This is a genomic window from Ruegeria sp. HKCCSA071 (assembly GCF_017872555.1).
Classification (GTDB): domain Bacteria; phylum Pseudomonadota; class Alphaproteobacteria; order Rhodobacterales; family Rhodobacteraceae; genus Ruegeria.
This window is the reverse complement of the sequence record NZ_JAEDOX010000001.1, coordinates 1,358,214-1,473,556: the sequence shown is the minus strand read 5'-3', so window position 1 is coordinate 1,473,556 and position 115,343 is coordinate 1,358,214. Positions and strand designations below refer to the sequence as shown.

At 57.6% G+C, this 115,343-nt stretch carries 100 protein-coding genes and 4 tRNA genes (2 of these 104 cut by a window edge); 41 read left to right on the top strand and 63 right to left on the bottom strand.

The genetic code is table 11. From position 1 onward, the window contains the following. A protein-coding gene (locus I9188_RS07270; RefSeq protein WP_209504725.1) for a LysR family transcriptional regulator crosses the window boundary here: on the top strand, window positions 1–18 show its 3' end. It extends 888 nt beyond the left edge of the window; the window shows 18 of its 906 coding nt (coding positions 889–906); its start codon lies beyond the left edge, outside the window; the stop codon is at window positions 16–18. A gap of 97 nt (window positions 19–115) precedes the next feature. Then, window positions 116–901: an inositol monophosphatase family protein gene (locus I9188_RS07265; RefSeq protein WP_209504724.1), complete on the top strand. Its 786-nt coding sequence runs from the start codon at window positions 116–118 to the stop codon at window positions 899–901. Between the two features lie 18 nt (window positions 902–919). Here I9188_RS07265 and I9188_RS07260 read toward each other — a convergent pair whose 3' ends face one another. Together I9188_RS07260 and putA are read right to left on the bottom strand one after the other, a co-directional pair. Next, window positions 920–1,663 carry a rhomboid family intramembrane serine protease gene (locus tag I9188_RS07260; RefSeq protein WP_209504723.1) on the bottom strand — a complete coding sequence of 248 codons (744 nt, stop codon included), beginning with the start codon at window positions 1,661–1,663 and terminating at the stop codon, window positions 920–922. A gap of 42 nt (window positions 1,664–1,705) precedes the next feature. Further along, entirely contained in the window at window positions 1,706–5,104 is a 3,399-nt protein-coding gene (putA, locus tag I9188_RS07255) for a bifunctional proline dehydrogenase/L-glutamate gamma-semialdehyde dehydrogenase PutA (protein WP_209504722.1), read from the bottom strand. Window positions 5,105–5,212: 108 nt separating this feature from the next. Between putA and I9188_RS07250 the strand changes: the two genes are divergently transcribed. Both I9188_RS07250 and I9188_RS07245 read left to right on the top strand, forming a co-directional pair. Then, entirely contained in the window at window positions 5,213–5,695 is a 483-nt protein-coding gene (locus I9188_RS07250) for an Lrp/AsnC ligand binding domain-containing protein (RefSeq protein ID WP_209504721.1), read from the top strand. Window positions 5,696–5,725: 30 nt separating this feature from the next. After that, entirely contained in the window at window positions 5,726–6,292 is a 567-nt protein-coding gene (locus I9188_RS07245) for a hypothetical protein (RefSeq protein ID WP_209504720.1), read from the top strand. A gap of 96 nt (window positions 6,293–6,388) precedes the next feature. On the opposite strand, the gene I9188_RS07240 is transcribed toward I9188_RS07245, so the two are convergent. Then, a complete protein-coding gene (locus I9188_RS07240; RefSeq protein WP_209504719.1) occupies window positions 6,389–7,162 on the bottom strand; it encodes a FadR/GntR family transcriptional regulator in 774 nt (257 codons plus the stop codon). A 334-nt stretch (window positions 7,163–7,496) separates the two neighbouring features. On the opposite strand from I9188_RS07240, the gene I9188_RS07235 reads away from it, so the two are divergent. The 4 genes from I9188_RS07235 (at window position 7,497) to dld (ending at window position 13,592) form a co-directional block, all read left to right on the top strand. After that, window positions 7,497–8,546, top strand: coding sequence for a TRAP transporter substrate-binding protein (locus I9188_RS07235; RefSeq protein WP_209504718.1), 1,050 nt, complete (start codon window positions 7,497–7,499; stop codon window positions 8,544–8,546). 120 nt (window positions 8,547–8,666) lie between these two features. Beyond that, window positions 8,667–10,730 carry a TRAP transporter large permease subunit gene (locus I9188_RS07230; protein WP_209504717.1) on the top strand — a complete coding sequence of 688 codons (2,064 nt, stop codon included), beginning with the start codon at window positions 8,667–8,669 and terminating at the stop codon, window positions 10,728–10,730. A 12-nt stretch (window positions 10,731–10,742) separates the two neighbouring features. Then, window positions 10,743–11,894 carry an alpha-hydroxy acid oxidase gene (locus tag I9188_RS07225; protein WP_209504716.1) on the top strand — a complete coding sequence of 384 codons (1,152 nt, stop codon included), beginning with the start codon at window positions 10,743–10,745 and terminating at the stop codon, window positions 11,892–11,894. Between the two features lie 18 nt (window positions 11,895–11,912). Then, window positions 11,913–13,592 carry a D-lactate dehydrogenase gene (gene dld, locus I9188_RS07220; protein WP_209504715.1) on the top strand — a complete coding sequence of 560 codons (1,680 nt, stop codon included), beginning with the start codon at window positions 11,913–11,915 and terminating at the stop codon, window positions 13,590–13,592. A 5-nt stretch (window positions 13,593–13,597) separates the two neighbouring features. On the opposite strand, the gene I9188_RS07215 is transcribed toward dld, so the two are convergent. Further along, window positions 13,598–15,301 (bottom strand): SulP family inorganic anion transporter, encoded by a 1,704-nt coding sequence (locus tag I9188_RS07215; protein WP_209504714.1) that lies wholly within the window; start codon window positions 15,299–15,301, stop codon window positions 13,598–13,600. A gap of 327 nt (window positions 15,302–15,628) precedes the next feature. Further along, window positions 15,629–16,288 (bottom strand): phosphoglycolate phosphatase, encoded by a 660-nt coding sequence (gene gph / locus I9188_RS07210; protein ID WP_209504933.1) that lies wholly within the window; start codon window positions 16,286–16,288, stop codon window positions 15,629–15,631. Window positions 16,289–16,505: 217 nt separating this feature from the next. Between gph and I9188_RS07205 the strand changes: the two genes are divergently transcribed. Both I9188_RS07205 and I9188_RS07200 read left to right on the top strand, forming a co-directional pair. Continuing rightward, on the top strand, window positions 16,506–16,673 hold the full coding sequence (locus I9188_RS07205; RefSeq protein WP_209504713.1) for a hemin uptake protein HemP: 168 nt from the start codon (window positions 16,506–16,508) through the stop codon (window positions 16,671–16,673). Beyond that, window positions 16,670–17,146 (top strand): hypothetical protein, encoded by a 477-nt coding sequence (locus tag I9188_RS07200; protein ID WP_209504712.1) that lies wholly within the window; start codon window positions 16,670–16,672, stop codon window positions 17,144–17,146. Before I9188_RS07205 ends, I9188_RS07200 begins: the two co-directional genes overlap by 4 nt. Window positions 17,147–17,195: 49 nt before the next feature. On the opposite strand, the gene I9188_RS07195 is transcribed toward I9188_RS07200, so the two are convergent. The 8 genes from I9188_RS07195 to I9188_RS07160 all read right to left on the bottom strand — a co-directional run bounded on the left by I9188_RS07195 (window position 17,196) and on the right by I9188_RS07160 (window position 28,182). Beyond that, window positions 17,196–20,261, bottom strand: a complete 3,066-nt coding sequence (locus I9188_RS07195) for an aminotransferase class III-fold pyridoxal phosphate-dependent enzyme (protein ID WP_209504711.1) — start codon at window positions 20,259–20,261, stop codon at window positions 17,196–17,198. A 107-nt stretch (window positions 20,262–20,368) separates the two neighbouring features. Continuing rightward, a complete protein-coding gene (locus I9188_RS07190; RefSeq protein WP_348540329.1) occupies window positions 20,369–21,283 on the bottom strand; it encodes an NAD(P)-dependent oxidoreductase in 915 nt (304 codons plus the stop codon). 59 nt (window positions 21,284–21,342) lie between these two features. Further along, entirely contained in the window at window positions 21,343–21,732 is a 390-nt protein-coding gene (gene cueR, locus I9188_RS07185) for a Cu(I)-responsive transcriptional regulator (RefSeq protein WP_209504709.1), read from the bottom strand. Beyond that, window positions 21,729–24,197: a heavy metal translocating P-type ATPase gene (locus I9188_RS07180; RefSeq protein ID WP_209504708.1), complete on the bottom strand. Its 2,469-nt coding sequence runs from the start codon at window positions 24,195–24,197 to the stop codon at window positions 21,729–21,731. The genes cueR and I9188_RS07180 overlap by 4 nt, the downstream gene beginning before the upstream one ends. Before the next feature lie 79 nt (window positions 24,198–24,276). Beyond that, the gene (locus I9188_RS07175) at window positions 24,277–25,041 is read right to left on the bottom strand and encodes an SDR family NAD(P)-dependent oxidoreductase (protein WP_209504707.1); all 765 of its coding nucleotides are present in this window, start codon (window positions 25,039–25,041) and stop codon (window positions 24,277–24,279) included. After that, window positions 25,038–25,970: an SDR family oxidoreductase gene (locus I9188_RS07170; protein ID WP_209504706.1), complete on the bottom strand. Its 933-nt coding sequence runs from the start codon at window positions 25,968–25,970 to the stop codon at window positions 25,038–25,040. The genes I9188_RS07175 and I9188_RS07170 overlap by 4 nt, the downstream gene beginning before the upstream one ends. After that, window positions 25,967–26,869, bottom strand: coding sequence for a bile acid:sodium symporter family protein (locus tag I9188_RS07165; RefSeq protein ID WP_209504705.1), 903 nt, complete (start codon window positions 26,867–26,869; stop codon window positions 25,967–25,969). Before I9188_RS07165 ends, I9188_RS07170 begins: the two co-directional genes overlap by 4 nt. Beyond that, window positions 26,866–28,182: an NAD(P)-binding domain-containing protein gene (locus tag I9188_RS07160; RefSeq protein ID WP_209504704.1), complete on the bottom strand. Its 1,317-nt coding sequence runs from the start codon at window positions 28,180–28,182 to the stop codon at window positions 26,866–26,868. Before I9188_RS07160 ends, I9188_RS07165 begins: the two co-directional genes overlap by 4 nt. Before the next feature lie 65 nt (window positions 28,183–28,247). Between I9188_RS07160 and I9188_RS07155 the strand changes: the two genes are divergently transcribed. Then, the gene (locus I9188_RS07155) at window positions 28,248–28,910 is read left to right on the top strand and encodes a TetR/AcrR family transcriptional regulator (protein ID WP_209504703.1); all 663 of its coding nucleotides are present in this window, start codon (window positions 28,248–28,250) and stop codon (window positions 28,908–28,910) included. A 13-nt stretch (window positions 28,911–28,923) separates the two neighbouring features. Here I9188_RS07155 and I9188_RS07150 read toward each other — a convergent pair whose 3' ends face one another. Genes I9188_RS07150 through I9188_RS07140 form a run of 3 tightly spaced genes read right to left on the bottom strand, consistent with a single transcriptional unit; the run spans window position 28,924 to window position 30,227 of the window. Next, window positions 28,924–29,082: a hypothetical protein gene (locus I9188_RS07150; protein WP_209599580.1), complete on the bottom strand. Its 159-nt coding sequence runs from the start codon at window positions 29,080–29,082 to the stop codon at window positions 28,924–28,926. A 48-nt stretch (window positions 29,083–29,130) separates the two neighbouring features. Next, window positions 29,131–29,751 (bottom strand): pyridoxamine 5'-phosphate oxidase family protein, encoded by a 621-nt coding sequence (locus I9188_RS07145; RefSeq protein WP_209504932.1) that lies wholly within the window; start codon window positions 29,749–29,751, stop codon window positions 29,131–29,133. A gap of 11 nt (window positions 29,752–29,762) precedes the next feature. Continuing rightward, a complete protein-coding gene (locus I9188_RS07140; RefSeq protein WP_209504702.1) occupies window positions 29,763–30,227 on the bottom strand; it encodes a nuclear transport factor 2 family protein in 465 nt (154 codons plus the stop codon). 303 nt (window positions 30,228–30,530) lie between these two features. Between I9188_RS07140 and I9188_RS07135 the strand changes: the two genes are divergently transcribed. The 3 genes from I9188_RS07135 to I9188_RS07125 all read left to right on the top strand — a co-directional run bounded on the left by I9188_RS07135 (window position 30,531) and on the right by I9188_RS07125 (window position 33,842). Then, window positions 30,531–31,094 carry a TetR family transcriptional regulator gene (locus tag I9188_RS07135; protein ID WP_209504701.1) on the top strand — a complete coding sequence of 188 codons (564 nt, stop codon included), beginning with the start codon at window positions 30,531–30,533 and terminating at the stop codon, window positions 31,092–31,094. 142 nt (window positions 31,095–31,236) lie between these two features. Next, window positions 31,237–32,394: an acyl-CoA dehydrogenase family protein gene (locus I9188_RS07130; RefSeq protein WP_209504700.1), complete on the top strand. Its 1,158-nt coding sequence runs from the start codon at window positions 31,237–31,239 to the stop codon at window positions 32,392–32,394. A 176-nt stretch (window positions 32,395–32,570) separates the two neighbouring features. Then, window positions 32,571–33,842, top strand: a complete 1,272-nt coding sequence (locus tag I9188_RS07125) for an FAD-binding oxidoreductase (RefSeq protein WP_209504699.1) — start codon at window positions 32,571–32,573, stop codon at window positions 33,840–33,842. Between the two features lie 3 nt (window positions 33,843–33,845). On the opposite strand, the gene I9188_RS07120 is transcribed toward I9188_RS07125, so the two are convergent. Together I9188_RS07120 and I9188_RS07115 are read right to left on the bottom strand one after the other, a co-directional pair. Then, window positions 33,846–34,547, bottom strand: a complete 702-nt coding sequence (locus I9188_RS07120) for an SDR family oxidoreductase (protein WP_209504698.1) — start codon at window positions 34,545–34,547, stop codon at window positions 33,846–33,848. 131 nt (window positions 34,548–34,678) lie between these two features. Further along, on the bottom strand, window positions 34,679–35,581 hold the full coding sequence (locus I9188_RS07115; RefSeq protein WP_209504697.1) for a LysR family transcriptional regulator: 903 nt from the start codon (window positions 35,579–35,581) through the stop codon (window positions 34,679–34,681). 75 nt (window positions 35,582–35,656) lie between these two features. Between I9188_RS07115 and I9188_RS07110 the strand changes: the two genes are divergently transcribed. The 5 genes from I9188_RS07110 (at window position 35,657) to I9188_RS07090 (ending at window position 42,830) form a co-directional block, all read left to right on the top strand. Further along, window positions 35,657–38,869, top strand: coding sequence for a reductive dehalogenase (locus I9188_RS07110; RefSeq protein ID WP_209504696.1), 3,213 nt, complete (start codon window positions 35,657–35,659; stop codon window positions 38,867–38,869). A gap of 125 nt (window positions 38,870–38,994) precedes the next feature. Continuing rightward, entirely contained in the window at window positions 38,995–39,861 is an 867-nt protein-coding gene (locus tag I9188_RS07105; RefSeq protein WP_209504695.1) for a xanthine dehydrogenase family protein subunit M, read from the top strand. Beyond that, window positions 39,858–40,337 carry a (2Fe-2S)-binding protein gene (locus tag I9188_RS07100; protein ID WP_209504694.1) on the top strand — a complete coding sequence of 160 codons (480 nt, stop codon included), beginning with the start codon at window positions 39,858–39,860 and terminating at the stop codon, window positions 40,335–40,337. Before I9188_RS07105 ends, I9188_RS07100 begins: the two co-directional genes overlap by 4 nt. Continuing rightward, complete coding sequence (locus I9188_RS07095) at window positions 40,337–42,592, top strand: xanthine dehydrogenase family protein molybdopterin-binding subunit (protein ID WP_209504693.1); 2,256 nt, start codon at window positions 40,337–40,339, stop codon at window positions 42,590–42,592. The genes I9188_RS07100 and I9188_RS07095 overlap by 1 nt, the downstream gene beginning before the upstream one ends. After that, the gene (locus I9188_RS07090; protein WP_170346142.1) at window positions 42,585–42,830 is read left to right on the top strand and encodes a MoaD/ThiS family protein; all 246 of its coding nucleotides are present in this window, start codon (window positions 42,585–42,587) and stop codon (window positions 42,828–42,830) included. Before I9188_RS07095 ends, I9188_RS07090 begins: the two co-directional genes overlap by 8 nt. Here the strand turns inward: I9188_RS07090 and I9188_RS07085 are convergent. Beyond that, window positions 42,827–43,531 (bottom strand): DUF374 domain-containing protein, encoded by a 705-nt coding sequence (locus I9188_RS07085; RefSeq protein ID WP_209504692.1) that lies wholly within the window; start codon window positions 43,529–43,531, stop codon window positions 42,827–42,829. The genes I9188_RS07090 and I9188_RS07085 overlap by 4 nt on opposite strands. Before the next feature lie 141 nt (window positions 43,532–43,672). Here I9188_RS07085 and I9188_RS07080 point away from each other — a divergent pair. After that, window positions 43,673–43,748 (top strand) — tRNA-Trp (locus I9188_RS07080). A 164-nt stretch (window positions 43,749–43,912) separates the two neighbouring features. On the opposite strand, the gene I9188_RS07075 is transcribed toward I9188_RS07080, so the two are convergent. Further along, the gene (locus tag I9188_RS07075; RefSeq protein WP_209599579.1) at window positions 43,913–44,131 is read right to left on the bottom strand and encodes a hypothetical protein; all 219 of its coding nucleotides are present in this window, start codon (window positions 44,129–44,131) and stop codon (window positions 43,913–43,915) included. 437 nt (window positions 44,132–44,568) lie between these two features. Here I9188_RS07075 and lptF point away from each other — a divergent pair, with 437 nt between their 5' ends. Then, the gene (gene lptF / locus I9188_RS07070; protein WP_209504690.1) at window positions 44,569–45,708 is read left to right on the top strand and encodes an LPS export ABC transporter permease LptF; all 1,140 of its coding nucleotides are present in this window, start codon (window positions 44,569–44,571) and stop codon (window positions 45,706–45,708) included. A 2-nt stretch (window positions 45,709–45,710) separates the two neighbouring features. Here lptF and I9188_RS07065 read toward each other — a convergent pair whose 3' ends face one another. After that, window positions 45,711–46,544 carry a LysR family transcriptional regulator gene (locus I9188_RS07065; RefSeq protein WP_209599578.1) on the bottom strand — a complete coding sequence of 278 codons (834 nt, stop codon included), beginning with the start codon at window positions 46,542–46,544 and terminating at the stop codon, window positions 45,711–45,713. Between the two features lie 101 nt (window positions 46,545–46,645). On the opposite strand from I9188_RS07065, the gene I9188_RS07060 reads away from it, so the two are divergent. Further along, a complete protein-coding gene (locus tag I9188_RS07060) occupies window positions 46,646–47,236 on the top strand; it encodes an HD domain-containing protein (protein WP_209504688.1) in 591 nt (196 codons plus the stop codon). On the opposite strand, the gene speB is transcribed toward I9188_RS07060, so the two are convergent. The 10 genes from speB to I9188_RS07010 all read right to left on the bottom strand — a co-directional run bounded on the left by speB (window position 47,233) and on the right by I9188_RS07010 (window position 58,264). After that, the gene (gene speB, locus I9188_RS07055) at window positions 47,233–48,075 is read right to left on the bottom strand and encodes an agmatinase (protein WP_209504687.1); all 843 of its coding nucleotides are present in this window, start codon (window positions 48,073–48,075) and stop codon (window positions 47,233–47,235) included. The genes I9188_RS07060 and speB overlap by 4 nt on opposite strands. After that, window positions 48,072–49,241 (bottom strand): carboxynorspermidine decarboxylase, encoded by a 1,170-nt coding sequence (nspC, locus tag I9188_RS07050; RefSeq protein WP_209504686.1) that lies wholly within the window; start codon window positions 49,239–49,241, stop codon window positions 48,072–48,074. The genes speB and nspC overlap by 4 nt, the downstream gene beginning before the upstream one ends. Before the next feature lie 85 nt (window positions 49,242–49,326). Next, complete coding sequence (locus tag I9188_RS07045) at window positions 49,327–50,550, bottom strand: saccharopine dehydrogenase family protein (RefSeq protein WP_209504685.1); 1,224 nt, start codon at window positions 50,548–50,550, stop codon at window positions 49,327–49,329. 22 nt (window positions 50,551–50,572) lie between these two features. Then, a complete protein-coding gene (speA, locus tag I9188_RS07040; protein WP_209504684.1) occupies window positions 50,573–52,462 on the bottom strand; it encodes a biosynthetic arginine decarboxylase in 1,890 nt (629 codons plus the stop codon). A 100-nt stretch (window positions 52,463–52,562) separates the two neighbouring features. Next, the gene (locus I9188_RS07035; protein ID WP_209504683.1) at window positions 52,563–53,648 is read right to left on the bottom strand and encodes a DUF1513 domain-containing protein; all 1,086 of its coding nucleotides are present in this window, start codon (window positions 53,646–53,648) and stop codon (window positions 52,563–52,565) included. Between the two features lie 3 nt (window positions 53,649–53,651). Continuing rightward, window positions 53,652–54,662, bottom strand: a complete 1,011-nt coding sequence (locus I9188_RS07030; RefSeq protein ID WP_209504682.1) for an imelysin family protein — start codon at window positions 54,660–54,662, stop codon at window positions 53,652–53,654. 3 nt (window positions 54,663–54,665) lie between these two features. Continuing rightward, a complete protein-coding gene (locus tag I9188_RS07025; RefSeq protein ID WP_209504681.1) occupies window positions 54,666–56,213 on the bottom strand; it encodes a di-heme oxidoredictase family protein in 1,548 nt (515 codons plus the stop codon). Then, window positions 56,173–56,658, bottom strand: a complete 486-nt coding sequence (gene bfr / locus I9188_RS07020; protein ID WP_209504680.1) for a bacterioferritin — start codon at window positions 56,656–56,658, stop codon at window positions 56,173–56,175. Before bfr ends, I9188_RS07025 begins: the two co-directional genes overlap by 41 nt. Then, complete coding sequence (locus tag I9188_RS07015; protein WP_209504931.1) at window positions 56,606–56,899, bottom strand: (2Fe-2S)-binding protein; 294 nt, start codon at window positions 56,897–56,899, stop codon at window positions 56,606–56,608. The genes bfr and I9188_RS07015 overlap by 53 nt, the downstream gene beginning before the upstream one ends. A 93-nt stretch (window positions 56,900–56,992) precedes the next feature. Then, window positions 56,993–58,264, bottom strand: coding sequence for an imelysin family protein (locus I9188_RS07010; RefSeq protein ID WP_209599577.1), 1,272 nt, complete (start codon window positions 58,262–58,264; stop codon window positions 56,993–56,995). 248 nt (window positions 58,265–58,512) lie between these two features. Here I9188_RS07010 and I9188_RS07005 point away from each other — a divergent pair, with 248 nt between their 5' ends. Further along, window positions 58,513–59,070: a DUF2796 domain-containing protein gene (locus I9188_RS07005; RefSeq protein ID WP_209504678.1), complete on the top strand. Its 558-nt coding sequence runs from the start codon at window positions 58,513–58,515 to the stop codon at window positions 59,068–59,070. Between the two features lie 68 nt (window positions 59,071–59,138). Here the strand turns inward: I9188_RS07005 and I9188_RS07000 are convergent. The 3 genes from I9188_RS07000 to I9188_RS06990 form a co-directional block, all read right to left on the bottom strand. Beyond that, window positions 59,139–59,215: transfer RNA gene (locus tag I9188_RS07000), tRNA-Met, on the bottom strand. Window positions 59,216–59,270: 55 nt separating this feature from the next. Next, window positions 59,271–60,272 (bottom strand): alpha/beta hydrolase, encoded by a 1,002-nt coding sequence (locus I9188_RS06995; protein WP_209504677.1) that lies wholly within the window; start codon window positions 60,270–60,272, stop codon window positions 59,271–59,273. Further along, window positions 60,273–61,739 (bottom strand): NAD(P)/FAD-dependent oxidoreductase, encoded by a 1,467-nt coding sequence (locus I9188_RS06990; RefSeq protein ID WP_209504676.1) that lies wholly within the window; start codon window positions 61,737–61,739, stop codon window positions 60,273–60,275. A 228-nt stretch (window positions 61,740–61,967) separates the two neighbouring features. On the opposite strand from I9188_RS06990, the gene I9188_RS06985 reads away from it, so the two are divergent. Beyond that, window positions 61,968–63,515, top strand: coding sequence for a trimethylamine methyltransferase family protein (locus I9188_RS06985; RefSeq protein WP_209504675.1), 1,548 nt, complete (start codon window positions 61,968–61,970; stop codon window positions 63,513–63,515). Between the two features lie 9 nt (window positions 63,516–63,524). Here I9188_RS06985 and I9188_RS06980 read toward each other — a convergent pair whose 3' ends face one another. Genes I9188_RS06980 through I9188_RS06965 form a run of 4 tightly spaced genes read right to left on the bottom strand, consistent with a single transcriptional unit; the run spans window position 63,525 to window position 67,999 of the window. Then, window positions 63,525–64,865, bottom strand: a complete 1,341-nt coding sequence (locus I9188_RS06980; protein ID WP_209504674.1) for an FAD-binding oxidoreductase — start codon at window positions 64,863–64,865, stop codon at window positions 63,525–63,527. Beyond that, window positions 64,862–66,358: an aldehyde dehydrogenase gene (locus tag I9188_RS06975; RefSeq protein WP_209504673.1), complete on the bottom strand. Its 1,497-nt coding sequence runs from the start codon at window positions 66,356–66,358 to the stop codon at window positions 64,862–64,864. The genes I9188_RS06980 and I9188_RS06975 overlap by 4 nt, the downstream gene beginning before the upstream one ends. A 5-nt stretch (window positions 66,359–66,363) precedes the next feature. Continuing rightward, a complete protein-coding gene (locus tag I9188_RS06970) occupies window positions 66,364–67,281 on the bottom strand; it encodes a dihydrodipicolinate synthase family protein (RefSeq protein ID WP_209504672.1) in 918 nt (305 codons plus the stop codon). A gap of 7 nt (window positions 67,282–67,288) precedes the next feature. After that, on the bottom strand, window positions 67,289–67,999 hold the full coding sequence (locus I9188_RS06965; RefSeq protein ID WP_209504671.1) for a GntR family transcriptional regulator: 711 nt from the start codon (window positions 67,997–67,999) through the stop codon (window positions 67,289–67,291). A gap of 166 nt (window positions 68,000–68,165) precedes the next feature. On the opposite strand from I9188_RS06965, the gene I9188_RS06960 reads away from it, so the two are divergent. From I9188_RS06960 to I9188_RS06945, 4 genes are all read left to right on the top strand, one after another. After that, complete coding sequence (locus I9188_RS06960; RefSeq protein ID WP_209504670.1) at window positions 68,166–69,116, top strand: GlxA family transcriptional regulator; 951 nt, start codon at window positions 68,166–68,168, stop codon at window positions 69,114–69,116. 355 nt (window positions 69,117–69,471) lie between these two features. Beyond that, window positions 69,472–73,068, top strand: a complete 3,597-nt coding sequence (locus I9188_RS06955; protein WP_209599576.1) for an adenylate/guanylate cyclase domain-containing protein — start codon at window positions 69,472–69,474, stop codon at window positions 73,066–73,068. A gap of 26 nt (window positions 73,069–73,094) precedes the next feature. Continuing rightward, window positions 73,095–73,352, top strand: a complete 258-nt coding sequence (locus I9188_RS06950; RefSeq protein ID WP_209504668.1) for a DUF4242 domain-containing protein — start codon at window positions 73,095–73,097, stop codon at window positions 73,350–73,352. Window positions 73,353–73,455: 103 nt separating this feature from the next. After that, window positions 73,456–74,877 (top strand): FAD-binding oxidoreductase, encoded by a 1,422-nt coding sequence (locus I9188_RS06945; RefSeq protein WP_209504667.1) that lies wholly within the window; start codon window positions 73,456–73,458, stop codon window positions 74,875–74,877. A 326-nt stretch (window positions 74,878–75,203) separates the two neighbouring features. On the opposite strand, the gene I9188_RS06940 is transcribed toward I9188_RS06945, so the two are convergent. From I9188_RS06940 to I9188_RS06930, 3 genes are all read right to left on the bottom strand, one after another. Then, window positions 75,204–75,278 (bottom strand) — tRNA-Gln (locus tag I9188_RS06940). 90 nt (window positions 75,279–75,368) lie between these two features. Then, entirely contained in the window at window positions 75,369–76,358 is a 990-nt protein-coding gene (locus tag I9188_RS06935; protein WP_209504666.1) for an NADPH:quinone reductase, read from the bottom strand. A 111-nt stretch (window positions 76,359–76,469) separates the two neighbouring features. Further along, window positions 76,470–76,931 carry an SH3 domain-containing protein gene (locus I9188_RS06930; protein WP_209504930.1) on the bottom strand — a complete coding sequence of 154 codons (462 nt, stop codon included), beginning with the start codon at window positions 76,929–76,931 and terminating at the stop codon, window positions 76,470–76,472. 198 nt (window positions 76,932–77,129) lie between these two features. Between I9188_RS06930 and I9188_RS06925 the strand changes: the two genes are divergently transcribed. The 6 genes from I9188_RS06925 to I9188_RS06900 all read left to right on the top strand — a co-directional run bounded on the left by I9188_RS06925 (window position 77,130) and on the right by I9188_RS06900 (window position 84,946). Further along, window positions 77,130–78,116 (top strand): D-glycerate dehydrogenase, encoded by a 987-nt coding sequence (locus tag I9188_RS06925; RefSeq protein WP_209504665.1) that lies wholly within the window; start codon window positions 77,130–77,132, stop codon window positions 78,114–78,116. A 20-nt stretch (window positions 78,117–78,136) separates the two neighbouring features. Further along, window positions 78,137–78,526: a GFA family protein gene (locus I9188_RS06920; RefSeq protein WP_209504664.1), complete on the top strand. Its 390-nt coding sequence runs from the start codon at window positions 78,137–78,139 to the stop codon at window positions 78,524–78,526. A gap of 111 nt (window positions 78,527–78,637) precedes the next feature. Further along, on the top strand, window positions 78,638–80,428 hold the full coding sequence (gene ggt, locus I9188_RS06915) for a gamma-glutamyltransferase (RefSeq protein WP_209504663.1): 1,791 nt from the start codon (window positions 78,638–78,640) through the stop codon (window positions 80,426–80,428). Between the two features lie 94 nt (window positions 80,429–80,522). Beyond that, window positions 80,523–81,932: an FAD-linked oxidase C-terminal domain-containing protein gene (locus I9188_RS06910; protein ID WP_209504662.1), complete on the top strand. Its 1,410-nt coding sequence runs from the start codon at window positions 80,523–80,525 to the stop codon at window positions 81,930–81,932. 85 nt (window positions 81,933–82,017) lie between these two features. After that, complete coding sequence (locus I9188_RS06905; protein WP_209504661.1) at window positions 82,018–82,296, top strand: hypothetical protein; 279 nt, start codon at window positions 82,018–82,020, stop codon at window positions 82,294–82,296. A gap of 142 nt (window positions 82,297–82,438) precedes the next feature. Further along, window positions 82,439–84,946, top strand: coding sequence for an FAD-dependent oxidoreductase (locus tag I9188_RS06900; protein ID WP_209504660.1), 2,508 nt, complete (start codon window positions 82,439–82,441; stop codon window positions 84,944–84,946). Window positions 84,947–84,987: 41 nt separating this feature from the next. On the opposite strand, the gene I9188_RS06895 is transcribed toward I9188_RS06900, so the two are convergent. The 3 genes from I9188_RS06895 to I9188_RS06885 form a co-directional block, all read right to left on the bottom strand. Beyond that, complete coding sequence (locus I9188_RS06895; RefSeq protein ID WP_209504659.1) at window positions 84,988–85,323, bottom strand: carboxymuconolactone decarboxylase family protein; 336 nt, start codon at window positions 85,321–85,323, stop codon at window positions 84,988–84,990. 69 nt (window positions 85,324–85,392) lie between these two features. Then, window positions 85,393–86,046 carry a DUF938 domain-containing protein gene (locus I9188_RS06890; RefSeq protein ID WP_209504658.1) on the bottom strand — a complete coding sequence of 218 codons (654 nt, stop codon included), beginning with the start codon at window positions 86,044–86,046 and terminating at the stop codon, window positions 85,393–85,395. Beyond that, window positions 86,043–87,116, bottom strand: coding sequence for an FAD-dependent oxidoreductase (locus tag I9188_RS06885; protein ID WP_209504657.1), 1,074 nt, complete (start codon window positions 87,114–87,116; stop codon window positions 86,043–86,045). Before I9188_RS06885 ends, I9188_RS06890 begins: the two co-directional genes overlap by 4 nt. Window positions 87,117–87,277: 161 nt before the next feature. Here I9188_RS06885 and I9188_RS06880 point away from each other — a divergent pair, with 161 nt between their 5' ends. Then, window positions 87,278–87,706 (top strand): hypothetical protein, encoded by a 429-nt coding sequence (locus tag I9188_RS06880; protein ID WP_348540325.1) that lies wholly within the window; start codon window positions 87,278–87,280, stop codon window positions 87,704–87,706. Next, window positions 87,703–88,935, top strand: coding sequence for a biotin/lipoyl-binding protein (locus I9188_RS06875; protein ID WP_209504656.1), 1,233 nt, complete (start codon window positions 87,703–87,705; stop codon window positions 88,933–88,935). The genes I9188_RS06880 and I9188_RS06875 overlap by 4 nt, the downstream gene beginning before the upstream one ends. Before the next feature lie 62 nt (window positions 88,936–88,997). Here I9188_RS06875 and I9188_RS06870 read toward each other — a convergent pair whose 3' ends face one another. The 7 genes from I9188_RS06870 to I9188_RS06840 form a co-directional block, all read right to left on the bottom strand. Continuing rightward, window positions 88,998–90,143: an iron-containing alcohol dehydrogenase gene (locus tag I9188_RS06870; RefSeq protein ID WP_209504655.1), complete on the bottom strand. Its 1,146-nt coding sequence runs from the start codon at window positions 90,141–90,143 to the stop codon at window positions 88,998–89,000. A gap of 67 nt (window positions 90,144–90,210) precedes the next feature. Then, entirely contained in the window at window positions 90,211–91,593 is a 1,383-nt protein-coding gene (locus I9188_RS06865; RefSeq protein WP_209504654.1) for an aldehyde dehydrogenase family protein, read from the bottom strand. Window positions 91,594–91,688: 95 nt separating this feature from the next. Further along, window positions 91,689–93,050, bottom strand: coding sequence for a glutamine synthetase family protein (locus tag I9188_RS06860; protein WP_209504653.1), 1,362 nt, complete (start codon window positions 93,048–93,050; stop codon window positions 91,689–91,691). A 57-nt stretch (window positions 93,051–93,107) separates the two neighbouring features. Continuing rightward, window positions 93,108–94,145 carry a TRAP transporter substrate-binding protein gene (locus tag I9188_RS06855; RefSeq protein ID WP_209504652.1) on the bottom strand — a complete coding sequence of 346 codons (1,038 nt, stop codon included), beginning with the start codon at window positions 94,143–94,145 and terminating at the stop codon, window positions 93,108–93,110. A 57-nt stretch (window positions 94,146–94,202) separates the two neighbouring features. Beyond that, window positions 94,203–95,528: a TRAP transporter large permease subunit gene (locus I9188_RS06850; RefSeq protein WP_209504651.1), complete on the bottom strand. Its 1,326-nt coding sequence runs from the start codon at window positions 95,526–95,528 to the stop codon at window positions 94,203–94,205. Beyond that, window positions 95,528–96,049 carry a TRAP transporter small permease subunit gene (locus tag I9188_RS06845; protein WP_209504650.1) on the bottom strand — a complete coding sequence of 174 codons (522 nt, stop codon included), beginning with the start codon at window positions 96,047–96,049 and terminating at the stop codon, window positions 95,528–95,530. The genes I9188_RS06850 and I9188_RS06845 overlap by 1 nt, the downstream gene beginning before the upstream one ends. A gap of 16 nt (window positions 96,050–96,065) precedes the next feature. Beyond that, window positions 96,066–96,827, bottom strand: a complete 762-nt coding sequence (locus I9188_RS06840; RefSeq protein ID WP_245220430.1) for an N-formylglutamate amidohydrolase — start codon at window positions 96,825–96,827, stop codon at window positions 96,066–96,068. Window positions 96,828–96,954: 127 nt separating this feature from the next. Here I9188_RS06840 and I9188_RS06835 point away from each other — a divergent pair, with 127 nt between their 5' ends. The 5 genes from I9188_RS06835 to I9188_RS06815 all read left to right on the top strand — a co-directional run bounded on the left by I9188_RS06835 (window position 96,955) and on the right by I9188_RS06815 (window position 102,937). Further along, entirely contained in the window at window positions 96,955–97,827 is an 873-nt protein-coding gene (locus I9188_RS06835) for a MurR/RpiR family transcriptional regulator (RefSeq protein ID WP_209504648.1), read from the top strand. A gap of 103 nt (window positions 97,828–97,930) precedes the next feature. Further along, window positions 97,931–98,004: transfer RNA gene (locus tag I9188_RS06830), tRNA-Gly, on the top strand. Window positions 98,005–98,131: 127 nt separating this feature from the next. Then, window positions 98,132–99,952, top strand: a complete 1,821-nt coding sequence (locus tag I9188_RS06825; protein WP_209504647.1) for an ABC transporter transmembrane domain-containing protein — start codon at window positions 98,132–98,134, stop codon at window positions 99,950–99,952. A gap of 159 nt (window positions 99,953–100,111) precedes the next feature. Further along, on the top strand, window positions 100,112–102,001 hold the full coding sequence (locus I9188_RS06820; protein WP_209504646.1) for an acyl-CoA synthetase: 1,890 nt from the start codon (window positions 100,112–100,114) through the stop codon (window positions 101,999–102,001). A gap of 12 nt (window positions 102,002–102,013) precedes the next feature. Beyond that, window positions 102,014–102,937, top strand: coding sequence for an alpha/beta hydrolase (locus I9188_RS06815; protein WP_209504645.1), 924 nt, complete (start codon window positions 102,014–102,016; stop codon window positions 102,935–102,937). 10 nt (window positions 102,938–102,947) lie between these two features. Here I9188_RS06815 and I9188_RS06810 read toward each other — a convergent pair whose 3' ends face one another. From I9188_RS06810 to I9188_RS06755, 12 genes are all read right to left on the bottom strand, one after another. Next, the gene (locus I9188_RS06810) at window positions 102,948–103,784 is read right to left on the bottom strand and encodes an alkaline phosphatase family protein (RefSeq protein ID WP_209504644.1); all 837 of its coding nucleotides are present in this window, start codon (window positions 103,782–103,784) and stop codon (window positions 102,948–102,950) included. Window positions 103,785–103,940: 156 nt separating this feature from the next. Then, window positions 103,941–105,578 carry an ABC transporter ATP-binding protein gene (locus I9188_RS06805; protein ID WP_209504643.1) on the bottom strand — a complete coding sequence of 546 codons (1,638 nt, stop codon included), beginning with the start codon at window positions 105,576–105,578 and terminating at the stop codon, window positions 103,941–103,943. Then, window positions 105,575–106,390 (bottom strand): ABC transporter permease, encoded by an 816-nt coding sequence (locus tag I9188_RS06800; protein ID WP_209504928.1) that lies wholly within the window; start codon window positions 106,388–106,390, stop codon window positions 105,575–105,577. Before I9188_RS06800 ends, I9188_RS06805 begins: the two co-directional genes overlap by 4 nt. Next, window positions 106,390–107,346, bottom strand: coding sequence for an ABC transporter permease (locus tag I9188_RS06795; RefSeq protein ID WP_209504642.1), 957 nt, complete (start codon window positions 107,344–107,346; stop codon window positions 106,390–106,392). Before I9188_RS06795 ends, I9188_RS06800 begins: the two co-directional genes overlap by 1 nt. 15 nt (window positions 107,347–107,361) lie before the next feature. Continuing rightward, entirely contained in the window at window positions 107,362–108,948 is a 1,587-nt protein-coding gene (locus I9188_RS06790) for an ABC transporter substrate-binding protein (RefSeq protein WP_209504641.1), read from the bottom strand. 234 nt (window positions 108,949–109,182) lie between these two features. Beyond that, on the bottom strand, window positions 109,183–110,286 hold the full coding sequence (locus I9188_RS06785) for a DUF4147 domain-containing protein (RefSeq protein ID WP_209504640.1): 1,104 nt from the start codon (window positions 110,284–110,286) through the stop codon (window positions 109,183–109,185). Beyond that, the gene (gene dtd, locus I9188_RS06780) at window positions 110,286–110,723 is read right to left on the bottom strand and encodes a D-aminoacyl-tRNA deacylase (protein WP_209504639.1); all 438 of its coding nucleotides are present in this window, start codon (window positions 110,721–110,723) and stop codon (window positions 110,286–110,288) included. The genes I9188_RS06785 and dtd overlap by 1 nt, the downstream gene beginning before the upstream one ends. A 40-nt stretch (window positions 110,724–110,763) precedes the next feature. Then, entirely contained in the window at window positions 110,764–111,432 is a 669-nt protein-coding gene (locus I9188_RS06775; protein ID WP_209504638.1) for a nitroreductase, read from the bottom strand. Between the two features lie 65 nt (window positions 111,433–111,497). After that, window positions 111,498–112,601 (bottom strand): TFIIB-type zinc finger domain-containing protein, encoded by a 1,104-nt coding sequence (locus I9188_RS06770; protein ID WP_209504637.1) that lies wholly within the window; start codon window positions 112,599–112,601, stop codon window positions 111,498–111,500. 47 nt (window positions 112,602–112,648) lie between these two features. Beyond that, window positions 112,649–113,794, bottom strand: coding sequence for an SPFH domain-containing protein (locus I9188_RS06765; RefSeq protein ID WP_209504636.1), 1,146 nt, complete (start codon window positions 113,792–113,794; stop codon window positions 112,649–112,651). A gap of 22 nt (window positions 113,795–113,816) precedes the next feature. After that, window positions 113,817–114,773: a DUF2927 domain-containing protein gene (locus I9188_RS06760; RefSeq protein WP_348540324.1), complete on the bottom strand. Its 957-nt coding sequence runs from the start codon at window positions 114,771–114,773 to the stop codon at window positions 113,817–113,819. Window positions 114,774–114,786: 13 nt separating this feature from the next. Further along, window positions 114,787–115,343 carry the end of a toxic anion resistance protein gene (locus I9188_RS06755; RefSeq protein WP_209504635.1) on the bottom strand. The gene runs 634 nt beyond the window's last position, so the window shows 557 of its 1,191 coding nt (coding positions 635–1,191); its start codon lies beyond the right edge, outside the window; the stop codon is at window positions 114,787–114,789.

Genomic DNA, 115,343 nt, shown 5'->3' with positions numbered 1-115,343 from the left:
AAGCTGCAATCCCGGTAGAGGCGTTTTCTGCGGGTCTGTTATGCGATCATTCCTCTTGGCAAGGAAGCCTTGCGGCAGTATACGCGCGGCTTGACCGGACAGGAGCCCTATTACAATGGTTGGCAGTGCAAATCTCAACATCATGATCAAGGCCGCGCGTAAGGCGGGGCGTTCTTTGGTCAAGGACTTTCGTGAAGTCGAGAATCTGCAGGTGTCGATGAAGGGTGCGGGCGATTTTGTTTCCAAGGCCGATATCGCGGCCGAGGCCATCCTGAAGGACGAATTGCTGGGCGCACGCCCGACCTATGGCTGGCTGGCCGAAGAGGGCGGTTCCATCGACGGAGAAGACCCGACCCGCCGCTGGATCGTAGATCCGCTGGACGGTACCACCAATTTTCTGCATGGCCTGCCGCATTGGGCAATTTCGATTGCACTGGAACATAAGGGCAAGATCGTTGCCGGCGTGATCTATGATGCTGCCAAGGACGAGATGTTCTTTGCTGAAAAAGGCGAGGGTGCATGGATGAACGACACCCGAATTCGTGTGTCGGGGCGTCACCGCATGATTGAATCGATCTTTGCAACCGGTCTGCCCTTTGGGGGTCGTTCTGACCTGCCTGTAACCCTGCAGGATCTGGCGCGTCTGATGCCCGCTTGCGCCGGTGTGCGCCGTTGGGGTGCTGCGGCGCTTGATATGGCATATGTGGCTGCGGGCAGGTACGAAGGTTTCTGGGAACGCCGCCTGAACGCCTGGGATATCGCCGCCGGTATCATCATCGTGAAAGAGGCGGGCGGCTTCGTGCAGGCCCTGAACCCTGAAGGCAACGCGCTGGAAGATGGTGAAGTGATCTGTTCGAATGAACCGATCTTTGATCAATTCGCCAAAGTCATCCGGGGCTGATCGCCCCTTAGCCCAGCTTTATCGACGCGGAACGCGCGGTATACGAGACTGCGACAGCTTGTACTTTGTCTCTGGGTGGGGCGGGTGCCCGTGCGTGCGGTTCCAGAATTGCACTCCACCGCGCCGCAGCCACAATGGTACGCATAGGATCAACCCCACGGCAAACCCGCCGGTATGGGCCCAGTAGGCGATACCGCCTTCGTCCGGGTTGCTGGTGACGCTGCCAAAGAACTGAATCGCCAGCCATACGCCCAGCATGATGAAGGCGGGGATGGTAAAGACCCTGAAATAGACAACCAGGATCAGCAGAATATCCACACGCGCCTTGGGAAACAGCAGTAGGTATCCCCCCATGACACCCGCAATCGCGCCCGAGGCGCCGACGGTAGGCACCTGAGAGTCCGGCCCTGTAACCACATGGATCAGACCTGCGCCGATACCTGCGACCAGGTAGAACAGCAAAAAGGGCAGATGGCCCATTTCGTCTTCCAGATTGTCGCCGAATATCCATAAGAACAGCATGTTCCCGGCCAGATGCATCCAGCCTCCATGCAGGAACATGGATGTCACAAAGGTTTCCAGACCAACCCCATCGCTGACCCGCGCCGGGATGATGGCGTAGTCGAAGAACAGCCGGTTGATAAGTGGCGCATCATTCATGATCCCCACATAGCTGAGGAAGATCAGGATGTTGGCCGCCAATAAGACGTAGACAACATAAGGCGTGCGCCCCGAGGGGTTATGGTCACGTATCGGAAACATGAGGTGACGCTGGGCTTTTACGCGCCCAGCGTCAAGGCAAGCTTATGCCGCACCTCCCAACAACGCAGCGTTTCCGCCAGCTGCGGTCGTATCGACACACACATGGCGCTCACCCAGCACACGCGCGCGGTCGGGTCTGCCCGGAATCAGGGGAAGAATGGGGCCGTCCCGACGGGCCAGATGCAGTTCGATCTGCTGCGCGGTTTCAGCATCGCCCCACCAAAGAACACCAGAGATACCGGTCAGGTTCTCCAACCGGTGAAGGTCAAGCATTCCGGTTGCCTGAATGGCCGTGCCACCCAGTGCCTTTACGGCTTCAGCCTGCGCGCGCGCCGCCGTTTCCCCCGGCCCCACGCACAGAAGTGGTGGGCGGGGATATTCGCTCAGCCGGTTCGATTCTCCGGTTGGGCCGGGCAGAGAACGGGTTTGGATTGGGGCAGGCTGGCCTTGAGGGGCAGGTAGGTCTGCCAAATGCTCCCAGGTTTCTGTCGTGGTTTGCCGATCAGGTGCACAGAACCTGGCCATGTAATTCGGGCCGCCCGCCTTCGGGCCGGTGCCTGACAGCCCTTCACCGCCAAAAGGTTGGGAGCCAACGATGGCACCAATCTGATTGCGGTTTACATAGATGTTTCCGGCATGGATAGCTTCAGTCACATGCTGCACCCGGTCGTCGATCCGGGTTTGCAGGCCAAAGGTCAGCCCGTATCCGGTTGCGTTGATATCCGCGATGACCTTGTCGATCTCCTGCGCTTTGAACCTTGCCACGTGCAATACGGGGCCAAATATTTCGCGCTCCAGCGCGGCAATGCCCGAGATTTCGATCAACGTGGGGGCAACAAAGATACCTTCGGGCGGTAGCGGCAGCTCTTTCAGAACACGCCCTTCGGCCCGTGCCGTGGCGACGTGATCAGCGATTACCTGCCGGGCCTGCGCGTCGATCACCGGGCCGCAATCGGTAGAGATCAGCCACGGATCACCGATGCGCAGGGCATCCATTGCCCCTTTGAGCATGGTCAGGACGTCATTTGCGATATCCTCTTGAAGGTACAGGCATCGCAGTGCGGAACACCGCTGGCCTGCGGACTGAAAAGCGCTTTCAATGATCGATTGCACGGCCTGTTCGGGAAGTGCGGTGCTGTCAACGATCATGGCGTTCAGGCCACCAGTTTCCGCAATCAGCGGCGTGCCGGGGCGCATGGACCCAGCCATTGCCGACCGGATTCTGAGAGCGGTCGTTGTCGAGCCGGTGAAGGCCACGCCCGAGACGCGCGCATCCGATGTCAGCGCCGCGCCCACGGTCGGACCACCCGGCAGCAATTGCAGCGCGTGGCGCGGCACACCAGCCTCATGCAGCAATTGAATGGCGCGGTGCGCGATCAGGGGTGTCTGCGGCGCAGGCTTGGCCAAAACGGCGTTCCCGGTTGCCAAAGCTGCCGATATTTGCCCTGAGAAGATCGCCAGCGGGAAGTTCCACGGGCTGATGCAGGTGAATACTCCGGCGGGCTCGGCATCAGGTATGTTGGCGGCGTAGTAACGCAGGAAATCCACCGCCTCACGCAGTTCCGCCACGGCGTCAGGCAGCGACTTGCCAGCCTCGCGCGCCAGCAGGGCGAATAACTCGCCGTAATGCGTTTCATAAAGATCGGCGGCAGAGTTCAGGATGCGGGCACGTTCGACTGCCGGGGCCTGCCACGGCTTTGCCGAAGCCAGCGCCAGTTCCACATCTGCTTCACTTGCCGAGGCGACCGCGCCCGGCTTGTCGGCAGGATTCGCCGGGTTGATTACCTGCTCATCCGCCTGTGGTTTGGCAGCGTCAGCCAGCAACGGCTGTGCATACCAGTGATACGCACGGAACTGATCCCGCGCTGCATCAATCTTATCCAGCGTCGGGGTGTGGTGTAGATCGAAACCTTTGGAATTGGGGCGTTCCGGCTTGAACAGTTCGGGCCCGGTGGGCAGTGGGGGCGGCGGTGTCAGCACCGTAACAAACGGATCCGAGGCAACCACTTCCGGCGGGACGTTTTCGTCGACAATCTGGTTGACGAATGATGAGTTTGCCCCGTTTTCCAGCAGACGCCGCACAAGGTAGGCCAGCAGGTCACGATGCGCACCAACCGGTGCGTAGATGCGACAACGCGTTTTCTGCCTGTTCATCACAAGCTGATGCAATGTCTCACCCATACCATGCAGGCGCTGGAATTCAAAAGGCTGACCTTCGGCCATGTGCAATATGGCGCTGACTGTATGGGCGTTGTGGGTGGCGAATTGTGGGTAGATCCGGTCTGTCATGCCCAGCAACTTGCGCGCATTGGCGATATAGGACACATCGGTGACCGCCTTGTGCGTGAAGACGGGAAAGCCATCCACGCCTTCGACCTGCGCGCGTTTGATCTCGGTATCCCAATAGGCGCCTTTGACCAGACGCACCATCAGCTTGCGATCGTGGCGTTCAGCCATGTCATAGAGCGTGTCCAGAACCAGCGAAGCGCGTGGCCCATAAGCCTGAACCACGATGCCGAACCCATCCCAGCCAGTCAGAGCCGGATCGGACATCACCGCGTCAATCACCTGCAATGACAAAGACAGGCGATCCGCCTCTTCGGCGTCGACGTTCAACCCCATGCCGGCGGCCTTGGCCAAAAGGGCCAGCGCACGCAGGCGCGGAACCAGTTCATCCATAACCCGCTTTTCTTGTGCCAGTTCATAGCGGGGGTGCAGGGCGGACAACTTGACCGAAATGCCGGGGTTGGAGCGGATATCATCATGGGTACAGGCCTCAGCAATGGCCGAAATGGCGCGTGAGTAGGACAGGTGATATCGCGCGGCGTCCCCCTCGGTCCGGGCTGCTTCTCCCAGCATGTCGTAGGAGTAGGTATACCCCTTGCTTTCCATCCCGCGCGCGCGTTCCATCGCGGCGTGAATGGATTCACCCAACACGAATTGCCGCCCCATTTCCTTCATCGCCCGCGACACAGCGGTACGGATCACGGGTTCACCCAATCGCTTGATGGCCCCGCGCAGGGCACCAACGGGCGAGGTCTTGCCTTCGTCCAGAACCTTGCCCGTCAGCATCAGTGCCCATGTCGAGGCGTTCACCAAGGATGAAGACGAGTGTCCAAGATGCTTACCCCAATCCGAAGGGGCGATCTTGTCTTCAATCAACGCGTCAATCGTGTCTGCATCCGGCACGCGCAACAGCGCTTCGGCCAGGCACATCAGGGCGACGCCTTCGTCGGTGGATAGGCCGTATTCGGCAAGAAACACCTCCATCAACCCCGGAGACGTGCCGGAGCGGATATCGCGCACAAGCTGCGCGGCAGCTGCGCTGATGGCGCTGCGGTCCGTAACGCTCAGGCTGGCCTGAGAGATCAGGGTTTCAAGGATCGCCGACTGGTCAGCATAGGTTGAGGTGTCGATTAATGTACGCAGGGTATGAGACATGGGTCCTCCGGTCTTTGTGGCAATATACCTGCGAAAACTCAGGACAATCGCCTGAGTTTTTGGTAATTGAAGGCGGAACACCTGAAATTTTGCCAGAGAGCAGCGCAAATGAACTTTCCTGACCTGGACCGGTTTGACCGGTCGATTCTGAGAATTCTGGCCGAGGATGGGCGCATTTCGGTCGCCGATCTTGCGCGCGAAATCGGTTTATCTAAATCACCGACACAGGCGCGCCTGAAACGGCTTGAAGCAAGCGGGGTGATCAAAGGATACCGGGCGATGCTGGATCCGATCAGACTGGGGCTGGACCACGTTGCCTTTGTCGAGGTGCGCCTGGCCGATACCCGCGAAAAGGCACTGGCCGAGTTCAACGCGGCAGTCCGAAAAACTGCCGAGGTCGAGCAAGCCCATATGATCGCCTCGAACTTCGACTATTTGTTGAAGGTCCGCACGGCCACGATGTCGGGGTATCGCCGTGTTCTGGCTGAAAAGATTTCATCCTTGCCGCATGTCGCCAGCACTTCGACCTTTGTGGCGATGGAGGCGGTTAAGGAAACCGGCAGTTTGGGTGGGTTCGAGCATCAGGCTTGACGGATCAGGAATACGAGCCATCCTTGGTGCATGACACACGCTTTCCTCGCTGCTCTCGCTGTTGTTGCCTTGTCCTGCACGGCGCACGCTCAGTCCTGCCCGGCCGCCCCGGATCATTCGGAAAGTGTGGATGCGCTAATCAATCAGGTTCAGAAGGCAGAATCGCAAAGTGATGCGCGCGCCATTTCCAACCAGATGTGGGAGCTTTGGACCGACGCACCAGATGCGCGTGCGCAAGGCTTGCTGGACCGGGGAATGGCGCGGCGAGAGGCCTGGGATTTACTGGGCGCGTTGGACGAGCTTGACCAACTAGTCGATTACTGCCCGAACTACGCCGAAGGCTACAATCAGCGCGCGTTTGTGAACTATCTCAGACAAGACTTCGCTGCTGCCTTGCAGGATCTGAATGTCACGATCGAGTTGTCGCCGAACCATATCGGTGCGCTGAGCGGGCGTGCCTTGTCATTGTTGGGTCTGAAGCGCCTTGACGACGCGCGCGCTGCCCTTGCCGAAGCGCTAGAACTTAACCCATGGCTGTCAGAAAGGGCCTTGTTGGAACCTGGCGGTCTTTTGGAACCGCCCGGTCAAGATATCTGACATCAGGTTTTCGGTAGGCCGCGTGGTGACCTGAGTCCGGTTGCTGACAAACCGGTCGTGTCAGGCCTCCGTTGAACTAACAGGACGACACCGTGCTTACCGCGACATTATTCGACGCTTTTCGGCCATGGCTTCGCGCCGTCTTTGTTCGATCCCCAATCTGAACGATTCTTCGACAAAATCGATGTGACCCGTCGCTGCTTTTTCGGCGCGTGTTTCGTCGCCTTCGATTACCGCGCGTCCCAGTTCGAGATGCTGTTGCAACAACTTCTCGCCGGTCCCATCAATTGTTCGCAGGAAGTCGCGATTGTAGAAAACGCCTTTGCGGGTGAGTTCGTAAATCGACGCCATGATATGAATCAACGTTGCATTCTGACTGGCATCCACAATCGCTGAATGCAACGCAAAGTCTGCTTCTTGCGAAGCCTTGGCATCATTCGCCTTCCAAGCGCGCTCGTTTTCATCAAGGATTTCTGAAATCCTTTCCTTGTCTGCCTTGGTTGCGCGACGTGCGGCAAGGCGGGCCGCAAACCCTTCCTGCTCGCGGCGATACTCCAGATAGTCGAAAAAAGCCGGTTCATGGCGTTCGTACAAAGCAAGAAGCGCGGGCATCATGGCTTGTCCGGTCAGGGCCGCGACGAATGTCCCCTCACCGTGTTGCGTTGTGACCAGACCGCGTTCTTCCAGCACCTGAAGGGCCTCGCGCAGCTTCGGGCGCGACACGCGCAACATCTCGGCCAGATCACGCTCGGAGGGCAGTTTCCGACCCTGTTTCAGGATGCCCGAAGCGATCAGGTCCTCGACCTGTGAAACCACCGCATCAGCCAGCGATTCGTGTCCAACCGGTTCAAAAATCGCAGTGGTGTTCATGAGATGCTGCCCCGTGTGACGCTGAAATAACCAGAATAACTGGTAAATAAAGATAACCATATCCGTTCAGATTTCAAGCGCGCGGCTGTTCTTCCCGAACTTGAATTACGTGTCTGTTTCTGAATGATTTTTGGATAATCTGTTGGTTTTGTAGGCAGTCGTATCGGGATTTTGCAGGGCTTGTCGAAGGCGAGCTTCCAGTTTCGGCTGACACCAATGGTAAATAAAGTTATTGACTGGTTTAATCTGGTAAAGTTAGTTTACCACCGGAGCGGCGCTGGAAGAGCCTGCGCCACTGATCGGAGAAAACCCGACCAACCCTGGAGGAGAATTCATGAAGAAGACCCTGACAAGCCTGGCCGTGGCCGCCAGCCTGCTGGCGGCACCCGCGGTCGCGGCGGACAAGCTGCTGTTGAAAACACCGATTGCCTTTTCGACCGAACTGCCGGGCCTGGGTTCGCCGATCCCTCGCGTGGCTGATCAACTGGAGTTGATGTCGGGCGGCACGCTGAAGATGAAGGTGTACGAGCCGGGAAAACTGGTGCCGCCCTTCGAAATTCTGGATGCCGTATCCACCGGAAAGATCAACTCGGGCTACACCACGGCTGGATACTGGGCAGGTAAAATCCCCGCCGCACCGCTGTTTTCGGCCGTTCCTTTTGGCCCCGAGGCGGGCGAATACATGGCATGGCTTTATTATGGCAACGGCATGACCCTGTATCAGGAGATGTACGATCAGGCTGGCTACAACGTAAAAGTTCTGCCTTGCGCCATCATTGCGCCGGAAACTTCGGGCTGGTTCGCGACCGAGATCAATTCGCCCGAAGACCTGAACGGGTTGAAGATGCGTTTCTTTGGTCTGGGCGGCAAGGTCATGCAGAAACTGGGTGTGGCGACCTCGCTGCTGCCAGGAGGTGAGATCTTCCCCGCTTTGGAAAAAGGCGCGATTGACGCGACCGAGTTTTCGATGCCTGCCATCGACGCGCGTCTGGGCTTCCACAAGCTGGTCAAGTTCAATTACTTCCCCGGCTGGCATCAGCAGGCGACCGTGTTTGAACTGCTGATCAACAAGGACGTCTGGGCAGAGACCAGTGACCAGCACAAAGCGATCATCGAAAACGCCTGCAAGGCTTCGATGGCGGACAGCTTTGCCGAAGGCGAAGCCATCCAGCACGCGGCCCTGATCGACAACATTGAGAACAACGGTGTTTCCATCAAGCAGTGGTCGCCTGAGATGCTGGATACCTTCCGCGCGACCTGGGAAGAGGTTGCCGCAGAAGAGGCCGCCAATGATGCCTTTTTTGCACAGGTTTTGGCCGATATGAACGAGTTCCGTGACGGCTATAACCTCTGGAAGACAAACGCCTTCCTCCCACGTCAGTAATCCCTCCCTCACTGACTTTACCGGGGCGGCCCGATCCGCCGCTCCGGCCCCTGCTTTTCGATCTTCGGACTTTCTAACCCTTCACTGCCCGTATTGCGGGTTGCTGAGCGAGGAATGACCATGACCACCCAAAACAACCTCAACGATCCGGTCGAAGCCTATGAAGGCATCCTGGAACACCCCGAACCCGACCGCCAGAAAGTCGCCGTTGCGATCGACGCCGGGGTCAAGGCGGTGGGTCATGTGGTCATGTGGGCCAATGTCCTGCTGATGGGCGCGATCTTTGCACAGGTCTCGCTGCGTTACCTGTTCAGCCAGAACTATCCCAAGCTGGATGAGATCCAGTGGCATTTCTATGGAATCGTCACGATGATCGGCATCTCGTATGCCTTGATCACCGACAGCCATGTGCGTGTGGACGTCCTGCATATGCAGCTTTCGCGCCGCGCGCAGCGGATAATTGAAGTCATCGGCATCCTGACCCTGCTGACCCCGTTCATCTATCTGATGGTCGATCAGGGGTATGACTATTTCTACGAAAGCTTCCGCGTCAGCGAACGTTCAGACAGCCCAACTGGCCTGCCTGCGCGTTGGGCCTTCAAGGCTATCATTCCGATCAGCTTTGTACTGTTGGCGCTGGCCGCGTTGGCACGGTTGATCCACGACGGGCACGCGCTGATCCACGGGCCGGCCTCGGAACGTGAAGGCGCTCCGCTGCGCCGTATTCTTCTGGTGCTGGCAGTATTCGCCGCCGTCTGCGTTGGCCTGACCTTCCTGGTCGAGACGACCGAGGAAAAGCTGGTCATCGCGATGTTCCTTACCTTCATCGCGCTTTTGTTCACCGGTTACCCGGTGGCCTGGGTTCTGGCCGGTGTCGGCGTAGCTTATTGCGGTCTGGCCTATCTGTTCGACAACGATCTGATGCTTTGGACAGGGTTGGAGAGTACATTTACCGGGCTTGATTACCTGACCTTGGGCGCGGTGGTGAACCGGGTCTACGCGACCATGTCCAACGCGGTTCTGGTTGCCCTGCCGATGTTCATCTTCATGGGGCTGATGCTGGACGAATCCGGTGTGGCCGAGCGTTTGATGTCCTCGATGCAGCGCCTGTTCGGGACGGTGCGCGGAGGTCTGGCCATCACCGTGACCCTGATCGGGATCATTCTGGCGGCCTCGACCGGCATCATTGGTGCCTCGGTTGTTCTGCTGGGCGTGCTGTCGCTGCCGTCGATGATGCAGCAGAAATACCAGCCGACGTTGGCGGCGGGTGTCGTGTCGGCGTCAGGGACGCTGGGCATCCTGATCCCGCCGTCGATCATGCTGGTGATCATGGCCGACCAGATGGCTCTTTCTGTGGGCGATTTGTTCATGGCGGCTGTCTTTCCCGGTGTGATCATCGGCATGCTTTACCTGGCCTATATCTTCGTCCTTGCACTGGTGAAACGCGACGCAGCCCCCGTGCCCGAAGGCGCAAAAGCCCCCGACTGGGCCGCAGTCAAAGACGTTATGATCGCCGTCATTCCGACGCTGATGCTGATCCTTGCCGTTTTGGGTTCGATCTTCGCCGGTCTGACCACGCCGACCGAAGCGTCCGGCATTGGCGCGCTGGGTGCGACGCTGCTGGCGCTTGGTTATCGCAAGCTGACCTTCGCCAAGCTTTGGAACGTGCTTGTTTCGACCTTCAACACCACTGCGTATATCTTTGCGATCTTCCTCGGCGCGACTGTGTTTTCCTATGTCCTGCGCGAGCTGGGTGGCGACGAGTTGATCGAACATGTGGTGCAGTCCACCGGATTTGGTGCGAACGGCACCATCCTGTTCATCCTGTTCATCGTCTTCCTGCTGGGCTTCGTACTGGACTGGATCGAGATCACACTGATTGTACTGCCGCTGATGCGTCCCATCGTGAACGGTCTGGGCGTCGACATTCCCGGCTTTGGAGTGCTGGACGAACCGGCGCTGGTGTGGTTCGTGATCCTTGTTGCTGTGACGCTGCAAACCAGCTTCCTGACGCCGCCCGTTGGCTTTGCCTTGTTCTATCTTAAAGGTGTTTGCCCACCCGAGATTAAACTGACGCATATCTACAAGGGCATCATTCCCTTTGTCCTGCTGCAATTGACCGGACTCGCGCTGGTTTTCCTCTGGCCGACACTGGCCACCTGGCTGCCGTCAGTCGCTTATTAAGGGGTTTTGGTCATGCGTCTGAGCCAATGTCACAACTTCCATGATTTCCGGCGGCTGGCTAAGCAGCGGCTGCCGGGGCCGATCTTCAACTACATTGACGGTGGCGCGGATGATGAGGTGACGTACCGGCAAAATACCAGCGCGTTTGACCGCTGTGACTTGTTGCCATCGGTGCTGCGTGGGGTGAAGAACGTGGACATGTCCGTCACCGTCATGGGGCAAAAGTTGGACATGCCGGTCTATTGCTCGCCCACCGCGCTGCAGCGCCTGTTCCACCATCAGGGTGAGCGCGCCGTCGCGGCAGCGGCAGAGAAATACGGCACCATGTTCGGCGTATCCTCTCTGGGGACCGTGTCGCTGGAGGAGCTGCGCCGGAAACACAATAACCCGCAGGTCTATCAATTCTACTTTCACAAGGATCGCGGGTTGAACGCCGCCATGATGCAGCGCGCCAAAGAGGCGGGTGTCGAGGTCATGATGCTGACCGTCGACAGCATCACCGGCGGCAACCGCGAGCGTGATCTGCGCACGGGGTTCTCGATCCCTTTCCGGTTGACGCTGGGCGGCATGATACAGTTTGCGATCAAGCCGATGTGGGGAATCAACTATGTCACCCATGAAAAGTTCCGGCTGCCTCAGCTGGAGGAACATGTGGATATGGGCGGTGGGCCCAGTTCGATCGGCGGGTATTTCACTGATATGCTCGATCCGTCGATGAACTGGGATGACGTGGCGCAGATGGTGCGCGACTGGGATGGTCAGTTCTGTCTGAAGGGGATCATGACCGTCGAAGATGCCAAACGCGCGGCTGAGGTCGGTTGCACCGGCATCATCCTGTCGAATCACGGTGGCCGCCAACTGGACGGATCGCGCACGCCGTTCGATCAACTTGCCGAGATTGTCGATGCCGTTGGCGACAAGCTGGACGTGATGATGGACAGCGGCATTCAGCGTGGCACCCATGTGCTCAAGGCGCTGTCGATCGGGGCCAAGGCAGTGGGTATTGGTCGGCACTACTTGTATCCTCTGGCTGCCGCGGGGCAGGCTGGGGTCGAACGGGCCCTTGGGCTGATGCGCGCCGAGATCGAGCGCGACATGAAGCTGATGGGCGCAACCAGTGTTGACCAGCTCAGCCGCAAGAATATTCGCTTTCGCAACACGTAACTTCCTTAAAGCCGCAACATGACCAATGAGGATCTGATCAAACACTTCCGTGCCATCGTCGGGTCGCGACATGTCCTGACCGGCGAACGTGCAACCGAGCGGTTTCGGCGTGGTTTCCGCTCGGGCGAGGGTGAGGCGCTGTGCGTCATTCAGCCTGGGACACTACTGGAGCAATGGAAGGTCCTGCAAGCCTGCGTGGCGGCCGACAAGATCGTCATTATGCAGGCCGCAAATACCGGATTGACCGAAGGGTCTACGCCGTCCGGCACTTATGACCGTGACGTGGTTCTGATTAATACGCGCCGGATGGACGCGTTGGTGCCGCTTAATGGCGGAGAACAAATCATCAGCTTTCCGGGGGCCACGCTGTTCGCGCTTGAGAAACTGCTGGCCCCGCTGGGGCGAGAACCGCATTCGGTGATCGGGTCATCCTGTATCGGCGCGTCGATCGTGGGTGGGGTGTGCAACAATTCCGGCGGGTCTTTGGTCGAGCGCGGACCAGTTTACACGGAACTATCCGTCTATGCTCAGATCACCGAACATGGCGATTTGGAACTGGTCAACCACCTCGGCATCGATCTGGGCGAAACGCCTGAAGAGATACTTGCCAACCTCGATGCAGGTAAATTCGAACGCGATCCGGGTGCCACAAACAAACGCGCTTCGTCCAGCGATTACGCGCAGATTGTGCGGGATGTGGATGCGGAAACACCCGCGCGGTTCAACGCGGACAAAGCAAGGCTTTTCGAATCTGCGGGCTCGGCGGGGAAGCTGGCCGTTTTCGCCGTTCGGCTTGATACTTTCCCGAAGAACAAAGATGAAAGGGTGTTCTACATCGGGACAAACAGCCCTGATGATCTGACCGTCTTGCGTCGGTATGTCCTGTCCGAGTTCAAATCGCTTCCTGTCTCGGCCGAATACATGCAGCGCGAGGTGTTTGACATCACGGCGCGCTACGGCAAGGACACCGTCGTAATGATCGACAAATTTGGCACTGATCGCCTGCCGATGTTCTTTGCAATCAAGGGCGCGGTTGATGCGCGATTGCGTCGTATTCCGTTCCTGCAAAATTTCACCGATCGTTTCATGCAGATGGCCGTGGCATTCTGGCCGCGCGTTCTTCCCAGAAGGATGGTCGCATTCCGCGACAGGTATGAACACCATTTGACCCTGAAGATGAAGGAAGAGGGTATCGCCGAGGCCGCTGAATGGTTGCCCGACTTTTGCAAAGACCGAGATGCGGATTTCTTTGAATGCGACAGACGCGAGACCAAGATCGCGGGGCTTCACCGTTTCGCGGCGGCAGGCGCAGCCGTGCGCTACATGGCGATCCATGCAAGCGATGTAGAAGATATTATCGCGCTCGACGTGGCGCTGCGCCGCAATGATCAGGACTGGCTTGAACGGTTGCCACCCGAGATCGAAGACCAACTGGTTCATAAACTCTATTACGGGCACTTCATGTGCCATGTCATGCATCAGGACTATATCGTCAAAAAAGGGGCTGACCCGAAGGCGCTGAAGGCGGCAATGCTGACCCTTTTTGACCAGCGCGGTGCGGAATATCCTGCCGAACACAATGTGGGCCACCTGTACAAAGCCAAACCCGATTTGGCAGCGCATTACAAATGCTGTGATCCAACCAACTCTTTCAATCCGGGGATCGGGAAGATGTCCAAGGCGCGAAACTACCGGTGACTATGTCACATGGGATTTGGGCGCGTGTGATATGCATCCAGCAGAGCCTTGCCGTTTTCATAGAACGCAGTTTCGCCAACCAGTTCGGTGACACCGTAGCGATCCAGCTCGGCTTTCACATCTGGCTCGACCAGCGTGAAAACCAGCCGTATCTCCTTGGTTCGTAGGAAGCTGATTATATTGCGCAAAGTGAACCCGGCTGTGAAATCGACAACATCAATTGCCGAGGCGTCGATGCAGAACCATGTCAGTTTTCCGTCTGCGTTCTGAACGATTGTTGTGACTTCTTCTGTAAATATTTGCATGTTCGCGTAGTACATACCGTGGGAAAACCGATAGATTACCAGACCGGGCTCGAACTGGTTTGGTGCTTCCAACCCCTTTGAACGCCAGCCACCGGACTCGGTGCGCAATACGACCGAATTCTTTGGGTGGTATCCCCGGCGCGTGTGGTCGACCAAAGACAAGACCATGGCAAAAACGACGCCTTGCTCGACCCCAACCAGAACGACCACGGTGGCGGTTGCCGTGGCAACCCAGAATTCAGACCGGGCCTGCCTGTAAATTGTTGTCATTCCATGCAGGTCGATCAGCTTGAGACCGATCAGGAAAACGATGGCCGACAATGCTGCTGTGGGCAGAAAGGCTAAAGGCTTGGTCAGGAACAGGATAACCAACAGGACTATTGCCACTGTTGTTAGTTGGGCCACCTGGCTGCGCCCTCCGGCGCTGGCGACCATCTCGGTCTTTGTTGGGCTGCCATTGACCACGAATGTCCCCGTGAAGGCCGCTCCGAAATTCGCAAGACCCAGTCCGATCAGATCGGTATTCTCATTGAACGTCTCGTTATATTTTGAGGCGTATGCCCGTGATGTGGCGGCGCTTTGTGCCAGAATAACTACGAAGATGGACAGGGCCGTGGGTAGCAGTTGTTTGAACAGGACCCAGTTCCACTGCACGTCCGGGATCGAGAACGAGGGCAAGCCGCCGGAAATCTCTCCCAATACTGAAATTCCGGAAGTGTCGAATGAAAAGGCCCAACTGCACAGGACTACCCCGACTATGGCGACCAATGGCCCAGGAATCTTGTGTGACAACCTTGCGCAACCTAAGACGGTGCCCAACACGGCTGATGAGACGATCACGGTCGGCCAGTTGACGTTGGATATGTTGAGATAGAGGTCCTTTAACCTGGCAAGTGTTCCGTGCCCAGCGGATTCGATCCCCAACAATCCAGGGATTTGACCCGTTGCAACCTGAATGCCCACGCCGGTCAGAAAGCCGACCAAAACCGTTCTGGACAGAAAATCGGCAAGAAACCCCAGCCCGATGACACGCGCAGCAATCAAAAGCATGCCAGCCATAAGCGCCAGTAAGGACGCCAGTGCCAGATACTCGGAAGTTCCAGACACCGCCAAGCCCGCCAGCCCCGAGGCGGTGATTGCCGCTGTTGCCGAATCGGCGCCGACAACAAGGTGTCGGGACGATCCGAACAGCGCAAACAAAGCCATGGGAATCAGGATCGTATACAGCCCGGACATGACCGGGGTGCCGGCGATTTTGGTGTAACCCATGACTTCAGGGATCGCGAGGCAGGCAAAACTCAGACCAGCCAGCATTTCTGCAGGAAGGCGCGCGCGGTCAACAGGCAGAATGCCCTGCAGGATTTGCAGACGCGCCGCTCTCTGATTTCTGTCCTGTTTTTCCATGGGTTACCCTATACCCATTCAACCAGCGAACCGAATGTTCGAACCGTCAGGCTATCTTATAGGCAAATTATCACAGGTAAATTGGGTGGCCTGATTTGCTGTTTTTCCCAGTTTTTAAGTTATTTTCGCCGAACTACGGGAATCCCCCAATTTCGCAAACTGCCGATCAGGGGTAAACATGACCTACCGTACTTACCACACACAAACACGGTATATACTTTCCCCGATGAGGGGCTGGTCACACCCCCTCGGCCGGCCCCTCTTAACTTTTAGGGGGTCGCGAAGGCCCAAATCACTCGTTTGAAAACTGACATCGTGTGAACGTACTTAGTTTTGGATCAATTTGGCCACGAGTGTCGGCAGTGTTTCAGACGCACTGTAAGCAACGGTGTGCGGTATATTGGCCACCGGGGTTTTGCGGTACCCTTCCGTGAACAGCAGAAACGGTATCTTGGCGTTTACAGCTGTTTCTGCGTCGACCTCGCTGTCGCCGACATACAAGCGTGTGTCCGAGGTCCCAAGTGCTTTGAAGCTTTCCAGCAGGTGGCCCGGATCCGGTTTGCGAATTGGCAATGTATCACCGCCGAAAACAACGTCGAAGAACCGGGATAGGTTGAGCGCCTCCAGCACGTGACGTGCGGGTGCTTCGGGTTTGTTGGTGCAGATACCAAGAACGCACCCCATCTGTTTCAGTGTTTCCAGGGCCTCCAGAACCCCGGGATAAGGCATTGTCGTTGCACTGACCGCCGCATTGTAGTGTTTCAGTGTCTGTTGCGTCAGTTCCGTGTGGCGGTCCATGGGCAAATCACAGTGTCGCATCAAACGCTCGACCAGTTTGGGAAGGCCATTGCCAACAAACCCTCTGATCACATCAACGGGTACAGGATCGTGACCGACGCCATTCAGCGTTTTATTGGCCGCTGCTGCCAGGTCCCCGACGCTGTCGACCAACGTTCCATCCAGATCAAAAACAACTGCTGCGGTCACGTTTTGCTTGCCTTTCAATACCTGTCTCAAGTCTTATCTCGTCGTTTTCAGGGGCGCAATCGGCTCAATGACGCCTGATTTGAAACAGCGCTTGACATTCCTTACTAAAATAATCAGATTTAATGTCAGAAACAGGAAGCCAGCCCTCTCGGGTCAGCCAGATAAAACGAAACGCAACAGGTATGGCACCATACCCACTCGCTCTGGAGACGCCCCGATGAACGTACAGAACCCGACCCCAACCCAAGGTTATGCTGTCTCGATGCTGCCTGCGCACAAGGCCGAGGATTTGACCAAGGGTGGCCACCTGGCCCATATCGAGTTGGGCGACCAATTGTATACCCTGCGCATCACCCGTGCAGGTAAACTGATCCTGACGAAATGAGCGCGCATTCAATGCGCGGCGGTGCCGCGGTCGGCTGTCTGGCGGACCTTGATCCAGTCGAAGCGGGTGCGGTGATGTATCTGCGGATGTGGAGCCAGGGCGAAAGTGGTCGCGCTGAAGTTGCGAGCGATTTTTGCATAGCGCTGGGATCAGACTATGGGCGTGCCGCCATGCTGACGCTGGATCGTCTGTGTTCTCTTTGCGCAACGCATTGTCGACGCCCGTTAATCAGGCACGGTATGGGTTGTGCATGTCTGGGCGCGGATGAGAATTGTTTTGCCCAAATGGTTGCCGCCGCATCCGAAGGGGCACGCGAAGACGCGATGATGATGGCGTCACTGATCGTGCGCCCGGATTTTGCGCCTGCTCTGGTATCCTTGTCGGAGGAACTGGGCCTGACGCTCCGGCGTATGACAACGGGAAATGGGATTCCAACAACAGGCCACGATACCCTCGCTGCCGTTTTGCATTGACTGTACTTGCGGGTCGGTCAAACCCCGGCAATGCACCGGGGTTTATCCTTCAGCAGCACCCGCATCCCGCGTGGTGATGGTCGTGATCGCAAACCGGGGCAGGGGTGAAGTCACTGATCTCGGACAGCACGTCCCTTAGGGCCCACAGGATCATGTCCACATCCTCGGCCTCAATCGTCAGCGGGGGGCGAATTTTCAGAATGTTGTCCTTTGGTCCCTCGCTGCCGATCAGAATACGGTGATCGCGCATCCGGTTTTTGACATAGCTGCAAATTTCGCTGCCTTCGCTTCCGTCAGGATTGATTAGCTCAACACCCAGAAACAGTCCCATACCCCGCGCGTCGCCAACGCAACCAAAGTCGGCTTCGATCTGGCGCAGTCCCGCCATCAGGCGGTCACCCATCAGGCGGGCATTGTCCTGCAGGCCTTCGTCATCGACGATGTCCAATACTTCCTTGCCGATCCGGCAAGACAGAGTCGATCCGCCAAAGGTCGAGAAGAACTCGATCCCGTTGTTAAAGCTGTCGGCAATCGCCCGCGTCGTTACCAAAACGCCCAGAGGGTGCCCGTTACCAATGGGTTTACCCATCACCACGATATCGGGAAGCGCGCCTTGATGCTCAAAGCCAAAGTAATATTCACCCAAGCGACCCAGACCGGTCTGTACCTCATCTGCAATGCAGACACCCCCGGCGGCGCGGATTTTTTCATAAACCGCAGGCAGGTAGCCCTTGGGCGGAATAATCTGTCCACCGACAGACGGGAAAGTTTCGGCGATGAACCCGGCCAGACCCTGACCCCGGTCCTGCAAAGCCGCAATGGCCGGGTCCACAAGATCAGCAAATTTCTGCGCCCGATCCGCATCGTCACGCTTGAATGACCCGCGATAGTCATCAGCAACCTCAACCAGTTCAACCCAGTCGGCTTTCCCGATGCCGCCCGGTTTGTTGAACTTGTAGGCCGAGATCGCCACAGCCGCATTCGTATTGCCGTGATAGCCATGGTCTGGCGTCACGATCCCTTTGGCCCCGGTATGGGCGCGGGCAAGCCGCAGGGCCAGTTCGTTGGCTTCAGTTCCGGAATTGACGAAGAAACAGACCTCGAAGTGATCGGGCAGTTTAGACAGGATCTTGTCGGCAAAAGCTGTCTGTGCCGGATGCAGGTACCGTGTATTCGAGTTCATCCGCTTCAACTGGTCCGCTGCCACGGCCTGAATACGCGGATGCGCATGACCTACGTGCGGGACGTTGTTATAGGCGTCCAGATAGGGGCGGCCCCATTCGTCAATCAGGTGATGTTTCCACCCGCGTACCAGCATGACAGGGTCATCATAAGTCAGTGACAGGTTGCCGCCAAAGTGATCGCGGCGGCCTTGCAGGATCGCCTGCTTGTCGGTGGGTTGGTAAAGCACCTTGTCATCCGGCAGGTTCACTAAGGCCGCCGGGTTCGGGCAGACCGCGTGCCATAGTTCCATCTCATCCGGGTCGCCGACACCGGGCCAATCCGCCTCCATGCCATTGGTTGTCAGCGCCAGCTGGAAATGCACATGCGGGGCCCATCCGCCATTCTGGCTGGCGTCGCCCAACCGGGCGAACGCCGCCCCCTGTGCCACCGGATCACCGGGTTTCAACCGGTCACAGCATTCCGGGTCCAGATGACCGTAGAGTGTATAGAACGGATCGCCCTCGGGTGTTTCATGGTGCAGGATAATCACCCCGCCGTAATCGAGGTGTCGATCTCGGTTCTCGATCACCTCGACCCGCCCGCTCATTGGCGCGTGCAGCACCGTCCCGGCGGGTGCAAACACATCCACCGCCAGATGCACTGTTCGCCGATCTGAGGCTTTCCAAGGCCCTTTGCGAAACCCCGGTTCGGCATAGATCAGGCGAGGTTCGTTGTAATAGCCCAGCCACAGCCCCTCACCGTATTCTTCGCCAACACGTGCGGCCTCGGCCAATGGCATGTGGAAAGGGTTCTGAGGCCACACGCAATTCTCGACTGACAATGAACCCATTGGAGTATCGCTTAGGTCCTGATCGAACATCTGGGAAAACCGTCCGCGATGTTCTTGCAGATACGCATGGATGCGTTCTGCGCCGTCCACGACCGGCAGCCCGCACGCTGCCCGAAGACGCGCAGACATCAGTCCGCCATTGACGGATGCATTCTCAAGAAACCGCCATGCCGGTGCCTGCGAGATTGTCACATATGGGTCGTCCGGGTTTTCGACCGCCATCAGGGTTGAGTTGAGGACAGATACTGCCAGTCGCATCCGCAGCAGAGGCCAGATCAGGTCGATCTCCTCGGCTTGCAGCCGGTTTGCGGCATGGTACCCCCGCACGAGAGCAGTTAATGCCCGCTCGGGTCTGGCATGATCTAGCACAACATAGGCTCCGGCGATTGCAAGATCGCAGACGCGCGGTGCTGCACACATGTCACCCAGATCAATTAGGCCGGAAACCTGCCTCCGCTCACCCAATTCGCCTTCAACCAGGATGTTATAGTCATTGGCGTCGTTGTGAATGGCCTGTTTCGGCAGGCGCCCCAGCCTATCCGCGATCGCCACGAACCCGTTGCAGATATCCCGAAGCAACGCCTGACGTGTGGGATCGCTGATGGCACCCAGCTTGTCACTGATCCAACCCGCTTGCGTCAGGTCCCATTTGAAATCGGGGCGGTGCAAAGCTTCATGTTGAAACCCCTCCAGCGCGCGATCCGTTGCGCCCAGAACACGACCCAATTTCAGGATCAGTTCTTCGGATTTCGGGTTCGCTTTTGCATAACAGCGTCCAGGCAGGCGTTCCAGCAACCACACCAGCCGTAACTTCCCATCGGAATCGGAAATTTCCGGCAGCGTCGCGCCGTTCAACGACGGGAATACCTTGGGAAACGGCAACCCCGGTGCTTCCGAGGCGATATGCGCAAGCGCTTCGATCTGAAAATCTACCAGACCCGCTTCGCACCCCGCGCGCATGACTTTCAGCACATAGTCTTGGCCATTTGTGGCCTGCGCCAGAAAGTTCAGATCATATTCGCCATCCAGCCGGGTCAACCGTGCGTCCAGCCCCCAGTTTTGGCGCAGCGCGTCCGACCAGAAGTTCACCAAGTCGCTCATGTCTTTCTCCGTCCCGCTCATCCGGGATCCTCTTCATCTGGCCGAAAATATCCTCGGGGGTGAATTGGCCCAAAGGGACAAGAGGGGGCAGACAGCCCCCTGACCCCTCAATCCAAGGCACGCAAACGTTTGAACAGCGATGACGTGTCCCATCGCCCGCCGCCCAGTTTCTGCACGTCCTTGTAGAACTGATCGACCAGAGCGGTCACCGGCAGAGACGCACCGGTCTCATTGGCGGTATCCAGACAAATCCCCAGATCCTTGCGCATCCAGTCGACAGCAAAGCCATGTTCGAATTGATCATTCAGCATGGTTTCATACCGGTTTGCCATCTGCCAGCTGCCTGCCGCACCCTGGCTGATCACCTCAACAACAGCCTTTCCGTCCAAGCCCGCTTTTTCGGCAAAGTGCAATGCTTCACTGAGACCCTGAACCAGACCGGCAATCGCGATCTGGTTGCACATCTTGGTCATCTGGCCCGCGCCGCTGGCTCCGAGGCGACGGCAGATTTTGGAATAGACGTTCATAACCGGCTCAGCCGCATCATAAGCTGTCTGGTCGCCGCCACACATAATTGAGAGAACGCCGTTTTCAGCGCCGGCCTGACCGCCCGAAACCGGGGCGTCCACAAAAGCGATACCCTGAGATAGGCCAGCAGCGTAAAGCTCGCGCGTGACCTTTGCTGAAACCGTCGTATGGTCGACAAAAATGGCCCCGTTGGACATTCCCTGAAACGCGCCATCTTCTCCAGTGCAAACCGCGCGAAGGTCGTCGTCATTGCCGACGCAGGCCATGACAAACTCAGCACCCTTGACAGCGCCTTTCGGAGTGGTCGCCATTGCGCCGCCATGCTGCGCGACCCAGGCCTCGGCCTTGGTGGTCGTACGGTTGTAAACGGTGACGTCATGGCCTGCGGCTTGCAGATGTCCGGCCATGGGATAGCCCATGACACCAAGGCCAAGGAACGCGACTTTTGCCATTTTGTGATCCTCTCCGCTGTTCGGTCGGCTTCCGCGAAACAGGCCTGACCAAAATCTCTGGCGAAGACAAAGCAAAGCTGCGCCCAAAGGGCAACCCCAAGTCAGCCTTTCCCACCCAGATCCCGCAGGATTGGGCAATCGGGCCGGTCGTCCCCGGCGCAGGCGTCGATCAGGTGGCTTAGCGTATCGCGCATGGCGTTCAGGTCTGCAATCTTGGTTTCGATCTGAACAAGATGGTCGCGTGCAACTTGTTTCACGTCGGCACTGGCACGGGTTTCATCTTCGTAGAGCGCCAGCAGGGTCCGGCAATCCTCGATGGTGAACCCAAGCGCCCGGGCGCGGCCCAGAAAATTCAGCTTATGTACGTCCTGGTCGCGAAACCGGCGATAGCCATTGTCGTCGCGCATCGGTTTGATCAGGTTGATGTCCTCATAATACCGGATCGTCTTGGCGGGCAGGCCGGTGCGGGCGGAAACATCTCCGATGTTCATGCGTGCACCTCTTTGGTGGCCTTGCCTGATGTTTCCGGCACGCTGGCGCGAATACGGCGCAGGCGCAGCGCGTTTGAGACCACAAAAACGCTCGACAGTGCCATTGCGCCAGCTGCCAGTGCAGGGGACAGCAGATAGCCGCCAAACGGGTACAGCGCACCGGCAGCCACCGGTATCAGAAGGACATTGTATCCAAAGGCCCAGCCCAAATTCTGGCGAATATTCTTCATTGTTCGGCGACTGATCTCGGTCGCATTTGCGACGCCACGCAGATCACCAGACATGAGGACAACGTCGGCTGTTTCGATGGCTACATCCGTGCCGGTTCCGATGGCGATGCCGATATCAGCCGCCGCCAGAGCGGGGGCGTCGTTGATCCCGTCACCGACAAAGGCCAGCACTCCGAACCGGTCCCGCAAGGCCGTGATTGCGTCTACCTTGCCATCGGGAAGTACCTCGGCAGTGACATGATCAATCCCCAGCCGGTCGGCCAGAGCCTGCGCCGTGCGCGCGTTGTCACCGGTGATCATGGCCACGGTCAAACCCATCTGGTGCAACCGTTCCAGCCCCTCCACTGTGCCGGGCTTGATCGGGTCGGAAACGGACAACGTGGCCGCCGTCTGCCCATCCAGAGCGACGAACAGAGGGGTTGCCCCTTGGGCGGCACGGGCTTCGGCCTCATCCGCCAGGGCTCCAAGGGTGATCCCACGCTGCTGCATCAGTCGGTGCGACCCGATCAACACGTCGCGGCCTTCGACCAACCCTTGCAGGCCAAGCCCGGTAAGCGAACGGACATCCGATGCCTCTGGCAGTGTCGCGGGCCCCGCGCGGGTGATGGCGGATGCGATCGGGTGTTCCGACCGCGCCTCAAGGGCTGCGGCCAGTCGCAGAACCTCCTCCCGGTCAAACCCCTTCGCCGTTGTCACGCTGTCCAGTTCGGGGCGTCCCAGCGTCAGGGTTCCGGTCTTGTCCAACGCGATGACGCGCGCCTGCTGAAGCTGTTGCAACGCATCACCCTTGCGGAACAACACCCCCAGTTCTGCCGCACGTCCGGTACCCACCATGATCGAGGTTGGGGTCGCCAGCCCCATGGCGCAGGGGCAGGCGATGATCAGAACTGAAACACCCGCGACAAGCGCCAGGGGAAGGGCAGGGCTGGGGCCGAAGATCAGCCAGAGCGCGACAGTGATCACCGCAACAGCGATGACCGCAGGAACAAAGCGATAGGTGATCCGATCCACCAGGCCCTGGATCGGCAGCTTCGCGCCCTGCGCCTGCTGCACCATACGAATGATCTGTGCCAGAGCCGTGTCGCCGCCGACGCGGGTGGCGCTTACCCGTAATGCGCCGGTGCCATTGACAGTACCACCGACAACAGGTGCGCCTGCCGACTTGCCAACAGGCACTGGTTCGCCCGTGATCATGCTTTCATCGACGTAAGAGGTGCCTTCAAGCACTTCGGCATCTACCGGCACACGCTCGCCGGGGCGGATGTGCAGGATATCTCCGACAACGATTTCGGCGATTGGCCGGTCCTGTATCTGTCCGTCCAGTTCGACCCGCGCGGTTTTTGGTTGTAGACCCACCAGTTTTCGGATCGCAGCCCCTGTTTTGCCTTTGGCACGCGCCTCCATCAGCCGGCCGAGAAGGATCAGAACCACGATCACCGCGGCCGCTTCGAAATAGACATTGGCTGTACCTTGCGGCAGCCGGCCGGGCGCGAATGTGGCCGTGACCGAGTACAAATAAGCCGCGCCGGTCCCAAGCGCTACCAACGCGTTCATGTCCGGCGTGCCCTGCAACAGCGACGGGATACCTTTGCGGTAAAACACACGGCCCGGTCCGATCAGCAAAGCCGAGGTCAGGGCAAACTGAATCAGATGGCTCGTCTGCGTTCCAATGGTCGCCTGTATCCAATGGTGGAAGACGGGGATCATGTGCCCGCCCATCTCAAGAATGAATACGGGCAGGGCTAGTGCCGCTGCCAGTATTGTGGAACGGACCAGCCGCTGAATTTCATCGTCTTCCCGGCTTTCTGGTTCCGCAACGCCTTGGATACGCGCGGGGTATCCAATTTCGGTAACAACCTGAGCCAGCGCCTCGGGTGTAGTTGCCGCTATAGCATAAGTTACCGTGGCCGTCCGAGTTGCCAGATTGACCTGTGCTTCGATCACGCCAGCGGTGGATGCCAACGCGCGCTCGATCTTGCCAACGCAGGATGCGCAGTTCATGCCCTCGATGCTCAGATCTGCATGACTTGTTTCAGCCGGATAGCCAGCTGCATCCAGCGCCGCTGTCAGTGCCGAGACCGGCCCGTCAAATGCCACCTGCGCTGTTTTGGTCGCGAAATTGACCGAGGCCGCATCAACACCAGACACATCACGCAGTGCAGCCTCGACACGGCCCACACAGGATGCGCATCCCATGCCGGTGATTTTCAGTTCTGTCAGTGCTTCTTGCGCCATGCGACTCATCCCAAGTGGTTTTCTGCCCTCCAGATGGGGGTTCCAGTGACGGGAAGGTCAAGGGGGTCGCGGCGAAATTCTACGACCCGGGCCCGCGCATGTTACGCTCCATTAAGCGCTGATACAGGCGTGGTGACAGTCGGTTGAGCCACCACGATATGTATGCAACGCGACCGACCGGGATCATGGGCTGCGATTTGTCCAGTCCGCGCAGGATCGCCATGGCGGCACTCTCGGGGCTCATTTCGTCCATTCCGTCCTTGGCCGATCCGGGGCGCGCGGTTCCATCGGGTTGCTCCATTGCGTTGCCGGGGTTGGTGGCCACAAAAGACGGTGCTGCAATCTGAACCTGAACGCCATGTGGCTTTTCTTCGGATCGAAGCGATTTGAAAAAACCCTCAAGCGCGTGTTTCGAGGCAGCATAAGCCGTGCGATGGCAGAGCGGAGCGAAACCAGCCACCGACGAGATAGCCAGATGCGTTCCCTTTGACGCGCGGAGAGGCTGCAAGAATACGCGGGCCATTTCAACGGCTGCGAAATAGTTGACTTCGAACAATGCACGGTGACTGGCCGCGTCAGCCTGATCAAACCCCCGAATTTGAGTAACCCCGGCGTTGTAGATGACCAGATCAATACTGTCGCTTGACGTGATCGCCCTTTGAGCTGCGTTGGCAAGCTGTTCGGGGTCAGTCAGATCACAAGCAATTGGCAGTTGGTTCGGTTCTGTTTGCAGACCGGACACATCAAGGTCCAACAGCACCACCCGCCACCCATGGGCTTGCAGTGCACGGCTCAAAGCTTGTCCCAAACCGCCCGCACCGCCAGAGATGACCGCGGTCTTCATAACCCGGCCTGCCGTTGCCAGAGCGCAAAAACCTCGGCGCTGGATTTTTCGGGCACATAGCCGAATTCAGATTTCAGGGCGGAATTATCCAGAACTGGCCGATATTGAAGGAACCGTACCTGTTCCGGCCCATAGCGAGATAAACCCAGTGGGCGCGCCAGGGCTAGGGCCGCTTTCAGCACCCATGCGGGCAGACGCAGAACCGGTTTTCCCATAGCGTAGGCCAAGTCGGTCACGCCCATCGTTCCGTCACCGGCGACGTTGTATATCCCGGCTGGCCCGTCGGTTGCTGCGCGCTGAAGGATGCGTGCCAGATCCTGGGTCCAGATAAAGACAAACGGGCTTTCGCTGCCGGACACCGCCAGCAAACGGGGTTTGCGAAACAGGGCGGTGATCTGGTTTTCGGTTCCAGCCCCCAGAACCGTTCCAACGCGCAGAACAACCTGCTCAAGATCCGGGGCGGCACTGCGGGCTTCGGCCAAAATCTCTTCGACCTGACGCTTGTGATCTGAATAGGGAAACTCGGGGTTGCCGCGCAATGGGTCGTCTTCGCGCAACGGCACAGGACTGTCTGCATGATATCCATAAGCGGCACCGGAAGACGTAACGACCAATCTGCGCACCCCGTTTGCGATAGCGGCATTCACCACATTGCGCGTGCCTTCGACATCGACAGCATAGGCTGTCGCGCGCCCCATCTTCGGTGGCGGCGTCACGACAGAAGCCAGATGCACGATCACATCCGGTTTCACATTGCCAATCACACGTGCAGGAGCGTCGGTTGTAACATCCATGGTCAAAAATGAGACGTCTTCCGGCAGGTTATCCGGGCGTTTCAAATCGGTTGCAAAGACCTTGTGCCCCACAAGTTCGGGTAACAGCGCTTGCCCGACCATCCCGGCAGCGCCGGTTATCAGGATGCGGGTCATCGCGCAGCCTCGGTTCGCGCCATGACCGACGCCAAAGCCAGGCCCGAGATAGCGTGCCATACTCCCCAGAATGCAGCGACCACGGCCATGCCGCCCAGACCGTTGAAGAATGCAAAGATCAGGACGAGCCCAAGTCCGGAGTTCTGAATTCCTGTCTCAATGGTGATGGCGCGGCGATCAAAGGGGGACAGCCGGGTCAGAGTGGCCACAACCCAACCGCCCCCCAGCGCCAGGGCGTTGTGAAGGATCACAAGCCCGGCAACAGCCCCGGCAAACCCAAGGAAAAACCCCCAGTTGGCAGCCAGAGCAAGTACGATAAACCCAGCAAAGATACCCATCGACAGAAGTTGCAGCGGTGCGCGTAAACGTGCCGTCAAGGCGGGGAGGCGTTGATTCAGCGTAATCCCCAGAACCAGCGGCAGGATCAGCATCAGACCGACCAGGATCGCGATCTGCATTGGGTCGATCTGGGTCTGTTGCAGGATTGCGCGGGTTGGTTGGTAAAGCCCGCCCCAAAGCGCAATATTGAAAGGTGTCATAAAGATCGCACAGATGGTGGCGAAGGCAGTCATCGACACCGAAAGCGCTGCATTTCCGCCCGCGCGGTGGGTAATGAAGTTCGAGATATTGCCCCCTGGGCAAGCCGCCACAAGGATCAGGCCAAGCGCAATTGATGGTTGCGGTGCTGCAATCCACACCATCACAAAGGTCAGTGCTGGCAGGACGACGAGTTGTGAAAACAATCCGACAATCACAGGTTTGGGTGCGCGCCTTAACCGGTCAAAATCCCGAGGCGTCAGGTCGATGGCAATCGAGAACATCACGATTGCCAGAATAGCATTCAACAGCGTCAGAGACGCCGGACTGAAATTCAGTGTGATCTGGTCAATACCAATCATGCGGCGGCCTTCCGCAGCCGGTCGATCCAGCCGGTGACAGCCTTTCTGTAGGTATTCTTGTCCACGTAATAGGCCATGCGGGGCAGGTCGATATAGTTCATACCTCCGGTGGCGCGCGTATAGTCTTTTTGCTTTTCTTCGTGCAGATCGGCTGCCACGGGGCAGCCGTGTCGAAGCCCCTTGATGTAGCGCGCCACCATCTCGGCCTGCTCGTGCCTGCCTTGCCAGCCCAGGCCCGTGGCCTCGACCATGCCCAGCACGAACAGATCGTCCCGTTCGGGATGTATCGTGTTCAGATACAGATGCGGGGCATCGCCGCGCCAGTTCAGCAGGTCCTTGTCGATAAACGGGTAGTGCAGTTTGTATCCGGTCGCGGCGAGGATCATGTCATAGTCGTCGCAGGAGCCATCCTTGAAATGAACGGTGTGGCCTTCCAGCCGGTCGATATCCGGGCGAATGCTCAGATCGCCATGACCTGCGTGATACAGAACCAGTGAATTCACCACGGGGTGACTTTCGTACAGCTTGTAATCCGGTTTGGGAAAGCCGTATTTCTGCGGATCACCGACAAACCAGCCAAGGATCAGGCTGTCGACCTTACGCTTCAGCCACATCGGCAGACGGATCTTTCCGCCCATTGTGTCAGCGGGTTTGCCAAAGACATATTTCGGGACAAAATAATACCCGCGCCGCATCGACAGATCGCAGCGTTTCGCGTGATGGATGGCGTCGACTGCGATGTCACAGCCGGAATTGCCTGCGCCCACGACCAGCGCACGCTTGCCGTCGAATTGGCTTGGGTACCGATATTGCGAGGCATGGATCAACTCGCCGTCAAACGTACCCGGAAAGCTGGGTACATTCGGTTCCGACAGGGTGCCGTTCGCAATGAGTACGCCGGCATACTCGGCCTGATGGTCGCCATCCTCATCCCGCCAGCTCACGCGCCAACCGTCACCCGGATTGCCCAGCGGAGTGATCTGAGTGACTTCCGCGTTGAACTTGAAATTATCACGCAACTCAAAACGATCTGCAAATGCGCGGAAATAGTCACGCATCGCCCGGTGCGAGGGGTACTCGGCAACCGCGTCATCCATGGGGAAATCCGCAAATTCGGTCATGCGCTTGGACGAGATCAGGTGCGCCGACTCGTACATGGTTGATCTTGGGGCATCGATGTCCCACAGACCGCCCACATCCGAATGCAATTCAAACCCCTGAAATGCGATCCCTTGTTCTTTCAGCACCTTGGCCGCGGCCAAACCCATTGGCCCCGCCCCGATCAGGGCGAATGCGTCGCGCGTTTCTGTCATGAACCCTCCCAAAGTTCGTGAGGTTTAAATTGAACGATCGTCCAAAATAAGGCAAGATGAATTTCATGACGCTGAAAAACGTAGAAAAACCAAGACAAAGGGCACCGTCCAAGCGGTCTTTGGAAACCAAAGCGCGGATCATGAATGCGGCCGAATCCGTCTTTGCCGAACGCGGATTCGAAGGCGCGTCAATCCGCGATATCGCTGCGCTTGCAGGCGTTCAGGTTGGCCTTGTTCATCACCACGGCGGCAGCAAGGAGGAGCTGTTTTTTCGAGCGATCGAACGTCGTGCGGGCAAGCTGGCACAAATCAGAACCGATGCGCTGGCCAAGGCAAGAAATGCGGGCCCGCTGACATTGCGCAGCATTCTGGACAGTTTTATCCGGCCTTATGTGGAACTGGCAGAAACAGGCGGTTCGGGATGGATGGCGTATGGGCGCCTCGTGGCGCATGTCTCGGTCGATCCCCGCTGGCGCGATATCGCGGCTGAGTGTTTCGACCCGACCGCCCGGCTTTTTATCGACGAAATCGCTGCGCTTTATCCGGATGTTGACCCTGCGCTGCTGGCCAGCGGCCAGGTCTATTCAGTTTCGGCAATGCTGGCGCATCTCAACAGTGGCTGGCGGGTCGGGGCCTTGTCGCAAGGCGGCGGAGTGTCAGAGGTGGAACGCCTGATCGATTTTTGTGCAGCCGGTATCGAAGCGATGGTTCAGGCCAGTCGCGGTTGAACGCGCGGCATTGCTATTGCTGCAAATGGTTGAACAGGATGGTGCTGAACACAGAAGGTGGTGACGTTCGGACGGCGCTGGGTGAGACAAAAAAACCGAACATCATGATCATAAGGATCAGGGCCGCTCCGGCAAGGCACGCCGCAGAAAGCTGAAAGACCGAACGAACCATTGGCTTATTCCCTGTTTATACTCAATAAAATCTGTGGTGTCTTACGCGTCACGAGAGCTTTGACAGCTCTTGTTTCAGCCTTTCATTTTCGGCCTGCAACTGCGCCATTTGCTGGCCCAGACTGTTCAGATGCGGGCGCAGTTCGGCTTCGGTGAAACGCGGTGTGATGTGGCGCGGGCAGTTCCAGTCAAGCGCCTCAACACGTATGATTGCAGCCCGTTCTGCAGGGGCCTCGGAACCTTCTGGATACAAGCTGGCTGCCGCTGCTTGACCTTCCGTGAACTCGACACGCCCCAGGATCTTCAAACGGTGTTGGTTTGCATAATCCATCAGGATCATCGCGACCCGATCGTTGCCATCCAGATTCCCACGCGAGATATACTGTTTGTTGCCCGAAAAATCGGCATATCCGATGGTTTGCGGCCCCAGCACCTTAAGAAACCCGACCGGCCCGCCGCGATACTGCACATAAGGCCAGCCTGTTTCAGACACCGAGGATTGATAAAACCCGTCGCGCGCCTGAATGAACTGTTTTTCGGGTTCGCCGATCAGATGGCCCTGTTGCGGGCCACCTTCAATGAATTTGGCATAGGTTTTTGCCGATCCCATCCGCTCCTGATGGGCGCGGACGGTTGGGGTGAAGGTCAGTTCTGAAAACGCACGCGGCACAGTATGTCCTTTCAAAGACCCAGATCAGACAACTCGGGATGGTCATCGGGGCGTTCACCCAATGGCCAATGAAACAAGCGGTCGCTTTCGGCTATGGGGTGATCATTCAGCGAGGCATGCCGATGCGACATGCGTCCGTCTTCGGCAAATTCCCAATTCTCGTTGCCATATGACCGGAACCACTGACCGCTATCGTCGTGCCACTCGTAAGCGTAACGCACTGCGATGCGATTACCGGTAAAGGCCCAGAGTTCCTTGATCAGCCGATAGTCCAGTTCCTTGTGCCACTTACGGCTTAGGAAGGCGTGAATTTCGTCATGCCCTGACAGAAATTCCGCCCGGTTTCGCCACTGACTGTCATCTGTGTATGCGGGGGTGACGCGGTCGGGATCGCGGCTGTTCCAGGCATTCTCTGCCATGCGCACTTTTTGCGTGGCAGTTTCCAACGTGAACGGGGGAAGAGGGGGTCGAGACATGGTGCAGGGGGCTTTCAGGTCAGAGAAGCGGCAAGAATGGCCAGTGTCAGAAGAAATGGAACGTACTGAGGGGGGAAAATGCTGGCGCGACGTTTCATCGGTCAAATCCTCTGGTGTACTGATCGGTTAACTTTGCAATAAGGTGTACCGATCTGTTAACTTTTGCAAGGGGGAAAGCAGAAAATTTTTCGCGCGGTTCAGGGCGAGTCGTGAGTTCTAATGAAAACAATGCTTTGTGTGAGGCCGGTTGTACTTCATGTTTCGGGGCAATATGTACAGAACGGTACACCATGGAGCCGAATCATGCGTCCAAACAAACGGGATGAACTTGTCAGCAAAGCCCTGAAGGTTTTTTACCGCGACGGGTTTCACGCGACCGGCATGGATAAGCTGGTGGCGGAAACGGGCGTTTCGAAAACGTCGATGTACAAACATTTCCGCACTAAAGAAGACCTGATTGTAGCCGCTCTGCGTCTGCGGGATGAGAATTTTCGCGAGTGGTTCTATCGGCGCATCGAAGAGATGGCAGAAACACCGGCCGGGCAACTCATCGCTAGTTTTGATGCCTTGAAGGAATGGTTCGAGGAAGATGGATTCCGGGGCTGCATGTTCATCAAGGCCGGGGCAGAATATCAGGAAACAGATCATCCGATCCATGTGCAGGCAGCCGAACATAAACAGCTGTTGCTGGAGCATTTCACGTCCGTCGCCGAACAGGCTGGTGCGCGTGATCCTCAGAAACTCGCCAGCCAGATCGTGTTGTTGCAGGAAGGGGCAATCGTGTCTGCGGTTTTGCTCAAGAATTGTGATCCTGCGGAAGACGCCAGGGATGCGGCACAGCAATTGCTGGCATTGGCGCTGACTTAATTTCCTTAAAAACAAGCAGGTTCTTTAAGTTACCTAGCATAGAAACGTTGCGTTGTTCGAAGTCGGAACGCCGCGTCACATGGATTGGCGGGAATCGGGCGGACCGCTAGGCTTTTGCGAAAGACAGTTTGGAGAGCCTTTGATGTCACTTTTCACTTCGACCGCAGCATGGGTCACCGACGAACACCGCATGTTTGCAGATATGGCTGGCCGGTTCATGGATGACGAACTGTCACCGAATATCGAAACCTGGGTTGAAAACGGGGCCGTTGATCGCGACTTCTGGCGCAAAGCGGGTGAAACCGGCCTGATGGCAGGTGCAATCCCCGAAGAATATGGCGGTGTCGGCGGCGGTATGGGCTTTGACGCCATCACTGCGTACGAACAGGGCGCACGGGGCGACGCTGGCTGGGGCTATGGTATTCAGTCGATCGTGACCCATTATCTTACCGCCTATGGCAGCGAAGATCAGAAACGGAAATGGCTGCCCAAACTGGCTTCGGGCGAAATGGTCGGCGCACTTGCCATGACGGAACCCAGCACCGGCTCGGATGTTCAGGCTGTGCGCACAACAGCCGAGAAAGACGGAAACTCCTACCGGCTGAATGGCTCGAAAATTTTCATCACGAATGGCCAGACGGCTGATCTGATCATCGTGGCCGCCAAGACTGACAAGTCCGAGGGCGCGCGGGGTGTGTCATTGATCGTGGTCGAAACCGAGGGGGCCGAGGGGTTTCGTAGGGGGCGCAACCTCAAGAAACTGGGGATGAAGGGCAACGACACGGCCGAACTGTTTTTCGAAGATGTCAAAGTTCCGATGACGAACCTGCTGGGGGCTGAGGAAGGTCAGGGGTTTTATCAGCTGATGAAGCAACTGCCATGGGAACGGCTGAATATCGCGATCATGGCGTTGGGTTCGATCGATTTTGCCATTGCCGAAACGGTAAAGTACGTGCAGGAGCGCAAAGCGTTCGGTCAGCGGGTAATGGATTTCCAGAACACGCGTTTCAAGCTTGCAGAATGCAAGACCAAGGCCGAGGTTCTGCGCAGTTTCGTCAATGACTGTATCGGTAAGCTGGAGGCAGGCGAACTGGACGCGGCAACCGCCTCGATGGCCAAATACTGGGGCTCGGAGGTGCAGAACGAAATCATGCACGAATGCCTGCAGCTGTTCGGCGGCTACGGTTTTATGATGGAGTATCCGATTGCCCGCCTCTACGCAGACGCGCGCGTGCAGATGATTTACGGCGGCACCAACGAGGTTATGAAAGAGCTGATTGCACGGTCGCTCGACGTCTGAAGGTATCCGGGCGGCCTCTTGCCTGATGTCATCATCCCTGACGGACTATTCACTTCTTTTGGACCTCGCAGGCCCGTGCTTGCGGGGTTTTTTCTTTGCTGACCCGACCGCAGTTGGCCACTTGCAAAGGACGTGCAGCGGCATGATGATCCGCCTAAAAGACTCAGAGGTCTGACGTGAACGATCCCGAACAAGCCCTGTGGCGGACTACATGTACCGAAGCAGTCACGGCTCTGCCGCTGAGCAGTGATACAACCGTTGATCTGGCCATCATAGGTGGCGGATATACCGGGTGTTCAGCTGCCTTGACGGCAGCCCGTACCGGCGCTTCGGTCTGTTTGCTTGAAGCGCAGAAGATCGGGTTTGGCGGGTCGGGGCGCAATGTCGGTTTGGTCAATGCCGGGCTGTGGCTGCCACCGGATGACATTCGCGCGCATATCGGTGCAGAGGCTGGCGATCGGCTGATCGATTTGTTGGGTAAAGCACCGTCAGACGTTTTTTCCCTGATCGAAGAACACGGCATCGCATGTGAGCCCATTCGCAACGGAACCCTGCATTGCGCGCATTCCGCCTCGGGGCTGAAGAATCTGCAAACGCGCCACGCGCAGCTAAGCGGGTCTGGCGCGCCGGTAGAGCTGCTGTCGGCGGATCAGGCCCGTGACCGGACCGGTAGCGATGCTTTCCATGGGGCGTTGTTCGACCCTCGCGCAGGAACTATACAACCCTTGGCTTATGTCATGGGATTGGCGCGTGCCGCGTCTCAGGCCGGGGCGCAGATACATGAACAAAGTCCAGTGCAGACCCTTCGGCACGACGGTGGGCAATGGGTGTTGACCACACCGAGCGGGACTGTAAGGGCCAAGTCCGTCATTCAGGCAACCAACGCCTATCACCTAGGATTGCCAGATACTGCGCCCGCCTATGTTCCCGTTTATTACTTTCAATACGCAACGGCCCCGCTTTCGCATAATTTGCGCGCCAACATCCTGCCGCAGGAAGAAGGGTGCTGGGATACAGGGCTGATCATGACGTCCTTCCGGTTGGATCAGGCGGGGCGGATGATCATTGGCGGCATGGGTGATCTGGGGAATGCAGGCCGCAGCGCGCATACCGGATGGGTCCGACGCAAACTGGCTGAGCTTTATCCTCAGCTTGCCGATCAGCCGTTTGAACAGGGTTGGCACGGTCGGATTGCCATGACTTCGGACCATATCCCGAAAATCACGCAGATTGGCCCTAACGCTCTGGCTGCGCACGGGTATTCCGGCCGTGGTATTGGCCCCGGCACGGTGTTCGGTCGAATGATGGCCGAAAGTCTTCTTGCAGGTGAGCCTTCGCTTTTGCCCGTTCCTGCGGTGCATGAGCATCGCGAAAGCTGGACGCGCGTGCGCCGCGCCTTTTTTGAATCCGGCGCGGCACTGACGCATCTGATAAAAGCGCGGATCTGAAATTTAGACCGATCGGGTAATGCCACCATCAACCCGGATATTCTGCCCGGTGATGTAGCCGCCCCCTTCGGATGCCAGCAGGGCCACGACCGAAGCGACCTCATCATAACTGCGCCCATAACGCCCCATGGGAATGCGCGCGCGGAACTCTTCTTTTTCGGGCAGGCTGTCAATGAAACCGGGCAGGATGTTGTTCATGCGGATGTTTTCGGCAGCGTATTTGTCCGAGAACAGTTTGGTGAAGGCGGCCAGCCCGGCGCGAAACACGCCCGAGGTCGGAAAGACCGGGTCAGGTTCGAACGCGGCGAAGGTCGAGATATTGATGATCGATCCACCGCCCTGCGCCTGCATGATCGGTGTCACAAGCCGCGTGGGGCGGACCGCGTTCATAAAGTAGACGTCCATGCCGGTGTGCCAATCCTCGTCCGTCAACTCAAGGATCGGAGCACGGGGGCCGTGGCCGGCGGAATTGACCAGGACGTCGATGCGCCCCCAATGGGACATGGCTGCAGCAACAAGCTTTTGCAGATCCTCCGTAGACTGGTTCGAGCCGGTTACACCGACGCCTCCCAACTCATGCGCCAACGCTTCGCCCTTGCCCGAGGATGACAGTATCCCGACCTTGAAACCGTCCGCGGCCAGCCGCCGAGCGGAATCCGCGCCCATGCCGCTGCCGCCTGCTGTGATAAGTGCTACTTTCTCCATCTGAGATCTCCGTTTTGATTTGGTTTCAGGATGGCGAATGAATTGCGGTTTGACCAATCAGTTTTGTTGAATACTCGTGACCGCGCCCCGCAGCCGAACCTGGCATTGGTCATGCGTAGCTGACAACCATCTCAGGTCTGAAGGAACGCTGCGATGGCTTCTAACCGGCCGCGTAACCAGCGGTGGGCGGGGTCATTGGTCGATCTTTGATGCCAGACCATATAGATGGACACAGGCGGGCAGGCGAAAGGTAACGGTGCGCAATCAAGCACGGCCAACGGCCCCTGTTTCATCAGTGCCGTATCTGTCGAGATCAAGTCGCCGCCCTGCACAAAGGCCGGGATCGCGTTGAAATGCGGCAGGGTCACCACCGCTGGCCTGATCTGGCTTTGATCGACGCCACGCATGACGGCGCGAGCGTTTCGGCCATCGGCAAATCGCACCTCGACATGGTCGCTGTGGCAATAGTCTTCCCAACTGTCCGGGGGCGTGCGTTGCGTGGCGTCGTAGAACACCATCAGCGGGCTTTCGATCAGTCTTTTCTGGAAAATATCCGGTCCGTCGGGCGGCAGCGGGGTTAGCATCAACTGGCACCGGTCGCTGCGCAACAATTCGGGGTCGGGCACACCCGATGGGATGAACTCCAACCGCAGGCGCACGCCTTCGGCGCGGGTGTCACGCAGCAGCTGTGGAAAGATCAGTTCTCGTGGCATGTCATTGGTGGCGATGCGGATGTGGATCTGTTCCGACAACGGGTCGAACGGTCGGCCGTCGGTCAGCGCCCGCATTCCGTCCAGCACCTTTTGCGCGGGCTCCTTCAGGGACAAGGCGCGCTCGGTCGGGGTCAGGCCCTGACCGGACCGGACAAACAACGGATCGCCCAGGACCTGCCGGAGCTTGGCCAGCGTGTGGCTTATGGCCGATTGCGTGACGTCCAGCCGATCCGCAGCTTTCGAGACCGAGCTTTCCTCGAGTATCGTCAAAAAAGTGCGCAGAACCTTGCCGTCGAGGTCAATGAAATCGAATTTGCTCATACTATTTATGATTAGCCATGAGTGGATTTGCTGTCCATGGCGGGGTACGGGACGGACATCAACAGGAGATATGCGATGGGAATCCGCTTTTTCTCGGACAGAAACCGGCCCGTTCATATGGGCGGCTACCCGCTGGAGCGTTTGGCCCGACAAGAAGACATGCCGGATCTGTCACTTGTGCCCCCTATGGCCGAGCTGAGTTTCCACCGACCGGAACACCCTGACAGCATCGTCAATGCGATGCGTGAGTTTCAGGCGATGATGGACGCCATCCGCGACGGAATGGTGAACCCGGTTGCATCCGAGGTTCCATCGAATCCGCAGGACCGGGCCAACCACATTAAAGCGTTCGGCTATTTCAACGATGCGTCGATGCTGGGGTGCGGACCGCTGCCATCCGACGCCCTGTTGCCCGACGCCCGCCGCAATCCCGATATCGACCGGCTTGCCCACGCGTTGCGCACACGTCAGACCAAAACGCTGGCATCCGGGATCGACGTCATCATGGCTGATCTGAAAGACAGTATGGAGGCCGCGCCCAAGCCGATCGACAGCCATCGGCACAGCATTGTCTTTCTTTACGAACACAACCGCAATCCCGACCCGTTCGAACCCGGCGCTGATTGGATTGTCGGCGCGCAGGATCATCGTGCCTGTCTGCTGGCGACCGAGAACGCGGTGGTCATCGCCAATTACATCCGCCTTTTGGGCTTTGACGCGCGGGCGCACAGCATGATGTCGACCGACGTTGATTTGGGCAAGCTGGCGGTCGCCGCCGGGTTGGCTTCGGTCGAAGATGGAGCGGTCGTCGTGCCCTGGCTGGGCAAGCGCTTTGGTTTGGCCGCTGTGACGACTGACATGCCGATCGCCCATGAAAAACCGCTGAAGCCTATGGCCGATCAGCCTTGGTTTCAGACGCAGGGGCCAGCATGGTGGTTGGGAACGGGCTTTGCCAAGAACGCCCTCAACCGTGATCCATATGCCAAACGACGCTATGTGGACGGGGCCCATCCCTTCGAAAAGCTCAAACGGGTCGAAACCCCGACAACCTATATCGACGAAGAGAACGTTGCCCGCGTTCCCAAGCGCGCCGACATGTTCGCCCGCGCCCAGTTCGGCGACATGGGGAAGCCATTGCAGGACGCCGCGAAAGGCGGGTACTACGTGCGCAAGGCCGCGCCCAGCTTTGCCCAACGCCGTGCTTTGGGTGCGTTTGTACTGTTGCAGGACGGTGAAAGTGCTGACGCGACCAAGCCATCTGACGCGCAACGCAACGCTGCAAACATCAAGGCTGCGACCTATTTTCTTGGGGTCGATGCGGTGGGTCTCAGCCGGTGCCCAGAATGGGCCTGGTATTCCCATGACGCGACAGGCGAAGAAATCGTACCGCCCCATGATCAGGCCGTCAGCATGATCATCGATCAGGGCTATGAGACGATGGAGGGTGCCAGCGGTGATGACTGGATCAGCGTCGCACAATCTATGCGGGCCTATCTGCGGTTTTCGCTGCTGGGCGGGGTGATTGCGCAGCAGATCCGCAACCTGGGCTACAAGGCCAAGGCGCATACGGTGATGGATGGCGAGGTGCTGCAACCGCCGCTGTTGCTGCTCTCGGGGTTGGGCGAGGTCAGCCGGATCGGAGAAGTTATCCTGAACCCCTATCTGGGACCGCGCCTGAAATCAGGCGTGGTGACCACCGATATGCCGATCACGCATGACAGGCCCATTGATTTCGGTCTGCAAAGCTTTTGCGAATCTTGCAACAAATGCGCCCGCGAATGCCCTTCGGGCGCGATCACAGCTGGGCCAAAGCTGATGTTCAACGGCTATGAAATCTGGAAATCCGACAGTCAGAAATGCGCGACCTATCGCGTGACCACTCCGGGTGGCGCGATGTGCGGGCGGTGCATGAAGACCTGCCCCTGGAACCTTGAGGGTATCTTCAAGGAACGCCCATTCCGCTGGGCCGCGATGAACATCCCCTCGGCGGCGCCAGCGTTGGCCAAGCTGGATGATGCGGTTGGCAATGGTGGTTTGAACGACACCAAGAAATGGTGGTGGGATATCGAGTTGCAGCCCGACGGGGCGTATCGGCCAACTACACACCCTTTGAACCGGCGCGATCTGCAAAAGGAACTGGACCTTAGATACGAGGATCAGACATTGGCGGTCTACCCCGCCTATCTGGCCCCGCATCCCTGGCCCTATCCGTTTGCAATGGATCGCGAGGCAGGAATTGCCGCCTATGAGGCTTTGGTGACGGCCGAAGAATACAAGGCGCGCAAAGCTGCGGGGGATATGTCGATCATTCATCGCTATCAGGTCGCAGGTGACGCGCCGGTAATGCGGGTCGCTGTGACCAAGGTCGACAAGATGACCGCCGACGTCACCAAGTATGAATTTGCCGCCCTTGACGGTGCACCGCTTCCTGAATGGTCCGCAGGTGCGCATCTGGATGTGCTTGTCGCGCCAGAGTTCCTGCGCCAATACTCCATGTCCGGCGACCCGTCGGAGCGGGGAACCTATCAGATCGGTGTTCTGCGCGAGGATGCAGGGCGGGGTGGCTCGGCCTTGCTGCACCGAATTTTCAACGAAGGGCGCAAGGTTTTCATCTCGAAACCGATCAACCATTTCGAACTGGATGAAGAGGCGTCCAAAACCTTTTTGATGGGGGGTGGTATCGGTATCACTCCGATGATTGCTTTTGCTCATCGCCTGCACGCATTGGGCATGGATTTCGAGTTGCACTACTCGGCCAGCACGCGGGGCGGCGCGGGGTATCTGGATGATCTGGCGGGGATGCCCTGGGCGAACCGCGTCCACTACCATTTCTCGGATGAAGGCACGCGTGCTGATCTGGATGCAATCCTGTCGGGGTATCAGCAGGGATGGCACGTCTATACGTGCGGGCCTGATCGGTACATGGATGGGGTCATGCAGGCCGCAGAACATCAGGGTTTCCCCGAAGAGGCGCGACATCTTGAATATTTCTCGGTCCCGGAAACCCCGGAATACGAAAATCATCCATTTACCCTGAAACTCGCGCATTCAGGGAAGACGCTGCCGGTTCCCGCAGACAAGGATGCCGCGCAGGTTCTGAACGAGGCGGGTTTTCACGTAGATGTGAAATGCGCCGATGGTATCTGTGGTGTGTGCAAATGTGGCTTCCTTTCGGGCGAGGTCGAGCATCGGGATTTCGTGCTGTCCAAAAAGCAGCGCCAAGGGGCCATGATTCTGTGCCAAAGCCGCGCTGCGGAGCCGGATGGTGTGATCGAGCTCGATCTGTAAGCATGGTCAGAAAGCGACCTTTGGACGGTGAAATTTGGTCGCTCGGCCCATGGACGTCAGGTGGGTGGTGAATTAACGTCGCCCCGAACCCAGATATCCCTGACCAACAGGTGCGAGGTAGCATTATGGATTATCACAGCCCCGCCAGCTTTGCCGAGGCTTCGGCTCTGGCCGCAAATGCGACGGGCATCACGCGCTTTCTGGCGGGCGGCACCGACGTATTGGTGCAGCTGCGCTCGGAGTTGGTGACGCCTGATACGCTGATCGACATCAAGAAAATCAACGGTGTACGCGACATCACCCGCAACGCTGATGGAAGCTGGACGTTGGGAATTGCCGCAACCGGTGCCGAAATGAGCGAGCATCCCGAGTTGGGTCGTGACTGGCCCGGTGTGGTCGAGGCGATGGACCTGATCGGATCAACACAGGTGCAGGGGCGTGCAACACCGACTGGTAACCTGTGTAACGGCTCACCTGCGGCTGATTCCGTGCCCGCCATGGTCGCAGCTGGTGTAACTGTCACCGTGACCGGCCGGGACGGCACTCGCGAAGTCGCGGTCGAGGATATTCCGACCGGCCCCGGCAAAACCTCACTGGCCAAAGGCGAACTGATCTCGGCGGTCAATATCCCTGCGCGTGGTGAAAACGGCGGCGATGCCTATCTGCGGTTTATCCCCCGCACCGAAATGGACATCGCGGTGGTTGGCGTTGGTGTGAACCTGCGTCTTGACGGTGACACCATCACTGAGGCCCGCGTATCACTGGGCGCCGTGGCCCCAACCGTTCTGCTGGTCGAAGACTGTGCCAAGGCCATTATCGGCAGCACGCTGGATGATGCGTCCATGGAGGCGCTGGCCGCCGCTGCCTCCGCCGCCTGTAACCCGATTGACGACAAGCGCGGCACGATTGCGTTCCGCACCGAGGTCGCGGGCGTTCTGGCCAAGCGCGCCGCGAAAATTGCCTATGCCCGCGCGAAGGGAGAAGACGCATGAAAAAGTTTCACGTAACAACCACCGTGAATGGCGATGCGGTCGAATACCTGTGTGATCCGCGTGAAACTCTGCTGGATTGTCTGCGCGACAAGCTGAACCTGACTGGTGCGAAAGAAGGGTGTGGCACCGGCGATTGCGGCGCGTGTTCGGTCACCGTTGATGGCCGTCTGGTCTGTTCATGCCTGATGCTGGGTGTCGAGGCTGAAGGTAAGCAGATCGAAACGGTCGAAGGCATTGCCGACGGTGATATTCTGCATCCGCTGCAAAAGAAGATGATCGAATACGCTGCCCTGCAATGCGGCATCTGCACGCCGGGCATTCTGGTGGCGGCCAAGTCGTTGCTGGAGAAAAACCCGAACCCGACCGAGGAAGAGACGCGGTATTGGCTGGCAGGCAACCTCTGCCGTTGTACTGGATATGACAAGATCATTCGCGCCGTAATGGATACGGCGGCTGAGATGCGGGAGGCGTCGTAATGGCTCTGGACGATCGTAAATCAGACTTCACTTTTGTCGGCACCCGCCCCAACCGTCCCGACGGTCTGGACAAGGTGACCGGCCGCGCCAAATTCGGTGCGGATGCCTACGCCCCGGGAATGCTGCATGGCGCGATCCTGCGCTCACCACATGCGCATGCGCGGATCGTGAAAATTGATGCGTCGAAAGCCGAGGCGCACAAGGATGTCAAAGCTGTTGTGACGCGCGCCGACTTTGCTGACGTGCCGTTCAAGCCCGGTCTGGAAGGTGAATTCTATAACGTTCTGGAAAACGTTATGGCCGGTGAGAAAGCGCTATATGACGGGCACGCAGTTGCAGCGGTCGCTGCGACTTCAGCATTGGCGGCGCGTGACGCGCTCAAGTTGATCGAGGTCGAGTACGAAGTTCTGCCCCACGTCACCGATGTGGATAAGGCGATGGCACCGGATGCGCCCGTGATCCGCGAAGGGGCGGCGGATTATTCCGTGCCGGAAGGAATGCACCCGAACGTTGTCCGTTATCATGAAAGTGGTCACGGTGATCTCGAGGCCGGATTTGCCGAAGCTGATCTGATCATCGAAGATAGTTTCGTCACCGAAGCGACGCATCAGGGTTATATTGAACCTCACGCCTGTCTGGCCATATTGGGTAATGACGGCAAGGGTGAGTTGTGGTGCACGACACAAGGGCATTGGATTGCGCAGAAAACCTGTGCTGCGCTTCTGGGAATTGAAACCTCGCAGTTGCGCGTCACTGCGTCTGAGATCGGCGGAGGGTTTGGCGGTAAGACAACCGTTTTCATCGAGCCCGTCGCACTAGCGCTCAGCCGTAAGGCCAATCGCCCGGTCAAGCTTGTGATGACCCGGTCCGAGGTGTTCCGGGCTACTGGTCCGACTTCGTCTGCCTCGATGGACGTCAAGATCGGCATGAAGAAAGACGGCACGATCTCGGCGGCTCAGGGTATTTTCCGTTTGCAGGGCGGGGCCTTTCCCGGCGCGCCGGGCGACATGACAGCCATGTGTGCCTTCGCACCCTACAACCTGACCAACGTCAAGCAGATCGGCTATGACGTGATGGCCAACCGCCCAAAGCAGGCAGCGTACCGCGCGCCGGGTGCACCGATGGGTGCCTTTGCAGTCGAGTCCGTGATTGACGAGTTGTGCAACAAGCTGGGTCTCGACCCCGTTGAGGTGCGCCTGAAGAACGCCGCGCATGAGGGCACGAAAGCCAGCTATGGACCGACCTACGAGCGCATCGGTCTTGTCGAAACGCTGGAAGCAGCCAAGGCACATCCTCATTATTCGGCTCCGCTGAAGCCGGGGCAGGGGCGCGGTATTTCCTGTGGCTTCTGGTTTAACCATGGTGGCGAGACCAGCGTTTCGCTTGCCTTATCCGAGGATGGTTCGGCTCAGGTGATGGTCGGAACGCCTGATATCGGTGGCTCGCGCGCGTCGATGGCCCTGATGGCGGCCGAGGTTCTGGGCATCCCGTATGAAAACATCCGGGTGACCATCGCCGATACGGCTACACTGGGCTACAATGACGTAAGCCATGGCTCTCGCGTGACCTACGCGTCAGGGCTGGCGACAATCAAGGCTGCGAGACACGCGGTCGAGAAACTGTGCGAACGGGCCGCGGCCAAATGGGGCATCCCGGTTGATGCGGTGAAATGGGAAAATGGCTGTGCAGTGCCCTCAGGGCCGAATGCAGGCGATTTCGATCCGATGCCGCTGGCCGATATCACCGCCGATATGGGCCGCACCGGTGGTCCGATCTCGGGTCATTTCGAGGCAACCCCCGAAGGTGCTGGCGTGTCCTTTGGCACCCACATCGTGGATGCCGAGGTTGACCCGGAAACCGGTAAGACCAGTGTGACCCGCTACACGGTCATTCAGGACGCGGGCAAGGCGATCCATCCGACCTATGTCGAAGGCCAGTATCAGGGCGGTGCCGCGCAGGGTATCGGCTGGGCCCTGAACGAGGAATATATCTACGGTGAAGACGGTCGCTTGCAGAACTCGATCTTTCTCGACTACCGCATCCCGGTGGCCAGCGACTTGCCGATGATCGACACCGTGATCGTCGAGGTTCCGAATCCGGGCCACCCGTTTGGCGTCCGCGGTGTGGGTGAGACGGGTATCGTGCCGCCACTGGCCGCCATTGCCAACGCTGTGTCCAACGCGGCTGGCGTGCGGATGAAGCGGTTGCCGATGTCGCCGCCACGTATTCTGGCCGCTCTCAAGGACAATGGTTGAGGTTCACCTCTGGTCCGGCCTCCGGTCACTGACCGGGGGTCAGCAGGTGGTTGAGGTCGAGGCCAAAACCACCGGAGAGTTGCTGCGCGCGCTCGTGCGTGCGCATCCGCAGCTTCAGGCACCCATCGACGCTGGCGTGTCTATCGCTGTCGACGGGCGCGTGATCGCGACCGGACTGACCGAACCAATTCCCGAGGGCAGTGAAGTCTATCTGATGCAAAGGTTGAGAGGCGGTTAAGCGTCAGGCGACCAAGGCTCGCGCCCGACCATTCGGTCTGCCTCGGCCGTGATATCGTTCATATGCTGCTCAAGGCTTTGGCGCAGCGTTTCGATTTCGTCTTCACTGGCTTTGCGCGGAACTGTTTCCGTCCATTCCCGGCACAGAAACACCCCCTGGTTACCCCATGGGCGGGGCATCAAAAGATGATCCCATGTTCCTGCTTCGCGCCCATGTTTCGCCGAAAAGGTAATACCAAACACACGTTTACCCGATGCGCGCGCCCAAACCAGCGGAACCGTCGACAAAACCCGCTCTGGCCCACGGGGGCCGTCTGCCGCTATGCCAATGGATATTCCCTGTTTCATTTTGCCAAGCACTTCGCGCGACAATGCCACGTGGCGTTGATGACTGGACATGGCAATCGTGTCCATTCCGAACAGCTTCTGCACGCGACCCACCATGCTGCCAGCCCGCGCAGAAGATGTAATCGAACAGATGCGCCCCTTGTCCAGCGGGAAGAAATAGGGCGACTGCGCCAGCCGTTGGTGCCAGAGAACAACGATGACCGGCTCACCCTGTTCGGCCAATTGGTCCAGTTCGTCATAGCCGATGCGCTGCCATCGTGTGTTGCGGTGTACCAGCCGAATATAGTTTGCAATCCGACGCGCCACCCAGTTTAGCACAGCTTCACTGTCTGCAATCTTCTTACGGAGGTTCACGCCGAGTTCCTTCTGCTAACCGGTCCTTGTCTTAGCGCACCATGCGTTTTGCGCAACTTGTTTGTCCGGGCATTTCGTGGGTGGGAATCTGAAAAAGCCTCTTGAGTCCGCCGCGCGGCTGGCATATCTGGGGCTCACTACAGGGGTATAGCTCAGTTGGTAGAGCGACGGTCTCCAAAACCGTAGGTCGCGGGTTCGAACCCTGCTGCCCCTGCCATTAAAATCGTCCGAATACTCAGTTGTGATATCCAAGGGTGAACGGGTTTCAGCCTTTGAGTTCGCTTTGCCTGTCTTCAGCCAATTCGCGCTTGGGTTATTACTGGTCGCAGAATCGGCTTCGGCAACACTGCTACAATGGTGCGAGGCCATCGTGCCCTGTTATTATCTTTTGTTGGCACCTGTATTTTCGTGCGGACCTACGGCATCCAGTTTTTTAGCCCACATATGCTGATATTCTTGAAACACCGCCGGCTTGTTTGAGTGGAGCGCCATCAATGCACACGCGGCCCACATAGCGACATCGTAATCCGAGTCGCTCTTTTTCAGTAATTGCGCATTAAGTGCAGCGGCTTCTGATGTCGAAGGTTTATGCATTGCCATCGGACCTTTTTTGCCAACTGATGCTGGTTTTCGCAATCGTCCTGTCACGGACATTCACGATAACCAACAGGTATCATTATGTGGGTAGAACAGTGAATGGGTTGGAAACAAGACGTTAACATGTCGTTAACTTTTTGCTGGGGTGCTTGTCCGCAAGAGTGTTCATGTGACCGGTCCATAGTGAACTAAGTTACAGACCAATCACTAGAATCCCGCTTTACTTACTACTGTTATGAGTTGGCGCTCACGTTCGGTACATGACGCTTTTTTTGTTTTTCTCTCTTGTGGATGGGGCGCGCTTGTGGTTGAGCGCGCCCTTCCCATGTCCGGGTAACTAGGTTGTCGCCGATGTCGGTTCTGAGGCGGTAATCGAGGTTTCCTTGGGTGGGCGATTGACTTATTGTCCGGCCACGACGCAATCAGCCGGATGAGGATACATGTCGCGTTTTGATGGATATTTCCTGCGGCAATTGCTGGTTTTATTCGGCTTCTTCACCCTTGTCCTGGTGGGTGTGTTCTGGATCACCCGTTCCGTCAGCCTGTTTGACAAAGTCATCAGCGGTGGCCAGTCCGCTATGGTGTTTCTTGAATTCACCGCGCTTACCCTGCCAACACTTGTTCGTACGGTTATGCCGATGGCTGTATTTGCGGCTGCTGTCTATGCGACCAACAGATTGAGTCGCGAAAGCGAGATGACAGTGATGCTGGCAACCGGGTCAAGCCCGTGGCGACTGGCGCGGGCCGTTGTTTTGTTCGGTTTGATCACTGGTCTGATGATGGCCGCCATCAGCGTGTTCCTGCGCCCTGCATCGGTCGAACAACTGGAGACCCGACAAGCCGAAGTTGCAGGAGATGTGACAGCGCAGTTGTTGAATGAAGGTGAGTTTCTGCACCCCGCCGAAGATGTTACGGTTTACATCGGGGGCATCGATCTGGACGGTACGTTGCACGAGGTTTTCGTATCGGATCGCCGCGACCCGGAAAACGCAGTCAGCTATTCCAGCGTGACCGCCTATCTGGTCAACAACGACGCAGGAATTCATCTGGTGATGGTCGACGGGGTAGCGCTGCGCCTGAACAAGGTGGGCAGGGTTCTGTCCTCGACCCTGTTTCAGGACGCATCATACGACATCTCTGAGCTGACGAACACAAGCCCAATGGCGCATCGCAGCCTCGAAGCCATTCCGACCTCTGATCTGATCTTCGACCGTGATGCGATCTCAAAAACCGAAGGGTTCAGCCAGGGTAAGTTGATCGAAGAATTGCACCAGCGTTTTTCCTGGATAGTTATTTGCATTGCGGTGTCGCTGGCGGGGTATTCGACCCTGATGCTGGGCAGCTTTTCACGGTTTGGATTGTGGCCTCAGATTTTGGGTGCATTTACCATACTTGTACTGCTTGAAGGCGTTCGCGGGTTTGTGTCCCCGGTTGTGATTGATGACCCGAGGCTTTGGGCGCTGCTTTACCTTCCCGCCATAATGGGTGTGCTGATTTCGTGTTGCTTTCTGCTTGTCGCAGGTCGCCCGCTTTTACGGAAACGTGCGCGCGGGTCCGAGGTCATCCCAACACCCGCTTGATTTCAGGCTCGAAGTTCTTCCAGACAACACCGAATGTCGTCAAATTCCTTGTGATCACCGCGGGCGACCAGATACATCGGCAGCGGCAGGCTAACACTGTCTTCGACCGGTTCGAGAGCCCCCGAAGCCAGATGTTGGGAAATGACGTAATCGGGGAAGTAGCCACATCCGCCTCTTTGCAGGACATACCGTAGCGCCATCATGCAATTGCCAAGAAACAAGGTCTGCCCTGAGGCGCGTCGTACAGCCGATCTGACGTGATCCTGGTAGATCTCACCAAGTTCAAGGTTGACGAAGACCAGATCTTTTTCTGCTGTTGCTGTTTGTGGGGTTCTGACGAGGGTTAGAAGCTCCGGTTCCAGCTCGTGATAGGTGACACGTCGGTCCGATGGCGTTTCATGCGTAATCGCCACGTCCAGCACATGGGTCGCCACAGCTTCAACCATGTTCAGATCGTGGTCGTAATTCAGTGTCAGCAGCAGTTTGTCAAAGCGCTGTTCGAACCGAACAGCCAGATCCACAAGCAGAGGGTCCCAGATACTAAGCTGACCACCCAACCGAAGTGCTGGGCGGTTTTGTGTCTGCAATGGTAAATCGCGCGACGCGAAGGCCCAAAGAGACAGTATTTGTTCTGCATACGGTTTGAATTGTTGGCCAAACTCGGTCAGCGAAGTGCCACCGGCTCCGCGGGTGAATAGTGGTCTGCCGGTTTCTTCTTCGATCAGATGAATGCGCGCGCTGACGGCCGTTTGAGTCACATTCAGTTTACGGGCAGCGGCATGAAAACCACCTGTTTCAGCCACACATAGAAAAGTTTCCAAGGCTTTGGTCCGCATGTTGAGAGTATTTTTTGATCATTCTGATAAAATCAATTTATTTTTTTGAAGGAAGAACCCGTAGTACTGTCGACTTCAGGAAGCACACCAAAGGATCAACAATGCTGGACAAACGCCACAAACCGACCTGGACCAGTTTTGAGAATGCCACCAAGGCCGACTGGGACGCCGTTATGGATTATGAAGAGGCGTACAATGCTGCCTTGCCGGATCGCATCCTCGACGCTATTCGGTCGCTGAACGAGGAATGGACACCCTATCCCATCAACCGGTATCAGCATAGCCTTCAGGCCGCGACCCGGGCTTATGAGGATGGCGCGGATGAAGAATTGGTGGTCGCCGCTCTGATCCACGATACCGGCGATATTCTGTCACCCTACAACCATGGAGAGCTGTCAGCGGCGATGATGAAGCCCTATGTCAGTGAGAAAACCTATTGGATACTCAAACACCATTGCGTGTTTCAGGGCTACTACTACAACCACCACCTTGGCGGCGACCGCAACGCGCGCGACAAGTATCGCGATAGCCCCCATTGGGAAGACTGCCGCTATTTCTGCCATGAATACGATCAGAAGGCGTTTGACCCAGACTACCCGACGAAACCGCTGGAGTTTTTTGAACCCATGCTGCGCCGCATCCTGAGCAAGGGCGAAGGCCATATGGAGCTGAACGAAACTGCCGAGGATTAACAGGCGGCCATCAGGCGATAGACAATCTGAGCTGTGGTGAAATCCCAGGCGGCATTACCGACCGGGGCCAGTTCGACCACGTCGAAGCCCACGCATCTGCGCCCCTTGAGCGCGTGTTCGACCAGCCGCAGTGCCTGATAATAGCCCAACCCTCCGGGCACCGGTGTTCCGGTGGCGGGCATCAGTGATGGATCCAGCCCATCAACGTCGAAACTGACATAGACCAGCTTTGGGAAGTCAGCAGGCAGGTCAACCGAATGGATGTTACCTGTCACCAGTTCCTCGGCATCCACGTGAAAGACGTGGTTTCTCAGACGGCTTTGGGCCTCTTCAGTTGAAAAAGCGCGGACACCGAACTGTGCGAGCCGCACGCCTTCTTCGGCAAGCAGGTGCATCACGGAAGCGTGAGAGTGTTTTTCGCCCTGATAAGCGTTGCGCAGGTCGGCATGGGCGTCGATCTGGACGATGCCGATGGGTTGGTTTAGCGCACGGGCTACACCTATCACTGCGCCATAGCTGAGGGAATGCTCACCGCCCAAAGTGACCGGCACCTTTCCGGCCCGAATTGCAGCCTCGGTGCGTTGCGCGAGGCGTTCCATTACCTCGGGCAACGGGCCGTCACAATTCAGCGGTTCTTCGGTGAAAATCCCTTCGACACAGGGCTCCGCGTGACCGGTGATGCGTTCCAGTTCATTACTGGCCTCGATAATTGCTTCGGGGCCTTTGGCCGTGCCGGACCCGTAAGAGACCGTGCGCTCCAAAGGCACCGGGATCACGCGAAAGCGGGCATCTTCGGTGCGTTCGGATGCGGTCAATTCGCTGTCGAGAAAAATGCTCATGAGAGTCTGTCCTTGAAGTCGTCATATCCGAACTGCCGGATGATCTTCAGCTCGTCCGTTTCGCTGTTCCACAGGGCGATTGTGGGCAGGGGGACGCCATTGAAGGTGTTTGTCTTGACCATCGAGTAATGTGCCTGATCGAGGAAGGCAAAACGCTGTCCGATCTCCAGCGGCTTGTCCCAGGTGTAGTCGCCAATAATGTCACCCGCCAGACAGGACGGGCCGCCAAGGCGATAGGTATGGCCTGTTTCGGCCTCATCCATCAGGGCGGGGCGATAAGGGGCCTCAATCACATCGGGCATGTGACATGTGGCCGAGATATCAGTGATCGCGAGGTTCATGCCGTTGGTCGGCAGGTCGAGGATTTCACCGATCAGAATACCTGCGTCTAGTGCCACTGCTTCGCCGGGTTCGAGGTAAACTTCAATGCCATAGGTTTCGCGAATGTCCTTGAGGAAGGCCACCAGCCCGTCGCGTTCATAATCGTCGCGGGTGATGTGGTGGCCACCGCCAAAGTTCACCCACTTGAGTTGATCAAGGTAGGGTTTGATCTTCGGTTCGATGGCGGTCCACGTGCGTTGCAGCGGTTCGAACCCTTGTTCACAAAGCGTATGCATGTGCAGCCCGTCAACGCCACGCAAGGTGTCGGCGGTCAGTTGGTTGACCGGCGTGCCAAGGCGCGAGCACGGGGCGCAGGGATCGTATTTCGGAACCTCGCCTTCGGAATGTTCCGGATTGATGCGCAGGCCAACTTGTACTTCGGCGGCTTGGGCTTTGGCGAGAAACCGGTCCTTTTGGGCAGGGGAGTTGAAGATGACGTGATCGGACAGCGACAGGATTTCGTCGATATCCGCGTCTTTGTACCCGGCGCAGAAGGTTGCGACCTCACCGCCATATTCCTCGCGTCCCAGCCGCGCTTCATAGATACCTGAGGCGCAGGTGCCGCCGAGGTGTTGGCGCACCAGTGGGGCCAGTGAGAACATTGAAAACGCCTTGAGCGCGCTGAGAACATGCGCGCCGGAACGGGTCCCGACATCAGCGAGGATTTTCAGGTTCCGTTCAACCGCCTTTTCGTCGACCACAAAGCAAGGGCTGGGTACACGGGAGAGGTTGAAATTGCGGAAGGCACCGGCGTCTCCGGCCTGTGTGGTCATCATGTCGGACATAACCGGCGTCTCCGTTTGGTGGAGAGGCCGGGGGCGCTGCCCCCGGACCCCCGGGATATTTAGGGCCAGATGAAGCTGAAGCGGATCAGAAGGTGACCGGGCCGTCGAGTTCATGGACCTGCCACGGCAGGCCATGTTCGTTCAGCATGGCCATGAAGTCGTCCGGGTCGAGTTGTTCCATGTTCCAAACGCCGGGCTCGGTCCAGTTGCCTTTCAGCACCTGCGCCGCGCCGATCATGGCGGGGACACCGGTGGTGTAGCTGACAGCCTGGCTGCCGACTTCCGCGTAGCACTCCTGATGATCGCAGATATTGTAGATGTAATAGGTCTTTTCGCCCGAGCCATCCTTGGCCTGACCTGTGGCGATATCGCCGATGCAGGCCTTACCCTTGGTTTCCGCGCCCAGATCACCGGGATCGGGCAGGAGGGTTTTCAGGAACTGGATCGGGATGATTTCCTTGCCGTCATGCATCACCGGGTCGATGCGGGTCATGCCGACATTTTCCAGAACCTTGGCGTGGGTGATGTAGGCGTCACCGAAGGTCATCCAGAAGCGGGCGCGCTCGATCTCGGGGAAGTGAGTGCTGAGAGACTCCAGTTCCTCGTGATACATCAGGTACATGTTCTTGGGGCCGATGGCGGGGAAGTCGAATTCGACCTTGTGGGTCATGGCGGGAGAGTGCTTCCATTCGCCACCTTCCCAGTGGCGCACTTCGGCCAGCACTTCGCGCAGGTTGATTTCGGGGTTGAAGTTGGTGGCAAATTCCTGATCGTTCGAACCACCATTGGCATCAAGCACGTCGATCTGGCGGATGGTGTCCAGCTTGTGCTTTTTCAACCATTTGGCAAAGACCGATGTAGCACCGGGATCGAAGCCCGAACCAAGGATGGCGGTCAGGCCGGCCGCCTTGAACCGCTCCTTGTAGGCCCACTGCCAGTGGTATTCGAACTTCGCCTCGTCCTCGGGCTCATAGTTCGCGGTGTCAAGGTAATGAATGCCCGCCTCAAGGCATGCGTCCATCAGCACCAGATCCTGATAGGGCAGGGCGAGGTTTACGAGGATTTCAGCACCGGTTTCCTTGATCAGCTTTACTGTGTCTTCGACCTTGTAGGCGTCCAGCTCGGCGGTCGCGATATCAACGCCCACACGGTCTTTCACCGATCTGGCGATGGCGTCGCATTTAGATTTCGTGCGGCTGGCCAGCGTGATTTCGGTGAAGATATCCGAATTCATCGCCATCTTGTGCACGGCAGCGTGGGATACGCCGCCCGCGCCGACAACCAGTGTTTTGCCACTCAAAGTTCCCATGGGGGTGATCTCCTCTCAGGGGTTATTCGTAATAGGTGTAACCGTTGATCGACTCGCGGTAAGCGCTCATCAGGGTTTTGCGGTCCTTGGCATTCAGGGTGCCGGTCGAAATCGCCTCATCCACCATTTTGCGGAAGGCGGCGACGCAATCCTGAGGGTCGAATTCGACATATGACAGAACCTGGCTGATCGTGTCGCCCTCTTGTTCGTGTAGCAGGTCAAAGCCACCGTCCCGACGCAGGTCAATGGTGACCACGTTGGTGTCACCAAAGAGATTGTGTAGATCGCCCAGCGTTTCCTGATAGGCGCCAACGAAAAAGACACCCATGAAGTATTCGTCGTCTTCGGGCAGGGAATGCACCGGCAGGCTGGGGGAAACACCGTCGGCCAGAATGAACCGGTCGATCTTGCCGTCGCTGTCGCAGGTGATGTCGGACAGCACGGCGCGACGGTCGGGGATCTGGTTCAGAGATTGCAGTGGCACGATCGGGTGCAGCTGGTCGATGGCCCAGACATCTGGCAGCGACTGGAACAGCGAGAAGTTGCAGTGATAGATGTCAGCAACCTTTTCAAGCTGGTCATTCAGGTCCGTTTCCAGATCCTCTGACGCGGCCAACGCCTTGAGCCGCGCCATCAGCGACAGGTATATCCGTTCGGCCCGGGCCATCTGACGCAGGTCGACATATCCGCGACGAAACAGGGCGCGTAGCTCGTTACGATAAAAGGTGGCGTCGTTCCAGCATTCCTGAAGACGGTCTTTGCTGAGATAGCCATGCACCGCAGCAAGGTCTGAAACCATATGGTGATCGTCGGCTTCAACCTCAGGGCCATTGGGCGCATCGTAAAGCGTGCTTTCGAGCACGTTGAAGACCAGCATCGAGGACGTTGCCACCACTGCACGCCCACTTTCCGTGACCAGTGTCGGGTGGCCCACCTCTGCTTCGTCCATGGCGTAGGCCACGGTTTCGACGACATTGGCACAGTATTCTTCGACCGTGTAGTTGATCGAGTTTTCGGCGGCTTTCTTTTCGCCGGTGTAATCAACCCCCATGCCGCCGCCAAGATCCAGGTGGGTCAATGGCACGCCTTCGCGTGTAAGCTCAGTGTAATAGCGACAGGCTTCGCCGACAGCACGGCGCACATCGTTGACATCCTGAACCTGGCTGCCCAGATGCGAGTGCTGCAGCTTGAGGCAATGCAGCAAGCCTGCGTCTTTCAGCTTGTCTACCGTGGCGATAAGCTGATCGGTGTTCATCCCAAAAGCCGAGCGGTCGCCCGAGCTTTCTTCCCATTTACCGCTGATCTGGTTGGTCAGTTTCACCCGAACACCGATCAGGGGCTCGATGCCCAGTTCGTTGTAAACTTCGATTACCGTGTCGGCCTCTTTCGGGCTTTCCAGAACGATGACCGTGTTGAACCCGATCTTGCGGCTTAGAATCGCCAGTTGGATGAATTCGGCATCCTTGACACCGTTACACACGATCAGTGCTTCGGGGGCCAGACGATGCGCCAGCGCAATCACCAGTTCGGGTTTGGATCCGGCCTCGAGCCCATAATTGTATTTCTTTCCAAACTCGACGATCCGGTCAACAACCTGCGCCTGCTGGTTCACCTTGATCGGGAATACACCGCGATAGCTGCCTTTGTAGCCCACGCGCGCAATCGCATCATGAAAGCTCTCGTTCAGGTGGGCGATTTCGTGTTCCAGATAAGACGCGACGCGCAGGATCATCGGTGCTTTGATGCCGCGGTCGTCCAGATCACTGAGGATACCGGGCAGGCTGATTGCCGCTGCCTCGGGGGCCATGGGATTGCGCAGACCGATCTCGCCCTGTTCGGTCACCTCGATGAGGCCTTTGCCCCATTTCTCAACTCCGTAGATGGAATGCGGTGCGTCGGGCGTCTGTTTCAATCAAGTCAGTCCTTAACATAGGGTGCCAGTTTCGCGCCCGCCAATACGGCAGCAGTTTGATTCTTCCAAGTGTAAACTATCTGATTGGGGATTCCGAATTTTACGCGGACGCGTAGATCGGGATCAGATGATTGTCCCATTGGCATTCTTCGCGGGTTCGAACAACTGGGCGCGCGCCCGTCAATGTCCCGAAAGCGCCTGTTCCTGTGGTAAAGACCAACCCGGCCGCTCCGGCTCCAAGCCCGCAGACATCTTCAACCGTGAAGGCGCCGGTGAATGTGCCGCTGGTTGTGTCAAACTGGTGCAGCGCATTGCCGCGCGGACAGGTTATTGCGATCTTCTCGGCGTCGGCTGAAAACGCGATGCTGCCAGCGTATCCCTGCAACATGCTTTGTTCGTGATCCGGTGCCGCAAGCAGGCGCGGGGCTTCACCATGACGATGCAGGCCCAGCAGGGGCGGATGTTCGGACTTGCTGCCCTGCCATTGCATGGCAAAACCAACCAGACCGTCACGCCGCACGGCCAGATGGCGGATCGAGTTCTTGTGAAGCTCGTGAGGTAACGACACCTGCTCTTGGATACTGCCCGACAGGGTGAGATAGCTCAGGTTGGGTGCCATCGTCGGCAGGTTCAGCTTTGTGCGCCCAGTTTCGGGGTGGGTTTCGATCCCGCCATTGGCAATCACCAGCGTTTCCTCATCGGGCATCAGGCGCATGTCATGTGGGCCTATTCCGCCAGATGAAAACTCACCCAGACGCGCAAAGCTTTCAGCGTCCCAGACACTTATAATACCTGTCCCGGCTTCGTAGTCGTTTTCGGTGGCAAGAAAGTACGCGCCATCCGCCGAGAATGTGCCGTGGCCATAGAAGTGGCGGCTTTCAGGGGCCTTTAGCTGCGCAATCTGCGCGCCGGTTGCGCAATCGACGACGATGGCAAAAGTGCCCGGACGCCTGGCAAACGCGACCGCTAAGGCCTTGTGCGGGTGGGCAGCGGCCGCATGTCCGCGTCCGGGTAGAGGCACGGAGAACACGAGCTTGCCCGACGTGCTTAAACCGGCAAGTCGAAAGGACCCGTCGGGGAACAGCCCCGCGGCCAGAAAATCGGGCGCTCCTACCGAGGCCCACCCGCGGACCGGGGAAATCGCGGCTGCGGCAAGACCGGCAAGAAAATGGCGGCGTGACGTCATGGGTTAATCTCCGTCCAGCGCGTTGAATCCTGCGCTGATCCCCAATGTCGGACCCAGCTTGGTCACGGCGATGGTGCGGATATCGTGGATCGACTGTTGAAGGGCCTCGATCCGGAACCGGGCCTGGGGATCTGAAACCCCGGCCAGCGAGGGATCGTCAATGGATTGAGCGTTTTGGATGGCACGTGCAAACGCTGCATCCAGTTCCGACGCGATTTCGGCGTGATCAAAAGACAGCCGTGCGGCTAAATCCCGCGAGGATATCAGCGAAAGTTCCACATGGCGCAAAGACCGCCCGGACCGCCACGCTTCGGCCCGGTTCGGACGGGGGCGGTCGAATGTCCCCATGGGGCGACCCAGCCGAGTGTCCGCCGTGAACTCAAGACCGGTTGACAGGGCCTTGAACAACTCCTGCATCGCTTCGTCCTGCGTCCGGTAGCGGCTGTTCTCTCCGGGTAGGGTAAGGCTTGGGGCATAGCTGTGCCAGTCCTGCGCCATCGCGCGGGCATTGGCATCGATATCCGCCGTGATCGCCCTGATCAGCGCGCAGCGATATTCGGCATTGCCCTGTTCCGCGTAATTAGGATCGAACAACATCCGTTCGAGAGCAAAGAACCCGCGCCCTGCTATGGACGTTTCGGCATAGGCCTCCGGGCTTTGCACGGCATCATCCTGAGCCTCGATATGCTGGGATAGCGCTTTGGATGTGAACCCTTTCGTGTCGGGCCAAAAAGCCATGGCGAAAGCGCGGTCATCGATCTCGGTCGGACCAAACCGCAGGTGGCTGGCGGATATCCAGCTATCGAAAGCCGCATCGTAGGCCGCGCGCAGCGCCGGTGAGGTCGGATCGCACTCAACCAGGGATGCACTGACCAGCGCGCCCGTCGTTTCCGGGAGCGTGTCGAACCGGGGCAGGATATGGGTTTCAGTCACATCCATCAGGATCGGCGCGCGATCCTGTGCCTGCGCGGCAAGTGGCATGATCAACGCTGCAACAAGGGTAAAAACTCGCATGGGTCAGAGGCTCTCCAGAAATTGGATCAGGGCGTCACGGTCTGCCTTGGGCATCGAGACAACGGTGTCGCGGGTAGCCTGCGCTTCACCGCCATGCCACAGGATTGCTTCAAGCAAGGTGCGCGCCCGCCCGTCATGCAGAAATTCTGTGTGGCCCGAGACGCGTTTCGTCAGGCCAATGCCCCACAAAGGCGGTGTTCGCCATTCCCGACCTGTCGCTCGGGCCTCGGGGCGGTTGTCGGCCAGACCTTCGCCCAGGTCATGCAGCAACAGGTCGGTGTAGGGCCAAATCAGCTGAAAACTGTGCTCGGGCCGATCTTCCATCCGATGAGTGACATGTGACGGTGTGTGGCATGACGCGCAGCCGGTCGCATGAAATACCTCTTTCCCGCGCAACACCTTGGGGTTATCCACGTCGCGGCGACCCGGCACCCCCAGATTGCGGCTGTAGAATGCGACCAGGTCCATACCCTGATGATCGATCTCAAAGCCGCGCTCATCATTGTCGCCGTGCGGGGCTTTGATGCAGTTCACCTGCACATTGGTGCAATCCCCGTGCGGAGCAGGGTAGAGCGGGTTCGATATGCCGATATCCCCGGCAAAAGCAGCAGCCGATTGTTCCATAACTGTCGGCATCCCCGCCTTGTGACCGAACCGGCCCATCATCGGGGCGTCAAACTCGACCGACCAGACGATATTCGGGCGGCCCGATATGCCGTCCCCATCCAAATCGTCCGGGTCGGCCTTGGCAAGCAGGTCTTCGACCGGGATCGCTTCCAACAGGCCAAGCCCGATCATCTGCGGCGCGACCCGTGGGCTTAGCATCGCGTCCGGGTGCAGCGGGCCATAACCCAGATCGGCTGCCTGATAAGTCGGGCGGCGTAGTGAGGCGGTTTCACCGTCAGAAAGCTCTACCGGGATTTCTTCGTACGAGATGTCCAGCCGGTATTCCGCTGGATGACCTGCCAGTGCGAAATCCTGCATCTGTCCACCATAGGTGGGCTCGGGCAGAGTGGCGATGTAATCTTCGATCGCTGCATAAACATCTTCCGACGTGCCTGGGATCGAGACCCGCAGAAACATCGAAACTGCATTGTCATCGGGCCCGTTTGGAGTGTGTCCGCGTCCATCCTTGATGTGGCAGCGCTGGCACGACCGCGCGTTATAGAGCGGCCCCAACCCGTCAGAGGCGAGTGTCGATGAGGGCGACGAAACCCAGACCTTCTTGAACAGTCCGTTTCCGACTTTGAAATTCAGCTCCTGTTCAAAGCTCAGGTTGTCTGACGGTTGCGAGAACGCATCCGCGTCCGTACGGACCCGAACAGTCGCGGCCCCGGCGGGCAGTTCTTCAAACTGCTGCGGTGCGCTGAAATCCTGAGGGGGTGCTGTGACAACGGCAATCCGGGCGCGTTCATCGTCAGTGCGGGGGGTGACGTTCAGATGCAGATCCTGCAGTTCGGCTGACAGGGAAGGGGTGGCCGCGAAGGCCACCGCCGACAGGGCGACAAGGCTACTCGCCTTCGTCCATTTTCGATGCGTTGAGTTGCGCATAATTGGCTTCGCCGATCCTTTCATAGAGGTCGAGCTGCGTTTCGAGAAAGTCGATATGGCCCTCTTCATCGGACATCAACGTTTCGAACAGCGACATCGAGACATAGTCGCCGGCATCCCGACAGTATTCGCGCGCTTCCTTGTACAGGGCCCGTGCATCCATCTCGGCCGCAAGGTCGCATTCCAGCGTTTCCTTTGGTGTTTGACCGATCCGAAGCGGGTCAAGCTTCTGAAGGTTGGGGTGGCCTTCCAGAAAGATGATCCGTTCGATCAGCTTGTCCGCGTGGCCCATCTCTTCGATGCTTTCCTCGCGGCTTTTCTTGGCCATGTGGCCAAGCCCCCAGTCTTCCTGCAACCGGTAATGCAGCCAGTATTGGCTGACAGCAGTCAGTTCATGCCGCAGAGATTTGTTGAGATATTCGATGACTTTTGGATCGCCCTTCATCTGCACTCTCCTGTGATACTGCCGCGCGCAGAGCGCGGAGTTGCATGGGTACTTCGAGATTATCGCTTGACCGCATCATGTCCAGAAACAGAGGCATGCATCCGCCGCAATCCGCTGATTTTCCAAGAGCACGGTAAACCTTGCCGGGAGTGATGATGGTTCGGGGGTCGGCTTTTCGCATCCAGTCGATGGCTGCGCGGATGTCGTGGTCCGAGATATTGGTGCAGTGGCAGACAATCATGGTTGTTGACTTGGGTTTGTGCGGTTCAGAGGGCTGGCGGGTCAGCGTGCTGAGTGTACCGGACGCAGGCAAGCCCCCGGTACGCGTTCTTGTTTAGTGGAATACCGCGTCGGGGTTATCCAGACTGTCTGATCCTTCAAATTCAATCTGGTCCAGTTCCAGTGCGGTCACGATGCGCTCGATTGTTTTGGTCTGGTCGATCAGGCCGTTGACGCCGGCCATGATTAGGGTTTCACCGCCTTCGTTGCCGCGCTCCAGCATTTGGTCATAGGCAAACCCTGCTTCCGCGGTCGATTTGATCCTGCCAAGGGCTTGCATCGTGACGGCCAGTTTCGCCTTCATCTCGGCGTCCAGTGCCGGATCAGTTGCGATTACCAGATCGGCCAGCGATGCGCCTGATACAGGTGTGCCATCGATGCGGGTATAGCTGCCCAGATAGACGTTCAGAACGCCCAGTCCATCGTAGTAATGGCTGTTGTGGGTGTTGTCCGAAAAGCAATCGTGTTCTTCTTCCGGGTCGTTCAGCATCAGGCCCAGACGCATCCGCTCACCCGCTTGTTCACCGTAAGACAGTGAACCCATACCGGTCAGGATCGCACTGACACCCGCCGTTTCATTTTCCATCAGCGCCGTGCGCGCCGCGCCGCCTTGTTTCCACTGATCGGCCATCCAGGTCAGATCGCTGACCAGCAGGTCGGTTGCGGCGCTCAGATACTGGGCACGACGGTCGCAATTGCCACCAGTGCAGGTATCGCCGTTCGCATAATCAGTGGCTGGACGGTTGCCTGCACCGGCCCCGTGGCCGTTCATGTCCTGACCCCACAGCAGGAACTCGATAGCGTGGTAGCCGGTCGCGACATTGGCTTCGATACCATCAGCCTCGTGCAGGGTTTCGCTCAGCAGTTCCGGAGTAATCTCGCTGGCGTCAATGGTTTCGCCCGACAGTTCGAAGCTGGGGTTGGCGATGACATTCAGAACCGCAAACTCGTTCTCATCCGTCGCGCCACCATAGGCCGCGTCGACATAATCAATCAGACCTTCATCCAGTGGCCAACCGTTTACTTTGCCTTCCCAGTCATCAACGATTGCGTTGCCAAAACGATAAACTTCGGTCTGTTGATAAGGCACACGCGCTGCAACCCATGCTGCCCGTGCCGCAGTCAGGGTCGCGTCCGAGGGTTCGGCAATCAGCACACCGACTGCGTCCCGCAAAACCTTTGCCGCAGTCAGGCTGTCGTCATACTTGGCTTCGGCAATATCGGCATAGGTTTCCAGAATATCCGCTTTTGTCGGCACATCACCGGCAAAAGCAAAAGTGGCTGTCGCAAATGTCAAAGCGCTGGCTGTTGCAAACAACTTGGTCATGGAGGTCGATACTCTCTTTTCAGAACTGTCAAATCAGGCGGGTTTGTTCCCGCGGCGGTTTTCGTTGAAATAACTGAGTTAAAAAGTCAACATTGTCAACCTGAGTTTTTTTGTCGGATAATGAAACCGCTGACTCGGTTGCCACTATCCCCATATCTGGCGGGGGTTCGGTCCGGCGGATCACATTGTGCGGTACATGTTTCGGGCTAAAATCAGCCAAGTGATTCTTTGTAGGTGGTTTGTTGTTCATGAAGCGCGTGGTTCTGGCCTTGTTCCTGTTTCCTGCGGCACTTGCGGCGCAAGCAACGCAGGTTTCCACGCCTCATCACCATGGTTCGGCCCAGATCGACATCGTGTTTTCTGACACCGGGTTCGCCTTGGCGCTGAGGGTGCCAAGCATGGACATCGTCGGGTTTGAAACCCCGGTTGAAAACGATGACAGCCGCACACGTGTGGCCATAGCAATGTCAAAACTTTCCGACCCGCTAAACCTGTTCGTAACCCCGTCCGAAGCTGGGTGCTCTACGGTGGCCGCCCATGTGGTTCTGACATATGGCATCACACTGCAGAGTGGTGAGGCGAACGCAGTCACAGGCTCCACAACGGCGGAGAGTCACTCGGAGTTTCAGGCGGACTATGTCATTCAGTGTCACGATATGAGTGCGCTGAACATGATCGAGTTCGCCTATTTCGCGCAGTTCAGTGGGACAGACCAGCTGAACATCCAGTTAAAAACGGGCGGGGCACAGGACGCGGTCGACATCACAGGCGCGGCACCATATCTCGATCTTCCACCGGATCGATGAGCGCTGAAATCAGCTGAAATCAAAAGGAAAACCAAAAGTGGTGTTCCGGTTTGATGCTTTGGGGATTTTGGTAGCGGAGGAGGGACTTGAACCCCCGACACGCGGATTATGATTCCGCTGCTCTAACCAACTGAGCTACTCCGCCGTGAGTGAGAGGCGATGTAAGCGAGGGGCCGGGAAGGGTCAAGAGGGAAATCGCCCTAACCGGGGAATTCTTTCACGGGCTCTGTCGCCGTGTCCTGCAAGGGCGTCTGACGGAATATCGTGGTGTCCACCGTTCTGCGGATAAACGCGGCGCATATCTCCGGTTCTGTGATCAGGATCATATGACCCAGACCGTCAAGCTCTTCATAGCTCAGACCATATTTGACCATCGGCGGTCCGTGAAGGGCAGGGGACAGAAGTGCGTCCTGACGACCATACAATATCCCACCGGGGACCGATAGCTCGGGATATCTGGCCACCAGCGCATCGCAGCTGGCATCCAAACCGATAACGTCCTGCGAGGCCGTGACAAAGGCCGAAGGGCGCAGCCCGAGCGCACCACCCGCCCGGTCCAGAAAGTCATTTGGAGGGGTTTCAGGATCAAATGCCACGCCCAGACTGTGCGGCGCTGTTTTTGAGGCCATGGGCACTGCAATCGTGTTGGCAATCAGACTGCGCAGCCATTTGGTCCGAATCTCGAGCGGTTTGAAGATCACCGGTGTTTCAGGCAGCCTGTGCGTTAGTGGAGCCAACAGAGCGAGGCTGGATACCCGCTCGGGGTAATCCAAAGCCAGTGCCAGCGACACCGCACCGCCCAGAGAATGCCCCACCAGCACGGCCTGATTCACGCCTTTGGTTTCAAGAAACTCAGCTATCATCGCGGCCTGCTGCGGCAATTGTGCGAGTTCTGCAGTATCCCGGGTTGAATATCCGCAACCGGGGCGATCCAGCGCGATCACGTGGAAATCCTCGGCCAGTTGATCTGCCAACGCGTAGGTAAAATGCTGTAACTGCCCAGCCAGACCATGAATCAGGATAACCGTCTGCGCGTCCGGATTGCCCTTTTCCACATAGTGGATGCTGCCGCTCTGCACGGACACGATCTGGCCCATCTGCGGCACGGTTTTTAGCCCCTGACGGGTTATCCGCCGGGTCCACAGGGCCATGGCCAGAAGAAAGACGGCAAAGGCCGCAATCAGGCTAAGAAAAAATGTCATCTAGCTGTCTCCGGTCCTAACGGGGTTGTATTGCTCCAATCCCGATTGTGACATGCGTTTCTGAAACTCGGCAACTGTTCCGGGCCAAAGTGTCGTGTTTTGCCCGTCCGCATCAATGTACCAGGATGTGCAGCCTCCGGTCTGCCAGACACTGTCCGCGTGGCGGTTCTGCATTTCCTGCGTAAAGGCTGCCTGTTTCACCGCATCGGGGGTGATTACCGACAGTTCCTTGTGCTGCATCTCGCTCAGAACCCGGCCGATATGCCTGACCTGGGCTTCGATCATCAATACGACCGAATTATGCCCAAGCCCGGTATGAGGCCCCAGAAGGATGAAAAAGTTGGGAAAACCGGCTATCGCCGTGCCCAGATGAGCAGACATCCCGTTTGCCCAAGCCGATCGCAGCGTTAGCCCATCTGTGCCGGTGATATCCAACCTTTCCACGACATTGGTGACCTGAAACCCGGTGCCCCAGATCAGCGCGTCTGCCTCTGTTCTGGAGCCATCTGACGCGACGATGCAGTTGCCATCGATACTGGCCACGCCGTGTGGAATGACGCTGACATTGTCGCGGGCCAGCGCCGGGTACCAGTCATTTGAGCTGAGAATGCGCTTGCACCCAATTCGATAGTCCGGTGTCAGAATGCGCCGTTCTTCGGAGTCGGAAATCGCGCCTTCCAGCGATTTTCGCCACATCTTCAGAGCAAAGTTCATCGCGCGTTCCTCGCCCCTGAACACGCGGTGGCGGAACTCGAAGAACATGAAAATCAGTTTGCGCCGGATGCGCGGAAGCAGGGGAAGGTAGGCATATAGTTTGCGCACCCAAGGCGCGATCGGGCCGTCAGGGCGCGGCATGACGTAAGGCGCGCTGCGCTGAAAAACGGTGACGTGGCGCGCAACCTTGGCAATCTCGGGCACGAACTGAACGGCTGACGCCCCGGTGCCGACAACAGCCACATGCTTTCCGGTCAGATCGACGGTGTGATCCCATTCGGCCGAATGAAAACAGGGGCCGGGAAAGCTGTCGGCGCCGGAAATATCCGGAATGCTGGGATGATGCAGCGCGCCGATGGCCGAGACCAGAAACCGGGCTGACCAGAATTGGCCATCCATGGTTTCAACCTGCCAAAGCGTGCCATCCCATTTCGCCGTTTTCAGCGCCTGCCCAAAGTGGCAAAGATCGTATAACCCCTCCTTATGCGCGACATTTTGCAGGTATGCCTGTATCTCTGCGCCACCGGCATAGGCGCGGCTCCAGTGCGGATTAGGGTGGGTCGCCATGGAATACAGATGCGACGGCACATCACATGCGACGCCGGGATAGGTGTTCTCGCGCCACGTGCCACCGATATCTTCGGCCTTTTCCAAAATGGCGATATCTTTGATGCCGCGTTTGCGCGCTTCAAGCGCCATCGTCAGCCCTGAGAACCCGGCACCGATGATCAGCATCTCTGTCGTGTGGTGCATTGAAGCGGCCCTCCTGAAACAACTTTATGGATATTTGTTGCAGATGTCTGCACGTGATTGGCAGTGAAGTAGGTCACACAAGATAAAATGACCGAACGACCTTACGTGAACAGGCGTGGCGAAATTCCGTCATCAGGGCGGTGTCGCTTCCTGCAAGCACATATCGCAATCAGAGAGGTAAACGCGGCGTAATTCCCTCAGTCTGTTTCCAAACAGGAGGATTGCCACTTGTCGACCCGCACTCTTGCACGCGCCGGTGGGCGTTCTGCGCGCCGCGCTCTTCGCACTGCGCCGAACTTTGACATGCTGCCGGGTCTGACCCGCGGCATCCCGCATTGCGAAGTTATGGACGGAAGCCAGGTTGAGCTTATCGACAAGGCCGCCATGGATATTCTGGAGAATGTCGGTGTCCAGTTCCGCGACCCGACCGCAGTGGAAGACTGGAAGGAAGCGGGCGCGAAGGTTGACGGAGAGCTGGTCTTTCTGGATCGCCACATGGTGCGCGAGTTGATCGCGACCATTCCGGCGCAATTCACCTATCACGCGCGCGATCCACAAAAGAACCTCGCTCTCGGCGGCAAGCATTCGATCTTCGTACCGATGACCGGCGCGCCGTTTCTGCGTGATCTGGACGATGTGCGCCGTAACCCGACGCTGGACGATCTGGCGATGTTTCACAAACTGTCGCACATGATGCCCGCACTGCACAGCTCGGCCCATCATATCGTCGAACCTTACGACCACCCGATCAGCCAGCGGCACTTGCGCATCACTTATTCGTCGATGAAGTACTCGGACAAAACATTCATGGGCATGACCACCTCGCCCAGGAATGCCGAAGACGTGATGGACATGTGCGATATCCTGTTCGGCGAAGGGTTCATTGATGACCACCCGGTTACAACGGGCAACTGCAACGGCAACAGCCCATTGGTCTGGGATGAAACCATGCTGGGTGCAATGCGTGCCTTCTGCCGCAGGAACCAGCCGGTTTTGTGCTCGCCCTTCGTTCTGGGCGGTGCCAATACGCCCGCATCGGTTCCCGCAACCGTGGCACAGCTGACCGCCGAGGCGCTTTCGGCACTGGCCTATACGCAGGTGATCCGCAATGGCTGTCCGGCGATCTGGGGGCACTACCTGTCAACCGTTTCGATGAAATCCGGTGCACCGATGGCAGGGACGCCTGAAATCAGTCTGATGAATTTCATGATCGGTCAGATGGCGCGCTATTACGATGTGCCATGGCGCACTTCGAACACGCTGGGCGGGGCCAAGACGTTTGACGCGCAGGCCGGGTACGAATCCGCCACAACTCTGGGCGCTGTTCTGCATGCAGGGGCCCATTACATCTGGCATTCGGCAGGCTGGAACGAGGCGGGGATGCATTGTTCGGTCGCCAAGTTTGTTGTGGACGCAGAGCAATGCGCAATGGCCTATCGGATGGCAGAAGGGCCAAAATGGAATGATTTTGACGAAGCCTTGGCCGCAATTCCGGATGTGGGTCCCGGCGGGCACTATTTGGGGCATCCGCACACCCAGGAGAATTTTCAGACGGCTTTCTTCATGCCCGAACTGTTTGACAACAACTCGATCGAACAATGGGTGGCGGAAGGCGAAGTTGAAATCACCGAACGGGCCCTTAACTACGCGAGGAAGCTTTTGGCCGAGTATCAGGAACCCAAGCTGAATGAGGCAAAGAACGACGCCCTTCTGGACTATATCGCCCGTCGCGAGAGGGAAATCCCGGCCGCGGATGAGTTGAACCAGACTTACTGACGGTCAAGTTCATTCCTTACCGGACCGCCACTCTTTCCAGATCAGATAGCTGTTGGCGGCAAGCGAGGCGAATGGCTCGGGCGGCAAACCCGGCAAGTCCGGTTGCGCCAGAAAATGATCGGCGATGTCAGACTGCTGGTCCAGCAAAAGTTCCGCGATGCCCATGCCTTGCAGTGTTCCCCGTGCAATGCCCAGACCGTTCTGGCAACAGGCTGAGTAGACACCGTCCTCAAGCTCGCCGAACGCGACCGATCCATTGCGACTGAGGCAGAGCATCCCGGCCCAGCGATGTTCCATCTGCACATCCGGCAGATGCGGAAAGCGTTCCCTGAACTTTCTGTCATGCACCCAGCCTGCATTGCGCAGTCGCATTGGACTGGTCTCGATTTTTGGATGAAAGCTGGAGCAGGTGCGGATCAGGATGCGATCCCCGTAGCTGCCGGAAGTGCGCCGTACTGACGTCCCCATCGGGTTCGCTGGCGTCACCGACCAGCGCGACTGCCCGCCCAGTGTCTTGATCTGTGCGTCGGTCAGCGGCGCTGTGAGCGAGGCATAGAGGCATATGTGCATCAACTGCCGCTGGTAGAACCCAAAGCTTTCCAGATGACCGTTATTGGCCAGAATGATCCGCCCGGTGCTGACTTTGGCCTTGTTGGTGCAGACCACCCAGCCTGCGCCCTGATGCTCAAAACCGGTGACGGGTGAATGCTCGAACACATCAATCTGCCCGGCCAGGTAGGCAGACATCGCACGCACATATGCCGCAGGCTGGATCATCACTGTCCCCGGCGCATAAAGCCCCGAGGTATAGTGTGGACTGCCCGTGATCTCTTGCATCTGCTGCTGATCATAAAGCGTATGCGGCTCGCCGAGTTTGGTCAGGTGCGCGGCAAAGGCGCGGTTATGCGCGTCGCCCGCTTTGGTGGCGGCGGCATTGTATTTGCCGCAAGGGTCGAACATTTCCTTTGACAGCCCGCAATCGAAGGCCACTTCGGTCGCAAAGGCAATGGCCTTGCGGTTCAGCGCAATGGTGGCGCGATCTGCGTCCGATCCCTTGCCTGCGTAGTTGTCCGAGGCCAAGTCATGGGGCAGGTCGATCATAAACCCGGAATTTCGGCCTGCCGAGCTGTCCGCGAAGCGGCCGGCTTCCAGCAGAACGATTTTCAGGGAAGGATCCAATTGATGCAGCCGCCGCGCCGCGCTGAGCCCGGCAAACCCGCCGCCAACTATTGTGATATCTGCGGTCAGGTTCCGTTCCAGCACCGCCAGAGGTGTTTGGGGCGGCAGAATCGCATTCCAACCCGACGGGCCTGTCTGCCGGGGTAGCCTTTTTGCGTCATGTCGACTCAATCGACGGCCTCATCCGCGTCATCGGCCAGATCGATCCAGATGGTTTTCAACTGGGTGTACTGGTCATGCGCGTGGATCGAGTTATCGCGACCCCCAAAACCCGACTGCTTGTAACCACCGAAAGGTGTCGTGATGTCACCTTCGCCGAAGCTGTTCACCGTCACGGTGCCTGCGCGGATCATCCGCGCACCACGTATGGCGCGTTTGACATTGGCCGTGAAGATTGAGGCGCATAAGCCATAGTCGGTGTCGTTCGCGATCTGGATCGCTTCATCGAAGCCCGAGACTTCAATTACCGACAAGACAGGGCCAAAGATCTCCTCGCGCGCCAATGCAGCGTCGTTGCCGGGCACTTCGACCACGGTGGCCTCGACAAACCCGTTGTCCGCTTTGCCACCGATCACCACGTTCTCGGCCTGATCCAGATAGCCACAAACCTTGGTGTAGTGGTCTTCGCTCACCAGTGCGCCCATGCGGGTTTCGGGGTCGAGCGGGTCGCCGGTGTTCCATTGTTTGACGTGATGCGCGATGCGCTCCAGCAGCTCGGCCTTCACTTTCTTATGCACGATCAGGCGTGACGAGGCCGAGCAGTTCTCCCCCATGTTCCAGAATGCGCCATTGACGATATGCGCCGCCACCCGGTCGAGGTTTTCGGCATCCTCCATCACGATGGCAGGGTTCTTGCCGCCCATCTCAAGCACCACCTCTTTGGCGTTGCTTTCCGCCGAATAGGTCAGAAAGCGTTTGCCGGTCACGGTCGAGCCTGTGAAGGACACCATGTCGATATCCATGTGCCGCCCAATGGGTTCGCCCACCTCGGTCCCGCCACCAGGTACGATGTTCAGTACACCGCGTGGCAAACCGGCCTCCATCGCCAATTCGGCAAGGCGCAGGGCCGTCAAAGTGGTTTCCATCGCCGGTTTCACAACAACAGAACAGCCTGCCGCCAGCGCTGGCCCGATCTTCCATGCCAGCATCAGCAGCGGAAAGTTCCACGGCAGCACCAAACCCACAACGCCTATTGGCTCGCGCACCACCATGGCGATGTGATCGTCGCTGGCGGGCGAAACCTGATCGTAAATCTTGTCAATCGCCTCGGCGTGCCACTTCAGGCAGTGGATCGTCTCGGGCACGTCAACAGTTTCGCAGTCAAAGATCGTCTTGCCGCTGTCGATGCTTTCCATCACGGCCAGTTCACGGGCGTTGCGGGTTACCAGTTTGCACAACCTGATCAATACATCCTTGCGATCAGACGGATGCAGTTTGCTCCATCGGCCATCGTCAAACGCCTCACGAGCTTTCGCGACCGCAAAATCCACATCTGCCCCATCGCAAGATGCAATATCGGCCAGATTTTCACCGGTTGCAGGGTTCACTGTCGCAACGGTCCGGCCTGAGATCGCCGGACGGAATGCGCCGTCGATAAAGGCACCTGTCGGCAGGGTCAGGCCTGCGGCGATGGATTTGTATTCGTCCTGTGTCAGCAGATCCATGTCTCTTACCCCTCTGCCACGATGTCGGCGATTGTCTTTTTCAGCACGCACGTGACCTGTTCCAGCGCGCGCTTGTCATCCTTGTTCAGACCCTTCAGCGGAGGCCGCATGATGCCTGCGTCGATCCCGTTCATCGTGACGCCATGCTTGATGGTCTGGATGAACTTGCCACCCTGTTCCAGTACCCGCATCAGCGGCATCATCGCAGACATGATCCGGCGGCCCTTGGTGAAATTCCCTTCGACCACGCAGGCCTGATAAAGAGCCACATGTTCGGCAGGTAGGAAGTTCGACCCGCCACACACCCAGAACGGCGCACCCCAGGCAAAGAACTCGAGTGCTTGGTCGTCCATTCCACAGCCCAGCTGGATATGCGGATAATCCCGCGCCAACAGATGCACCCGGTTGGTATCGCCCGAGCTTTCCTTGATGCCGCAGAAATTTCGGCTGCGACCCACGCGGTCAAGGAACTCTTCCCCCATCATTGTGCCGGTACGGTGCGGATAGTTGTAGAGCATCACCGGCAGGTCGGCGGCTTTGTCGATGGCCAGCGCATTCAGCGCGTTTTCGCGATCCGTCGGTACCGAGTAGGGCGGGCTGGCCAACAGGATGGCGTCCGCGCCGATGTCGCGCGCGCCCGCGGCCAGCGCTATCGAGTCCGAAGTCAGCATCGCGCCCGTGCCAACCACCAAGGGCAACCGCCCTTTCAGGTGTTTATGCGTGAATTTGGCCAGTTCCAGCCGCTCCGGCACGGTCTGAGCATAATTCTCACCTGTGGATCCGCCGGAAATCAGGCCGTGCACACCATTCTCGATCAGGTATTCGATCACGTCGGACAGGGCGTCCCAGTTCACGCTTCCATCGTCGTGATAGGGGGTGATCACAGGGGTATATATCCCTTCGAACTTGAAAATCGGGTTCATTCCGTCCTCATGCGGGTTTCGAAAGTGGCGGGATACCCATTGGGACATCCAGTGCGTCAGGCATCACAAACATCCCGATCTGATCCCGGGACAGGTTCCAGTGATCCTCGGCCAGTTTCGCCGCCTCAACTTCATCGCGTGCCTCGATGGCTGCGATGATCGCGTCATGCTGTTGGCTGGCCAGCGACAGGTTTTCGGACATTTCAACTGTCTGCGGCCGATAAAACGTCATGCCAATCCGTGCATGATCGATCAGCAGCCGGTTGAATGACGGAAGCAGGTAGACATTGCCGGACATCTCTCCGGTAACGTCATGAAAGCGGTTGTTGGCAAGTGCGCGATCCTCGGCCGACCCTGAATGAAGGGCAGCTTTGAACGCGTGCTGAGCCGCTTTCAGGTCACTGATTTGCACGTTAGTCGCGTTCACTGCCGCCAGACGCAGGATGGCCCCGTAGACCATCGGTGCGGCAAGGAAGAAATCGCGCAGCGTAGTGTAGGACATTTCCGAAACACGAGCGCTGCGGTTCTTCCGAAGATCCAGATAACCTTCGCCAGCCAACTGTCGAAATACCTCGCGCAGCGGCGTGCGCGACAAGCCGAATTCATCGGACAGATGCGCCTCATCCAGATCGTCGCCCGGACGAAGGCGCAGAGTCAGGATGGACATCTTCAGGTGTTCTCTGAGCTCGGTTTTGCGCGACTTGGCTTCGTCTTTCATCCTCTGGCCTCACTATATCCTGTGGCCGCCGCGTTCGAATCGCGGAGGTCACAGTTTTGTATTTCTAAAAAATACAACTTGTATACAAAAAAATCTCGTGCAGCATGAGTGTCTGCTAAATAGACTCACGTTCGGGCGTCGGCCCAGTTTGGAAATGGTTCTGCTCATGCCTCAGACGCAGCACTTCGCCTTCATCCTGGTCGAGGAGTTTTCGCACCTCGCCTTTTCCTGTGCGGTCGAGCCGCTGAGAATCGCCAACCTTGTGAGTGGCGAAGAGCTGTATCGTTGGTCATTTGTATCCGAACAGGGCGAGCAGGCCGTGTCTTCCAATGGATCCGTCACCCTTGTGCATTCCGGACTTGAGGAACTGTCCAAGTGCGATCAGCTCTTTGTTTTGTCGGGCATTCACATGCGTGACCATGTGACCCGTTCCCTTCTGGCCGCGCTGCGGCGCGAACGCGCGCGTGGAACGCGGATCGGGGCCTTGTGTTCCGGGGCGTGGCTGCTGGCCGAGGCCGGGTTCCTCAATGGTATGCAGGCAGCGATCCATTGGGAATACCACGACGCGTTCATGGAGGCGTTTCCGGATGTCAATCTGGTGCGCAGCGTCTTTGTCGCCGACGAAAAACACACTACTGCATCAGGTGGAACCGCGACCGCAGACCTGATGCTGCATCTGATCGAACGAGACCATGGCGAAGAGCTGGCCACCGATGTTGCGGATCAAATGGTCTATAACACTGTACGTAATGCGACTGCCAAGCAGCGCGTTTCGCTGCAATCGCGCAATGGAATGCGCAATGCTCACCTGGCAAAGGCGATAGATATTATGCAGGACAGTCTGGAAACTCCAGTTTCACCATCCTTCATTGCAGACAATTTGGGTATCTCCACCCGTCAACTTGAACGGTTGTTTGGCAAGTACCTCAACACTTCGCCCAAACGGTACTTTATGGAAATGCGGCTGGAACGGGCCCGGAAGCTGCTTTTGCAAACCGAAGCGTCGGTCACCGAGGTCGCCGTGGCCTGTGGTTTTGAAAATCCGGGACATTTCTCTCGGGTATACCGGTCCAGTTTTGGCATCACACCGCACGCGCAGCGCAACAAGATCAACTGAAATCGGATAGATTGCTGCTTCTACCTGCCGACGGGGGTGCCGCGATCCGCTGACCTTGAACAGGTCCGACCTGGCACCCCCTGATCCCGCCGAGATACCCCCTCGTTAAAACTGGACTAGTCAACAGATCGGCAGGATTACCCACCAATAAATCTCGATATTGGCATAAGTATATCAAGAACTTGTCATCGACAGGTTTGTTGTGCCCTGTTTCGTTAATCTATTGTTAACTTAAAGCTCAGGTTGAAGCCTCTGGATGTTCCGTCAGCCAAAACGCCGACATCCGGTCACGATAATCGGTTCGTGCTGATAGCGCTTCCTTGATTAGTGAGATGTATCTCAGCATGATCCGGATATGTCGGTTGAAATGGACACGTGGCTGAACGACCTCGGACTGGGTCAGTACGCAGATGTTTTTGCGGAAAACGACATTGATGCGCGCGTTCTGCCGCTGCTGACGGGTGACGACTTGAAAGAGCTAGGAGTGAGTTTTGGTCACCGGAAGATCATCCTTGCGGCGGTTCAAGATTTGGTTGGCTCTGGGCACCTGTCTTCATCAGCACCTGCCGCAGGGGAGCCCACCGGCGAGAACACTCAGCCATCCGCCGCTGATGATGTGCATGGTGAAGCTGCACCAACGAAAAAGCACATCGCACCTGCGGCTGAGCGGCGTCATCTGACAGTGTTGTTCGCTGATCTGGTCGGCTCGACAGAGCTGACCAACCGTTTTGATCCCGAAGACATGCGGGATCTGCTACAGAACTATCAAGATACCGTCGCGGGGGCAGTGAGCAGATACGGTGGCTATGTCGCGAAATACCTTGGCGACGGTCTTCTTGTGTTTTTCGGTTGGCCAACAGCCTATGAAGATCACGCCATTCGCGCCATTAAGGCGGGGCTTGAGTGCGTCCGCCGCGTTGAAGAGCTTAACACCCCTGACGGCGAGCGTTTGTCGGCCAGGCTGGGTATTGCCAGCGGTGATGTCGTGGTCGGCGACACTATCGGCGAAAACTCTTATGAAGAAGGTGCCATGACCGGGCCGACCGTCAATCTTGCGGCGCGGATACAGGAACACGCTCAGCCGAACTCGGTGGTTTTGTCTGCGGAAGAAACCGAAGCCGCCTTGCACCGGATATTCGAGTTCGAGACCCTTGGACCAACTCAGCTGAAAGGGTTCAAAGACCCTCGGACCTTGTTGAAGGTCGTATCGGAACGCAGCGCGGAAAGCCGGTTTCGCGCGTCGTATAAGGATGACGCCAGCAGCACCATGATCGGCCGGGATTACGAAAAGGGGATCCTGTTGCAATCGTGGCAGCGCGCCCAAAGCGGTCATGGTGAGGTCGTTCTGCTGTCGGGTGAGGCGGGAATAGGAAAATCGCGCCTGACTGAGGGGTTTCTTGCAGATGTCACGGCAACCGGGCAGGCCGACGTGATAAGGCTGAACTGCTCTCCTTATCTGACCAGCAGCCCCTTTCATCCCGTCACCCAGCGAATTTCACAGGATGCGGGCGTTGAACCGGATTTTGATGACAATCAAATTCTGGAACATGTCAGGAAGCTGCTGGAAGGCCGGGAAGGTCTGGACTGGGAACAGGTTCTGCCTGTCTTTGCAGCGCTGGTTGCGCCGCGCAGTGCGCCGGCTCGTGAAGTTCTCGAGATGTCGCCGCAGGAGCAACGCGACATAACGATCCAAACCCTTATCCATACGGTGCAGGTCCGGGCAGGCGTGCGCCCGGTTATTCTGTGTGTTGAGGATGCACATTGGATCGATCCCTCGACGCAAGCCCTGCTGGAGCGGTTCAAGGCGATTTGCACCGATCTTCCCCTGATGATCCTGATGACCCACAGACCTGGGTGGGACCTGGCCCGCGATGACGGGGACACGCATGTTCAAACACTCCTGTTGCGCCGGTTCGGTTCTGCTGATGTCTCGGATCTGGTCCGCAATATCACCGGCAAGGACCCTGACGATGCCTTGATCGCGACGATCATCGAAAAAACGGACGGCGTGCCCCTGTTTGTCGAAGAATTGACCCAAGCAATCGTAATTGCTGATGAGCAGGGACAAGTCCACATACCATCGTCGCTGAAGGGCGCCTTGATGGCGCGGCTTGATGCAGTTTCGCCCGAGGCCAAACAGGTTGCGTTGACGGGGTCCGTCATTGGGCGGGAATTTGAACCAGACTTGGTAAAGGCCGCAATGGGGCTGGAACGCGCGGATATCAAATTTCGCCTTGAAGAACTGTCGCGAACGGGACTGATCTTTGAAAGCGGAAACAACCGCGGGCATTTCGTGTTTCGCCATGCCCTTATCCGCGATACGGCGTATCAATCCATGTTAAGTTCCACCCGCAGGCAGCAACATTCAGATGTTGCCCGAGCACTGATCGCGATGCGATCAGCTGAAATCGAACGCCGACCCGAGCTGGTGGCCCGCCATCTGTCAGAAGCAGAAGAATGGCGCGCCGCATTCGACAAATGGGAAGCTGCGGCGGAAATGGCGTTGGCCCGGTCAGCCAGCCAGGAAGCGATGGCCAATGCACTGGAAACACTCAGGGCTGCGGAAAAACTTAGCTCTGAAATCAGTGCGGAGATGGTCAGGGGCAAAATTCTTGTCGGACGCAGCCATGACAGCCAGGGCCAGTTGCCTGAGGCGATGGAAGTTCTGAAAAGTGCATCTAAAGCTGCCCGGAAACTCCATGACGTGGAGCTGGCAGCCGATGCAGCCAATCATTTTGCTGACTCGTGCATGATGACAAGCACGCGACATCACGAGGCCATAGACCTTTGTGACAAGGCACTGAAAGACCTGTCAGACAATGACGAAGTTAGGCGGTGCCGGTTGATGAGCCAACTTGCACGGGCGTATATGTTTGTCGGCCAGTTTTCCGAGGGTACCCGCTTTGGTCAGCAATCCATGGAACTGGCGGCGAAACTTGGGGATCATAAATCCCAGTTTTCGGTAATGATGATGCATTTTGGGGCGCCCTTCGTTGCGCGCAACGGGCGAGAGGCGCGCCATTGGCGTGAAAATCTGGACGCCATGCATCGGGTGGCAGAAAAGCTTGGCACCATAGACCAAGGCCGCGACCGGACGCTCAGCCTGTTTGTCGGCGCTGAAATGGCCGACCGTGACCTGATGGACAACTCGCTCGAGTTGCTGACAGCGATTTCAGAAAAGGACAATCATCTGCAACTCTATTGGGTTCAGAAACACGCACGCGCCATGGTTGCAATCATGGAAGGCGACTTTGTTCAGGCTGAAAAGCACGCCACCGAAGCAGTCAAGATCGGTCGAAAAACGCACGGGGAACATGTCGAGGGTGTTTTCGGCGTTCAGATGTTTACCATCCGGCGCGAGCAGAACCGCCTGCACGAGGTCGCGCCTGTGATCAAGAAACTGATGACCGACAGCCCCGAAGACATCTCGTGGAAGCCGGGTTTCGGCCTTATCGCGGCCGAGCTGGGGTACACGGAACCGGCCGAAAAAATACTGAATGAAATGGCGGAAAACGGCTTCGACCTACCGCCAGATGCCATGTATTCAACAACTCTGTCCTATCTTGCCGACATCTGCGTGGCAGTCGGGCATCCGGATCATGCCCAGACGCTTTACGGCATGCTGCAACCTTACGAAGACCTGACGATCACCGCAGGGGCAACCACAGTCTGCACAGGTGCCGCAGCCCGACGCCTGGGGAACCTGGCAACAGTGCTGAAGGACTGGGAAATTGCCGGGAAGATGTTCCAAAAAGCCATCGAGATTGACACGCGGATGAGTTGCCCGCCCTGGATTGCGCATTCCAAGGCAGCGTATGCATCCGCACTCAGACAACAGGGCCGCCCCAGTGATTTGGAACTGGCGTTTCAACTGGAAGGGGAAGCGTTGGCAATATCACAGAAATTGAGTATGGTTTCCCTTAAGTCAAAGCTCGAAGGGGTAGCCAGTTAAGGCCCGGAAAATGCTTGGGGGGCATAATGCCACGATACATCATTGAACGAAATTTTGCGGAACAGCTGAATATCAGCGACAACGACAAAATTCACATCAAAGAAATCAACGACGAAGTCGGCATTGAATGGATATTTTCCTTCCTCAGCGCAGATAAGCGCAAGACATACTGCCTTTACGAAGCCCCGGATGAAGAAAGCCTGCGAAAAGCGGCCGAACGTCTGAACATTCCAGCCGATGTCATCACGCCGGTAGATCGGATCGATCCGGGAATATTTGCCTGACGACCAGCTTTCTCCCACAACCAAATATCCCCTTCCCAGGGCAATAACAAACTCACGAGGCAGCCGTGCGCGAAACCTTTCCTGAACCAAGGGAGGCCTACGCATGTTTGACCTGAAAGCACTCGACGGACGTATCGCGACCGTGGATCAAGGCGATTTGGACGCGCTTGATGCCTCACTGCGCGGCGGGGTCTACCTGCCGGGGACCCCGGAATATGAAGAAGCCAGGATTACCTGGAACAGCATGTTCGAGCGTTGCCCCGCCTTCGTGATCCGTGCGATGGGGGCGAGCGATGTCCAGAAGGCAATAAATTTCGTCCGACAAGCAGGCCTCATGATGACCGTTCGATCAGGTGGACACCAGATCGCAGGGCACGCCGTCGCGGACAAGGCCGTCATGCTGGACCTGTCCCAGATGCGTTCAGTTCATGTGAATCCTGCCCGCAAAACTGCCCGGGTTGCACCGGGTGCGTTGCTTGGCGACGTTGATCGCGAAACACAGGCCCATGGTCTTGTCGTCCCCACAGGCATCAATTCGACCACCGGCATCGCCGGGTTGACCCTAGGCGGAGGTTTCGGCTGGACGACGCGGAAATTCGGCATGACGATCGACAACCTTCTGTCAGCAGAAGTCGTCACCGCGGATGGCGCGATTGTCACCGCATCATCCACGAGCCACCCGGAACTTTTCTGGGCCATTCGTGGTGGTGGCGGAAACTTTGGTGTCGTCACCTCATTCGAATTCCAGTTGCATGATCTTGGGCCGGATGTCCTGTCCGGCCTGATCGTGCACCCGATCGAAAAGGCACCAGAACTGCTTTCCGAATTTGTGGCCATTGCGGACACGTCCCCCGATGAGCTCACCGTCTGGAGCGTGATGCGAAAAGCGCCGCCGCTCCCGTTCCTGCCGGAAGAGTGGCACGGGCGCGAGGTGCTGATTTTCGCAGCGTGCTATAGCGGCCCGATGGATGAGGGTGAAAAAGCAATGTCGGCCTTACGTGCGCTGGGTGAGCCGATTGTGGATGTCATTTCACCGCACAGGTTCGTGGACTGGCAGGCGGCTTTTGATCCCCTGTTGTCGCCGGGCGTCCGCAACTATTGGAAAAGTCATGACTTCAACACGTTGCCCCCGGCCGCCATCACGGACCTGCTGGACGCGATTTCCACCCTTCCTGATCCCGCTTGCGAGGTTTTCATTGCTCATGTCGGTGGCGCGATGGCCCGCGTTGAACCCGCTTCTACCGCCTACCCGCAAAGATCTGCGCATTTCATTATGAATGTTCACACACGATGGGAGGACCCTGACAAGGATGACACCTGCATCGGGTGGGCACGCCGGCTGTACGAACAGATGAAGCCGTACTCAACAGGCAGTGCTTATGTGAACTTCATGCCTGAAGATCAGGCAGATCACATGACCGGCGCCTATGGTGTGAACGGCGAAAAGCTGTCCAAGATCAAAGGTATTTATGATCCGGGCAATCTGTTCCGGATCAATCACAATATCTTGCCTTCACGGGGGTAAGTAAGACTGCAACATCAAAGCTTTGGTTCGGGAGTGTTGCTGACACCTCATGGTCTTGCCTAGAGAACGACGCTGTACGGATATTTTCAATCCCGCAATCCTAGCCCATGGCAGCTCTCAGTCGATACCAAGCAACCCGCACTTTTCTTTCTGTTCCTGATGATGTCAAAGTCCTAGCGTCGGAATCACGAACTGAGACCGCGGCTGGAAATCGACCATTGTTGCGCTCACGCTCGGGTCTCGGCTTAAACCGCTGAAAGCCAAATCATTGAAAACTCGACAGAACTGGCGGCTTCCTGTTGAGTGCGCAGTTTTAGGGAAAATCATGGCTGGGGTGGTAGGATTCGAACCTACGATACACGGTACCAAAAACCGCTGCCTTACCACTTGGCTACACCCCAACGGTGAGCGGCTATCTACGATTGTTGATGGCAGGGTTCAAGAGCGTTTTGCAAAAAAAGCGAGCGCCGTAAAATTTTTTTGAAGGCCCCTCATTTGGTATCGATCAACACCGCTCCGGTACGGTTGCCTTCCTGTACCATCACATGGGCCGCAGCGCATTCTTCCAACGTAAAGACCTTATGAACTGGGCAGGTCAAGGCGCCATCAGCCAGTGCCTTGTGTAGTGTCTTTATTGCGACGGCGCGCAAGTTCGCAGGCAGCAGGTAGATCAGGACCGCCTCGAGTGTCACAGCCTTGAACATCATGGGCCCAAAGGGAAAGACGGGCGTCATATTCCGGGCAGATCCATATGCGTTGATACGGCCGTTCTCGGCGATGACGGCAACGTTGGTGTCAAGGTTCTGTCCAAATTCGACATCGAAGATTCGACCAATTGCACGTCCATCATTTGCGTCGAGGATCTGATCTGAAAGGTGTTCACCGGTGTAGTCGAGAACGACATCTGCACCAGCTGCCTTGACCCGTTCAAAGCTGCCGGCGCTGGCCGTTGCGATCACTTTGGCTCCGGCCCATTTGGCAAGTTGCACAGCCAGGTAACCGACAGTTCCCGCCCCGCCATGGATCAAAACGGTTTGCCCGCGCGGCGTGCCGCCCGAAAACACCGCATGGCATGCGGTTAGGCCCGGAATTCCAAGAATTGCCCCGGTTTCAAGTGACACCGTCTCGGGCAGTTCCACAGCCTGGGATTCGGGCAGGGTGATGTGGCTGGCAGCTGTACCGAATGCGCGCTGCCATTGCCCGTTCCAGATCCACACGCGCTGGCCAATCCGCGTCGCGGGTACACCATCGCCCACTGCTGTGATGACTCCAGCCCCGTCACTGTGCGGAACGATCAGTGGAAACGGAGGTTCTGTGACACCCGGTCGGGCCCCCGCGCGGGCCTTGATGTCCGAGGGGTTTACGCCGGAAAAGGACAGCTCGACCGTGACTTCACCCGGTCCAGGCGAACTCGGGGGTATATCCTGTATACGCAAGACATCGACAGCGTCTCCGAAAGCTGAATAGGTGACTGCGCGCATAGGGTCCTCCGTTTAGGTCGAGTTAAGCGGCGATTGCGCTGGTAACTCAAACACCTTGTGGCGCTTTTTCAGGGCGATGCGCAACCGCGGATACCGGAATTTGTCTTCCGCCTATTCCCGAATTTCGGAAGGATCGACGCCCCAAAGGTTTGATTTCAATGTCCAGCCACGGTATCCGCCGGCGGTGATCCGGCACCAGTCCAGCGAACAGGTTCCAAGGCGCGCCACCACCCCGGTCTCGAAATGGGCATTCACGGGCGAGGCTGGATCGGGGCGGGCATAAACAGGCAGCATCTCGGATTCGATCAGCACCGTCCGGACGCCAGACAACAAGGCATAGTGAACCCAGCCACCCGCGCCGTCGCGGTCCTGGACCTTGCGCCAGTTGCCATATTCGGCAGTGACCTGCAGCGGCATGCCGCGCCGTTTGAACACCCAGTCGATTCGATGGGTCAGGGACGGTCCGCGTCGCACGTTGCCTTCGGCTGCCTTCATCGACACATAGCGGGGCAGGGGCAGGTTGGTGACCGATCCGCGTTTGACCTCGGCCTGAGCGGCACAGACACCGAACATGACCAGAAATACGGAAACTACCGCCAGAGATCGGCGTTTTACCGGTCGAATACCACTCACTGACTGCCCGCTCTTATGCCTGTTGATCCGGTTTTGAAAAAAGGTCGACACAATGCCATTGGGGTTCTTGTGCCCCGCCTTATCCTGCGCCACGATGCCATGGCGCGCGTCCGTTTGCAAAGCAGTGGGAGAGCCGAGGTGCCAAGAGAACGTTTAAGTGTTGTCGTTACGCGACGGTTGCCTGAGGCAGTAGAAACCCGGTTAAGCGAATTGTTCGACGTGCGCCTGCGCGACGACGACACGCCAATGACGCGTGAGGAACTTGTAGCAGCGGTACAGGATGCCGATGTGCTGGTGCCCACGGTGACCGATACCATTGATGGCGGGCTATTGGGTCAGGCGGGTGAAAAGCTGCGGCTGATCGCCAATTACGGGGCCGGTGTCGACAATATCGATGTGGCGACGGCGCGGCAGCGCGGAATATTGGTGTCCAACACGCCCGGTGTGCTGACCGATGACACGGCAGATATGACCATGGCCCTGATTCTTGCTGTCACACGGCGCATTCCCGAAGGGTTGAGCGTCATGCAGCAAGGCGACTGGACCGGGTGGGCACCCACCGCGTTTCTGGGCGGTCGCATTGGCGGGCGGCGACTGGGTATTCTGGGCATGGGCCGGATCGGGCAAGCCGTGGCCCGCCGCGCCAAGGCGTTTGGTATGCAGATCCACTATCACAACCGCCGCAGATTGCGTCCAGAGATTGAGCAAGAGCTGGAGGCGACCTATTGGGAAAGCCTGGATCAGATGGTGGCACGTATGGATGTGATATCTATCAACTGCCCTTCGACGCCGTCGACCTTCCACCTGATGAACGCGCGCCGCCTGAAGCTGATGAAACCCACGGCAGTGATCGTGAATACTTCGCGGGGTGAGGTTCTCGACGAGAACGCTTTGACCCGGATGATCCGCGCGGGTGAAATTGCGGGCGCGGGGCTGGATGTGTACGAACAGGGAACCGGTGTAAACCCGCGCTTGCGGCAGTTGCCCAATGTGGTTCTACTGCCGCATATGGGGTCGGCCACGTTGGAGGGCCGGGTTGAGATGGGCGAAAAGGTCATCATCAACATCAAAACCTTCGAAGATGGCCATCGCCCACCGGATCAGGTTGTGCCTGCGATGCTCTGACGCGTCGGAAAGGATCATGGATGGACGTGTTTGAAGGGGGATGCCGCTGTGGGAATCTGCGTGTCTCAGCTTCGGGTCGTCCTCTACGCGTCGGGATTTGCCATTGTCTGGACTGCCGCAAACACCATGGCGCGTTGTTTTATGCGGCGGCGATTTTTCCGGCGGATGCGGTTAAAATCACCGGCAATGTGAAAGGTTATTCCGACCGGTACTTTTGCCCCGAATGCGGATCTCCGGTATTTGCCCGAAGCGGCACCGAAGTTGAAGTGCATCTGGGCTGTCTTGACGCGCCAGACCAATTCACACCGACATATGAATGCTGGACCAAACGGCGCGAGGCGTGGCTACCCGAATTTGCCGAGACAACCCGCTATGATCAGGATCGTCGCGCCGAAGAAACCGAACCATAGGGGAAATGGCGAAACTTCGCTGTGATAACAAGCTGCCATGCCTGATCGTTGCAGAGGGGGCAAAATCCTTACAGGATTGAAAATAAAGATTGTATTGGAGGGTTAGATCAGATGAGACATGTTTCAGCACTGCTGCTTTCGACCGCACTTACTATTTCGACACCGGGGTTCGCGCAGGAAACAGCCGACGCCGTCGCCCCTGAGGGCGCGACAGAGGGGCAGGTTCAGGCGATGACCGACGAGGTTATTGCGGCCCTCGAAGCCAAGCTTGAAGGAGTTCCGGTCACATCCGAAAACTGGATGATAGCTGCGGCCAATCCGCTGGCGGTGGAAGCCGGAGCCAAAGTGCTACGCGCGGGCGGGTCTGCTGCGGATGCGATGGTGGCCGTGCAGGTCGTGCTGGGGCTGGTTGAGCCGCAATCCTCTGGTCTGGGCGGGGGAGCGTTTCTGGTTTGGTACGACGCGGCCAGCGGGCAAATGACAACGCTGGACGGTCGCGAAACAGCGCCCCTCGCCGCAACCCCGACGCTCTTTCAGGACGAAAACGGTGAGCCGCTGAAATTCTTTGATGCGGTGGTGGGCGGATTGTCGGTAGGTACACCGGGTACGCCTGCACTGCTGGAAGAGGCGCATCGAAGATGGGGGCGCGCGTCTTGGCCTGGACTGTTTGCCGACGGTATCCGATTGGCGGATGAAGGGTTTCTTGTTTCCCCGCGTCTGGCCAGCCTTGTCGAAAACGATGCGGACCGCCTGTCCCGCTTTCCCGAAACAGCTGCATATTTCCTGCCTGATGGTCAGCCGTTGCAGCAGGGACAGCGTTTGATGAACCCGGATTATGCCGAAACATTGCGCATGCTAGCCAGCGATGGCGCTGCCGGTTTTTACGGAGGTGAGATCGCTGCGGATATCGTGCGAACAGTCCGAAACGCCCCCGGAAATCCCGGCGTTCTTGCGGGGGTGGATCTGGCGCTCTACCAGGTGATCGAACGAGAACCGGTTTGTGCCGATTACCGCGCCTACGAGGTTTGCGGCATGGGTCCGCCGTCGTCGGGTGCCCTGACCGTCGGGCAGATTCTGGGGATGTTGAACAGCTATGATCTTGCAGCAATGGGCGCCGAAAGTGCCGAGGCATGGCGCCTGATCGGCGATGCTTCGCGCCTCGCCTTTGCGGACCGTGGGCGGTACATGGCAGATAGCGATTTCATACCCATGCCCACCAAGGGGCTGGTTGATCCGGGTTACTTGTCCCAGCGGGCGGCGTTGCTGGAAAGCGAAGTGGCCTTGTCCGAGGTCGCACCGGGTAAACCGGAATTTGACCATGCTTTGATTTGGGCGGACGACGTGTCGCTGGAGCTGCCGTCAACCTCGCATATCTCGATCGTGGACAGCTATGGCAATGTGTTGTCGATGACGACGACAATCGAGAATGGTTTTGGGTCACGCCTGATGACAAACGGGTTCCTGCTGAACAACGAGCTTACTGATTTCTCGTTCAAGACACACAGCGACGGCGTGCCGATTGCCAACCGGCTGGAGCCGGGCAAGCGTCCGCGCTCATCCATGAGCCCGACTATCGTGTTAAAGGATGGCGAGCCGGTTCTGGCTATCGGGTCTCCGGGCGGCAGCCGGATTATCGGCTATGTCGCCAAGTCCATCATCGCCTGGGCCGATTGGGGAATGGACGTGCAGCAGGCGGTTTCCCTGCCTCATTTGGTCAACCGGTTCGGAACATATGATGTCGAGGCTGCGACTTCGGCAGAAGGATTTACGGACGCGCTTGCTCAGCTGGGTTTCGAAGTCAACGCGCGCGACCTGACTTCTGGGCTGCACGCAATCGAAATCGGTGACGGGCTGAGCGGTGGTGCCGACCCGCGCCGCGAAGGAATTGCGCTGGGCGAATAGACCCTCGGTATTAGTGGGGATTGCCTGCTTTCAACGGGCCTTTTAGTCATAGGCTGAAAGGCCCGAAACGTTTTTGGGGCAGGGGAGGATGACAATGGTGCAGGCAACCGCATTGCCAAGGAATGAAGCTGGTATTGAAACCGTAATTAGCATTCTCAAGCAGCGCTTTGGCGACAGGTTGCAAACGGGTGCCGCTGTCCGTGAACAACATGGGCACACCACGACCTGGATCGAAAACCAAGTCCCCGATGCCGTGGTTTTCCCGCATTCGACGCAGGATGTTTCGGACATCGTCAAAACCTGTGCGGCGCACCGGGTGCCAGTGATCCCGTTCGGTACAGGAACATCGCTGGAAGGGCATGTAAATGCCCCGGCGGGGGGCATCTCGGTCGATCTGACGCAGATGGATCGTGTGCTTGCAGTTCATGCCGAGGATCTGGATTGCGTCGTGCAGCCCGGTGTCACGCGCGAAGCGTTGAATACCCATCTGCGCGATCTGGGCCTGTTTTTTCCGATTGATCCCGGGGCGAATGCGTCGCTGGGTGGGATGGCTGCCACTCGCGCGTCGGGCACCAATGCGGTGCGCTATGGGACGATGAAGGACAACGTTCTCAGCCTTGAAGCCGTGATGCCAGACGGTCAGATCATCCGTACCGGGCACCGGGCCAAGAAATCTTCGGCCGGCTATGATCTGGCCCGTCTTCTGATCGGGGCGGAAGGCACGTTGGGAATCATCACCGAGCTGACATTGCGGTTGCAGGGTATCCCCGAAGCCATCAGTTCGGCGCGGTGTTCCTTTCCGACAGTCGATGCGGCGTGCCGTGCGGTGATGATGACCATTCAGTACGGCATTCCGGTTGCCCGGATCGAGTTGCTGGACGAGTTGTCGGTTCAGGCCGCCAACGCCTATTCCGGGCTGAGTCTGCCGGATACACCATTGTTGTTGCTGGAATTTCACGGCTCGGAAAGTGGTGCCGTAGAGCAGGCTGAAACCTTTGGTCAGATCGCCGAAGAATTTGGTGGCACAGACTTTGCGGCAACGTCGACTACTGAAGAACGAAACAAACTGTGGCAGGCGCGGCACGATATGTATTGGGCGTGTCTGCAATTGCGCCCCGGTGCGCGGGGTATTTCAACCGATGTCTGCGTACCGATCTCGCGCCTGGCCGAGTGTGTGACCGAGACGCAGAAGAAGGCTGCCGGCCTCGGCTTGTTGGCCCCCATCGTGGGCCATGTGGGGGACGGCAATTTTCATACGCTGCTGCTGATCGACATGGAAAACGTGGAAGAAGTTACCAAGGCCGAGGCGTTTGTCGGCTGGCTGAACGACATGGCGATATCCATGGAAGGCACATGTACCGGTGAACATGGCATCGGGCAGGGAAAGAGACCGTATCTGACCAGGGAACTGGGCGCCGCCACGCGATACATGGCTGCGATCAAGGCCGCGCTGGACCCAGACAACATCATGAATCCCGGCAAGATCTTGTCGGATGACACATAGCCATATTCACCCTCTGGTCCTTTTTGCGCCCTCAAAACGTCCATATGTTTTGGTTTCACAGGGTCGATGACAGAGGATTGTCGACATGAGCGCAAAATATCTGGCGGGGTTTGTAGCCATCTGCGGGTTGGCCGTTGCAGGGCTGGACTATGTTCAGCAAGCCAAAGCATCGGAAAATGGCTTTGGCATGAAAGAATATCTTGCCTCGGTATCCTCGCGTGTCGGTCTTTCTGACGGCTGGTTCACGGCAGAGGCGCAGCCTTCGCCATCACAGGAACCGGCGGTGAAAAGTCCCTCGGACGAAAGCGGCGAATTGGTCTGCGTCTCGGTCGGAACAAGCAAACGCTGCCGTTCCAGTGGTTGAGGGCAGCGGCCGGACGAATGAATTGCGACCCGCTTTCGATATTCGGGTCGTTTTTTTCATATCACTGGTCGGATGAATGTCGCGCTATCCCCCTTAAGTACGCCATATGGTGTCAACTGATTTCAAGGGGAGACGCCCGGTTATGAAAACCCAAGTCAAAGCATTGGTCGTAGGCGGCGGCGCCGTTGGGACCTCGATTGCCTATCACCTGGCCAAAGCAGGCTGGGACGATGTGATGTTGATCGAACGGGACGAACTTACGTCCGGGTCCACCTGGCACGCCGCGGGCCTGTTGCCGCTGTTCAACATGTCTTATGCGACGACCCATATCCACAAGTATTCCGTGGATTTCTACAAGACGCTTGAGGAAGAAACCGGCCTGAATGCGGGCTTCGCGGTTGTGGGCAACCTGCGCATGGCACAGACGCAAGAGCGTATGGACGAATACATGCTCTATGCCTCGACCGCCGAAACCTGTGATGTGAAATACGAGTGGCTGACCCCGGACCAGATCAAGGAACGCTGGCCGCTGATCGAGACATCGGATCTGAAGGGCGCGATCTATCACACCGAGGACGGTTATATTAACCCTGCCGATGTGACTCAGGCAATGGCCAAGGGGGCCCGTCAACGTGGCGTCGAAATCGTGCGCAAGATGCAGGCTGACGCGTTCCACTGGAACGGCACGCACTGGGAAGTGACTTGCACCAAGATGGTCGAAAAGGGAGGCAACCTGGTGCCTTCCGACGAACAGGTCGTGATCACCGCCGAACATGTTGTGACCGCGTCGGGCAACCACGCGCAGCGCACCGCCAAGATGCTGGACATCAAAATGCCTGCCATCCCGGTGGAACATACCTTTATCGTCATGGATAAAGACCCCGAGTTGGTCAAATGGCGCGAAGCAGGCAACCCCGAGCACCCCGTTGTCCGCGACGCCGACAACGAATCTTATGCGCGTGAAGAACGCGGTGGATGGATTCTGGGCATCTATGAACACGGCGCCCCTGCGCAGTTCGAATTCGGCGTTCCGGACAGCTTCCGCGCCGACCTGTTTCCGCTGGATCTGGACCGGATCGCCGAGCAGTACATGGCAATGGCCGAGCGCGTGCCGTCCTGTGCCGATTCCGGCCTGAAGGATGATTTCAACGGCCCGATCTGTTATACGCCGGATGGTAACCCGCTGGTTGGTCCGGCCCCGGGTTTGCGTAACATGTGGCTGGCCGAGGGTTTCAGCTTTGGCATCACCGCTGCGGGCGGCACCGGTTATTATCTGGCACAGATGATGGTCGATGGCGAAGCCGAGATCGACATGGCCTCGCTGGACCCCAAACGCTATTCCAGCAACTGGATGACCACCGAGTTCGCGGCGCGCAAGAATGAAGAATGCTACGAGCATGTCTATATCCTGCACCACCCGGATGAAGAGCGTGAAGCCTGCCGTCCGCTGCGTACCGTTCCGGCGTACGACCGCCAGAAAGCGCGTGGCGCTCAGTTCGGCTGGGTCAATGGCTGGGAACGTCCGAACTATTTCGGTCCGCTGGACGCGCCCGAGAATTTCGACAAGGAAGCACGCTCGTTCCGTCGTGGCGGCTGGTGGCAATATGCCGTCGAAGAGGCCAAGGCGATCCGCGAAGGCGTTGGCCTGATCGACGCATCGGCCTTCACCAAGCATGTCGTCAAAGGCCCCGGTGCCACCCAGTTCCTGGATTGGTTCACCTGCAACAAACTGCCCAAGGTCGGTCGCATCAACCTGACCTACGCGCTGACTGCGCACGGCACCACTCGTACCGAATACACCATCGTCCGCAATGGCGAGAACAACTACTACATCGTCTCTGCCGGTGCATGGACCGAGTACGACGCCGATTACCTGCTTAAAGCGGCCGAGGACAAGATGGAGGAGTTCGGTTACATCGAGATCCAGGACGTGACCACGCAATGGGGCGTCTTCGCCATCGCCGGACCCAAGTCGCGTGACGTTCTGAAAGAAGTTATCAAGGACGCCGACCCGGAAACTGCACTGTCCAACAAACGCTTCCCTTGGCTGTCGGCGCGTCAGATCGAGTTGGGCATGTGCCCGGTCAACGCGATCCGCGTGGCCTATACCGGTGAGCTAGGTTGGGAACTGCACCATCCGATCGAGATGCAGAACTACCTGTTCGATCTGTTGGAAAAAGCCGGTGAAAAGCACGGCATGAAGCTGGTCGGTGCCCGTGCCCAGAACTGGCTGCGTCAGGAGAAATCCTATCGCGCCTTTGGCACCGAACTGGGCCGCGACGCGACCCCGCTGGAAGCCGACCTGCCGCGCTTTGTCGACCTGTCCAAGGACTTCCACGGCAAAGCCAAGCTGGAAGAGACCGGTGTGCGCGTCAAGTGCTGCACCTTGCTGATCGACGGTCCGGCCGATGCTGACCCGTGGGGCCGCGAGGCGCTGTATACGCCGGAAGGCGAGCGTGTAGGTCGCCTGACCTCGGGCGGCTATTCGGTCGCGTTCGAGAAGTCGATCGGCATGGGCTATGTGAAGCCTGAACTGGCGGTCGAAGGCACCAAGCTGAAGGTCAAGATGCAGGACAAGTTGTGGGATGCGGTTGTCACCTGCGACAGCCCATACGATCCGAAAAACGAAACCATCCGCAAGGACGGTTGATCAATCAAAGGCCCCGGAAATTCCGGGGCCTTTTCTGTTGGTTACGCGGATAGTTCGTCGAAACATTCCAACGCCTTGGCGGCATACATCATGGCTGGCCCACCACCCATCTGAATGGCCATACCCAAAACGTCGGACACCTCTTCGCGTGTTGCACCCGCTTTGACCAACGCATCGGTGTGCAGAGTAATGCAGGGCTCGCAGCGGAGCGATACCGACATACCCAGCGCAATAAATTCCTTTGTTTTATAGTCGAGCGTTCCGCCTTCCTTCACAGCCTTCCCAAGTGCGCCGAATGCGCGCGACGTGTCGGGAATGGCCCCGTTGAGGTTGCGCAAGCTGGTTCGTGTTGCCGAGAGCTTTTCTTGCCAAGCCATTTTGAGTGCCTTTTTCATATAAGATAACGGGAATATGTGCGGGCAGTGGTAAGTTGACCTTGATCTCGATCAGTTGGCCGGGCGTTGGGAAACAAATGCAAGGTTGTTTGCGGGCATGTCGATGGTTTTCAGCACGCGCAACCCTACGTCCTGGAACAGGCCAAGGACATCTTCGTCGTTCTTGTAGCCAATGTCGGGATCTTGTCCGATCAGAGCCTCGTGAAACTTTTTGTCCCCGCCACTTGTCAATTGGCCCGAGCGTTTGAATGGGCCGTACAAAACGAACCTCCCGTTTTCAGTTAGGGACTGCGCGACTTCGGCGAAAATGGCTCTGGTGTCCTGCCAACTGATCAAATGTATTAAGTTAATCAAGACGATCAGGTCCTGCGAAGGAAAGCGCGCATGCCAGCCCGAATTCGTTGCGTCCAGATGTTCGGCATTTGCCACGTTGGGTAAGGCGCTGGTATAGGCGTCGATGCTAATGCGGCGTTCAGGGTCAGGTTCGGTGGGATGCCACGTCAGATCGGGCAGCAAATCAGCAAACGCACAGACATGCTGACCGGTTCCGCTTGCAATCTCCAGCGCGTGCCCACGGCGCGGTGCCCAGTCTTGTAGCAACGCGCAAAGCGCATCGGAGTTTCGCGTCGCTGCCGGGGCCACCAGTTTCCCATCCTCACTTGCGTTGGCGACATTCGCAGAGGGCGGTAGATTGCGTTTGATCATCTGTTCAACCTGTTTGGGGTCAGCGACTTAACACTGTCTGGATCCAGCACCGGCGTGTTTCCGACCACCAAATCACACAGCAACTGCGAAGCTGCCGGTGCTGTTTGGAAACCATACCCGCCTTGACCCGCAGACCAGATAAACGACGGATCGATCGGGTCAGGCCCAAGCACCAAGGTTCCGTCCGGTGCGAAACTGCGCAATCCTGCCCAGTTCGTTTCGACCCGTGTTACTGGTTCGGTCATCAATTCTTCATAGCGCGCCAGACCTTCGGCCAACACCATGTCGTCGGCATAGGCGTCCTGAGGTGGTGCGGGATCGGCTTCGCAAGGCGAAACAAGCAATTTGCCCGCGTCCGGTTTGGCGTACCATGTTTCACCCGTGCCCAACATCATGGGCCATCCGGATACATCATGGCCCCCGGGGGCGGGCAGCCGCGCCATTGAACGGCGGCGAGGAGAGATGCCGATGGGCGGTACCCCTGCAAGCTTGGCGATCTCGTCCACCCATGCACCGGCCGCATTCACCAAATTGCGGGCTTCGAAGATCTGCCCGGCCTCGACCAGCCAATGCCGCTCTTTTCGAATACCGGTTACTTTGCTTTTTGTTGCAACGGTTCCTCCGTTCTGGCGAATGGTCCGCGCGAAATCCTGCAACAGGCGATCAGTATCGATGTCAAAAGCAGCTTGGCTGATAGCCGCAAAACCCACCTTGGCCGGGTTCAGGATAGGAACGCTCGAAACCGCCTGATCGATGGGAATTCTTTCCATGTTCAGGTCTTTGCGGTCGGCTTCGAAAACTTCGCTTTGGTCAAACGAACCGATCAACATCAGTCCGCGCTGGGTTAGGTACCCACCGTTTTGTGTGTGCAGGAACGTGGCCCCAGCCCTGTTCAGCGCCACCACGGATTGCGGGCCATAGCTTTCTTCAAACAGGGCCGCCGAGCGACCCGACGCGTGATACCCCAAGGCGTCTTCGGCCTCTAAAACCATCACGGTTCCATATTGTGACAAGCGCGCGCCTGCACTTAACCCGGCAACTCCGCCCCCGATGACGAGGAAATCGATCATTATTTGTGTTCCTTCCGCAGCAGGTTCGCCACAAGTTTTCTGGTTTCATGTTGTTCTTTGGGTCAAGCATTTGGCTTTTCGAAGAATCTCCAAACTATAAGCAGCCTTGAATTTGGGCTTCAACCCGGTCAAAGAAGTATCAAAACGAACAGGAGGGCAAGGTGACTGCAGCAGATCTTCATCCAATGGCCACTGGACACATTCCCCGGTATATCGTCGCAGCTGACGGAAGCGATTACCTTTTTTCGGCTATGGTCGTCTTCTTTGTCGTTCTCGTGGTGCTGATCGGTGTTGGGTATCTGACGCTCCATTCGGTTCCGGAGAAAATGGCGCACGAGAACAACCATCCGCAATTTCAGTTGGTGGGTATTCTGGCGCTGCTGGCCCTGTTTACTCACAACGGGTTATTCTGGGTTGCCGCCGTACTGGTCGCAGGGTTTCAGTTTCCGGATTTTGCAACCCCGCTTAAAAGCATCGCCGATGCCATTCGTTCTCTTGGACGTGCAATTGCTTCGGAACCGGGCCCCGAGGCACCTGTGCCAACCCCTGGCGTTTCAGACTCCACCGACGTGCAGGAGCAAAACACATGATTGAAACCCTGCTTTGCGCCCTGATCACGGTGCTGCCCGATTATCTGTTCCGCCGGTTTGTTCAGGGCAAACGTATCGGTCACGAGATCACCCTTTTCACCATGTGGTACGAGTTGCGCTGGGGTCTTACGACCTGTGCCATTCTGGCGCTGACGGTAATCACCACGCTGTTCTATTTTCACCCAGCCAGTAAAACCGCAGCGTCCTATTTTCGAACCGTGACGATCCTGCCGCAGCTAGGTGGCCGTGTTTCGGAAATTTTCGTTAAGAACAATGAACTGGTAACTGCTGGCCAGCCTATTTTCAGGATCGAAGATTTCAGCCAGACAGCGCAGGTTCAGGCGGCGAATGCACAGATCGCACAGGTTCAGGCCTCGCTGATAGTGGCTGAAACCGATCTGGCCGAGGCTGATGCCGGTATTGCCGGTGCCAAGGCGGCTTTGGCGCAGTCCCTGGACGATCTTGAACGAAATACGACCCTGCGCGACCAAGGTTCAAGCGCTGTCCGGCTGACCGAGATCGAGCGGCTGGAAAACCTTGTTGCCGAGCGTGAGGCGCAGGTGGTTGCGGCCGAATCCAGACGTGCGGCAGTCGAACAGCAGATCGAAGAGCTGATCCCTGCGCAACTAGCCAGCGCCATTGCTCAGCTGGACGCCGCTCAGACCGAGTTGGACAAAACGCTGATTGTCGCCGGTGTTACCGGACGGGTCGAGCAGTTTAGCCTGCAGGTTGGCGATTACGTGAGCCCGTTGTTGCGTCCTGCTGGCATCCTCGTTCCATCGCATACCGGACATGACCGTTTTCAGGCTGCTTTCAACCAGCTGTCTGCTCAGGTGATCAAACCAGGTATGATCGGTGAGTTGGGCTGCATGACCAAGCCATTCACCGTAATTCCAACTGTGGTGGTCGAGGTTCAGGATGTCATACCGTCCGGTCAGATCCGTCCATCAGATGAATTGCGGGATGTGCAGAATAACACCAATCCCGGCTCGATTCTGGTCTATATGGAGCCGTTGTATGAAGGTATGGCCGATGACCTTCCTCCGGGCAGCAACTGCCTGGCCAACGTCTACACTGACAACCATGACCGTCTGGAACACGAGGATTTGGGCTTTTGGAAAGCTGCTTTCCTGCACGTGGTCGACACAATTGGCGTGGTCCATGCGGCAGGTTTGCGTTTGCGCCTGATCCTGATGCCCGTTAACACTCTGGTGCTGACCGGGCATTGATCCGGTTTCTTCAGAACAGTTCTTAACGCGCCCGGCAGGTTCCCTGCCGGGCGCTTGCATTTTTATAGCGCTGCTTTGAACAGCTGAGTGAGGTTTTCTTTGGTCAGCTCAATCGGGTTCCCGCCGCATGAAGGGTCAATGATTGCGCCTTCGACGAGGGTTGGGATTGAGGTCTCGGTTACGCCGAATTCTGCCAGCTTTCGCGGGATGCCAAGGCTGTCGTTGAATTCCTGTACAAAAGCGCGGAAGCCGTCAAAGCCACCGTTGATGCCCAGATAGGCGGCAGCCTGCTGGAAACGATCTGCTATGGCGGGAGCATTGAAATCCAGCACAGCAGGCATGCAGACCGCATTGGTGGTGCCGTGATGGGTGTTGAAGTGCGCGCCGACCGGGTGACTCATGGCATGGATCGCACCCAGACCTTTCTGGAAGGCGGTTGCGCCCATGGCCGCCGCGCTCATCATCTGGGCGCGGGCCTCAATGTCGCTGCCATCTGCGTAGGCGCGCGGCAGATATTCTTTCACCAAACGCATACCTTCCAGTGCAATACCCTGGCTCATCGGGTGATAATGCGGGCTCGAATAGGCTTCGACGCAATGCGCGAAGGCGTCCAGACCGGTGCCTGCGGTGATGAATTTGGGCATTCCAACCGTCAGTTCAGGATCGCAGATCACCACCGTCGGCAGGACTTTGGGGTGGAAGATGATCTTCTTGGCGTGGGTCTCGGAATTTGTGATGACGCTGGCGCGGCCAACTTCGGATCCGGTCCCCGCAGTCGTTGGAACCGCAATGATCGGCGCGATTGCATCCGCATCGGCGCGGGTCCACCAGTCGCCGATATCCTCAAAGTCCCATACCGGGCGCGTCTGGCTGCACATGAAGGCGACCATCTTGCCCAGATCCAGGCCCGAGCCGCCGCCAAAGGCAATCACACCATCATGTCCACCGGCCTTGTATGCCGCAACGCCTGCGTCGAGGTTCTTCTCATTCGGGTTTGGGTCCACGTCACTGAATACACCGCGGCCCAGACCAGCCGCCTCCATAATATCCAGCGTCGCCGCGGTGATCGGCAGATCGGCCAACCCCTTGTCCGTGACCAGCAGGGGTTTCTTTATCCCGGCTGTGGCACAGGCTGCGGTCAGTTCCTTGATGCGCCCGGCACCAAATTTGATTGCGGTCGGATAGGACCAGTTTCCAACAAGTGTCATGTCAGGTTTCCTTTGTGATTTGAGACCTGCGCGGGTGAGGGGGTCAGCCCCGAGCAGGCCGTCGTCCTTAGCCCGTGACCTTCTTCAGGTGGTAGGATTTTGGACGGGTGAGATTGTGATAGCCGATGACCGAAAGACCACCGCCGCGCCCGGTATTCTTGCAACCGGTCCAGCACAGGCCAGGGTCCAGATAGTCGGCCCGGTTCATGAAGACGGTGCCGGTCTCGATCTGGTCGCCCACACGCGCCGCGCGGTCCACATCGCGGGTCCAAAGGCTGGCTGTCAGACCAAACTCGCTGTCATTCATCAGCGCGATGGCCTCGGCATCCGAGGACACTTTCATGATGCCCACAACCGGGCCAAAGCTTTCGTCCCGCATCACCCGCATGTCATGGGTGACGTTGGTCAGGATCTGTGGCGTGAGATATGCGCCACCGTCGTCCTCGGGGAAGGGGTCGATATCCGCGACCGCGCCGGCCTCAACCGCTTCGGCAATCTGCGCGCGCACCTCGTCAGCGAAACGCACATTGGCCATAGGACCTATGGTTGTTTCGGCATCCAGCGGATTGCCCAGCTTATAACCCTTCACGATCTCTACCGCCTTGGCGACAAAGTCATCGTAAAGGCTTTCGTGAACGTAAATCCGCTCGATCCCGCAGCAACACTGGCCCGAATTGAACATCGCGCCGTCGATCAGCGTATCAACCGCCGCGTCCAGATCGGCGTCGTCCATAACGTAACCCGGATCCTTGCCGCCCAGTTCGGTGCCCACGCCAGTAAAGGTACCCGCCGCCGCACGCTCCATCGCCTGACCGCCGCCGACCGAACCGGTGAAGTTCACAAAGTCGAACGCGTTGCCCGCGATGAGGTCATTGGTCACGTCGTGGCTGAGGAACACATTCTGGAACACGTCTTCGGGCACCCCTGCCGAATGGAACGCCTGCGCCATGCGTTCACCGACCAACAGGGTCTGGGTCGCGTGTTTCAGAACAACCGTGTTGCCCGCGATCAGCGCGGGCGCCACCGTGTTGATTGCCGTCATGTAAGGATAGTTCCAGGGTGCAACCACAAAGACCACCCCATGCGGAATGCGCTTGATATAGCGTTTGAAAGTCTCGTCTTCGCCCACGGCAATATCGGCCAATGACGTCTCGGCGATCTCTGCCATATGGCTGGCGCGTTCGTTGAATCCCCCAAACTCGCCGCCATAGCGCACTGGGCGGCCCATCATATGGGCCAGTTCCGGAACAATCTCATCATTCATCGCGCCAACAGCCGCGACACCCGCCATCACCAGATCAATCCGCTCCTGCAACGGCCGCGCTGCCCATCCGGCCTGTGCCGCCCGTGCCCGCGCCGCGCCCTCAAACGCAGCCTCCCGCGACAGCACCTCGCGTTCCGCATAAACCGATCCATCAATCGGCGAGACACATTGCAACATCTGCGCCATATCCACTCCATCTCTAAAGAGAGCAGGATCCCTGCTTCATCTGGCCATAAATATCCCGGGGTGCGCGAAGGGGCTGGCCCCTCGCTTCCTCCATCTCAAGCCCGCTCAAAGCCGCGGGCAATTTCCCAATCGGTTACCACGCGTTCGAACTCCTCGATTTCAACCTCAGCCGCGCGGGTATAGTGATCGACAACGTCATCGCCCATGGCCGCGCGTAACATGGCCGAACCTTGCAGGGCGTTTCGTGCTGCACGCAGCGTGCCGGGGATCATTCCCGTCTCGCCCTGATAGACATCGCCCTTTGTCGGCGGCTGCAACTCCAGCCCTTCTTCGATCCCTGCGATCCCGGCCGCCAACATCCCTGCAATCGCCAGATAGGGGTTCATATCCGATCCCGGAATACGGCACTCGACCCGTATCGCCTTGGTTCCATCCCCGCACAGGCGGTACCCGGCCGTGCGGTTGTCTACCGACCAGATGATCCGCGTCGGTGCAAAGGTGCCCTTCATGAACCGCTTGTAGCTGTTGATGTACGGTGCCATGAAATACGTGTAATCAGCGGCGTATTTCAGCAGGCCGGCCATATAGCTTTTCATCAACGCCGACATGCCCAGCTCATCCGCCGCGTCATAGAACGCCGGTTGCCCATCCTTCCAAAGCGACTGATGCACATGAGACGAGCTGCCCACCCTTTCATGATGCCATTTTGGCAGGAAGGTCGCCGCATGACCGTGCTGCCAGGCGATCTCTTTCACCGCGTTCTTGGCGATCGAGTGATACTCTGCCGTGTCCATCGCAGGCGCATATTTGATGTTCAGTTCTTCCTGCCCGGCCTCGGCCTCACCTTTGGTGTTCTCGACCGGAATGCCCGCATCCCACAGGTGGTTCCGGATCGGGCGCATCACATGCTCTTCCTTGGTGGTCTGCAGAATGTGATAATCTTCGTTATAACCCGAGATCGGTTCCAGATCGCGGAACCCTTCCTTGCGGATTGCATCAAAACTTTTCGCGAACAGGAAGAATTCCAGCTCGGTGGCGCACATCGCCTCATACCCCATCGCCTTCAGGCGGTTCACCTGCTTTTTCAGGATCGAGCGCGGCGCATGTGGCACTTCCTCATGGGTGTGGTGATCCAGCACATCGCACATGACCATCGCGGTACCTTCCAGCCAGGGCACCGGGCGCAATGTGCTAAGGTCTGGCTTCATCACATAGTCGCCATAACCACGCTCCCAACTGGTCGAGGCATACCCATCCGGCGTCGCCATCTCGAGATCCGTGGCCAGCAGGTAGTTACAGCAATGCGTCTCTTCCCACGCGCCAGCCACAAAATGACCTGCATGAAAACGCTTGCCCATCAACCGACCCTGCATGTCAACCATGCAAACCAATACTGTGTCGATCGCGCCGTCTGCGACAAGCGATTTCAGGGTTTCGAAAGTCAGAGTTGCGGTCATGAAACAAACCTCATGCGTTGAGTAGGGGCGCCGCATGACAGCGCCCCTGTTTTGATATCAATCGAATGTGTAAGGTGCGCCGGCCTGGTTAATGACCGAGTTATACTCACGGAAGATGCCAACGATCTTCTGGTGAATTTCGCCTTCCTGTGCGACCTCGTCCCAGAATTCGATAGCGGCATTTTCCACTTCTTTCCATTCTGCCGCCGGAACCTGTCGCAACTGCAGTTTGTCGCCATTCGCGCGCAAGGCCGCTTCGCCGCCCCAATACCACTGGTTACGATAGGTGTGGCCTGCTTCGACACCTGCCATCACAACCGATTTCAGGTGGTCAGGCAACTCGGCCCAGCGTTCCTGGTTTGCAAACCAGGACCCGATCCACGCGCCTGAGATGTTGTTGGTCAGGAAATAGTCGGTCACATTGGCCCAGCCAACAGTGTAATCTTCAGTGATGCCCGACCAGGCCATTCCGTCCAACTCACCGGTTTGCACGGCCACTTCCGCGTCTTCGTATGGGATATTGACTGGTACAACACCAAACTTGGCCAGAAAACGCCCGGCCGTCGGGAAGGTATAGAGCTTCAGCCCATCCAGGTCGCCAAGGCTTTTGATTTCCTTTTTGGTGTTGAAGTTGCAGGGGTCCTGACCCGCTGCCGATAGCCACGTCACACCAACCTTCTCATATTCCGAGCGCCAGATATCAGCCAGACCGTATTGGTTGAACAGCACCGGAACGTCTAGAATATGCTTGGTCGCGAAGGGGAAATAACCACCGAATTGACGCAGCGGAGTAGGCGAAGCCATGGAATCGTCGTCCGAATGTACACCGTCAATCGTGCCGCGTTGCAGGGCCTGGAACAGTTCACCCGTCGGAACGATCTGGTCCGCATAGAACAGTTCGATCTCAAGTTCGCCATTGGCATTGGCGTTGATGTAATCGATGGCTGGCTTGGTCACATGCTCGCCCAATGCGCCACCGGCATAGGTCTGGAACCGCCACTTGATGGCGGATTGCGCTTTGACGATCGCAGGAGAGGCCAGTGTGGCGGCCCCCGCCAGACCGGCGGAGCTTAGAAATCTGCGTCTTGTAGTCATTGTCTTTCTCCTCTGTTTAGTCTTGCTGAACTTCGCCCCTTTCCGGGGTCTTGTGACTTAATTTCCATAGACATAATTCGGCAGCCATAGCGCGATTTCAGGAAAGATGATGATTATGGCCAAGGCGCAGACCATCACCAGAACAAAAGGAACGATCGAACTGTAGATATCGCGCAGCGAAATTTCCGGGGGGGCCATCGCGCGCATCAGGAACAGGTTATAGCCGAATGGCGGCGTCATATACGCGATCTGCGTGGTGATCGTATAAAGCACGCCGTACCAGATAAGATCAAATCCAAGCGCACCCACCAGCGGAACGTAAAGCGGCGCGACGATAACCAGCATGGCAGTATCGTCCAGAAACGTACCCATCAGGATAAAGCTGAGCTGCATAAGAATCAGAATCATCCACGGGGAAAGACCCAGCTTTTCGGTGAACAGGCTTTCGATTGCCTTGACCGCGCCCAACCCGTCGAAGACAGCGCCAAAAGCCAGAGCCGCTAGAATGATCCACATGAACATGCACGAGATGCCCAGGGTGTGCCGAATAGAATTCTCGAACACCGTGCGTGTCAGCCGTCCTTTCAGAAAGGCCGCCAGCATGGCCGTTGTGGCTCCGATGGCGGAGGATTCCACCAACGAAGTCCAGCCGTTAACAAAAGGGACCATCATCACCATGAAAATGCCCAAAGGTAACAATCCGGCTTGCAACAGCAGCAGCTTTTCTCGCAACGGAATGTCGCGGTCTTCCGCGGGCAGGACCGGGCCGAGCGATGGGTTGATGCGGCAACGGATGACAATGTAGATGATGAACATGGCCGCCATCATCAGCCCGGGTATCACTCCAGCGAGCCATAACTGGCCGACGGGTTGCCGCGCGATCATCGCATAAAGAACCAGAACAACGGATGGTGGCACCAGAATCCCAAGGGATGATCCGGCCTGAATGACGCCGGTCACCATGCGCTTGTCATAGTTCCGGCGCAGCAATTCCGGCAAGGCGATCGTAGCGCCGATTGCCATACCTGCAACGGACAAACCGTTCATTGCCGAGATAAGAACCATCAGCCCGATGGTTCCGACAGCCAGACCACCGGACAAGCCGCCCATCCAGACATGGAACATCTTGTAAAGGTCATCTGCGATCCGACTTTCGGAAAGGATGTATCCCATGAAAATGAACATGGGCAGTGTCAGCAGCGGGTACCACTTCATGACCTTGATCGCAGCGGCAAAACCCAGATCGTAGCCGCCCCGATCTCCCCATAGGAACAAGGCCGAAACCACAGCGACACAGCCGATTGCACCAAAGACGCGCTGGCCGGTCAGCATCATAAGCATCATTGATGCGAACATCAGCAAGGCAATCATCTCGTATGACATCAGATTACCTCGCGCGGGATATCGTCGCCGCACAGGCGCAGAATATCTTTGAACAATTCTGATATGGCTTGCAGCAGCATCAAGAAGATACCGATAACCATGATCAGCTTGACCGGCCAAAGGTAGGGTCGCCAGATCGTCGCGCTGCGCTCACCACCATATTGGAAGGAATACATCAGGCTGTCCCATCCCCCCCACAGCAAGATGACCAGATAGATGATCAGGAATACGACTGTGAAGGCATCCGTCCAGGCCTTGCGGCGATGAGACCATTCGCCATAAAGCAGGTCCATTCGCACGTTTGACCCCATCTGGATCGAATAAGGGCCACCAAGCATGTAGTAGGCCACCATGGCGAACTGAGCCATCTCGAGCGTCCAGAGCGACGGCACGAAAAAGGTTTTCGAGACCGAAGACCAGAACAGAATACCCATCATGACGAATATGCCGTACATGACGACGCGCCCGATCCAGCGGTTCGTTCGATCAATGACCGCCACGTAGCCCCGCAAGAACTTCATCTCGATACCTCAACTCTCATTGTTTCGCCTCTGTGTGCGAATACGCATTAATGACTGTTTGCAGGATCGGCGTCAGAATCCCGGCAATACGGTCTACTCCCGTTGGTGTGTCGATAAGATCGTTTCGAACTTCGACCATGACATTCGGAAGCCCCCGACTGATCGCATGTTCCTGCAACGTATGCGTGACGCCATCCGTGGCAGAGTAAGGTTCGTTCAACGCGGCTTTCAGACCCGAGTCCTTGGCGCAGCGCAGCATAAGTTGGGCTGCCCGGTCGTCTTCGTCATGAAGAATGCCCAATTCGACTGATCGGGTCCTACCGTTGTAGACGGGAGTGAAACTGTGCATCGTGACAACGACAGGCGGCCGGTCCCGCGCGTCCAGAGTAGACGACAACAATTGTTTGAACGGCTCATAAACCTCGCGGACCCTTTGAGCGCGTTGAGCGTCCGTCAGGTTTTCGTTGCCGGGGATGGAAAACACTTCGCTTACCTGCGGCATTGCATCTGCACGTTCAGGCGAGCGGTTGCAGTCGTAAACAAGTCGGCTGATGCAGGAATGAACCAGCGGCGCGTCCAAAGCCTTCATCAGTTCGACGGAAAGCGCCAATGCGCCAATATCCCATGCTGCATGAGACAATGCAGCGTCCTCAGTCAGGCCCAATCCGTTCAGTGACGCTGGGATGAATCGGCTAGCATGTTCGCATACCAAAACGCACTGTGCCCGACTGCTGGCATTCTGCACGCGGGCTGCCGGAGCTTCGGTTGGTAGAAGCATTGGTGTCTCGGAATCGTGGCACATAAGTAGCATTTGTTACAGCAACCTCACGCCTGTCAAGAAAATTACTGTAGACAAAATTACAAACGAACATATTCTGTAAAAAATTTGAGATACGAAGGTGCCGATGGCCACCGTTGCGAAACTTGTCAAACAGCGGATCCAGGAAGAGCTTGACGATCTGACACGGTCAGAACGGCAGCTGGCCTCGGTACTCTTGCAAGATTATCCGATGACCGGCTTGCAATCGATCACCAAGCTGGCCGCTGCGGCGCAGGTCTCGACCCCGACGGTCATACGTATGGCACGCAAGCTGGGTTTTGACGGTTTTCCCGCTCTGCAGGACGCCCTGCGAGAGGAGGTGGCTGCACAAATCAAAAAGCCGATCTCGAAACGGGATGCCTGGGTTGTGGATGACGAGGTGGAACATCCCACAACGCGGTTTGCACAGGCCGTTTGGACAAATATGCGCCACACGCTGGAACGTCTGGACAAAGAGATGTTCGACACCGTTGCCCAGCTTCTGGCCAACACGGATCGCCATCTTTACGTCGTGGGCGGGCGTATCACGCGTTCAAATGCGGACTATCTGTTCAATCACATGCAGATTATTCGACCCAATGTGACGATGCTGGGCAATTCGGCAAACGTTTGGCCGCAGTACCTGCTTGATATGGATGAAACCTCGGTTCTGGTGATATTTGATATACGCCGATACGAGGCCTATCTCGAGAAACTGGCGCAGGTCGCATCCAGCCGCGGCGTGACGGTTATCCTGTTCACCGACCAGTGGGGATCACCGATTGGCAAGACCGCCAATTACACGTTTCATGCACTGGTCGAGGCGCCCTCCAGCTGGGACTCAACAATAGCGCTACAGCTGATTTCGGAAACACTGATCGCTGAAGTGCAAGAGGCCCGGTGGGAAGAAAGCAAGGAACGCATCGAGGAACTCGAGCGGTTTTTCTCCTCGACGCGGATATTTCGCAGTCACGATTGAAGGCCGTACATCCACCGGGAAATATCACGTTTTTGGCCGCGCTAATTTTCACACTTCCCGCTTGACGCGCCCGGGCGCATGACTTAACCAGCGCAAACCATGTGCGGGTATAGCTTAATGGTAAAGCCCCTGCCTTCCAAGCAGGCTATGTCGGTTCGATTCCGTCTACCCGCTCCAATCCCCACTGATTTCTGCGTCAAATGGCCCTTATGGTTGGCTGTTTCTGGCAGGAATGCTTGACCGGAACGGCGACTGGCGCCAAGAAAGCGTTCACTTTGTAGCGTTCAATTCACAAGGGCCGGACATGGCAAGACAGACCGCCAATAAACCAGCACAATCAGCGGCTCCTGGCGCTAGCGAAGAGCGGGCCCGCTCAAGGAAAATCGGGGTGCTGGGGTCGCTCTGGCCTTTCATGAAACCCTACAGGCTATTGATGATCGGGGCGACACTGGCGCTGATCCTGACGGCCAGTATGACGTTGACCCTGCCATTGGCCGTGCGGCGGGTCGTTGACAATTTCCGCATTCAGGACGGTGAATTGTTGGACTGGTACTTTTTGGCAGCGTTGGGCATTGCCGCTGTTCTGGCTGCGGGAACCGGTGTCCGATATGCGTTGGTCACACGGTTGGGGGAACGTGTGGTTGCGGATATCCGCAAGGCTGTATTTGATCGTGTGATCGGCATGAGCCCCGAATTCTACGAACGCATCATGACCGGTGAAGTGCTGAGCAGGATCACCACTGACACCACACTCATCCAATCGGTTCTTGGCTCATCGGTTTCCATCGCGCTGCGCAACATGCTGATGTTTGTCGGCGGGCTGGTTCTGATGCTGTTGACCTCGGCCAAGCTGACCGGGCTTGTCTTGCTGCTTATCCCCGTGGTGGTGGTGCCGATATTGATTCTGGGGCGGCGTTTGCGCGTGATCAGCCGCGAAAACCAGGATTGGATTGCGGCGTCTTCCGGAAACGCGGGCGAGGCATTGGGGGCGGTACAGACGGTGCAGGCCTTTACCCACGAACAGGCCAGCCGCCAGCAATTCGATGAGATGACCGAGATGTCCTATACCGTTTCGCTGCGCCGGATTCAGACGCGCGCGGTGCTGACGGTGATTGTGATCTTTCTGGTTTTTTCAGGCATCGTTGGCGTTCTGTGGATGGGTGCAAATGACGTACGCAACGGTGTGATGACCGAAGGCGTTCTAATTCAATTCGTGATCTACTCGATCATCATGGCGGGTTCTGTCGCGGCCCTGTCCGAAATATGGAGCGAGCTTCAGCGCGCCGCCGGAGCCACCGAGCGTCTTGTCGAGTTGCTGAATGCCGAAGATACGGTTTCGGACCCCGTTAACTCGGCTCCTTTGCCAAAGGACGTCCGGGGCGAAATCCGGTTCGAAGATGTCAGTTTTCGCTATCCCTCGCGCCCCGATGCAGTCGCGCTGGATCACTTGTCGCTTCAGGTAAACCCGGGCGAGACCGTTGCCTTTGTCGGGCCGTCAGGGGCGGGCAAGACGACGATCATTCAATTGATTCAACGGTTCTATGACCCAAATTCGGGCCGGGTTATGTTGGATGGCCATGATCTGCGGGAACTGGATCGCACAGATTTCCGGAAGTACATGTCTTTGGTGCCGCAGGATCCGGTGATCTTTGCCGCCTCAGCCCGCGAAAACATTCGCTTCGGTCGCCTGGACGCAACAGATGCCGAAGTAGAAGCCGCAGCCCGTGCCGCTATTGCGCATGACTTTATCGCGTCCTTGCCCGACGGGTATGACAGTTTTGTCGGCGAGCGGGGGGTCATGCTGTCGGGTGGGCAGAAGCAGCGTATCGCAATCGCCCGCGCCATATTGCGCGACGCACCCGTGCTGCTGCTTGACGAGGCAACCTCGGCCCTTGATGCGGAAAGTGAACGCGCAGTACAGGGCGCTGTGGATCAGATGCGTGCCGGTCGCACGACCCTGATTGTTGCGCACAGATTGGCCACCGTAAAGAAAGCCGACCGCATTGTTGTGCTGGAAGAAGGCCGTATCGTGGCGCAGGGCAGCCATGATGATCTGGTGTCCCAAGATGGGCTATATGCGCGCCTCGCACGACTGCAGTTCACCGATGGCGTAGCCGCAGAATAGGAGTGACGCTCGGGCATTAGTGAATTCGCCGTAGCGTCACTCTACATTTTACCCCCTTTGAAGGCTAAGGCCTCGCTTGCGCGAGGGTTGTTTTGCTTCCATCTTGGTTGCGAACAACAAGCTCGTGCAAAAACACGGGAGAAAAACGGGAGGAACCACATGGCCTTTGTGGGATTGGAAGACAAGACGCGCATAGAACAGGAAATGTCGTGGGAGGATCGGGATTTGCCTGTCACCTTCCATCAGCTCTTGTCGCGCACGGCAGAGAAATTTCCCAACCACAACGCCATCAGTTTTCAGCTGCTTTCCGGGCCCACGGACAAGGCTGAAACCCTGACCTGGTCGGAACTTCTGGGTAAGGTCAATCAGGCAGCAAACCTGTTCCGCTCGCTGGGTGTTGGTGAAAAAGACGTGGTGGCTTATGTGCTGCCAAACTGTAACGAAACGCTGATTACCATGATGGGCGGTGCAGTTGCGGGAATCGTGAACCCCATCAACCCGCTGCTGGAGCCCGAGCAGATTGCGGCGATCCTGCGTGAGACAGGCGCCAAGGTGGTTGTTACGTTAAAGTCCTTCCCGAAAACGGATGTTGCCCAGAAGGTGGAAGAGGCGGTGCGCCACGCGCCCAAGGTCAACACCATTCTGGAAATCGACCTGAACCGGTACCTGACGCCGCCCAAGTCGTGGCTGGTTCCCTTCCTGCGCCCCAAGATGGGCGAAAAGGAAAAGCTGGCGCATGCGGATTACAAAAACTTCAACAAGGAACTTGCCAAGCAACCGACGACGCTGACATTCGAGGACAGCAAGGAAGATCGCGTTGCTTGTTATTTCCACACCGGTGGGACCACCGGGATGCCGAAGGTAGCGCAGCATAAATACTCGGGCCTGATCTACAACGGCTGGCTGGGCAAAACGCTGTTGTTTGATGAAAATGACGTCATCATGTGCCCGCTGCCGATGTTCCACGTCTTTGCCGTGCATGTGATCGTGATGGCCGCCGTGTCGTCAGGTGCGCATGTAATTTTCCCGACACCTGCAGGTTATCGCGGTGACGGTGTGTTCGACAATTTCTGGAAGCTGATCGAGCGCTGGAGAGTGAGCTTTATCATCACTGTTCCAACCGCGATTTCAGCCAAGATGCAACGCCCGGTGGATGCCGATATCTCAAGCGTGAAAACCGCCTTTTCGGGTTCAGCGCCGCTGCCGGTGGAGTTGTTCCGCCGCTTCGAAGAGGCGACGGGCGTCACCATCGTCGAAGGCTACGGCCTGACCGAGGCCACCTGTCTGGTCTCGTGCAACCCCGTGGATGGCGAGAAAAAGATCGGTTCGATCGGTATTCCGTTCCCCTATACGGATGTCAAAATCCTGCTGGATGGGCCGGATGGACCGACAGAGTGCGGCACTGATCAGATTGGTGAGATCTGCATCTCGAACCCCGGTGTGTATGCAGGCAACACGTATACTGAGGCTGACAAGAACATTGGTCTTTACCACTTTGACAAATACCTGCGTACGGGCGATCTGGGGCGGTTTGACGAAGACGGCTACCTTTGGATCACGGGTCGCGCCAAGGACCTGATCATTCGCGGTGGTCACAATATCGATCCTGCTGAAATCGAAGAGGCGCTGCTGGGTCACAATGCAGTTGCCTTCGCGGGGGCGATCGGTCAGCCGGACGCGCATTCGGGCGAAGTGCCCTGCGCCTTTGTAGAATTGGTCGATGGAGCGTCGGTCACTGAAAACGAGCTGCTGGAGTATTGCAAGGTTCACGTGCATGAGCGTGCTGCACAACCCAAGCATATAACCATTCTTGACGAGTTGCCGAAAACTGCCGTCGGTAAGGTGTTCAAGCCGGACCTGCGCAAACAGGCCATCACCCGCATTTACAACGGTGCTCTTGACGCTGCGGGGCTTGCTGCGCGGGTTGTTCTTGTGATCGACGATAAAAAGCGTGGCCTTGTCGCGCAGCTTGACGCGAACGGATCTTCGGAAGACGATGTCTCGAAAGTGCTGGGCGCATATACCCGGCCCTGGGAGTGGTCCAAATAAGCCGGAGGAACAATGGACTATGAACGCCTGATCGACGAAGAAACCTGGGCGTTCATACGCCGCACGGCCGAAAGCTATCCGGATGATGCGGTCGATTTGTCCATCGAGGACCAGCGTCGGGTCTATGACACGATGTGCAAGCAGTTTCGCCAACCGCGCCCTGCCGGTGTCGAAACCCAGGACCTGTACGCCGATGGCGTGCCGGTCCGCCATTATACCGCCGGGCATCCGACCCGAACGGTTGTCTATTTTCATGGTGGTGGCTTTGTCGTTGGCGGGTTGGACAGCCACGATGATGTCTGTGCCGAGTTTTGTGCGCAGACGGGATACCGCGTCGTTTCAGTCGACTACAGGCTGTGTCCTGAACATGTGCATCCAGCGCAGTTCCAGGATTGCTGGACAGCTGTGAAATGGGCGGCGGTCGAGTATGGCGACCCGCTTGTTCTGGCCGGGGACAGCGCGGGAGGAAATTTGTCAGCAGCTATTGCCCACCATGCGCGCGGGCGGCTGGACAATATTCTGGGGCAAGTCCTGATCTACCCCGGCCTTGGCGGAGATCAATCGCGCGGCTCATATCTTGAGCACGCCCATGCTCCTTTACTGACACTGGACGATATCAAGTTCTATGAAACAGTCCGATACACAGACGCCCAGCCGCAAGGCGATCCGACTTATGCGCCGCTACAGGGCGATGATTTTTCGAAACTGCCGCCTACTGTTGTGATTACCGCTGACTGTGACCCGCTCCGCGATGACGGGAAGGTCTATTGCGAGCGGATCAGCGCGGCTGGTGGTCAGGCCCATTGGATCAACGAACCCGGCCTTGTTCATGGGTACCTGCGTGCGCGAACCTCGGTAAGGCGTGCGGCAGACAGTTTCGAACGGATCTCGGTCGCAATCGAAGCACTAGGGCAAGAGATCTGGCCCTACGACTGAAGCCAGCCAGTTACTTCAGAAACGGCTTAGCCTTCATCGAGTCGGCAAGAGGTGCACCCATGCGACTTAGAATAGTCGGGGCCAATTGGATCTGGTCGATTACGGTTTCCGTGTCAGGCCCTTCGGCATCGCCGAAGTAATACAGCGCAGTTTCCTGTTGCAGGGGGCTGCGCCCTCCGTGGTGTCCGCGCTCGTCTTGGCCGTGATCGGCGGTGACGATCACCTCATACCCCAATTGGCGCCAGCGTGGGATGAACGGGGCCAGCATCTCGTCTGCAACAAAACAGGCATGATCCATTTCCTCGCAGTCGTGATAGAAACGGTGACCCATGCTGTCTAATGTGCAGGTGTGCAGGATGCCATAGTCCAACCCAAAGCGCAGACACAGATTGGTCAGGGTCGCAAATAGATCGATGTCGGACGGGGTCATCTGATTGTCTTTGCCGTAGCCAGTCATGCTGTGAAAGCGACCGTGATTGATGGTCTGGCTCTCAGGCTCGTCATATTCGACGTCGCGGACATAGTCGAACGGGTGACGGTTGAAGAACTGCGACCAGAAACTGTGTGTGACAGCCCCGGTCACACCGCCGGCCTCACGTACCTGGCTAAAAATATCCTTATGGCTCAGGCGAAAAACGTTGCCGTTTCCGGTGCAGCCGTGTTCTTGCGGTGTTACGCCCGTATGGATCGATGCATAGCAACTGGCCGAAGTTGAAGGCAGCACTGCGCGGTGCTTCCACACCCGAGCTTCGCCGCTGTCGACCCAGCCTTCCAGGTTGCCAAACAGGCGGCGGAAATTCCGGTATGGTACTCCGTCCAGGATGATCAAAAGTAGTTTACGGTCCATGGTTCGGCCCCTTGATCTGGGTATTTCATAAGGACGATACGCGAGTTGAAACCATGCGCCTGCCAAATCGCGTCCCAAATATTAAATTCCCGACGTCAGCCAAGATGCAAAACGCCGGGAATCCATTTCTTCAAAGTGATGTTACAGGCGCAGAGATCAGTTCCCCGCGCTTTCCATTTTGCGATGGGCAACGACCTCCTCCAGCCAACCCAGATGCATTTCTGGCACTGAACTCAGCAGAAGGTCTGTATAGTCGTCGAATGGCGGGCTGAGCACCTGACTCTTTGGGCCATAACGGGCCACGCGTCCCTGATACATCACCGCAATGCTGTCGCTGATGGCCCGAACCGTCGCCAGATCGTGGGTGATAAACAGATAGGCCACATCCTCGATCTTCTGCAAATCCAGCAGCAGCTTGAGGATACCGTCCGCCACCAGCGGGTCGAGTGCAGATGTCACCTCGTCACAAATGATCATCTTGGGCTTGGCCGCCAAAGACCGCGCGATACACACGCGTTGCTTCTGGCCACCGGACAACTCGGCCGGATAACGGTCAATGAACTTCTCTCCCAACTCGATCTCGTCCAGCAGCTCGACGATCCGTTTGCGCTTTTCGGCACCGCGCATGTTGAAGTAGAACTCCAGCGGGCGCCCGATGATCGTGCCCACGGTCTGTCGCGGGTTCATTGCCACGTCAGCCATCTGATAGATCATCTGCAACTCGCGCAGGTCCTCGCGGGATCGTCCGGCAAGATCAGGCGAAAGTTTGCGCCCGGCAAACGTAATCACGCCATCGCGGGGCGGCAACAGGCCAGTGATCACCCGGGCAAGTGTCGACTTACCTGACCCGGATTCACCCACAACCGCCAGCGTCTGACCTGGATGAAGCTCGACATTGACGTTGTGCAGCACGTCGAAATTCAGCCCCTTGTAGCGCGCGGTGATACCGTCAACGCTTAGCAGCGGTTCCGCTGTGGGCTGTTTTTCCTCGTGCTCGATCGAACGAACCGAGACCAGAGCCTGCGTGTACTCTTCCCGCGGGTTGTTGATGATCTGATCGGTCGACCCGTATTCAACCGTATTTCCCATCCTCAGAACCATGATTTCGTCGCTGACCTGCGCCACGACCGCAAGGTCGTGCGTGATGTAGAGAGCAGCAACACCGGTATCGCGAATGGCTTCTTTGATCGCCATCAGCACGTCGATTTGCGTGGTCACATCCAGCGCCGTGGTGGGTTCATCGAACACCACCAGATCGGGTTCAGGGCACAGCGCCAGCGCCGTCATGCATCGCTGCAACTGTCCGCCTGAAACCTGGTGCGGGTAGCGGTCACCGATATTATCCGGGTCGGGTAGGCCTAGTTTGGCGAACAGTTCTCGCGCGCGGACTTCGGCCTCTTTTCGCGAAAACTTCTTGTGCTCGACCGCAGCTTCGACAACCTGATCCATGATCTTCTTGGCCGGGTTGAACGACGCGGCAGCGGATTGCGACACATACGCTACCTCACCCCCGCGCAGATTGCGGATATCGCCATGGGATGATTTCAGGATATCGCGCCCATTTACCCAAACCTCGCCGCCGGTGATTTCAACACCACCCCGGCCATAGGCCATGGAAGCGAGGCCGATGGTGGATTTCCCGGCACCGGATTCTCCGATCAGCCCTAGCACTTTGCCGCGTTCAAGGTCAAAACTGACCCCGTGCACGATTTCGATGTCATGGGGTTTCTCACCCGGTGGGTAAACGGTCGCACCGATCTTGAGGTCACGGACCTTGAGAAGGGTATCACTCATCCCCGACCTCCTTTCAGCGATGTGGTTCGGTTCAGGATCCAGTCAGCCACAAGGTTGACCGAAATCGCGAGCGTCGCGATGGCCACCGCGGGGTACAGGGCCGCGCCAATGCCATACACGATGCCGTCTTTGTTTTCCTTCACGATGCCGCCCCAGTCGGCCAGCGGTGGCTGAACGCCCAGCCCCAGAAACGAAAGGGTCGAGATGAAGAGAACCATAAAGATGAACCGCAGCCCAAACTCGGCCACCAGCGGTGACAGGGCGTTTGGCAGGATTTCGCGGAAGATGATCCAGGCACGGCCTTCGCCGCGCAATTTGGCCGCCTCGACATAATCCATCACGTTGATGTCGACAGCAACCGATCGTGACAGGCGATACGGGCGTGTCGCGTCCAGAAGCCCCATCACCAGGATCAGGATCGGGACCGTCACCGGGACGATGGCCAGAATGACCAGCGCCAGGATCAGCGTCGGGATCGACATGACCAGATCAACTGCCCGGCTGAGCACCTGATCGGCCCAACCGCCCAGAACCGCAGCCAGCAAACCCAGCGATGTGCCGGTTACAAAGCTAAGGATCGTAGCCGCAGCAGCAATGAAGATGGTGGTGCGCCCGCCATAGATCATGCGTGTCAGTAGATCCCGACCGATATTGTCGGTGCCCAACAGGTGTTCGGCGCTTGATGGCTCCCACACATCGCCAACCACTTCGGCCATACCGTATGGTGCAATCAAAGGTGCGGCTAAGGCGACAAAGAAATAGAGACCTGTGAAAAACAGACCGATCATCGCCGAAATTGGAATATTCTTCATCATTTCGGATGCCTCAGTCTTGGGTTGGCCAGGATCGATACGATATCGGCCACCATGTTCAGCCCGATATAGACGGCGGCAAAAACCACACCGCACGCCAGCACGACCGGCACGTCACGCTTGGTCACCGAGTCCACCAGGTATTGTCCCATGCCGGGATAAACGAACACCACTTCGACTACGACAACACCCACAACCAGATAGGCCAGGTTCAGCATCACCACGTTTACAATGGGTGAGATCGCGTTCGGAAAGGCATGTCGCGCAATGACCTGAAAGTTCGACAACCCCTTCAGTTCCGCCGTTTCGATATAGGCCGACTGCATCAGGTTGAGGATCGCTGCGCGGGTCATGCGCATCATCTGCGCCAGAACCACCAGTGTTAGCACGAATGCGGGCAACGCGATCGCATTGAGTTTTTGCCCGAATGACATCGAGTCATTGATCATCGCAAGCGAGGAAAACCAGCCCAGCTTTACCGAGACATAGTAGATCACCACGTAACCGATCAGAAATTCGGGGATCGAAACCGTCGTCAATGTGATGGCAGAGATCAGCTTGTCTGGCCAGCGGTTGCGGTAGCGGACCGCCAGCAGGCCCAGAAAGATGGCAAGCGGAACCGAAACCACGGCTGCGGCACATGCCAGAAACAATGTGTTGCCCAACCGTTTGCCAATGCTTTCAGCAATGTCGAGCTTGTTGGTCAGGGACTGACCCAGATCACCCTGAACGATACCGCCCAGCCATTCGAAATAGCGAGTCAGGGCAGGCCGGTTCAGGCCCATTTCTTCGCGAAGGTTTGCAAGGGCCTCTGGGGTTGCGGACTGCCCCAGGACGGCTTGCGCTGCGTCTCCGGGAAGGGCTTCGGTCAGGCCAAAAATCAGAGCCGAAGCGCCAAACAGCAATAGGAGTCCCAGCGCGAGGCGCTGGGAAACCAGTTTGATGATAGGATGCATGATCCGTGGCCTGTTTTACGCGAACCACATCTTACGCGACACGTTGCCGTTCATCATCTCTTGTGTCGGATCGCTTTCCCAACCTTCCAGCTGGTTGCTGATACCTTCGACGAAGTCGTTGAACATCGGGCAAATCAAGCCGCCTTCGTCGCGGACCATACGGCCCATCTGGCTATAGATGCCTTTGCGTTTCTCGACATCCAGTTCTGCACGTGCCGCGAACAGCAAGTCGTCAAAGGCCTGAACTTTGAACCGTGTATCGTTCCAGTCCGCAGTCGACAGGTATGCGGTCGAGTACATTTGATCCTGCACCGGGCGGCCACCCCAATAAGAAGCGCAGAAGGGTTGCACGTTCCAGACTTCGGACCAGTAGCCATCATTGGGTTCGCGCTTGATTTCCAGCGGGATACCGGCCTGCGCGGCCGTCTGCTGGAACAGGGCAGCGGCATCAACGGCTCCTGGAAACGCGCCATCTGCGACACGAAGGATGATCGGCGAACCATCATGGCCGGACTTTTTGTAGTGCTCGGCTGCTTTTTCGATGCTGAACTCACGCTGTTCAATGGTTGAGTCGAACAGTGGATAGGCCGCGTTGATTGGCATATCGTTCCCGATCGAGCCATAGCCGCGCAGAACCTTGTCTACGAGTTCTGTGCGGTTGATGGCGTATTTCAACGCAGTGCGTAGTTCGTTGTTGTCAAACGGCGCGGTATCACAATGCATGATAAAGACATAGTGACCGCGGCCAGCGGTTGAATGAACCGTTAGATTTGGCGCACGACCAAGCAGATCGGCGACTTTCGGCTCGACCCGGTTGATCGCGTGAACTTGTCCGGATTGCAGCGCCGCGGTTCGCGCGGTTGCGTCATTGATGACGACGACTTCGACACTGTCGAAGTTGCCGAAATCAGAATTCCAGTGGTTCTCGTTCTTTGTAAACAAGTGACGCACGCCGGGTTCGTCAACTTCCAGTTTGTACGGTCCAGTTCCGATACCCGCTCCAGGATTATCCATACCGCCATCAGGCTGAATGATCAGGTGGTAGTCGGCCATAAGATAAGGCAGGTCGGCGTTTGCCTCGGTCAGGGTGACCTGGAAGTTGTCACCGTCAGCTTTCATTGACTCGATGCCCTTCATGATGCCCAGGGCACCGGACTTGGAGTCTTCGTTCGAGTGGCGCTGCATGGTTTTCAGCACGTCTTCGCTGGTCATGGTCTTACCGTTGTGGAATTCGACACCCTGACGCAGCTTGAAAGTCCATACTTTGGCATCAGCACTGCCTTCAACACTTTCCGCCAGACGAGGCTCGATCGAGCCGTCCGGTGCAACTTCGACAAGCTGGTCACCAAATTGTTTGCCGTTCTGGAAGGGAACAGAGCTTGCGTAGGTCGCCGGGTCCAGAGAGTTAGTGGATTCACCACCCTGAAGACCAAATTTCAAATCACCGCCCTTTTTCGGGCCAGCAGCCCGAGCGGCGTCTGCGAACATTGTGCTGGCCATCGCAGCCGAAACACCCAAAGCCGCGGCTTTCCCCATGAATTCGCGGCGGGTCATTTTTCCGGCTGTGACCTGACCGGCCATATGCGTGATTTGTTCGTTCATCGAGTATTCTCCCTATCGAGTGGTTTTAACCCTTTTCGGGTTTTTGTTGACGCATGAGTCAACGTTGGCTTATTTCAGCGGGCCGGGCAAGGGTATTTCTCCTCAATGCCGAAGGCCGAAGCGCAAGTAACCTTGTTCGGTGCGAGGCCCTTTCCACAAGAATACTATGATACAATCGTCTTTCAGACCAGTTTCCGAGCCTTTACGGTCCGGGGCGGCATGAAATACGCCAAATCATCCACGTATTGCGACAACCAGGTCCATGACATTGGTGCCAGTTGGCCCGGTTTTTAGCAAGGCTTGGGCTTTTTCAAGAAACGATCCGCTGTCAGCTTTTTTTAGGGCGGCTATACCGCTTTCGTTCCATGTTGCACCGGTAATGATTCCCCCTGCCGCATTGGTCGGTCCGTCTGTGCCGTCCGTGCCGCCGACAACAACTGTCAGGTTTGATTGCCCGGAGATTTCCCGCGCCAGTGCAAGTGCCAATGCCTGGTTTCGTCCACCGCGCCCAGGGTGATCCGGCAAGACCACAGTCGGTTCCCCACCGAAGACCATCACGCCCTTCTCCATGCCGCGTAGCAGTTGGCCAAGATGTGCGGCAACCTTAAGAAAGTCATCATGCAGCGCCTCTTCATTGGCCCAAACCTTTAGCCCAGCCGCTTCGGCGGCTTGTACAACCACATTGCGGGCATGGGCGTTCGAGGCCACGATCCGCGTGATGGCCTCAAATGTGTGGCTGGAAGGCAAAGCGCCGATACCCGATCCAATGACATTGAGGTCGTCGCCCGGTACGTCCGAGATGGCCAGAACAGTCGCGCGCGCGCCCGCAAAGTGCGACAGCAACCCCCCGCCTTTGATGCGGGACAGTTTGCGCCGCTCAGCGTTCATCGCGCCGATATCCATCCCTTCTGACAGCAACCTGCGGTTCAATGCTTCGAGATCGCTCAGTGATTTTCCGGGCAAAAGGTCCTCGGCCAACGAAGACGCGCCACCCGAAACCAAAAGCAGTACATGTGATCCGGGTTCCATCTGTTCCAGCGCCTTACGCAGAGCGTGCCCACCCGCAAGGCTGCGGTTGTCCGGAACCGGGTGCGAGGCTTCGATCACCTCGACAGTGTCCGGCAAGTCCCGACCGTGATCGTCCTTGGTCACGACAAGCGTGGGAATTGCGCCGAACCGCGCCAAGGCTGCCCGTGCCATGGCGGCGGCGGGCTTGCCTACGGCCAGAATACGATCCGGTTTCGGGATGTCGGGCAGGGCGGCTTCGGTGGCGGCATATCCGTCAACAGCCTCAACTCCGGCGTGCCAAAGTTGAACGGCTAGCTTTTTAGTATCCATCAAGTTTCCACCCAGATTGTGACCGGCCCGTCGTTGACGAGTTCAACGGCCATGTCGGCCCCAAATTGTCCAGTTTCCACCGCTACACCCTGCGCGGCAAGGTGGTTTGCGAAGGTGCTATACAGATGCTCACCCAGCTCGGGCGGTGCCGCCGTTGAAAACCCCGGCCTGTTTCCGCTTGTTGTATCTGCCGCCAGTGTGAACTGGCTGATCACCAAAGCCGACCCTTTTACATCCAGAAGAGAGCGGTTCATCTTGCCCGCGTCGTCTTTGAATATCCTGAGTCTGGCGGTTTTCCGCGCAAGGTTTTCAGCCTGGGCTTCATCGTCCCCCTGCATGGCACAGACTAGAATCAAAAGCCCCGGACCGGATGCGCCAATGACGTTGCCATCGACCGATACTTTGGCTTGCGAAACTCTTTGAAGCAGAGCGCGCACGTGGTTCCCCCCTTGGCGATTATCTTGCCTGAGCGAAGGTTTAGCCGCGCCAGTCGACAAAGTCACCCAGCGCGGCACGATCTGTGCGAAAGTTATTTGCGGGATGCTTTCTGTCTGAATACCCAAAGGAAATTGCGCACAGGATCAGGCGGTTTTCCGGGATTTGAAAATATCTGTGCAGAAACGGGCCATACGCGGCTAATGCGGCCTGAGGAATGGTTGCCACACCCAGCGTCTGCGCTGCCAACGAGAAAGCCGTAACAAACCCTCCGCAATCCATTGCGCCATATGGTCCAAGTTCCGCCGGGCTTGAGATGATGGCGCAATGCGGTGCATCGAACAGAGCGAAATTGCGCATCATTTGTTGGGCCGATCTTGCCCGGTCCCCGCGTTCCACACCGACGGCTTCATAGAGCGCCCAACCGCACGCGCGGCGGCGGTCTTGATAGACACCGGAGTATGACGCGGGAAACGGAAGATCGGGGGCCGGTACGCCTGTTTCAGCTTCGTTTTGCATCGCAGCACGGAACCTGTCGGTCTCTGCGCCGCTTGTGATTACCAATTGCCACGGCTGCGCGTTACACCAGCTTGGGACCCGGGCCGCGCTGGCCACGATTTGCTCGATCTGCTCTTTTGGCACAGGGTCGGGCAGGAAGGCCCGGCAGGAATGGCGATTTTTCAGAAGGTTATTCAGTTCTGCAAATGACACAGGCGCCTCGTTTCTACGTCTCGACACTTAGGATGATCATGCCACGCCAGATGTACAAGAGACCGCTATTGCTGCCCGTTGGCTGCCAGATACCCGACAACCCCGGCGACGAGCAGGCCCAGAATAACGGCAATCGTGATCTTGATGGCTGACCAGGGGCGTTCCCCCTGAACCCGCCCGGTTCGGCCGTTTACCACAAATCGATAGGTCTGCCCGCGATATTTGTATGCCGCCAGCCAGATCGGTAGCAGAATATGCTTGAACGTGACGTCTCGTACCTCGGTGTCTAGCGTGTGGATACGCTGCTTGTCGCCCCCAATATCGAAACGAACATCCCGTTCGATCACGCGCGCCATATGCGCGCGGGCCTCGCTGTAGCCCTCTTTCAATTCGACCGTATACGCTTCGGCGCGAAACCCGGCGAGGTATTCTGGCTGGTAAGGCTCCAGCGCAGGCAGATCCCAAGGCTGCAGCGCGTCGGTGTAAGCCTTGGGCAGCGACTGCGAGGCCAGCACCAGGACGTCGTCAAAAACCCGCGCAACACGACCCGATTTGGGCGACCAGCGCACCTTTGGCACCTGCTGCTGAACCCGTTTACCGTCCCGCATCACTGTGTGGGTTTCATAATAGATCACGCCGCGCTCACCACGGTAGGCGGACTTGGTGTCGGCATCAAAGGTCCAGTACGGAACATAGATGCCCTGCATCTTGCGGCCCTTGCGGGCATAGTCCTTCAACCCGTTTGGCGCGAACCATAACCGACCCAGCCAATCACTCATCGCCTTATGCGCCTCGCGCTCGTCGAAAGCAAATGGCAGAACACCCTTTGGCTTAATATGCCGGTTCACGCCGGTGTCGGTTACCACCGGCGTGGCACAGAACGGGCATTCCGCAGCGTGCGTGTTGGGGTCGAATTCAACCTGCGCTGCACAGTTCGGGCAGGAAAGTACGCGGGTCTGTTCCAGCTCGCTGTCAGGCAGACGGTCCGCAATGGCCGCGTCAAAATCCAGTTCGCGCAGGCTGGCACCTTGCCAAGGGCCCGATCCGATTGGTTCCGAATGACCACAATGATCACATGTCAGCGTACCATTGCTAGGGCTGAATCGATAATCCGCACCGCATTGCTGGCAGGGAAAGCGGTGCTCTGCAAGGTCAGGGGCGTGTGTCATACGTTACCCAATAGTGTCAGGTCAGATGGAGGAGTATCGCGTTTCGGTCAGGCCCCCGGCGGCGGTGGCGGCAGAATGGTGAACAGTTGCGCCAGTTCCTGCACGTCACCGGCCTTTTTCCAGCCGTCCTGGCCCGCGGTCCAGACATAAGTGTCGCGCGTCAGATCGCCCTCGCTGGCCATTCGGCCCATCCTGGCTTTGGAGTATGGGCCGCTGGTCTGCCCATCCACGGCGATATGCCAAACATGCTCGACCGGCGGCGGCGGCGGGGCCGTATGAGCTGCCGGACGTGGGGCAGCGGGGGCGGGCGATCCCCACGGGCCGCTCGGCTGGCCCGCTGCCATGTTTGACATCTGCTGTGCCATCGCCATGCCCATTCCCATGCCAAGACCTGCGCCCATGCCACCGCCTTGGCTGGGGTTGCTGGCCGCAGCCGTCATTGCCTCTGCTGCGGAATACTGTGTGAACTTGCCCAGATCTCCGGCCAATCCCATCGAGGTCCGCTTGTCCAATGCGGCCTCGACCGCCGGCGGAAGCGAAATATTCTCGATGTAGAATTCCGGCATCTCCAGCCCATAACCATCCAGCACCGGGGAAACTTCAGCCGCGATCAGTTTGCCCAGATCAGCCGTGTTCGCCGCCATGTCCAATACAGGAATACCTGACCCCGAAATAACGCGGCTGAACTCCTGCACGATGATGTTGCGGACCTGAAAGCTGATCTCGCTCATGGTGAATTCGCCGTCGGTTCCGACGATTTCCACAAGGAACCTGGCCGGGTCTTTGACCCGAACGGTATAGGTACCATAGGCGCGTATGCGGGTCGGCCCGAACTCGGGGTCGCGCAGCATGATCGGGTTCTTGGTCCCCCATTTCAGGTCGTTGAACCGGGTCGTATTGACGAAGTAGATCTCGGACTTGAACGGCGACTGAAAGCCATGATCCCAGTGCTGCAACGTGGTCAGGATCGGCATGTTGTTGGTCTCAAGCATATAGAGACCTGGCGTGAACACATCCGCCAACTGCCCTTCATGTACAAATACGGCCGCCTGACCTTCGCGCACAGTCAGCTTGGCACCGTATTTGATTTCATGGCCTTCACGCTCGAACCGCCAGACCATGGTGTCGCGAGTGTCGTCAACCCAATGGATGACGTCAATGAATTCTCCGGTCAGAAAATCGAATATTCCCATTTGGGTTCTCCTGTCCTTGGTGTCAGAGCGGTTGCCCCATCATTTCCCGGGCAATGACATGCACGATGGGGCGGGCCTGATCGACTGTCACGCCTGGCTCCAGCCGCTTGTCATAAAGCATTGTCAGCAGTTTTTCGTCATGGCTCGTCAGCAGGGCAAACTCGTCATCATCATTGAAGATCGATGGGCGCGCTGCCGGGCTGTCGTTCGACAATCCCAGCCCCTGTGCGATTTCTTCGTGGATACAGCTGCGGCGGACCAGATCGGTCAGCTCGGCCCGGATCAACGCAACGGCGCGCACATATTTGTACGGAGACGCCGTTGTCGCCGAGGCAAAAACAAAACAATCGAAATTCGATCTCGGATTTGCGACCAGATCAAGCGAAGCCTGACTGATATTCGGGATCAGCTGTTTCAGTCGGGACACCACATAGGTGCTGTCGTCCTTGCCCGCGAAAAAGACGTGGAAGTTAGCGTTTCGGGAGACCACGGAAATCGGATGATCCGTCAGCCTCGCCAGGCGCGAAGCAAAGGATTGAACCCGTTCCGCATCCTGTTCCCGAACAGCGGGCAGCACGGAAGGCCCAAACTCGGTCTGGATGCGCACCGGCCCCGACCACCGGCTGAGTTGCCCGTCTGTCTGGCGGGAACCGATGGAAACGTTTTGGGTCGGATATTCGCTGTAGAACGCAATCGCTTCGAAATTTCGCGCCAGATCCTGGGCGTCATAAGGCGTATCGGGGCCGCCCCCGTCTGTCCGCAATAACCCCCGGACCAGAAGGTCGCGTTCGACACGCTGGTAAAACCGCGCCAGATCCTGACTTGCGGCAGATGGCGGTACATAGGCATTCGCCGCAACAGAAACAGGCGCCGGGCGCGCTTGTGGTGCAATCGAGGATGTCAGTGTTTCTTCGCAATTGGCCAAAGCCAAAAACGCCGCCATCCCCAACCCCAGTTTCAGATATGTAATATCCCGCACGCCCAGTTCAGCCTCAGCCGGGGACAGCGGTTCCAGCGTTGTCGCCGGTCCCGTCTCGTCGCGCCTTGGCGGATGCCAGAGTGTCGCGCAGTTCCGCTTCCATCTTCTGCAACTCGGCCTCGGCGGCAGCACGTTTGGCTTTTCCTTCATCCGCAATGGCAAGGCTTTCGTTGATGGTGCCGATCAGGTCTGCGTTGGCCTTTTTGACAGCTTCGATATCGAACACGCCGCGTTCCATTTCCTCGCGGATCATCTTGTTCGATTGACGCAGATTGGCAGCATTCGAAGTCAAGAGTTCGTTGGTCAAGTCGTTGGCGTCGCGCACCGCGGCGGCAGCTTCGGCGCTGCGCTGAATGGTGACGGCCTGTGCCAGTTGCGTTTCCCACAGCGGCACGGTGTTCACCAGCGTCGAGTTGATCTTTGTGACAAGAGACTTGTCGTTCTCCTGCACCAGCCGGATCGACGGCAGCGACTGCATCGTGACCTGACGGGTCAGTTTCAGATCGTGCACGCGGCGCTCCAGATCGTCACGCGCGGCGCGCATGTCACGCAGTTCCTGCGCTTTCATCA

Coding starts and splice junctions, on each gene's coding strand:
- I9188_RS07265 (WP_209504724.1), top strand. CDS start 116: ATGGTTGGCAGTGCAAATCTCAACATCATGATCAAGGCCGCGCGTAAG.
- I9188_RS07260 (WP_209504723.1), bottom strand. CDS start 1,663: ATGTTTCCGATACGTGACCATAACCCCTCGGGGCGCACGCCTTATGTT.
- putA (WP_209504722.1), bottom strand. CDS start 5,104: ATGTCTCATACCCTGCGTACATTAATCGACACCTCAACCTATGCTGAC.
- I9188_RS07250 (WP_209504721.1), top strand. CDS start 5,213: ATGAACTTTCCTGACCTGGACCGGTTTGACCGGTCGATTCTGAGAATT.
- I9188_RS07245 (WP_209504720.1), top strand. CDS start 5,726: ATGACACACGCTTTCCTCGCTGCTCTCGCTGTTGTTGCCTTGTCCTGC.
- I9188_RS07240 (WP_209504719.1), bottom strand. CDS start 7,162: ATGAACACCACTGCGATTTTTGAACCGGTTGGACACGAATCGCTGGCT.
- I9188_RS07235 (WP_209504718.1), top strand. CDS start 7,497: ATGAAGAAGACCCTGACAAGCCTGGCCGTGGCCGCCAGCCTGCTGGCG.
- I9188_RS07230 (WP_209504717.1), top strand. CDS start 8,667: ATGACCACCCAAAACAACCTCAACGATCCGGTCGAAGCCTATGAAGGC.
- I9188_RS07225 (WP_209504716.1), top strand. CDS start 10,743: ATGCGTCTGAGCCAATGTCACAACTTCCATGATTTCCGGCGGCTGGCT.
- dld (WP_209504715.1), top strand. CDS start 11,913: ATGACCAATGAGGATCTGATCAAACACTTCCGTGCCATCGTCGGGTCG.
- I9188_RS07215 (WP_209504714.1), bottom strand. CDS start 15,301: ATGGAAAAACAGGACAGAAATCAGAGAGCGGCGCGTCTGCAAATCCTG.
- I9188_RS07205 (WP_209504713.1), top strand. CDS start 16,506: ATGAACGTACAGAACCCGACCCCAACCCAAGGTTATGCTGTCTCGATG.
- I9188_RS07200 (WP_209504712.1), top strand. CDS start 16,670: ATGAGCGCGCATTCAATGCGCGGCGGTGCCGCGGTCGGCTGTCTGGCG.
- I9188_RS07195 (WP_209504711.1), bottom strand. CDS start 20,261: ATGAGCGACTTGGTGAACTTCTGGTCGGACGCGCTGCGCCAAAACTGG.
- cueR (WP_209504709.1), bottom strand. CDS start 21,732: ATGAACATCGGAGATGTTTCCGCCCGCACCGGCCTGCCCGCCAAGACG.
- I9188_RS07180 (WP_209504708.1), bottom strand. CDS start 24,197: ATGGCGCAAGAAGCACTGACAGAACTGAAAATCACCGGCATGGGATGC.
- I9188_RS07175 (WP_209504707.1), bottom strand. CDS start 25,041: ATGAAGACCGCGGTCATCTCTGGCGGTGCGGGCGGTTTGGGACAAGCT.
- I9188_RS07170 (WP_209504706.1), bottom strand. CDS start 25,970: ATGACCCGCATCCTGATAACCGGCGCTGCCGGGATGGTCGGGCAAGCG.
- I9188_RS07165 (WP_209504705.1), bottom strand. CDS start 26,869: ATGATTGGTATTGACCAGATCACACTGAATTTCAGTCCGGCGTCTCTG.
- I9188_RS07160 (WP_209504704.1), bottom strand. CDS start 28,182: ATGACAGAAACGCGCGACGCATTCGCCCTGATCGGGGCGGGGCCAATG.
- I9188_RS07155 (WP_209504703.1), top strand. CDS start 28,248: ATGACGCTGAAAAACGTAGAAAAACCAAGACAAAGGGCACCGTCCAAG.
- I9188_RS07150 (WP_209599580.1), bottom strand. CDS start 29,082: ATGGTTCGTTCGGTCTTTCAGCTTTCTGCGGCGTGCCTTGCCGGAGCG.
- I9188_RS07140 (WP_209504702.1), bottom strand. CDS start 30,227: ATGTCTCGACCCCCTCTTCCCCCGTTCACGTTGGAAACTGCCACGCAA.
- I9188_RS07135 (WP_209504701.1), top strand. CDS start 30,531: ATGCGTCCAAACAAACGGGATGAACTTGTCAGCAAAGCCCTGAAGGTT.
- I9188_RS07130 (WP_209504700.1), top strand. CDS start 31,237: ATGTCACTTTTCACTTCGACCGCAGCATGGGTCACCGACGAACACCGC.
- I9188_RS07120 (WP_209504698.1), bottom strand. CDS start 34,547: ATGGAGAAAGTAGCACTTATCACAGCAGGCGGCAGCGGCATGGGCGCG.
- I9188_RS07115 (WP_209504697.1), bottom strand. CDS start 35,581: ATGAGCAAATTCGATTTCATTGACCTCGACGGCAAGGTTCTGCGCACT.
- I9188_RS07110 (WP_209504696.1), top strand. CDS start 35,657: ATGGGAATCCGCTTTTTCTCGGACAGAAACCGGCCCGTTCATATGGGC.
- I9188_RS07105 (WP_209504695.1), top strand. CDS start 38,995: ATGGATTATCACAGCCCCGCCAGCTTTGCCGAGGCTTCGGCTCTGGCC.
- I9188_RS07100 (WP_209504694.1), top strand. CDS start 39,858: ATGAAAAAGTTTCACGTAACAACCACCGTGAATGGCGATGCGGTCGAA.
- I9188_RS07095 (WP_209504693.1), top strand. CDS start 40,337: ATGGCTCTGGACGATCGTAAATCAGACTTCACTTTTGTCGGCACCCGC.
- I9188_RS07090 (WP_170346142.1), top strand. CDS start 42,585: ATGGTTGAGGTTCACCTCTGGTCCGGCCTCCGGTCACTGACCGGGGGT.
- I9188_RS07075 (WP_209599579.1), bottom strand. CDS start 44,131: ATGGCAATGCATAAACCTTCGACATCAGAAGCCGCTGCACTTAATGCG.
- lptF (WP_209504690.1), top strand. CDS start 44,569: ATGTCGCGTTTTGATGGATATTTCCTGCGGCAATTGCTGGTTTTATTC.
- I9188_RS07065 (WP_209599578.1), bottom strand. CDS start 46,544: ATGCGGACCAAAGCCTTGGAAACTTTTCTATGTGTGGCTGAAACAGGT.
- I9188_RS07060 (WP_209504688.1), top strand. CDS start 46,646: ATGCTGGACAAACGCCACAAACCGACCTGGACCAGTTTTGAGAATGCC.
- speB (WP_209504687.1), bottom strand. CDS start 48,075: ATGAGCATTTTTCTCGACAGCGAATTGACCGCATCCGAACGCACCGAA.
- nspC (WP_209504686.1), bottom strand. CDS start 49,241: ATGTCCGACATGATGACCACACAGGCCGGAGACGCCGGTGCCTTCCGC.
- I9188_RS07045 (WP_209504685.1), bottom strand. CDS start 50,550: ATGGGAACTTTGAGTGGCAAAACACTGGTTGTCGGCGCGGGCGGCGTA.
- I9188_RS07035 (WP_209504683.1), bottom strand. CDS start 53,648: ATGACGTCACGCCGCCATTTTCTTGCCGGTCTTGCCGCAGCCGCGATT.
- I9188_RS07030 (WP_209504682.1), bottom strand. CDS start 54,662: ATGCGAGTTTTTACCCTTGTTGCAGCGTTGATCATGCCACTTGCCGCG.
- I9188_RS07025 (WP_209504681.1), bottom strand. CDS start 56,213: ATGCGCAACTCAACGCATCGAAAATGGACGAAGGCGAGTAGCCTTGTC.
- bfr (WP_209504680.1), bottom strand. CDS start 56,658: ATGAAGGGCGATCCAAAAGTCATCGAATATCTCAACAAATCTCTGCGG.
- I9188_RS07015 (WP_209504931.1), bottom strand. CDS start 56,899: ATGATTGTCTGCCACTGCACCAATATCTCGGACCACGACATCCGCGCA.
- I9188_RS07010 (WP_209599577.1), bottom strand. CDS start 58,264: ATGACCAAGTTGTTTGCAACAGCCAGCGCTTTGACATTTGCGACAGCC.
- I9188_RS07005 (WP_209504678.1), top strand. CDS start 58,513: ATGAAGCGCGTGGTTCTGGCCTTGTTCCTGTTTCCTGCGGCACTTGCG.
- I9188_RS06995 (WP_209504677.1), bottom strand. CDS start 60,272: ATGACATTTTTTCTTAGCCTGATTGCGGCCTTTGCCGTCTTTCTTCTG.
- I9188_RS06990 (WP_209504676.1), bottom strand. CDS start 61,739: ATGCACCACACGACAGAGATGCTGATCATCGGTGCCGGGTTCTCAGGG.
- I9188_RS06975 (WP_209504673.1), bottom strand. CDS start 66,358: ATGGATCTGCTGACACAGGACGAATACAAATCCATCGCCGCAGGCCTG.
- I9188_RS06970 (WP_209504672.1), bottom strand. CDS start 67,281: ATGAACCCGATTTTCAAGTTCGAAGGGATATATACCCCTGTGATCACC.
- I9188_RS06965 (WP_209504671.1), bottom strand. CDS start 67,999: ATGAAAGACGAAGCCAAGTCGCGCAAAACCGAGCTCAGAGAACACCTG.
- I9188_RS06960 (WP_209504670.1), top strand. CDS start 68,166: ATGCCTCAGACGCAGCACTTCGCCTTCATCCTGGTCGAGGAGTTTTCG.
- I9188_RS06955 (WP_209599576.1), top strand. CDS start 69,472: ATGTCGGTTGAAATGGACACGTGGCTGAACGACCTCGGACTGGGTCAG.
- I9188_RS06950 (WP_209504668.1), top strand. CDS start 73,095: ATGCCACGATACATCATTGAACGAAATTTTGCGGAACAGCTGAATATC.
- I9188_RS06945 (WP_209504667.1), top strand. CDS start 73,456: ATGTTTGACCTGAAAGCACTCGACGGACGTATCGCGACCGTGGATCAA.
- I9188_RS06935 (WP_209504666.1), bottom strand. CDS start 76,358: ATGCGCGCAGTCACCTATTCAGCTTTCGGAGACGCTGTCGATGTCTTG.
- I9188_RS06930 (WP_209504930.1), bottom strand. CDS start 76,931: ATGTTCGGTGTCTGTGCCGCTCAGGCCGAGGTCAAACGCGGATCGGTC.
- I9188_RS06920 (WP_209504664.1), top strand. CDS start 78,137: ATGGACGTGTTTGAAGGGGGATGCCGCTGTGGGAATCTGCGTGTCTCA.
- ggt (WP_209504663.1), top strand. CDS start 78,638: ATGAGACATGTTTCAGCACTGCTGCTTTCGACCGCACTTACTATTTCG.
- I9188_RS06910 (WP_209504662.1), top strand. CDS start 80,523: ATGGTGCAGGCAACCGCATTGCCAAGGAATGAAGCTGGTATTGAAACC.
- I9188_RS06905 (WP_209504661.1), top strand. CDS start 82,018: ATGAGCGCAAAATATCTGGCGGGGTTTGTAGCCATCTGCGGGTTGGCC.
- I9188_RS06900 (WP_209504660.1), top strand. CDS start 82,439: ATGAAAACCCAAGTCAAAGCATTGGTCGTAGGCGGCGGCGCCGTTGGG.
- I9188_RS06895 (WP_209504659.1), bottom strand. CDS start 85,323: ATGGCTTGGCAAGAAAAGCTCTCGGCAACACGAACCAGCTTGCGCAAC.
- I9188_RS06890 (WP_209504658.1), bottom strand. CDS start 86,046: ATGATCAAACGCAATCTACCGCCCTCTGCGAATGTCGCCAACGCAAGT.
- I9188_RS06885 (WP_209504657.1), bottom strand. CDS start 87,116: ATGATCGATTTCCTCGTCATCGGGGGCGGAGTTGCCGGGTTAAGTGCA.
- I9188_RS06875 (WP_209504656.1), top strand. CDS start 87,703: ATGATTGAAACCCTGCTTTGCGCCCTGATCACGGTGCTGCCCGATTAT.
- I9188_RS06870 (WP_209504655.1), bottom strand. CDS start 90,143: ATGACACTTGTTGGAAACTGGTCCTATCCGACCGCAATCAAATTTGGT.
- I9188_RS06865 (WP_209504654.1), bottom strand. CDS start 91,593: ATGGCGCAGATGTTGCAATGTGTCTCGCCGATTGATGGATCGGTTTAT.
- I9188_RS06860 (WP_209504653.1), bottom strand. CDS start 93,050: ATGACCGCAACTCTGACTTTCGAAACCCTGAAATCGCTTGTCGCAGAC.
- I9188_RS06855 (WP_209504652.1), bottom strand. CDS start 94,145: ATGACTACAAGACGCAGATTTCTAAGCTCCGCCGGTCTGGCGGGGGCC.
- I9188_RS06850 (WP_209504651.1), bottom strand. CDS start 95,528: ATGTCATACGAGATGATTGCCTTGCTGATGTTCGCATCAATGATGCTT.
- I9188_RS06845 (WP_209504650.1), bottom strand. CDS start 96,049: ATGAAGTTCTTGCGGGGCTACGTGGCGGTCATTGATCGAACGAACCGC.
- I9188_RS06840 (WP_245220430.1), bottom strand. CDS start 96,827: ATGCTTCTACCAACCGAAGCTCCGGCAGCCCGCGTGCAGAATGCCAGC.
- I9188_RS06835 (WP_209504648.1), top strand. CDS start 96,955: ATGGCCACCGTTGCGAAACTTGTCAAACAGCGGATCCAGGAAGAGCTT.
- I9188_RS06825 (WP_209504647.1), top strand. CDS start 98,132: ATGGCAAGACAGACCGCCAATAAACCAGCACAATCAGCGGCTCCTGGC.
- I9188_RS06820 (WP_209504646.1), top strand. CDS start 100,112: ATGGCCTTTGTGGGATTGGAAGACAAGACGCGCATAGAACAGGAAATG.
- I9188_RS06815 (WP_209504645.1), top strand. CDS start 102,014: ATGGACTATGAACGCCTGATCGACGAAGAAACCTGGGCGTTCATACGC.
- I9188_RS06810 (WP_209504644.1), bottom strand. CDS start 103,784: ATGGACCGTAAACTACTTTTGATCATCCTGGACGGAGTACCATACCGG.
- I9188_RS06805 (WP_209504643.1), bottom strand. CDS start 105,578: ATGAGTGATACCCTTCTCAAGGTCCGTGACCTCAAGATCGGTGCGACC.
- I9188_RS06800 (WP_209504928.1), bottom strand. CDS start 106,390: ATGAAGAATATTCCAATTTCGGCGATGATCGGTCTGTTTTTCACAGGT.
- I9188_RS06795 (WP_209504642.1), bottom strand. CDS start 107,346: ATGCATCCTATCATCAAACTGGTTTCCCAGCGCCTCGCGCTGGGACTC.
- I9188_RS06790 (WP_209504641.1), bottom strand. CDS start 108,948: ATGAACGAACAAATCACGCATATGGCCGGTCAGGTCACAGCCGGAAAA.
- I9188_RS06785 (WP_209504640.1), bottom strand. CDS start 110,286: ATGGATACTAAAAAGCTAGCCGTTCAACTTTGGCACGCCGGAGTTGAG.
- I9188_RS06770 (WP_209504637.1), bottom strand. CDS start 112,601: ATGACACACGCCCCTGACCTTGCAGAGCACCGCTTTCCCTGCCAGCAA.
- I9188_RS06765 (WP_209504636.1), bottom strand. CDS start 113,794: ATGGGAATATTCGATTTTCTGACCGGAGAATTCATTGACGTCATCCAT.